Origin of the sequence: Paenibacillus tyrphae (genome assembly GCF_000722545.1) — a bacterium.
Classification (GTDB): domain Bacteria; phylum Bacillota; class Bacilli; order Paenibacillales; family NBRC-103111; genus Paenibacillus_G; species Paenibacillus_G tyrfis.
Genome location: NZ_JNVM01000010.1, coordinates 1 through 113339, shown reverse-complemented (window position 1 = coordinate 113339; position 113339 = coordinate 1). Strand labels below are relative to the sequence as shown.

Sequence of the window (113339 nt, the reverse complement as noted above, 5' to 3'; positions counted from 1 at the left end):
AAACCTGCAGCCTGACGTCAACAGCTCCTCCAAATGAGCGGCGCGAAAACGGCAGCGCGTGAACGTGCAATTGCGCAGCTCCCCCTCGCGAAAATCCGCTTGACTGAAATCTTTTTCTTCAAACGATTGATCCGTATATTCAAACATCCGATATCATCCATTCCTATGAATAGTAGGAGAATAGCTAAACCCGAACAAAACAGGAACAAATGTTCCTATTTTTATCATAACAGATATCGGAAAAAGAAACAAGGTTTAGGTCTGACAAATTCATCCTTCCTATCCTTCTGGTAAGAACCCGGGGTCATACGTTACAATAGAGCAAAAACAAGTCTCAAGGAGTCGTTAACTTATGATCGATCATGCCCGTCTAATAGAATACGGACTGAAAAAGCCCGGAACAAGCCTCAAGCATCCTTTCGATCCGGACCTGCCCGTCCTGTTCGTCGGCGACAAAATGTTCGCTCTGCTCGGCAACCACCAAGGCGTCCCGAGCGTCAATCTGAAATGCGATCCCGACAACGTCTGGCTCGTACGGCAAACGTATCCGACCGCCGTGCTTCCCGGCTACCATATGAACAAGCGGCACTGGAATACGGTCGTGCTGAACGGTGAAGTTCCGGACACCGAGGTATTGGACATGCTGGAGGAATCGTACCAGCTTGTGTACCGCAAGCTGACCAGAGCCGTGAAAGAAGCGATCAACGGCGGTTGACTCATCGGACGGATGAGACCGCTCAGAACCGGGAATCCCGGCTGACGCAAAATTTCTTTAATTATTTGTAAATGAAAAACAGCATCTGGTTGGATGCCGCCACTGCACTATTCCGCTCCCTAAGCCTTAAGCGCGGCCGTCGATTCTCTGACGACCAGCTCGGGCTTCCATTCGACCGTGACGCTTGCCGTCGAGCCGGCTCCGATCCATTTGAGCAGCAGTTCGACGGAGCTCTGGCCGATGTTTTCCGCCGGCTGGCGAACCGTCGTCAAATAAGGACGAAGACGGGACGCAATATATTGATCGTCATATCCGATGATCGACATCGCCTCCGGCACCCGCATTCCCCCCTCCGCCAAAGCATTTACGATCCCGACCGCGATATAGTCGTCGCCGGCGAATACGGCCGTGGGCAGCTTCCCGCTCCTGATCCATGACTTCGCCGTTTCGTAGCCGAATCCGATTTCGTAGTCCCCTTGTACCACGGCGAACGGAGAAAGTCCCTCCTCCCGGAGCGCATCCAAAAAACCTCTCTTTCGCTCCCGCGTGCTCAAAAAATATTCCGGCCCGCATACGTGGGCGATCGAGGTATGGCCTAACGAAAGCAAATGCTTCGCCGCTTCATAACCTCCATAGTAATTATCCGTCAGCACCGAAGGGACCATGTGATCCCGTCTCTGATTATCGATGAGTACGAACGGAATGCTCCGCTTCTTCAATTGGGCGACATATCGGTCCTCTTCCGGCAAAGACAATAGAATCAAGCCGTCCACCCGGTCTTCGTGCATCAAATCGTGACTTTCGCGGGAACGAACATCGTTCGAGACGGAAAGCGCCAGAAAATAACCGTACCGGGCAAGCGTGCGGTTGATTTCATTCACGACCGTCTCAAAAAAGCGATCGTGCAGCGCAGTCATTATCAAACCGATGATGCGGGTATGACCCCGGGCAAGACTTTGCGCTGCGGCATGAGGCCGGTAATCCAAAACCTCGATGGCGTCCAGCACCTTTCGCCGGTTTTTTTCCCGTACGTTGCCCGTGTTGTTTAATACCCGGGAGACGGTCACCACCGACAATCCGCAATATCTGGCTACGTCGTATATGCTTGCTTTCATGGGGCAGGCTCCTTCCGATACGCGCTATGAAAATTAAACCGCTTTAATTTTTGGAATAGGCAAATCGAATCGCCGGATGGCGGCAAGAAGCGACATCTATTTAGGAAAAATGTAACAAAACTTTACTTTTGTGAGCCTATATTACCATCCTACCCCTTCGATTAGCAATGTGTTTTTTTTGAATGATCCTGGCGTTCGACAGCGCGGCACCTGTGCAAGCAACCGCTATGTGGCTTAGCGATTGAGTTGAAGACGGGCTCCCCGTCATTTTCTTCCACCACCTATTTCTCTAAGTTTTTCTACTTCCAAGGTTTCTCAACACTCTGACGCCCCGAAATACGGGGCGCCATTTCTTTTTTTCCTGCCGAACCGCTGCGCTCCCCCCGCTTCATTTTCACCAAAAGTAAAGCTCCCTCTTGTAATTAGTACGAAATCGTAGTAAAATGAAACCGTAAATTAATTCCATATCGTAATAAACGAATATCGCAGTACATTGGAGGATACAGTCGTTGATGGAGCAGATGCTGGAGCTATTTTTCAAACACGGTCTGCGGCCCATGAGCTTGATGGCGGAGGCGGCCGAGCTGGAGCAAACGCTGAACCGCTCCGAAATTTCCGCGCTCATGTTCCTCGAATATCGCGGCGAGCTGACCATGTCGGAGCTGGCAGCGGAACTGGGAGCGCCGCTCAGCACGGTGACGAGCCTGACGAAACGTCTGGTCCGCAAAGGTCTTGCCGAGCGCAATCAATCCGATAAAGATCAGCGCATCATTCTGGTCAGGCTTTCTGACGAAGGCCGCAAGCTGGCAGGCCAGGCAAAAGCCATGATGGAAAACATGTTTGCCCGCGTGCAGGCAGCTCTCTCCCCAGAGGAGCTGCAACAATTTCTGACGCTCGCGGTCAAAGTAGGCAAAGCGCTGCAGCACAAAGAAGATAAAGACAGCGCACCGTCCGATCGCACCGTCCGGAAAATCCGGATAGACGATTAAACTTAGTTGAACCGTAGCCCCTATTTTTTTAACTAAATACTACGAAATCGTACTAAATGGAGGGATACGATGAGAATCATTCTGTATACCGGCAAAGGCGGCGTCGGCAAAACGAGCGTCGCTGCGGCAACGGGCGTCACGCTTGCGGCACAAGGGCTTCGAACGCTTGTGATGAGTACGGATGCGGCGCATAGTTTATCCGATTCGTTCGATCAACCGCTTGGAAGCGGCCCTGTTCCCGTTGCCGATTGTTTATGGGGGCAAGAAGTCGATAGCTTGCGCGAAACGGAAAGGCATTGGGGCGCGGTCCAAGGCTGGTTGGCCGGCTTGATGAACTGGGCCGATCTTAGCGATGTGACGACCGAGGAAATGCTTGTGTTCCCCGGTATGGAAGAGCTGTTCAGCCTGCTGGAAATCAAGCGCCATGCAGCCAGCGGCGACTATGACGTCATCGTCGTCGATTGCGCACCGACCGGAGAGACGCTCCGGCTGCTCAGCTACCCGAACGTGCTGGGCTGGTGGATGGACAAAATTTTCCCATACGAGCGCCGGTTAATAAAGCTGGTGCGTCCCGTCGCCAAAATCGTCACAGGCGGCCTGGAGCTGCCCGACGATAACGTCATGAACAGCATCGAGTCGCTCGCCCGCGAGCTGGAGCTGCTGCAAAGCCTGATTCTCGATTCGGAGACGACCTCTATCCGTATGGTGCTTAACCCGGAGAAGATGGTGATCTCCGAGGCTCGAAGGGCGTTCACCTATTTGAACTTGTTCGGCTTCAATACCGATGCGGTGGTTGTAAACCGCGTCTTACCGGAGGAGGCCGGAACCGGCTATTGGGCCGGATGGCGGGCGGCTCACGACAAATATGAAGAAGAAATTCGCGACTGTTTCAGCCCGCTGCCAATCTTTCGCATCCCGCTGATGAAATCCGAAGTACACGGCCTGCCGCTGCTCGCTCAAATGGGCGAAGCCGCTTTCGGCAGCAGAGATGTCTCGGAAGTGCTCCACTCGGGTAAGGTACAGGACATCCGCAAGGAGGACGACGCTTACTTTCTGGATCTGACACTGCCTTTTGTAGACAAAAGCGACTTGTCGCTCAGCCAGAAAGGCGACGAGCTGACCGTCCAAGCGGGCCCTTACAAACGCAAAGTGGTGCTGCCGCGCATCCTGCTCGGCCGTCCGATTGCCGGCGCCCGGTTTACGGAGCAGAAGCTGTCGATCCGCTTCGGCGAAAAAGAGCTGCCGGAAGAACCCAAAAAGGAGGAGAACGATGAGAGCCGATAAGGTAACAAGATTGCTGAACAGCTTGTCGGAGGTACAAGAAACGTTGGTTGCCGAATTCATTCCCGCCGGGGCACGCAGCCATTTTCTCACTTCCCGCGGAGAAGCCCTGCTCGGTCTTCGCAGCTTGCTCGATGCCGCAATCGACCGGACGAAGGAGCCGTCGGGGACAGCCGGTAAAAAAACACCGAGCCTATCCCGTGGTTCGATCGACATTTCCGATTGATCGGCTTCCCAGCATGTCCAATACAAGGAGGAATCCCCATGCTGCTCGACCGTTATTTGCCGATCTACCATTACCACGAAAAGCATTCGATCGACGTCCGCGCGCCGAGGGATGCGGTCTATCGTGCAATTCGCGAAGTAAAATATGGGGATATTCCCGTGCTGCGCCTGCTGTTCGGTATTCGGATGCTTCCGGCCTGGCTGGCCGGCAAAGTGAAAACGGGGGCTTCGGACGGCGACGAACCGTTTATAAAACGAGTGATTCGCCACGGATTTATGCTGCTGGAAGAAGCCGAAGGGCAGGAACTCGTGGTCGGCGTAGTCGGCCCATTCTGGAGACCCATCCGCAACGAGCCGCTCCGCTTGGATTCGGCACAGGCTTTTATCGATTATGACTCCCCGCGTCATGCGAAGGCGGTCATGAATTTTCAAGTGCGGGAGCAGTCGAACGGAACGATGACGGTGTTCACCGAGACGCGGATTCAAACGGAGGACAGGGCGGCGCGGCTGAAATTCGGGCTGTACTGGCTGCTGATCTCCCCCGGCAGCGCCTTGATCCGGCGCGCTCTGCTCAGAGCGATTAAAACCAATGCGGAAAAGGAGCGAGTTGTTTATGGCAGCCAAACTTAAATCTTATTCGGGCATGATGCTTGCTTGGACGGCAGTACTGCATACGGTAGTCGGTATTATCATTTATTGGCAGCCGCTCGCAGATATCGGACGGAGCGGATTATTTAACAGCATTGGTCCTCATTACGACCGGGGTTCGGCCTTCTGGTTCCTGCTATTCGGCGCCCTGCTGTTTATGCTGGCCGGACTGATCCGCTGGCTAACCCAGGTCAAAAGAATGGAAATCCCGAAATTTATCGGCGTCTACATGCTTGTGCTTTGTCTCGTCGGCGTCTTTTTCACGCCGGTGTCGGGCTTCTGGCTCGTCATTCCCCAGGCGCTTATCATCATGCGGGATTGAGCAGGATACATAGCATACGGTTTAATAAAAAGAGAGCCGTGCGCCAGCACGACTCCCACACAATAGCCGCTTTTAAGGGCGGTAGCTAAGCAGAATAAAAACTGATCATGAATCGACCGCTACCTTTGCTTTGCCGAGGGCGGTCTATTTCTTTTTGTGCTGCAAGAAATATTGATTCTCGTAAAATTATGGTTGTTTTTATAAGGCTCAAATTCACTGTTATATAGTGTGGCTTTGATAACTCAGTAGAGAGTCGTCTGAATTCTATCGAAGCCAACATTATATTAAAGGAGTCGATTAAGAATGACCAAGATCCGCAATCATGAAGAAGATGTCCGCTTGTTGAAGGTACCGGAAAGTGGTAACGCAGATAGAAAGGACGACACACTAGAGAATATCGGTATGTTAGCAGGATGCTTAAATAACCAAACCGGCTTTGTCAACGGTGTCGTTACGTATAACGGTAATTCTTATACCATTGCAAATCTTGCAAAATGGGTAGCGTATCAAACCTATAAAAGCCCCTTCTATGGAATTTTGCCCCCAGCGTTTATTCTTGTTCACTGGGCAATCGAAATGGGATGGAGCGTATCCGAATTTCAATCTCGGTGGAATCCCGGTAACCAAAGAGCACTTTGCGGATTTAGCGGAACATCAAACGGTACTCCGACAGGTACTAGCTTTAGCGGGCCTAATAATGGAGTAAGATCATATGCAAAACTTCTTATTGAAGGCTATCCGCATCTACAATATGCATATTCTGATGGTGGGTTTGATAATCCTGGCTTAAGTGCAGCTGCTTCAGCATTGTACAATGGCTATTATTCGAACTATGGCGGATCGTCTACCAATTATTGTTCTTCCCAAAGCTACACGCTGAAGGATTCTAATGGCGGTCGCCCTTGGACTGTATCCGTTGGATATGAGGGGTTCTATAATACCATTGTGAATCGCGATTGCATCTATGCATACAGAGATCGAGTATTCGATGATCCGGGTCTGCCGGGCATGACAAATCTTTATTAATAAGATACGTACACATACGTGATTTAACGATCAAACAAATCAGCCCTTGTTCTCATTTTAGAGACAAGGGCTGTTATTTTATATTATTAACAATCAATTCTTATTTAAAACTAAGTCCTTTTGCATCGCAATAGCTATCACGATACCTTTCTCCAGTTCAAAAACTATTTGATAGGTCCCATCAGTTGAATTTTGAACCAAGCCAGTAAAACCATTGGAGTTGAAATAACTGTCGGGGTAGGCCTTCTTGACCTCCTCCTCCTTGCTACCTATATGAATCCCTCTGGAAGTACTTCCCTTGAAAGGACTCGTTACTCGGATAGCCCATACCGGATCAACGTCAACAAAAAAACCATGTTTTTCATAAATCCATTCAGGGGCACCATTCCCATGTACAATTGTTTTCTTACTGGGATTACCATATCGTTCAACGATACTTTCACCCGAATCACCGATCTTGATATCGCCAATCGCCATATCAGCGTAGCTAAGCGGTTTCTTATGATACGGTCCAGGATTAACATTTTGGCTGGTAAGCTCGATTTTTTGTATTTTACCTGATTGAAGCTCAAACCTTAACGTTGGATAGTACTTGTTAGAAGATTCGAGCCCTTTCTTTTCGCCATTTACCCATACCGTTCTTTTTCCGTCACTCTCTGATGTCCCATTAATATGGCTATAAAGATTCTTAATATGCTGAAGCGTGTCCCCCACTCCAATTCCTTGATCCGTCTTCAAGTTAGAACTTCCGGTAATAAGTACGCGGCTAACTCCTCGTGAAGGAAAGTCGGGTGAATCTTTATAGAAATACAAGGTTGCTTCATGTTTTGAAAAATGCCAAATATCTTCCCCTGTATTGGAGTCCGATTCGACCTTATCAGGCCCTCCTAATAATCCAAAAATAGCTTGCTTCGTATCTCCCAGACGTACATTGCCAATTGCAACTTTTTCTATGGTTAATGAACCGGGAACTTCGCTTTCACCATTATTCACCAAATGTATTTCACTATCATCCGGTTGTTTCTGTACAGCCGGTTTTGGAGGATCCGCTTCGTGCGAATTATTTTTCTCGTTTAAAGAATCAGCGTTCGTTAGAACACAGCCGCTCAAGAGAATTGCCAGTAAAATACCAGAAAGCGACCAACGATAATTTTTCCGGTTAAAATCTTTGATCATCAATATTCTTCTTTTTAACTGAGCTTTGGTAGAAGAAAAATGTGCAATACTTGTCGATCGATATACCGGGGAGTACGTCTCCATTAATCTCAAAATCGTATGGCCGTATTCAACAACTTTTGATTGATGCACATGAGTTAAAGCCAAGCCGTCACAAGCTAGTTCCTGATCCTCACGCATACGGTAATAAGCGTACCATAAAACCGGGTTAAACCAATGGATTATCAAAGAGCAGAAGAACACAGTATTAAATGCAATATCTTTTCTTCGGTAATGAGCTATTTCATGAAGGAATACATACTCAAGCTCATCATGTCGCAATGTTTCTAAAGTTCTTTTTGGGAGAAGCAATTTTGCTCGGATAAAACCGTATAAGGTTGGGCCTGCCACCACATCTGTCGCAATAAGAGGAATATCAGATTTAACACCGATAATCAACTTGCACCGGTTTAAAATCTCCAGAAGCAATGGTTCGGATATTTTCGAGCCGACGACTTTTCGCCTAAATAATCTGTTCATTTTGATGATATAGAAAAATAAAAGGGTTACACCTATAATCCAGATGATCGTGGCATAATTCCAGATCGATGGACTCCATGTACTGCTTTCTATCCTAGATGGTATTTGTACGGTTTCATGGGGAGTTTGATTACCCTGCATCTGACTGTCCAAGGGTTCTGTCGATTTTATGGTTTCGTCATGGTTCAAGTTCATTGAATTATGTTGTAGAACAACGGAGGGCGGCTCATGGTTACTTGGTAACGAAATATAAGTTAGGTTGACAGAAAGCAAATTAAAGATGCTAAACGAACTTTCAGGACCGAAAGGTAATATAAGTCTTAAAAGTAATAAAATCCATAAGAAATAATGAACATTAAGGCTTAAATGTTTTTTGAAAACCCATTTGATAATAAGAATAAATATGACTAATAAACTTGCCATAATCGAAGTGGTTACTATCCATTGAAACACTGTCGTCAGCCGCGTCACGCTTGTTTCAAGCACATTCATCCTTTCCTTTCCTTTATTTATAAGCGATATGAACCACATTATTCATCGTTATTACGCTTTCTCGTCGAGAATGCTCCGTAGTTCTTTAATATCTTCAGGAGATAATGATCGTTCCTGTAAAAACTGAACAATCATTGGCTTCAAGGCCCCTCCATAAATTCGCTTGATGAATGATTGAGCTTCAGCACGGCGACATTCGTCCTCCTCAAAAAGTGGGTAAAATGTGTATACTTTTCCCTCTTGGTTAATCCCTGCTGCTTTTTTTTGAACCAGTCGATTTAATAAAGTTCGAATAGTTTTGGGTTTCCAATCCGTTTTAGGTTGCAAAACTTCTATAACTTCATTAGCTGTGGAAGATGAATTTCCCCAAAGCACCTTCATTACTTCCCATTCGGCATCAGAAATTTTAGGAATCTTTTTTGACATTAGGCTCCTCCTAAAAAATTGGATCACAAACGTAATCTAAATTAGATATTACATATGTAATCAATTTTTGTCAACCACAAATTGGTTGTTACAAACAAAAAATACAAAAAAACTTAAATAGAAATAATATAGCTATTCAATAAATTTTTACTTTATTTTATATTTTTTAAAAATTTTTCAATAAAAAATATAACTTATTAATGTAACAATCGTATATATATTACATTCATCTCTTGCTGATGCCGAATTTTTATAATTACATCCTCTTTTGAAAAAATTTTCTAATTGGGTTGTTTTTTATTTAATTTGAAACATTGTTATAATTAGGAATTTTTCCAGAGAGGAGGGCTAGACTATGCTTTCAGTCAGCTCATTTGAAATAAAGGCAAAAGTGGAATCAAAAAGTATACCTATCCCCTTTGCACACTCCACTGATTATATTGTCAGACGTTTCTTTTCATACCCTGATAACCATTTTCTTCTTTTTTCTTATGTAGAATGTCCATCACTGAAGACTTGGGAACCCTTAGAAGAAGCGTTCAATATGTTTCATTTTGAAGTCCGATTTACTAAATACTTAAGCTCGACAATTAAGTATGCTTTCATTGATTTTCATAGAAAGAAGCGGAAGAGGGATGAGTGGAACGTATTTATTTTTGATATGGAACTATATGAAGAAACTGGTCGCACATTCGGAGAAAGTTACTCGGATAATAAGGAAGAGAGCAAAATAAGTTCAGACCCCTCCGTGTTACTCGATTCAATAAGCAACGAATGTGTCTACAAAGCTTTTTCCAAACTTACACAAAAGCAAAAAATAATACTTACACTTACCTACTCTATGTGTTTTCTTGATAGAGATATTGCTGTTATCTTATCAATTTCTCCTCAAGCCGTGTCTAAAGCTAGAAGCTCAGCGATAGTTACTCTCAAAAAAAGATTGACAAGGGAGGTACTTTGTAATGAACAATTCTGATTGGTCCACGTTTTTAATCAACGCTATCAGTAATTTTGGTTTCCCTATTGTTATTACCGGATATCTACTTCTTCGATTTGAGAAGAAAATTGAAAACCTAAACGATTCTATCCAAAATCTAGCACAAGTCATCAGAGAGGGGGGAAGGAATAAATGAAAGAGACGGAATGCACTCTTTTTAAGTTAGTTAAGAAAGCACAAGGCGGTGATCAATCTGCTTTATGGACAATAATTAAGAGATTCTATCCCGCAATTAAAAAGCTTCGAAGGAAAACTAATATTCAAGATCAAGATGATTTAGAACAAGAAATTATTGAGAAAATGATTCGAGCGATTCTAACATTCGATCTGAATACACCGGTAGATCAGACGAATCTTAGGAAGAGTATTCAATATTTTAGGAACAAAGATCCAGGATCAAATAATAAATACCCTTAGCAATAAAAAAAGTGTCTTGGGAGGTAAAATTCGATGCACTATAACTTAAACGAATTTAGAAGCAACCAACCATACCCATTAAATCTACTTGGACTTCCTACTGAAGCTCAACAATACCGTATTGTTTGTGCAGTATCATTAAACTGCGGTCATTGTCTGCAACTGCTCCCTCAATTCAAACCATTAGGAAGTAACTTCAATTTTGAATTTGTTCTCGTTACGGATGGAACAGAGGAAGAAAACAAGAGTATCAAGGAACAATTAGGGTTCAGTTTTCACATGATATCCTTTGCACATCAAAATTTTTCGGATATAGGAATAAGTTTTACACCTCAGGCATACCTCATTGACCTTCAAGGAAATGTAGTTCAAAACAAAGAAATCAGACAAGTCGATGATTTAAAAAATTTTTGGCTAAAGGGAAGTGAGATGATTGACGACGTTGGTTCTATTTCTTGATATTCTTATAGCGAGTATCTTCTTTTTTTCTTTTTATTCAAAAGTATCTCAGTTAACGGAATTCAAAGCAGAAATATTCTCCTACAAAATTATACCTGTTTATTTTGTTGGTTTGGCAGCAATGATAGTTTTGTTTTTAGAACTCTATATTTTCTTGGCTTACACATTCAGTTATCCTTCCATGACCAAGGAGCTAATTGTCCTAACAACCCTATCCTTATTCAGCGTTTTAATGTGGTTCAAAAATAGAAAATCCAGTTCAATTGTATGTGGATGTTTTGGGAAAGTAAGAATGTTAAATAAATTTCCCTTTCGTCGTAACTTCCTTCTTTTAGGGGTAATAACCATAAAATGCTTCTTGCCTCATATTTACTTCGATTTCACTAGACATCTGGAAATCGGGATTAGTATCGTCATTCTGGTTATCTTATGTGATATTTCCTTATTCTTAGGGAAGAAAAAGAGGGATATTAAATGGGGACAATTGGAGTTATAACCTATTTGATAGTTGTTCTCTTCATACTCTGCTACATTAAACTTTGTATAGAAAAAACGAAGCGTTTAGCCTATCGTACAGTTTTAAAAGGCCTATTCGACAGTGATGAATTTATGTGGGTTGACGAAAAAGTACCGTTTATCATTATTTTTCTGAATTATGATTCTTCTAACTACGGAGAGATTGATGCATTAATTTCAAAAGGAGGAGAGAAATTTATAATCGTATTGCAAGCGCCGGAATGGCTATTCACTCTTAAGGGACAAATATGGAGGCAGCATACATTAATTGATGCAAAAAAACTAGGCCAATCTCTAAACATCGAGGGTATTTTTAGTCGTTCTAGAAGAGGAAAAATTCAATATTTTAGTAAACCATACGATTTTCTTGAATACCATAACTCCAGATTGAATTTTCTTTCAAAGCTAGACAAGTTCTTTTCGAAAAAATAAGTCTCAGTTCATCACCTTCAGAACCCAATTTTTATATTAAAAAGGGGCGATTTCTCGCCCCCCTACCTTAATGCGCTACCGCATTGTAAGTCATAATCCAGATCGAGCCTGCTACGATCGTCAAAAGAATGATCATGCCGAGCAGCAGCGCCATCATGTTCCAGCGGGCATTCTCGCCTTCGCGCAAGTGCATGAAGAAGACGAGCTGCACGACGAACTGAAGGATCGCCATCACAAGAATCACGACCAGCGTCGCGGTCTTGCTCAGCATGCTGTTCATTACGATGGTAATCGGAATGATCGTCAAGATGATCGAAAGCACGAACCCGATCGTATAAGACTTCAGCGAGCCATGGGAGCCGTGCTGGTCATGCGAAGAAGCTCCATGCGAATTCCCCATCTTACATCACCCCCATCAAGTAGACGACCGTGAGGACGAAAATCCAGACGACGTCAAGAAAGTGCCAGTACAAGCTGAGATTTTCCACTTTGCGCTTGGTGACGGGAGTAATGCCGCGTTTGCGGAGCTGAAGCATGAGCCCGATCATCCAAACCAAGCCGAGCGAAACGTGCATGCCGTGTGTCCCTACCAAAGTAAAGAAGGAGGACAGAAAAGCGCTGGTGGAAATCGTCGCGCCCTCGTGCACCATATGCACGAACTCCGTCACTTCCAGCGCGATGAACGCCGCGCCGAGCAGCGCCGTAACCGCAAGCCAGCCGATCAGCTGCTGCTTGTTGCCGCGATGCATCGCAAGCACCGCGATCCCGCTCGTAAAGCTGCTTGTCAGCAGGATGAACGTTTCGGCGATAATGCCGGGCATTTGAAACAATTCCTCGGGCGTAGGTCCCGCATTCGTATTGCCCCGAAGAACGATATAGGTGGCAAACAACGTGCCGAATAAAATAACGTCCGTAATCAGAAAGAGCCAAAAGCCGAACGTCTTCAGCGACTCTTGATCGTGATGATCGTGGTCGTGAGCGTCGTGTCCGTGTTTTGCCGCTGTATGTGCCATTAAGCTTTTGCCCCCCTTGCCAGTTGCTCTGTCCGCTTCACTTCATCGACCGGAATGTAATAGTCGGTATCGTACGAGAACGAACGCGCCACCATGCAGATCGCGATGCCGACCAGCGCCGGAATCGTCAGCCACATCCAGTTCCATACGAATCCAAATCCGGCGAAGAACCAAAGTGCGGACTTGATGAACGGAATCGCCGAGTTTTTCGGCATATGAATCGGCTCCAGCTTCGCATCCGGAATCGGAGCAAGCGGCTTCTCGCCTCTCTGCTTCCGCTCCCACCAGTCGTCCGTTTCCTGCACGGTCGGTGTGATGGCGAAGTTGTACATCGGTGCCGGCGAAGGAATCGTCCATTCGAGCGTGCGGCCGTCCCAGGCGTCGCCTGTCGTGTCTTTTTCATGATTTTTGATGCTGTAAGCAATCTGCCATACTTGGAAAATGAACGCAATCCCCATCAGGAAGCCGCCGATCGTCGAAACGAAGTTGAGCGGTCCCCAACCCATGTCAAAACTGTACGTATACGTACGGCGCGTCATGCCGTCCAGTCCGAGGAAATATTGCGGCATGAAGCACACGTAGAAGCCGATGTTCCAGAACCAAAACGCCCATTTGCCGAGACGCTCGTTCAGCTTGAAGCCGAACATTTTCGGCCACCAGTAGTAAAGACCTGCAAAGTATCCGAATACGACGCCGCCGATGAGCACTTGGTGAAAGTGCGCAATCAGGAAGTAGCTGTTGTGAAATTGGAAGTCAGCCGGTGCAACCGACAACAGCACCCCAGTCATCCCGCCGATGACGAAACACGGAATGAACGCGACTGCCCACATCATCGGCGTAGTGAAACGAATCCGGCCGCGGAACATCGTAAACAGCCAGTTGAACACCTTGACCCCTGTCGGTATCGCGATCAGCATGGTCGTTATCGCGAAGAACGCATTGACATCCGCACCGGAGCCCATGGTGAAGAAGTGGTGGACCCACGTAAAGAACGAAAGTACGCTGATCCCGATCATGGCGAATACCATCGAAGGGTAACCGAACAGCTTTTTCCTGGAGAAGGTTGCAACCACCTCGGAGAAAATACCGAACGCCGGCACGACGACGATATATACTTCGGGGTGACCCCACATCCAGATCAAGTTGATATACATCATCGGGTTGCCGCCGCCGTCGAGCGTGAAGAAATGCGCGCCGACAAAGCGGTCAAGGAACAGCAGGAATAACGTAACGGTCAAAATCGGGAACGCGAAAATGATCATGATACAGCTGGACAGTACCGACCAGGAAAACATCGGCATTTTCATCAGCTTCATGCCGGGCGCGCGCATTTTGAGAATCGTAACGATAAAGTTGATCCCCGTCGCCAAGCTCCCGATCCCCGAGATCTGAATACCCCAGATGTAGAAGTTTTGACCGACGCCCGGGCTGTGGGACAGCTCGGACAGCGGAGGATATGCCAGCCAGCCCGCATCCGGCGAGCCGCCGATAACGAACGAAATGTTGAACAGCATGGCTCCGAAGAAGAACATCCAGAAGCTGAGCGAGTTCAGAAACGGAAACGCGACGTCGCGCGCGCCGATTTGCAGCGGAACGACGACATTGAACAAACCGAACATAAGCGGCATCGCCATGAACAGAATCATGACAACGCCGTGCGTCGTGAAGATGGCGTTATAGTGATCCGCCTGCAAAAATTCGACGCCGGGCATCGCCAACTGCAGCCGCATGAGCAGTGCATCGACGCCGCCGCGGAACAGCATCAGAATGGAGCAAATAATATACATGATGCCGATCCGCTTATGGTCGACGGACGTCAGCCATTCGCGCCACAGCCAGCCCCATTTTTTGAAAAACGTAAGCACGAAGACGATGGCTACCATCGCAAGCCCGATGCTTACCTGTGCCCCGAGAATTATCGGATCCCCGGTGACGAAAAACTCCGATGCGAATTGCTTAATGGTATCCAGCATGAGTGGGCCTCTTTTCTTTTAAAAATAAATCAAGCGTTGCGTTTATTTTCCGGAGGCGCTGTGAACCGCTCCATGAACCCCGTGGGCTTCACCTGCGGTTACGTCTTCCATCTTGTTGCTGCTGACTGCAGCGCCCTGCTTCCCGCCAGATTCGTTTCCGCTGCCGCCGGATGTCGCTCCGTGAGCGCCATGAGCGCCGTGCGAGCCTCCGACCGCATATTTCGTAACGATGTTGTAGAACAGGTTATCCGGAAACGCCGAGAAAAACTGCTCGCCGGAGCGTCCCGGTTTGGCTAACGCGTCATACCCGGCTTGCGTCAACGGACTTGCCGACTTTTTGACCCCTGCGGCCCACTTGTCGAACTCTTCCCGCGACGTCGCGTGAACGTCGAATTTCATATCGTTAAAATGCTCCCCGCTGAAGTTCGCGGCGGTGCCGAAATATTTGCCTGCCTCGTCCGCTTGCAGATACAAGGTCATCGCCATTCCGGACATCGTGTACATTTGTCCGCCAAGCTGCGGGATCCAGAACGAGTTCATCGGAGCGTCCGACGTCAATTCGAACTTAATCGGCACGCCCTTTGGAATTTGCAAATAGTTCACCGTTGCAATTCCCTGCTCCGGATAAGTAAACAGCCATTTCCAATCGAGCGAAGTCGCTTGAACGACAATCGGCTTCTGGTCCGATTGAATCGGCTTGGAAGGCTCCAGCGCATACGTATATTTTACCGTCACGCCGCCAAGAATAAGGATGATCACGATCGGAATCCCCCACCAGATCATCTCCAGCTTGGTGCTGTGCGCCCAATTCGGCTTGTAGGCCGCCTTGTTTCCTTTCGAGTCGCGATAGCGCCATACGATGACCGCCGTCATGATCAGCACGGGCACCAATACGATAAGGCAAAGCACGGTCGAGATCACGATCAGGTCTCGCTGGTCTTGGGCAATCGGCCCTTTCGGGTCGAATACCATCATTTCTTGTCCGCAGCCGGTTAGCAGCGCCATCATCAGGATGAACAGCAGCGCTAACGAAATTCGGCCGATCTTTACCGGTTTTCTCATGTCGATCCTCTCCCAAGCTCTCCGAAATGCTATGATTGTTCTGACTGTGAGCCAGATCACTCTATAGAACCACCATAACAGATTACGACAAAATGTTCGCGGCAGTTAACAAATACGTCAATGTTTCGTCATTTTTCTGCAAAAAAATTTTCACGAAGCTGACAAATATTTTGCACTTGTTAAAATATGACACCCCAAATAACACCAAAAACCCCTCCGGGAGATCCCGAAGGGGCTAAAATTTGTGTGTTATGTCACTTATTTACTTTCGTCTTCCGCTTTAGCTCTGGAATGAACGAGATGGATGGCCGTACGGATGACATAAATATGAACGCTGCCGACCATGAACCCGACCCCGACCATGAGGGACGTGTTGCGATCGCTGAAGTCATGCAGGTTAAATAAACTAAGCAGCAATCCGATCCCAAGCAGCACCCATGCTGTTGCCGTCATCAAAGCTACCAATCTGCCAACATTGCGCTCGTTTCCGGTTCCTTCGGCCAAAACTGCCGTTTTCGTCGTCATAGCGATCACCCCTAAACCATTGTAAGTGCTTTCTCTTCCAATAGTATACCACACTTTTACGATTTTGTTCATATAAAATTCAATTTTTGATCAAATTTCAGACAAATTTTTTTTTGAAAGCCGGCTCCGAATCTGCCAGCAGCGATCCGATGGGAATATCCTTTGCCGGACATAAAAAATCGCCCTCCCGGCCAAGAAGGCAAGCTGGAGGGCGATTGCTTTTCCCTGCAATCCGAATCACTTTTTAACGACTGCCATGCTGATGTCGTAATTGAACGTCTCGATCTGATCATGCGGAATTTCGAACGGATTGGCCGGGGTTAGCGGATACGTTTCGATCCAATAGACGCCGTCCGAACGGTCCAGCTCGTACCCATTCTCTTTGATCCAGTTCATGAGATCAAAATAAACCGTGTTCAGCTCTTTCCATCCGCCGCGGAAATGAGTGGTTACATACTCCCGTTCCGGCACTTGGAACAGTTCTATCGGTTGCGCCAGAGTGGCGTGCGACTCGACCTGTACCCCGATTTTTACTTCGAAGCTGCTGATGTCGCTCCCCATAATGCGCTGCGGAGAGAAGACGTAAGCCACATCGCCTTGCAGCCGCATCGGATGTCCCTTCGGAATCAGACTGTCTACCTGCCTCCAAGACTTCCTCACTTCCTTGCCCATTTCGGCGTAATTCGCCACAACCGGGTGTACGGCTGCGGTAAAAGCGGGAATGCGGCCGATGGTTGCTTTCAAATCCGTGCTTTTCATAATTGGTTTCCTCCTTGAATCGTGAATTAATAGGCTTTCACATGAAGTAACGAATCGCAGAAGGAAAACCATACAAGCTGGAGAAAAAAATTTTTCGCAGCTTCGGCGACACCCGTCACGGGCCCGGCAAAGCCCGGAACAGCGCCTCCATCGTACGGAGCGCTTCCCGGCCGCTGACGGCAGGGGCGCTGCGTGTCCGAATGCTGCGGATGAAATCGTCGGCCACGCCGGAGCACAAGTACCCGTCGCGACGCAGGGAAAGCGCCACGGTTTCCTGTTCCGTCTTCCCGCTGCCGTAGTCGGCGAGGGTGATGCCGTCGAAGGTCTCGCCCATGACCAGCATCCCCCGCTCCCCGTAGATCACGGTCCGATGATCCTGCAGCGGGTTGCTCCAGCCGACTTGAATCGTGCCGATGGCGCCGCCGGAAAAACACAACGCCAGCGCCGCATTGTCTTCGATGCCCGCGATAGGGCGCCGATGAGCGGAATAGAGAGTCAATTCGGCGATTTCGTCGTCCAACAGCCACCGCATCAGATCAAGCCGATGGACGCCAAGATCGCCGATAACGCCAAATCCGGCGCTGCCGCCCTGCAGAAACCAACTCGCGGCTCCGTCTACGCTCCATGTCTCCGGACCGCCGTGCTGGAACTGCGTAGCAAACTGGATGACCGCGCCGATCCGCCCGCAAGCGATCAGTTCCTTGGCCCGTCGGAACACCGGGTGCAGCCTTTGATTATGGCCGACGGCCAAGACGAGCCCATATTGCTCCGCCGTCTCGACCATGCGGATGCAATCGTCACGGACAATGGCCATGGGCTTCTCAACCAGCACATGCTTGCCGGAACGCAGCGCCTGCAGGCTAATCTCGGCATGCAGCGCATTCGGCGCACACACGACGACCGCGTCGATATCGCTTGATGCGAGGAGGGATTCGTGCGAATCGTATGCCTGGTGGACACCGAACGACTCGGCGACCGTCTTCGCGCGGTCCCCGTCGGGGTCGCACACGGCGGCCAGCTGCGCGTCGGGGTTATCGAGCAGCTCCGGGAGATGGCGCGTCTGCGCGATTTTGCCGCAGCCGATGACGCCGACGCGCACCGACGCATGCTCTACATTCAGACTCCGCTCCTTCATTTCGCACCTGCCGCCGGGACCGGACCATCCGGTTCCGTCACTTTCAGAATCTGATTGGCTTTCACCTGCGTCAGCTCCTGCAATCGGCCGCTCGGCCAGCGGATCGTGATCTTATCCGCTTGCGCCGCATCCCCAAGCCCAAAGTGCAGACGCGGCTCGCTCTGGGCCCCGTGCGAATTGCCGCCGTCCCGCTCCATGACCGTCTTCACGCCTTTGACCTCGAACGTTACGCGCGCTCCGACGGCTTCCCGGTTGCTTGGCGCCGTCCCCGTCAGCTCAAGCTTGATCCAATTGTGGTTTGTCGTATTGGTCGTCTTATACACTTTGGGCTGGGCGCCTTGATTCGCGAACACGAGATCCAGCACTCCGCGGTTCCACAAGTCGACGGCCGCGACGCCCCGGCTATCGGAATCGAACGTAATTCCCGTTTCCTGAGCAATGTCTTTGAACGTTTTTCCGTTATTCCAGAACAGCCGTTTTTTCTCATAACCGGACAAGCTCTTGTCGCCGAAGGCGGGCCAGTTTTTCATATCCTCGACAATCGTGCCAGGGGTTGTGGCCAACGTGCCGAGGTCAAACCAGTAATCCCGTTCTTTGCCCGCCGAGATGAACCCGTTCGTGACCATTAAGCTGAAATTGCCGCTGTTATCCGCGTCGAAAAACCGCGCCCCCCACGAGAACCCCGCCAGATTGATCCCCATTTCCTCCGCGCGGTCGACGTATTGGCCTTGGGCATTAGGATGCCAAAGCTGATTGCCTTCCAAAATATACCTCGATTTGCTCACATTCGTGACATAAATCGCCAGATTGCCATCGTGAAACACGTCGGCAAAGTCCGCATTCATTCCCTTGTACGTGTCGTCTCCGATGCCCCTCGGCTGTATGACGCGTTTAAACCGTTTGCCCTCCTCGTTCAAGTAGAGTACATCCGGTCCAAAGTCGTTGGCGTTGTACAGGTCGGGCCAGCCGTCGTTGTTCAAGTCTCCTGCCGCCGTCGCCAGAGTCCAGCCCCGGTCCTCCACTCCGAGCTCGTCGGCTACATCGGTGAACGTGCCGTCCCCGTTGTTGCGAAGCATCACGTTTTTGCCGCCGTTTCGCGCCTTCTCGAAATCGTTGTGCATTATTTTCGTCGTCGTGAGATGGAACAGATTGTTTTTTTCGTGAAAATAGCCTCCTAAATAGATGTCCAAAAAACCGTCGCGATTATAATCCAGCGAGATGGCTTTGGCGTAGTTTCCAATATATTTGCTGACGCCGCTCTTCTCGGATACGTCCGTAAACGTGCCGTCCCCGTTATTATGGAACAGTTGGCTCGGTCCGCCCCACTTGCCGATGAAAAGGCTCGGATGCCCGCTGTTGTCGTAATCGATCCACAGCGCTGTCTCGGAGACGGCTTCCCGGTTCACGTCCGCAAGCCCCAGCTTGGGCGCTACATCGGTAAACGTGCCATCCCCGTTATTATGGTAAAGAGCGTTCATGCTGTTCGCCTTGGAGCTGATGAAGTACAGATCCATAAGACCGTCTCCGTCGTAATCGCCGACGGCCACGCCCGCGCCTGTCGATTGCAGCCAAGGCATGATGTTGTCCCCTTTGGAATCGAACTGCGCCTTCTCATGCTTAAATTTAATGCCCGCTTGCTCCGTGACGTCCGTATAGGAGATGCCGTATTCGGTGCTGCGGCCCCCCGTTCCGGCAGAGCAGCCGGCCATTAGAACAAGACCCGCACTTAAAATGCTCACTACCCGGATTATCGATTTCATCGCATGGTCTCTCCCCTTGTTAACTTTCGTTTGCCAGACGCCGACGGACGCCATCCAGCCAGTCGGTATAAAAACGAACGCCCGCCCCGCCGTCCAGCAGCTCCTGTCTGACCTGGTGCACCGACCGGACATATCCGTGAATCGTATCCGCTGCCTCGGACGAAATGCCTTCCAGCTTCGCCGCAAATCCCGGGGTCTGCAGCCTTCTGGCCTCCCAGCCGAACGCAAGCCCCTGGCGAAAGGCGGGACGCAGCTCCTCAGGCATCGGGCGGCGCAGCTCTAGCGCCCGGAGCGGATCGTCGAACAGGCTATAAGCGACGGCCAGCCCGACTCCGCTCATCGTGTCGCCGCGACGCTCGGGCGGCAGACGCTGCACGTCTTGCAGCGCCCGCTGCAGGTTGAATTCGTGCAGAAACCACAGACATCGGCCGAGCCCTTGATAGCAAACCCGCTGCCCGAGCGGACCAAATTCCGCAAAGCGCGCGACGATCCCCGGATTCGTCCCGAAGCGGAACAGCCCGATACGGAACCCGACCCCGTCAAACACGATAGGGCCATAGAGCGGGCTTAGATTGCGCAGAAAACGGCGGTAGCCCGTTTGGCGAAAGCCGTAGCACATCGATAGCCACCAGCCGAGCCCCACGTAATATTGGTACAAATAGCCCGGCGCTACCGCGTTCATGGCTTGTTCGAGCCGCATGCGCTCGGAGCGGAGAAACAGCGTCCGGGCTCCAAGCCCCATGCCGAGCCCCTCATACGCGAAGCCCCGGTAAAACTCGTCGAAACGTCCGTCCAATTCCTGCCGAACCTCGTCAGGCTCCAGCCGGCGGCTGTTTAGCACGCTGTTGTAGCCGTACAGGAAGGCGGTCAATATCGATTGAAAACGGTCGACAAAAAACGGATCGACGCTTTGAAGCGGCCGTACTTTTCGCGCGACGGAAGCATAATTTTGCCGGAGCCATTGTACCCGCATCTTAGTCTCCTTTGGCTTCGACAAACCGGACGATGTCCTCCAGTGTGCGAATTTGCGTCAGCTCCTGCTCCTCCAGGCGGGTCCCGAATTCGCGCTCCAAATGCACGGCCAGTTCAAGCGCCGTCAGCGAATCGACCCCAAGCTCGGGCAGCGGCGAAGTTAAGTAAACCTCGTAATCCTGGTCTTCGCCGAGCTCCCCTTCACCGGCAATTTCAAATGCCAGCTCGACCAAGCGTCTCTTCAAAGCTTCCTGATTCCGTTCCATCCCTCGACAGCTCCTTTGTCAATATAATCCCCCGTCCGCCACCAGCACGGAACCGGTCATGTACGAAGCGGAATCCGACAAGAGGAACAGGACCGCCTCGGCGATTTCTTCGGGCCGGCCGAGCCTCCTGAGCGGAATGCCCCGCGTCAGTTTTTTCTTCCTGTCATGCTGCAGATGGCCAAGCATGCCGGTTTCTACATAGCCCGGAGCGATGGCGTTCACCCGTACTCCGAGCGGTCCGGCCTCGCGCGCCAGCGCCTTCGTAAATCCGATGACGCCGGCTTTCGCCGCCGAATAGTTCGTCTGCCCGGCCGTGCCGCTGATGCCGGCAACGGACGCGACGTTAACCATGCTGCCCCGGGAACGGGCCAACGAAGGAATCGCTGCTTTGGCAACCGGGAATAAAGCGGATAAATTCACCTGCAGCACGTCCTGCCAATGCCGTTCCGGCATCGTGTAAAGCGGTCCGTCGAGAACGATGCCCGCGTTATTCACTACGCAATCAATTACCTGCTCGCGGAAAAGGAGGTCTGTCAGCCGTTCCAAGCCGGATGAAGCCGCAAAGTCCGCTTGTACTGCTGTGACGACGTTCGGACCGCCGCATTCCCGCACCAGCGCCTCCGCCGCTTCGGCATGGCGCGAATACGTAAACAAGACGGAGGCGCCTGCTGCAGCCAGCCCCCGGACAATGGCCGCTCCGATGCCTTGCGAGCCCCCGGTGACGACAGCTCGTTTATTGGAAAAATCCCATTGTGCCTGGCTCATTCCTTCCCCCCGTATTCCTCTTTCAGATCTATGGTTTTGAAAACGCAAGCCGCATGAAACCCTCCGTACGCGGGAACTGCTTTGACAGCGGTGCGAATGTCCCGCTTCTCCCAAGCCGCCGCCACAGGGAGCTCGATCTTCGCTCCGGACTCTTCGTAATGAAGCGTCGGCGGGACGAGGCCTTCCTTCATGCAGCGCAGCATTAGCAGCATTTCCAGCATGGCGCTTGCTCCCAGCGTATGGCCGAGATAGCCTTTAAACGCCGTCACGAGCGGCGTTGCCGTCGACAGCTGCGCGAACGACCGGCGAATTTCGGCGGCCTCATACCGGTCCCAAAGCGGGCTCCCGGCTCCGTGCGGCACCAGCAGATCGACCCCGGCCCCGCCCCACCGGGCGACGGCATCGGCAATGACGGATGAGTAAGTATGCCGGCTAACGTCTGGCAGCGTGAGGCTCCAAGTGTCCTGGCCGAAGCTGCCTCCGGCGTATTCGCAAACCGCACCGGCCCCCCTCCGTGCGGCGCGGTCTGCGGACTCCAGCACGAGCGCTCCCGCCCCGTCTCCCAGGATCGAGCCGTCGCGTTTGCGGTCGAACGGGCGAAGCTCGTGTTTTTTGGACAGTGCGCCCTTGTCCTGAAGCCATAAATATTCGGTGACATGCGCATAATCCGAGCAGGCGACGATAACGGCGTCCGCACTGCCGGAGGCGAGCAATTGCCTCCCGAGCTCCAGCGCGTACAATCCGGAAGCGCAGGCGTTGTTCACCGTGTACGTCAATCCGTTCACGCCGAACAGCCGGGCCAGATAAAACAAATAGGGGAACGTTTGAATATGAAAAAACGAGTCCTGAAAGTGCCGGAACGAAGGCAGCGCCTCGTCCGGTCCGGACGGTACGATCCCTCCGCTGCGCAGCAGACGGTCGACCAAGAACACGGTGCCCAAATTTTCGTGACCGATCACAAGCGAGAGGTTCATGCCCTCCCGTCCCGCGGAATCCGGATCAAGCCCGGCGGACCGCAGCGCTTCCCGGATCGTGACAATAAGCAGAGCCAGATCGACGTCGCCGGATAGTCCCCACTCGGCCATCGCCTGCCGCTCGGACTCGGTCAACTGGGCCCGCAGCCCGCCTGCGTCGATGCCATACACCGGATAACGGACGCTTCCGCCGACGCCCGTCTCATATGTTCGCCAAGTGACCGGCGAGCGCTGGTGAAGCACCGCCTCCCATATCCGGTCTTCCCCGAAGCCGGACGAGGCAGCCAGTCCAGTCCCTGTCACTACCGCACGAAAGGGCGGCGTCCGGCGAGCGTCTCCATTCCTTGCCTCCTGCCCGCTCAACGCCAACCACCGTCCGCATGCGGAAGCAGCGTGAGCCGGACATCGTTTCCGGATTCGTCCGACGTTGCGATCACTGCTTCCCCGCAGCCTTCCTGCCTGATCCGGTGCACGGCGGAGACGACGGCAAGCGGTACCTCGGACGCTGCCGTAGCCGCAAGCGGGCACCGATGCTCCTCTGCTTCCGGCGCCGCTTCCGAACGAAGCGCAATTCCCGCTTCGGCATCAGCAGCCGCCGGACCCAAGAGCAAAGCGGCAACCGATTCGCGCTCATACGCGCACGGAAGCGTCCTCTGCCCGAAGGGCGGCGGGGGCAGCAAAAGGACCACGCACACGATGACCCGGTCGGCCAGACCGAGACGGAGCAGATCGGCCGCATACCCGAGCGCCTTCAAGCCGGTGTGCGAGCCGCTGGAGATCGTCACGTTCACCCCGGCGATGCGGAAATAAGAAGAAAGATGCCCGCCGATTACATTCAACACCGTTTCCGGGAACAAAGCCGGATTCGTCCCGTTGACGCCGTATTGCTTCGCTTCCGCATCCATCGCCAGAATCGCCTCCAAATTGGTGTAGTCGGCTCCGATGATGATCGCCGTCCGCACGGGGTCCGGCTCCGGCTGCCCGGATAACGCCTCGTGAACGGCGAGACAGGCCAACTGGGACGATCTGGACCACTTCTTCATCCGCTTCAGCCGGGCGTCTCCGCTATCTGGTACAAGGGCAGCAGAGACGCCCGTTTCGATTACGGACGGCGGGCTGCCCGCAAATGCCGCGCCGAAGCCTGCCTTCGTTATGGCTCCGACGCCGAGAACCTGAACCTGCACATCGTTCGTCATGATGCGGCTCTGCCTCCTTTCGGACCGGCCAATACGATGGACGAATTGATTCCCCCGAAGGCATAGGAATTGGACAAAACGGCCTCTACGGGCTCGGACCGGACACTGCGGTTCAAGCGGACGCTGTCATGCGTGCATAACGGATCGATGTCCTCCGTATGCAGCGTCGGCGGGAACAGGCCCGTTTCGATCGCCTTCACCGCCATCACGGCTTCGATAGCGCTCGCCGCCCCCAGCGTATGGCCGATATGGCCTTTGATCGAATTGACGGTCACCGTCCGGCCGCTGCCGGCAAACACCCCCCCGATCGCTTTCGTTTCCATCTGATCGTTCGCGATCGTGCCTGTGCCGTGGGCGCTCACATGGCTGATATCGCCCGGCGTAAGACCGGACATGGCAAGCGCCTGCCGCATCGCGCGGACCGCTCCTTTGGCGGACGGATCGGGCTGCGTGATATGGTGCGCGTCGCAGCACAATCCGTAGCCGAGCAGCGTCGCCTTGACCTGCGCCCGGCGTTTTTCCGCGTGCTCTCGCGTTTCCAGCACAAGGACGCCGGCGCCTTCGCCAAGAATAAGCCCCTGCCGCTTCCGGTCGAACGGCCGGCACACGTCCGGCGACATCGCCCGCAGGCTGGCGAAGCCGGTAAACGCCACCCAAGAGAGCGAGTCGACTCCGCTCGCGATCATGATGTCCGCCCGTCCCAGCCGCAACTCTTCCATACATCTGGCGATGGCAAAATTGCCGGCCGAGCAGGCGTTCGTGAACGTCCACCGGGGTCCGGACAAACGAAGCAGGCGGCTTAAGTGAACGGCAATCGTATGCGGTCCTCCGGGCGTATCGACCGGGTCCCCGCTCAATGTTTTTTCCAGAGGCTCAATCTCCCCCATCGTCGTTCCGACGCATAGGCCGACCCGGTAAGCGGACAGACCGTCGGGAGTAAGCCCAGCGTCCTGCAGCGCCTCCTCCACGGCCGGCGTTACGATGCCCGTCGTTCTTCCCATCCCGGACACCCGGTCTTGAAAATACGCGGATGGCTGCATCCGCTTGATTTCGCACGCTCGCTTGTGGTTATGGCCACTCACGTCGAACACGCCGACCGTACCGATGCCGCACACGCCTTGAAGCAGACCGCTCCAGAACGTCTCCGTACCGAAGCCGATGGACGTATGCACTCCCATTCCGCTGACGACTACTTCCTTCATTTCCATCCACCTTTGCCGTTTACTTGTTCCAAATGACGCTGAAGTCGGTCATATCGGACGCCGGACGTTGAAACTGCTCCATGCCCCGTTCCTTCGCGACGATTTGCTCCGCCTGCCCGTTACCGGCCTGAACGCGCTGCTTGAGTTCCTCATGCTCCGGAAATTGCTTCAGTCCGTCCTTCCAGACCTGCATGCCTTCTTTCAGGTTGCCTTTCTTGACCAGTGCGTCGCCGAGCGCCGTATAGGCTTTCGGCCACAACACGGGGGAACGGTCGGCGAAGCTGTGCGCCACCGCAACGCAGAACGCTAAATCCTGAATCGATTTGTCGATCCGCTGCAGCCCGACAGGCCAGTACAGGTTATTCACTCCGCGGGCGTAATGAGCCATCCAATCGTACGGATTGTCTTCGAGCACCTTATCCAGCACTTCAATGGACAAGTATGACAATTGTCCGAGCGATGCCGTTCCGATCGTCGGCTCCTGCAGCCGGTCGACGAGCGACATCGCCTTTTGCAGGCGCACCTGCGGCAGGTCCGCCTCCTTCAGCCCATCCATAAATTGAACGAAAGCTTCGCCTTGACCGGCCGCCGCCATTTCGAGCCGGAGCGGCGTGCTGTAGGCTAAATTTCGCGGAACGAGCCTTGCGGCTTCCTGCAAATACCGGATTCGCTCGTCCCGTTTGCCGTCGCCGGCCTTGGACAGCGAAAGAGCGTAGGCGTAAGCCCGGTCGGCCGCTTCTTCGTTCTTGAGCGGCAGGGCGGGCGGCTCCGGCTTCTCCCCGAGCGCTTTCGCATTCCGGTACGACTTCTCTTCCTTGCTGAAATCCAATTGATACGACGTCCATGGAACGTCGGACGACACGGGCGGCAGCTTGTAAGGGCTCGTCCAGGTCATATAAGCCCACAAAGCCGCGAGAATGACGATTATTAGTGCTGCCGTCAAAACGATTGACTTTTTCATCCGAGACTCCCTTCCCTACTTCCCTTTTTTTTCCAATGCATACTTTTAAACCGGGAAGGCGGCATGCCGACCTTTTTTTGAAACATGCGGCCGAAATGCGTCAAATCCCCGTAGCCGACCGCATAGCACACATTGGTCACCGATTCGTCGGTCAGCAGCATTTGCTTGGCCAAATCGATGCGCTCCTGAATAAGAAATTCCCGGAAGGTGATACCGAATTTCTTCTTGAACATTTTCGAAAAATGCCATTTGCACACGTAGTTTTGCTTCGCTACTTCCTCCAAAGAAAGCTCGCTGTTGTCCAGATTGTCTTGGATGTATTGAATCGATTTGTTCCAGTCGATCTCATGCGCGCCGGCAGACGACGGTTGGAGAGGCCGGTTCGAATCCAGCGAGAGCGACGCCAAATAGAACAGAAAAAAACGGATCAGCAGTTTGGCCTGCTTGTCGACGTGCGTAATTAAATATTGCGGAACGCCGGACGGAAGCGCGCCCCCGTCCCCTTCCGGCGGCGGCTCGGTCCGGGAAGTCATCGTAAACAAAGCCCCGCACCCTTCCTGCACGCTGGCGCTTACCTCTTCCCAATGCGTCGCGCATCGAATAGGAATGTATTCCTGCATTTCCTCGATCTCGTGCCCGACAATCGTGCCCGAACCTTTTTCGTGATCGACATCCCATAAAACAATCAATCGATTCCCTCCTGCCCATGGAATAGTTGTGTTGCCGTCCTACCGTTTATGATAGGCGTTTCGTGCGCCGGCAACTCGGCTTTTCTTATCACGGAGTCGGCTTTATTAGGGAAGGAATCGGCTTTTTTCGCCATATGGAAAATCATCCGTTCGGACCGTTGGGCGACGAACGTTTGAAGGGGTAGAGGGCCCGAAAAAAAAGACATCCTCTCGGATGTCTTAAACCCAGCCTTTAATCATCACGCCCCGGACCTGAGCCCCTGCGTTGACTTCCGCCTGCGCCTTACGGAATCCTGCGGCCTGCATCAGCTGCCGCCATTCCTCGGCGGTCCGGAAGCCGAAGCAAGGCGGGGCCTCCGGCGATGGCTGCACGTTGCCGAACCCCGGCAGCAAGGAGAAGACAAACTCCTGATGAAGCCGGCTGGCGTAATCGGCTCTCACGCATTCCGAGACCACAAGACAGCCGCCCTCGGACAGCAGTTCTCGCAGCATGGCCAGCGTATCCCGAACGGACTCGGCACAATGAATGACGTTAACCGCATAGATGAAATCGAACGAACAGGCGGACACGCCTTGAATGCGGTTGATGTCGATTTTACGGGACTGGATCGCAACGCGGGGATAGTCCGCAGCCAACATACCTTTCGCTTTACCGGCCAGGAGGGGGCTGACATCAGACAGCAAGTACGTGTCGATCTCTTGGGAGCGCAGCTGACATTCGGCGAGCAGTGCCCGCGCTGCCGATCCGTATCCCACGCCGACCTCCAGCACTTTGGCTTTCCGGCCATCCGGCATTTCGTCGGCCAGCGATTCGGCGGCCCATTGATTGTGAACCGCATACAAGTCGTGGCCGTTGTTGAAATATCGCTCCCACAGGGAGGAACCCTGCGAACCGAACATCACATGAAGCGGATCGGCTTTGCCTTGAACGATGGCGGGCCACCACGAAATGACGTAGTCGATAAGCCTCATCGACGGTTCGATATTCAAATTTAAGCCTGCCGCCTGGGCCGGACGATACCAAGCCTCCGGACGGACTTCCATATAATTCCCTTGCGCCAAAACGGTCAATGCTTGCTGCTGGACCAGAAAAGCCAGCACCCACCGCACATGCGGACGGTACTGCGGCAAGCAGCCGAGCCGCTGCACGGCTTCCTCTTCCGAAAAGCCGCCGCGAATCGGAACGCCTGCCGTCCTCAGCGCGCGAAGCAGCGAAAATGCCGTATAATCCGAGACGTAATCATAGGCCGCGTGGTATGCTTCGTTGAACAGAGTGGCGCTGCCGTTCGTCGTATTCACCTCGCCGCGCCTCATAACGCATCAACGATCTTCTTCTTCTCGACATTGTAATCGATATACAAAAACAGCACGCAGCCTTTTTCCGTCGTCACCTCGTGGCTCTCGCCAAGCCCCGCCGTGAGAAAGTCGCCTTCCCGCATAATTTCCGTCTCGTTTAAGATCATCTCGCCCTCCAGCAGCATCGCAATTTCCCGCTGCGGATGATCGTGCATCGGAATGACGCTGCCCGGCTTCATTTTGAGCAGAAACACTCTGCGTTCCAGTTCAGGATCGTCCCACAAGTAACACATTTCGGTGTTTTCGTAGACGCCGGGACTCCATACCATTTTTTCCTTCGGAATGATCACATGTTTGTTCTCCATCGGCTCTGCTCCTTTTTGGACAATATCAGCATGCGGGGACTGTCCGCCTTCAACGGGGAGAAATCGAAGCCCCCGAATACGTCGGTCACCTGCAAACCGGCGTTTCGCGTCATCGCGATTAATTCGGTGGCGGCATACAGCCGCACATTCAGCACCGTTTCCTTTTTCTCGCTGCCTTCGAACCAGAAGATCCGTTCGGTCCAACGTCCGGATACGCTGTCGAATTGCCGTTCCGAGAACACCGGACGCCCGTTCATCTCGTTCCATGTATTGCGGAGGCCCTGCAGCTTGTAATCCCGGTTCTCCGTCTCCTGCAGAAACGAACCGCCGGGCTTCAGCGCCAAACGCACGCGATTCAATATGCGCCGGTCGCCTTCTTCGTCGGCGATATAACCGAAAGCCGTGCCTACGTTAAGGACCGCATCGAATTCCTCGTCGAAGTCGAGGTCGCGCATATCGCCGTGCAGGAACTTTACGTCGGCTCCGGCCTCTGCCGCCCTGCGCCGGGCAGCCTCCAGCAGCTCAGGGGAACCGTCGTAGCCAGTCACCCGGTAGCCCATCTGCGCCAGCGGAACAGCAATTCTTCCTTGCCCGCACCCCAAATCGAGGATCGACGCAGCCGGCGGCAGGTCCAGCAGCTCCAAAATGCGCTGGATCTCAAACCGGGTTCGCTCAGGGGAAAGAATGACTTCGGAAAAGGCCAAATAGTCCGATCCGAAAAATGCATGCCACACTTCTTCACTCAATCTTATTCCCTTCCTTTCCTTCGCCGTTTTCCATCCTCGGCCGAATCAGCTTGCCCGAGGAAGTTTTTGGCAGGGCGGATTTGATTTCGATCGCATCCGGCCACAGCCTCGCATCCCGCTTTGCCCGCAAAATGCGCCGGTACACGTCGCTGCGTTCCAAGCCCGGCTCCGTCACCAGCCAGGCGACCGCCCGCATCCCGTGCGCGTCCCGGCGGCCGAACACCAAAGCTTCCGTAACGCCTTCGATGCCCAGCAGAAACGATTCGATCTCGGCCGGATGAACGTTCACGCCCCCGCGGATAATGAGATCGTCGGCGCGTCCGTGCACGTAGAGCATACCGCCGCGGACGGAAGCCAGATCGGACGTGCGCAGCCAGCCGTCCTGCAGCTTGCGGCGGGTGGCCGGTTCGTCTCCGTAATAGCCCAGCATCACGTTCGGGCCCGATACCCAGAGCTCGCCCCGTTCGCCTTCCGGCAGCGGTTCTCCGCCGCTGCCGGCGATCTTCACCTTCACTTGGCGCAGCGGCCGGCCGACACAACGCAGCGAATCTGCCTGACGGATGTCCGGCTGGCAGCTGACGCGCGGAGAAGCCTCGGTCAGTCCGTAGGCGTTGCCTATGGCGGCGGAAGGAAAGGCCGGGGCGATACGTTCGTAATGGGAGGAAAGCAGCAGCTCTCCACTGAGCATGATGCTGCGCAGTGATGTCACGTCGTACCGGTCGGCAAAATGCGCGAAAGCGGAAGCGACCGTCGGCGTCGTACACAGCACCGTTGGCCGCTGCTCCACGATATCGCGGATGACCCGCAACGGCGAAACGTCATGCGGCTTGACGGCAATGGAACAGCCGCAGTACAGCGCAGGCAGCAGCTCTCCCGTTATGGCGGATGCATGGGTGAGCGGGCGCACCAGCATCAGACGGTCCTCCGGACGGAGGCCGAAGTAGCCGAGGATGTCCGTCACGTTGCTCCACAGGTTGCGGGACGTAAGCATAACGCCTTTCGGAAACCCTCCTGTACCTGAGGTATACAAAATAAGCGCTACGCCCCTCAGCTCACCGCCCTGTCGGGAAGGCGGCGTCTCCGGGACCCGGGACAGCGCGATGCGCCCGTCCGTCTCCAGCTGCTCTTGGTCGAGAACCAGCAGCGGACGCACTTCCTTCAGCACTCGCGCCGTCAGTTCGGGGCTGCGGAACGGATCGACCGGCACGACCGGGACCCCTTCGCGGAGTGCAGCAAGCAGCACGGGCACCGCCCGCCACCCGAGGAGCACATTCAGCGCCACACACCCGCCCCGTCCCGTCGTGCAGCCTAGCTTGCGAAGCGCGCGGGCATTCCAGTCGATCGTTTCGTGCAATCGTTCGTAGGTTTCCTCCCCGTCGTCGGCGTGCACAAAACATACCCCCCGGCGCTGCGCAAGAACGTTCATAAACCCGTACGTATCAAGGTCCGGCAAACTCATGCTAACCCCGATGAATGATTTGATCGAAATATTTGGCTTCTTTGAATTCAAACAGCGACTCTTTCGTCTCAATCACCCGCGCTGCGGGGTTCAGCTTGCGGCGAACCTTCTCCCCTTTGCGGTTCAGCAGGTAGCTGTAATTCAGCGTAATTTTTTCGACGCTTGCGCGCGCGTAGTGCGTAACGATCGCCCGGCGGAACGAATCCCGGGAATGATTATCCGACGACCCGTGCAAAAGGTTGCCGTTAAAAATAACGACGTCTCCGATATCGTTGGCGAGCTCCTTATGCTCGAAGCCATCGGGCACTTGAATGCGATTGCCGTAAACGTTCACCTTCTTATCAACGGACTCCGGCGAAACGATGTCGAAAACGTGGGAGCCCGGGACGACCCGCAAACCGCCGTTACGCTCGTCGGATACGTCCAGACTGACCCAGATGGCGTAAGTCGTATCCGGGTAAGCGCCGATGCTGTAGTTGTCCTGGTGCAGAGGCAGCCCTTTGGCGCCCGGCGCTTTGAAATAATAGCTCGTTTGGCAGGCCAGCATCTCCTCGCCGGTCAGCGCTTCGAGCGCGTCCATCGTCCGGTCGTCCAAAATAAACCGGGTAATGGCCTCGTTGCCGCGGTGATAGTCCCGGAGCCGGGGATACAAGCTGTCGAACGGGCGGTTGGCCGCCTGCACGATTTTGCCGTCCGCCATCAGCTCCATCCATACCTTGTGATAAGCTTCGTTCAGCGCGCTTACGGCTTCCTCGGAAAATAAGCGCTTGAGCACGAGATATCCTTCCTTCTGGAAAAATGCCTTCTCCGCTTGCCCAATCGTTTGCTGCTCCATGTTCGTCTTCTCCTCAGCACATCAAATCGTGATCGACGTACGGTTTGCCGTTCATTTCGCTCAGCATATGGATCGCCACGCGAGCGCCGTCTCCCGCCGTAACGGCCACGTGCATGCTCACGCCAGTGCACAACCCTGCGGCCCAAATACCGGGGACGTTCGTTCTCCCTTCGGCGTCCACTTTAATGTAGCTTCGGCCTTCGCCGGATTTCAGCTCGACGCCGACCTGTTCGGCAAGCTCCCGGCCCGGACCGGATGCGATCAGCACATACGGCGCCTCGTACACTTCTTCTTCCGTCACGACACAAAACCCCGTATCCGTCGGTTCGATGGCGATGGCCTCTGCGGTGACGAGCTGCGCCCCGCATTTTTGGGCCTGCAGCTTACCCGTTTCGTACAGGTCGAACCCCGTCACCCCCATAACGGCATAATGATTGCCTACCCATGCCTTGCTTGTGCCGCTTCGGTCGTTATCCAGCACCACTGTCTTCTTGCCCGCCCGGCCTGCGAAGATCCCGGCGCTTGCCCCGGCGGGACCGGCGCCGATAATCACGATGTCAACCACCATCCCGGTTCACTCCTTCCCTTTGCATCAAATTCGGCATTTGTCGTGCATGGTTCTATCGTACAGCCGAAGCGCACCACCCGGCTCGACTAAGCTTGCGCCGTTTTCGGGTTTATTTGTCAGCGTGCGCTCCCGCGAAAAGAGACCGCCGGGCAAGCCGCGAGCAAGCGGGACGCCGCCCGCGGTTGACCGCAATTCAAGAACGTAGTGCGGGGACGGCATACTCGTACTTCTCCCGCACGACAAGCGGCTTTTCGTCCAGCAGAAGCACTTCCCGGGGGAGCGCATGGCTTAGAAAAAGCACCGGGCTCATCGTCAAGCCGTACGCACCCGAAGCCAAAATGCCGATTAAATCGCCCGGCTCCAAAGGCGGCAATGTTACCCGGTCGCCAAGCGTGTCGCCGGGGGTACAGAGCGGTCCGGCAATGGCGTATTCCCGGGGCTCGCCGGATTCCCGCGTCCAGGCCCGGACCGGAAAGTTTCGCCGCATCAAGCTTCCCGCGCCGCCGGCTGCCGCATGGTGATTCGTACCGCCGTCCGTGACGGCGAACCATTTGCCCTGAGACTGCTTCGTATACAGCACCCGGGTCAAATACGCACCCGACTCGGCGACGACATACCTTCCCGTTTCCATCAGCAGCCGGATACCGGGATGCTTTTCGGCGAACAATTCGAGAAGGCCGTGCGATTTGCGGCTGAGCTCGGGCAGGTCTAGCGGAGCTTCGCCTTCGTAGTATGGCACGCCGAAGCCGCCGCCAAGCCCGATATAATCGAGCTCCAACGCATGCTCGGCCATCGCACATTCGGCAAAGCCGAGAATGTATGCCATATTGGCGGCCACCGTCTCGGCGCTCAAAATCCGTGTGCCGTAATACGCATGAAGACCGGCCAGCCGCAAAAACGGAGACGATTCGATGAGACGTACAGCGTCGGCAACCTGTTCCTCGTCGATGCCGAACTGGCGGGCGGCCCCGCCCATCTTCAGACGCGCCCCATGGATCGCCGCCTTCGGGTTGAAGCGGACCCCGATGTCGGCCCGTATCCCTTTCCGCCCGGCAAGACGGTTCATCAGTTCCAGCTCTTGAAGCGATTCGGCGACGATGTACCGGACGCCCAGCGTCAGCAGACGATTGAGCTCGGCTTCGGTTTTCCCTGGACCGACGTACAGAATACGGTGCGGATCAGCTCCCGCCGCCAGGGCGATGTCCAGCTCCAACGGCGAGCACAGCTCCAAATTCGCGCCGGCCTCGTAAATATGCCGTATAATCGTAGTGTTCGGGTTCGCTTTAATCGAGTAAAATAGCGATACCGACGGATGGAGATGACGGCGGAGCGCATCCAGCCGTTCCCGGATCACGCCGAAATCGTAGACATACAGCGGCGTGCCGAACCGCTCCGCACATTCGCGGAGTCGATCGCCGCACTCCGAAGATACGAACATATGCCCATTCCCCCCTTAATCCATCAATAAAGTGATTGGCCGGACAGCTGTACCCCCGCAATCGTCTGAAGCCGCTTGCAACATTGCTCGTACCAGTTTAGACATTCGTCCCGGGAATCCCCGATCATCGCCGCGTACAGCCTGCCTGCTCCGCCCGCCTCCCCACTCATGCCGGCAGGCGCAAACGCGCAGACGAAGATGCCCCGGCCGCCGCGTTTCGTGTAAAGTGCCTCTCCCAGCGCATCGCGCAAGACGGCGAACGGAAACGGCGCGATGCTCGTGAACGGCACGGCGCGGATCAACGCATACCGGCCTTCGGGAACATGCTCGCTCAGAACGCGCGTGTGATACGTGGACATATTCAACCTCGCATTGATTTCTACGCACGGGTAGAGCGTTCCGTCCGACCCGACCATCGCATCCACGCCGACGACGCCGTAATACCCGTCGTACGCCAGCTCCCGGCCGATGCTCGCTGACGTGTCGGCCAGCTCGCGCTCCGCTTCTAGCGGCAGCGTATGCGGATGCAGATGTCCCTGATGTACCCCTCCGCGCACCAGGGCGGTCAGCATGCCGAGCATTTCCGTTTGTCCGTTTTTCCCTACCAAAAACTGGTAGTTTACATCGACGCTTTTGGAAATCCACTGTTCGACAATGAATTCCGCGCGGGCGTAGCCCCGCTTGTCCGCCGCTTGACGGAGCATACGGAGCGCTTGCCGGCAGCGGGCTTCGTTCTCCAGCAGCAGGATGCCCTTGCCCGACACGCCCATCGCATCCTTGAGCACGAGTGGCGTCTGGGGCAGCAGGGGCGCAAGCTCGCGCAGCGCCCGTTCCAGCTCGTCCAGCGATAACGCAATGCGGCCTTCCGTCTGCCTTATGCCCAGGCGCGTGCAGAGCCGGCGCGAGTACACCTTGCTGTTGACGCACCGGGCGACGGCAGAAAGCGGAGCGGCAAGCGGAAGTCCAGACTTCCGCGACAGCTCTTCCTCCAGCGGCGAGACGCCGTGCGGCATTAGCCTGCCGGACGAGGCCTTCGTCCATGTGCGGATCGTCTCGAGAGCCGAAGCGTTTTCCAGCAGCGAACGTGTAAGCGATAGCGCCTCTTCTCCGCCGGCCGCGACGAAAGACGGCGTCTTCAAGCCCAGCTCTGCCAAATAAGCGAGAAAATCCGGGTCCGGCGCCTGCTTCAGCAGCACCAGGTCTTCGGGGGCGGCGAGCAGCAGCGCAAGCTCCGACAAGCTGTTGTTCAACGCTTCCGAAGCGCGTCCGGGTAAGCCCGGAAGCCCGAGGACATCGGTCCGCTTCCAATCGCGCTCCACTTCAAAGTTGCCGAGCCATGCGCAGCTTGCGCCGGGCGACCCCCATCCGCAAGCGCGGGCAAGCTTCGTCCGGAATGTCTCCATCGCTTGATTCCTCCTTTCCGAGTCACCGTTGTATCCATAGGATAAGGTCCGGACAGCTAGCCCTGAAGCCTTGCCGAAGGAACCCGCTGGACCAAAATGCAGCCGACTCCCCTTGCAGGCTCGGCCATGTGAAGCAGCGCAAAGCGGGTCGCGCCGGAAGCACGGAACGAGGCGAGCCCGTAAAATGGGGCCGCCGTCGCCAGGTTCCGGTTGTCCGGCTCGCAAAGGATGTGTTTATACCGTCGGCGCAATCGGTCGACATAGCCCGGGGCCACGGCCTGCGTCAAAATCGTCGTCTCGGCCGCATCGACGCCGCACGTCCGCAGCGTTTCGTCCATCAGGTCGCAGGCGTCCTCCGCCAGCTCCGATACGGTCAAGCCGCCGGAGGGAAGCTCGTCGCGCTGCGCGATGCCGTAGGCGGCCACCCGCAGCTCCCCCGCATGGGGGGACAGCTGGAAAGCCGCGATGGCATCCGCTCTGGTATATGCGGAAGCGAAATCCAGCTCCTGCGGATCGGCCGCCTGCTCCAAGCAAGCGACCCATACGCACCGGCGCACCGCTTCCGCCCAGTCGACCGCCATAATCGAGCCGAGTGGCCCGGCGTCGGCGATAGAGAACGTCAAGGCGCTGTTCAATTGCAGCGCCTTCTGCATGGACAAGGCGGCATTGATCTTATCCGTCAGCGGGTAGGACTCGTAGCAGCAGACCAAATAGTCCGGCTGCTCCCGGGCAGAAATCCGCGCAAACAATTCAGGCGCATATTCGCACGGCTCCCGGTCGAAGAAGACGGATTGGCCGCCGCTGCGGTCAAGCGGCATCGGGTTTGCGGACATGCCGCCGATTCCGTCCGGGTGCACAATGCCCCCCGCAGACGTAAGACCGCCTCCGCCCTGCCGATCAAGACGATCCGTCTGTGGGGCTGCTTGCTCGCCACAGCCGTAGGCCGCAGCTATTTCGCGGTACAGATGATGTTCGATCGAAGTCAGGGGCCGTCCGTGTCCGTACCGGTTATGGACGGCGGGCCAAGACAGGCGGATCGTTCCCTTTTTGACAAACCGCACAGCCGATCACCCCCCCATTGCCGAGACTGATCATCGCGTAGTAATCGCCGGGACGGAGCTTCCCCTCCAGCGCGAGCCGGGCGTAATTGACCGGCAGATCGCACGTGTTCAAATGCCCCGATACCGACGGTCCTTCCGTGTAGAACAGCTCCGGCGAAATTTTGAGCAGCACCGCCAGCTGCCGCCACGTCTCCTGCGTAATATTGTTTGGAATGGCGACCTTGAGATCGCCGAAGTCCAATCCGGCATCGGCCAGCGTCCGGCGGATCACTTTCGCCAGATTGACGAAATAAAAATAATTCGGCACGTCATCCGCCCGGTTTTTCAGCTTGCCCTGCTGCAGCGTGCGGATATCGGTGACGCTGCGGACGGCAAGCACACGGTCGCCGCCAAGACGCTTGCCGAGCAGCGAAGCGGCGCACGCATCGCCCGTGATCAGAACGCCGCCGCCGTAGCGTTGGCCGGGAAGCAGGCACTTCTCCACCGTCAGCAGGACGACCGACGCCTCGTCTTCCGACGCCTCCAGCAGCTTGCCTGCAGCGTACATTCCCATCAGGTAGCCCGAGCAGAGCTGATCCCGCAAGGAAAAGCATACCGCTTGCCGGAAGCCGTACTTGCGCCGCAAGCTTCCGAGAACGTCCTTGGTATACGGGAACGAATAGTACAGATAGGGCATGACGACATACCGGACGCGCTCCGGATCCACGCGAAACCGGTTCAAAAGCGCATGCAGCGTCAAATCCAGCATGTCCGGCGACGGCAGCGCCTTCTCGCAGGGCACCGACGCCATGCCCCGGCCAAGCAGCGACGCCGCTTCGTTTTGCGAAAGAAGCCCTTGGTCCGCCAGGCTCTCCACCGTCAGCCGTTCCTCTGGCACGTAAACCGCCGTCCCCCCGATAACCATCGAGTTCCCCATGTGCGCTTCCTTTATTGTCCCAGACGCGCTACGTAATCGTAGACGTCGGATACTTTTTCCATTTCGTAGAAGTTCAGATTCGCGTCCAATATATCGACGTTCATGACCATTTCCAGCTCAATCAGCACTTCGACCAAATTCGTGGAATCCATCTCCAGCTCCACGAATGAAGTTTCCGGCGTGATCCTTTCTTTTCCGCTGATCGTTCGAATGATATCTAGCAACGTATCGATTTGCAGCATTCCCATTCACCTCATCGCAAGGATTTGTTGACGAGCAGCGATTCAATCGTATCCGCGCCCCGCCGGTTGGATGCCCGGCCGTCCACTTTGGGGGACAGCCTGCGAATGTTCTCTTTTTCCCGGCCTCCGGCCAACAAGCGGCAAACCGCTTTTTCCAGCGTCTCCGCGCTCATCTGCTCCGGTTCGACCGTCTCCGCTATTCCGAGCTCTGTACAGCGTGCGGCTGCCCACGCATGGTCCGGGCCGAGCGGAACGATAACGAGCGGAACGCCGTAGCGGATCGCTTTTTGCAAGGTGCCGCAGCCCCCGTGCGTAATAATCAGATCGGCCTGCGGAAACAGCAGGTCATGATTCGGCACGGTTGTCACCCATTCCACATTGTCGGCAAGGGGCGTCTCTCCGGCGTAAGGAGCATGGTCGGAGACAAGCAGATGCCCAGGCCGCCCTGAAAATGCCCGCAGCGCCGCCTCCACATACGCTTCGGTCGTCTCGCGGTAACCGCTCCGGTCGGCGGACGTGGTGCAGACGACAATGCACGGTCCGTCGTGCCCGCGAGCCGTTGGCGGCCGCGTTCCGGCTCCGGGATCGGGGCCGTAGGAGCACGGACCGAGAAAGACCGAGGACGGCGGAACTTCGTCCGGAAACGGATTCAGCTCCGCCAAAATCATCATCAAATGCGCGTCCGGCGACAGCCCGGCCAAGTCTCCCCGGGTGCGCGCGAAATCCGCAACCGGCGGCAAGCCGATGCAGGCCCTCGCTTCGTTGGCCGCTTTCTCGAACATGGTCCGCATGCGCGCGTTGACATGCGGCACGCCCGGCATGAGACGGTCCGGCCAGAACGCCGCCGTCATGTAGCTCGCCCACGGCACGCCGCGTTTTTCGGCGATGTAGGCCGGCGCACACAGCCCGGAATCGCAAATCACAAGGTCGAACTCGACGGCTTCCAGCACGGCCTGCATTTCAAGCAGCGTCTCGGTGACGAACTTTTGCGGATACTTGCCATTGCGGATTTCGCAAAATTCAAGCCCCGCCTCCTCGATAAGCGGACGGAAGGAAGCCGCGGACAACACACAAACCGAATGCCCGCGCCTTTGAAGCTCGGTGCCCAGCCCGAGCGCGGGAACGAGATGACCAAGCAGCCACTGGCTGACAATAATAATGCGCGCCATGGTCACTCTCCCCGCCACGTATCCAGAGGCTGAAGATCCGGAGGAAGGAATAGGCCGTCCTTGCGGATCAGCTCATCGTCGAAAAACAATGCGCCGCCCCCGGACGCTTTCGTTTGCGAAAGCACCAAATCCCAATGCACCGAAGATTCGTTACCGTTGTCCGCCATCGGGTACGCTTGGCCGAGAGCAAGGTGCAGGCTGCCCCGCATTTTCTCGTCAAAGAGCACGTTGTTCATCGGCCGGTCGATGTGAGGATTCAATCCGATCCCGAACTCGCCAATTCGCGATGCCCCTTCGTCGAGTTTCAGCACCGCCTGCAGCCGTTCGGTCCGTTCGGCAACCGAGCACGAAGCGTCGGTCACCACCCCTCGGCGGAAGCGGAGACTTACGTTTTCATAGACAATGCCCATGTACGAGGCGGGCACATTGAAGGTGATAATTCCTTCGGCCGAATCGATGCGCGGAGCCGTGAACAGTTCCCCGTCCGGCAAATTGAAGCGCCCGTCGCAAATCATATGGCCCATACCCTGGATCGAGAAGGACAGATCAGTTCCCGGCGCTACGATGCGGACCCGGTCCGTGCGGCTGAGCCGCTCGCAAAGCGGCTGCGCCAGCTCGGCGAACCGCTCGTAATTCAAGCTGCAGGCCCGGTAATACAGCCCGGTGCAAGCGTCCAGACTCATTCCCGCGAGCTGCGCCATGCCGACCGTCGGACTGCGCAGCAGCACCCACCGGCCAAGCCGGGCCATCGCCATTTGCTTGGGCTGCAGGTAAGCGCGCACGTAACGGTCGTAGCGGTCCTCCGGGACATCGGTCATTTCATAAATGTTATCGTCGGCGCGAATGCCGACGTACGCATTCATGGTACGAAGCCGCTCCCGGTCCATCTCGGCCCACTGGACGAACTGCTCCTCCGTACACCCGCCGATCAGGCTTTTTAAGTGCCGCACAGGCATCACGTTCAAATACGGCCGTGCCCCCGCTTCGCAGGCCGCTTCAATCATTGCTTCCGTCAAAGCTTCCGCGCGTCCGACGACATCGATGAGGACGCTTTCCCCTTCCCGGAGGGCAAGGGAGCGGGCCATTGTCTGCCGCGCCAGCCGCTGCATTGCCGAATCGGTCATGGCCGTCCCTCCAGCAAGCGCTCCAGCCCGTCGAACAGCTGTCTTTCCGCTTCCAGCGCCTGACGCAAATACCCTGTCAGCCTGCTCCCGTAAGACTTCTCCGGCTGGCGCTTCCATTTCATGAGAACTCCCATCGCATACGACCACTGGTTGCAGGCTTCCGTCAGCGGGCCGGTCCACCGGGAATCGAGACACACCTTGGGAATGACGCCGCTGCCCGCTGCCGTTTCCCACAGCTTTCGCAGCCGCCGGAAATAATGGATATCGAATTCCAGCTGATCGAGCGACGCCCGAAGCTCGTCGACCGGCAGCGCTTCGACCGCAGCGACGAAGCCGGCCAGACGGTCCAGCCCTCCCTGCCGCAGCATCTGCTCCACCGAAGTGCGCGCCAGTCGCGCGAACTGCACCTCCATGGATGCGGCCGCTCCGGCATCGTTCCGGCGGACAATGGCAGCGCCGCTTCCCCCGGCGGACTGAAGGGCGGGAAAGAATACATCACTCGGAATACGCCCGATATAACCGTCGAAATAAGCCGGATCGCCGGTATCGTCGATGACGGTCACGTGCGTCCCGTCATCCTCGATGAGCAGCGCCCAGTGCACAACGTCATGCTTGCGGTAATAGGCGGAGAACGGCACCTCGAAGGCATTGTAATAAATCAGACAATAGCCCTCAGCGTCATAGACGGAACGGACCAAATGCCGCAGTTGATCGGTCGAGAGGGATGGGAAGCGGATCGCGGACCAGCCGTTTTGCAGCACCGGCTCGCTGCGCCTCAGCAGCAGGCCTTCGGTCCGGCAATCGAACGCATTCAAGAAGGCGGGGATCGGATTGCGCTCTCCCTGCCACTTCATAATTTCCAAAATGCACAATTGACGGCAGTCCAGATTGCGTTCGCACAGACCGAATTCATCTGGAAACCGCCAATCGACTTTGGGCCGCTGCCGAATATACCCGGCAAGCGTAAGCGGCTCGCTCATAAGTTCACCTCAATTCCGTTTGATCCGGTCCGTTTGATCCGGCCGCGCCCGCACGGGCAAGCCGCGCAGGAATGCGAGCATTTCCCCTGCCCGCGGAGGACAATGCTGGCGATGATCTCAATCGCCTGATCCATCGCAGCGGGATGCTGGAAATAATAAACGACTCCGTCCAGCAGATGAACCTCCGCTCCGGGAACCGCCTTCCATTGCGCAAGCGCTTCGATATCGCGTTCCCCGCAGACGACGGCGATACTAGGACGGCCGGCTCCCGGCAAATCTTCCTCGCTCAGCGCATCCAGCTCGTCCAGCATCGCCCGGCTGATGCATTGACCGTGCAGGTACAGCAGATGCGCGCCGAGCGAGGCGAGATATCCGACTTGATCCATGTCGAAATCACTCAGCGTATAGTAGTCGTAGCCTGGCACCAGCAGTTGCGAGTCCACGCTCCCCTCCCGCGCCAGCGCATTCAGCGCACCCGCGTCCAGCAGCTCTCCGGAACGCGGAAGAGGCAGCGCGGGCGGCGACAGAAGCACTGGCCGGCACATTATGCCGGAGCGCTCCTCCCAAGCAAGCGCGGACCGCAGCGCAACCATGGCCCCGAGTGCGTTACCGACGAAGAAGATCGTGTCCGGCCGGTGTCCTGCGGTTGCCTCCTCCACCACTTCGAGCGTGTCGCGGACCATGGACGAAACGGTCGTTTGTCCGAGTTCCCCAGCGCTATCTCCATGACCGCGATAATCAAACTGCACGACCCATGCGCCGGAAGCGGCCAATCTTTTGCGCAGATTGGACAACAAATAATTTTTCTCGCTCATCGCCTGGCCAAGTCCGGGCAGCGTGACGATCAGCGTCCGGCGTTCCTGCGCTGCCGGCTCCTCCACCAAGCCGACGATGTCACGGCTGCGGCCAAACCGGACTTGTCTCCACATCGCGTATCCCTCCTTCGCCCGTCTCCGACGCCCGCAGCTCCCGCTTGAGCCATTGCCCCGTCACGTCCATAATCCGCTCTTCGAACAGTCTGGACGTAAACAGATGGCCTGCTCCTTGAACCGCGCATACTTCATGCCCGGCGTCTCCCCGGTAAATCGCATAGGAATCGGTCCGCACCTTCTCGAATTCCTCGCGGATAAGCGGATCGTCGTCTCCATAAACAAGGAGCGACCTGCCCTCGTAGGCGCGCAGCACCGCTTCCTTGTCAAGCTCCTGCAAATCGCGGTAAAAATCCATTGAAATCCATAGACCGGCCCAAGGCATGACCAGCTTCTCCTTGTTAAGCGCATGCCGCGTAAACCGGGGGCGTTTACCGCTTGGATGCGCGCCGCCGAATTCGTAAAACAGCGGACTCCACAGCACCACGCGGTCTACGCCCGACCGCTCGGCGGACATAAGGGCGATCCGCGCCCCGTCGCTAAAGCCCAGATATGCCGTTCTTCCGGAATCTAGCTCCGGCCTGCGCCGCACTTCGTCCCACGCTTTCAGCACGTTCGACACTTTCAAGGAGGTCGTCATGTCGTAGTAGTGCCCGTCGCTGAGTCCGAGCCCGCAATAGTCGAAACGCAGCATCGCCACGCCTTCGTTCGCAAGCCGCCTTGCCAATTTGACCGCGAGCCGGTGCACCTCGTAGCGCTCGCCGTTTTTGCCGGGACAATAAATGACGACGGGAAAAGGGGGAGTCCCACGGGTCGGCAGATGAAGCATGCCCGCCATCCGCCGGTCTCCATCCCGCAGCTCGACAAACAGCTCGCCGTTCAATCCGCATCGCCTCCTTTCACGAATTCCACGAACGCGCGGACGACTTTCCGGCCGTCTACCGTGCCTTCTGCGGCAAACACTACCGACCGGCGGTCCTCCCGAATTCGTTTCACGGCGTACGTTACCGTGTCACCGGGCCGCACCGGCTGCAAAAAGCGCGCTTTCATGTCTCTCCTCCCTCCGCCTTCGGCAATTCCCCGTTCCATCAGCAGACCGGCCGCCTGTACGATCCCTTCCAGCAGCAGCATGCCCGGATAAATGCTGTAGCCCGGAAAATGGCCGAGCACGTAAAAGTCGCTGCTCGATACATGCTTGCGGGCAACGACTCCGTCTGCCTCCGAGCATTGCACGATCGTGTCGATCAATACCCATGGTTTACGGTACGGGAGTACGTCCTCCGCTCTCATGGTCCACTCCTTTCGTCTCCGGCTCCCTCCGCCACCGCGACGCACAGCGTAGCTGTCGCCAGGACGCCGCCGTCCGCCCCGGACATCGTCCCGGACAAGATCGCCTGTGAGCAGGTCATGCGGATCGGCCGAATGTCGTAAAGGAGCGGCTCCCGCCAGCTTGCTTCTCTTCGAACGGACGCTTCGGCCTTGCCGAGCAGCGGAATTTCGCCGGGCGCCAACGGCTTTGTCTCCAGCTGAACGAACAGCACGGCGGCTTGGGCCAGCCCTTCGATCATGACCGTGGACGGAACAGTCTGCGCATAGCCATACATGGGACGGAGCAGTTCCGGCCTGAAGCGGGCCTCCAGCCGCTGCCCAGGTTCGTAGCGGGTCACCTCGTCCACGAACCGGAACGGATATTGGTGCGGCAGAAGCGCCGCTATCTCGTCCGGACTCCGGCTGCGGCCCGCATCGGGGTTATGGCTCACGTCGGCTCACCACGCGCACCAGCTCGGAAACGGTCGTATTCGAATCGATTTCCAACATGCCGTCAGGCACCTCGATGCCCAATTCTTCTTCGAGCAGCACGATCAGCTCCATATAACGAAGCGAATCGAATCCAAGGTCGAACAGCTTGCTGTCCCGTCCGATCTCGCTTTGCGGGAGAACGCCGCAGCCTTCGCTGCTGAGCAACCGGATCATTCGTTGTTCTACGGTCACGGTTTTCATTCCACCTGCTTTCTTCTTCACCCGGAATGTGTTGTTGGTTTCATTCTGAATTATAGCCGCCCGGTTCGCCGCGCACTCGGCTTTCGATGCGCCGTAAAGCTCGGCGGAAGCCGAGTGCGGCAGAGGCACATTTTACATAATGAAGAAAAAAAGGAGTTGAGCATATGCGCGCAAATCACCGCACCGCCTCGCTTAGCACGATGCACATCGAAGCTGCGCCGGAGTTGATCTGGGAAGGTCTGGCGACCGCCAGGGGCATGAAGACGTATTTGACCGACGAGGTACACGCGCCGAACGAACATATCTCGGCGGGCGACGAAATCCGGATCGTGATCGGCGACATGATTAACGACGCCGTCTGCTTGGCCAGCGATCGGCCGCGCCTGTTCCGGCTCAAGGACCGCTTTCGTTCCCTTCTGGCAGACGATTCCTACGTCGAATACGAATTGGTCACGACGTTCCGGTTGGAGGAAGAGGAGCATATGACGCGGGTGACCGTCGAGGTGGACGGCTACGACGAAAACAGCGAGCTGCACCAGTGGGTCCGCGAATGCGGAGAATTCGGGTGGAAACAGTCGCTGTTTAATTTAAAGCTTGTGTTGGAGCTCGGTCTGGACTTGAGATACGACGTATTCGGCTATCCCCGGTTCGGCGTCTGCAATTATACCGCTACCCCGGCTCAGCTTCGGGCGCAAGGGCTGGACCCGGACCGCGTTCAAGGGAATTATTTGATGGAGGTGTTTCCCGAAAGCCCTGCCGCCCGGGCGGGGCTGCGCCCCGGAGACATCGTCGCGTCCTTCGGCGGCCGCGACGTTCCGACCTATGCCGAGTTCATTCGCTCGCTCGGCCTATGCGCCGGGACGAACGAACCGGTCGGCGTGATGTACTACCGCGGAGGACGCAGACTGCACACGGAAGCCGAGCTGTCGTATGACAAGCTGCTGACGGGACTTGTGGACCCGACGGAAGAGTCGGTGCGGCAAGTGGCCGACGGAAAGCGCTCCTCCTGATACAAAAGCCGTCGGCAGCGGGCCGTCGAACGCAGCAGCCCCTGCGCCGTTTCGCCCTTGCAGAACGAAGCGGCGTCCAGGGTAACGAGCCGTCATTTCGAATCCGGCACGGATTCGGAACGGACGGCTTCGTCCGTTTTCCACAAGCTGCCGGACCCGGACCGCTGCCTGGCAAGGAGCTCACGTTTCTTTCTCACTTCTTCGAGCGGGGTTTCCTCGATATCGATCAGGCCCGTAAACGTTTCGTCCAGCGACAGCCGCACCGTCGTTTCGCAACAGACCCCATCCCGCACATAAGCTACTACCGGCTCTGCGGTCTTTCCGTAGAACGACGAAATGGCACGAACGAACGCCGGATAGTCGGGTGTCGGCATTCCTCCGATCTCGACGATGACATCGCCGGCCTGCATGCCCGCCCGGTCGACGGGGCTGTTCGGAAATACCTGCAGCAAGTAGTTCCCTTCCCGGACCGGAACGCACACTACCGGGCTCTGCTCTTCGTTCACCGTACAGTTGGCGACGCCGAGGCGCGGATAGCTGAACATTTCGATGCGCAAATCGAGCCCAAGCTCGAGCACCGACTTCAAATTCATCAACGATCGGCGCCACCCCATTTCCAGACATTCCCGGAACCACTGGCCATGCGTCGTCGGCTCGAAGCCGGTCACCTCCAGGGTCAGCTTGACAAAAGGCCCCTGCTGCTCCAGCGTATACGCCGTGCTGACCCGGTATCGGACCGTGCGGCCGTCGGGGTCCATCGAATCGTACGTGTCGGCAAAAGCGATATGATGTGGCGGCTCGCACCGGATCACGACCGATTCGTTGTTAATATCACCGTAATTGAGCGTGTAACGATCGCCGATTTTCGGCTCGTCCTCGGCCCCGGTCGTTCGAGCGTAGTACGTCAAATACGAGCTGGAGCCGGGCGCGGTCGCTACCGACCACCACACTCGCTCAAGCGGGGCTTCCAAATACGTAATATTGACGGTCCGGTCCAGCGGACATGGGATCATGACTCGTTCTCCTCCGTTAATAAGGTGTAGATTCGTTCTGCCCGACCGCCCAGCTCTTTGACGAGTCCGGGGAAGGTGCACAGCACGTCCAACGTAGGCCAGTGCGCCTCGGGAATAGGCTGTCCCGCGCGCGCCAGCGTCTTCAGACAAGCTTCGTACTGCGGTACGATCCGTTCGTCCCGCCGCTGCGCGTAAGCGCTCATCGCCTCGGTCCAGGTCCGTTCTCCGCGCATATACGCATCAAGCTCCTCGGCCAGCATCTCGGCGGAGCATACCGCATTGTCGATGCCGACGCCGGACACGGGATGCAGGTGCGCGCCGGCGTCGCCGACCAGTACCCACCCCGGGCCGTACGGTTTGCGCACGTAGCTGCGGAGCGTTTCCACTCCACGAACGCTGCCCTGCAGCCGTGCGTACCGGAGACGGGGGCCCAGCGTGCGGATGTGGCTCAGCCGCTCGACAAACTTAGAAGCAGGGTCGCCCGACCAAGAGCGGAACGTCTCCTGCGGCAGCATGACCGCGATGCAGTGCCGTCCCCCGTCAATCGGATTGCACAGCACAATGTCCGTCTCGCTCCAATACCACTCCACAGCCGGAATAGGCAGCGGGTCCGCATGCAGTACGTACGCATAGTACACGCCCAAATGGCGCTCGTCCGAAGCCATTGCCGTTTCGGCTCCGACCCGTCGGGCCACCGACGAATGTCTGCCGTCCGCGCCGATCACGGCCCGCGCCTTGTACATCTCCACGGAACCGTCGGACAATTTGCAGCGGACGCCGCATACGCCGTCCTCCCCTTCGAGCAGATCGATGACCTGCGTCGACAGCCTGACGTTCACCTCCGGCAGCCCGCAAGCCGCATCCAGAAGCCATCGATCTAACAGCTCCCTCCTCACGCCCATCGCCCTCGGGGTGACGCAAATATCCGACTCGAACAGACGTCCTTCCAGATCGATGCGCATCCTTGTCAGGGCAGGAATGCCGCTGGTTTCCATTTTTCGCGCAATGCCAAGCCTTTCGTAGATCCCCGTCTCGCCCAAGATGTGCGTCGACAAAGTCGGTCCCGGCACCGCATAACGATCGATCAACAGCGTCCGGTAGCCTTTTTGTCCGAGAAAATAAGCGGTGGCCGCCCCGGCGCACCTGGCTCCCACGATAATAAAATCGTACATAGTCCTCTCCCTTGCCTAATCGAGTCCACGGATGTTAAAGCTTTCGCATGTCCGTACGCTTGAAAACGAAAGGGCCATACAGGATGGCCCTCTCGCTGGATAACGATTAGTTGGATTGCAAGCAGCCGTAGATGGTGCCTACTTGGTTGTCTTCCGCATCGAACAACGGGATTACACTGTCCGAATAGAACGTGGCGTCTTTCGGAGGAAGACCTTTCAATGTGCCTTTCATATGGATCGGTTTTTTGTTGTGGAACTCGCCTTGAGGCGTTTCGATCACCCAGTACAACCAGGACTCGCCTTGTACGCCGTCCGCCATTTTTTTGTTGAACGGAATGGAAGCGCTGGCTTTCATCGTTCTGCCTTGTCCTTGCAGACCGCCGCGCACGCGGATGGTAGCGCCCGGCCAGATGACGCTCGAAGTGGCTACGAGATCGACGTTCATGATTTCCAGATCAACGGTTACGCCCGTTTTCAAGCTGAATTCGGAATCGCTCACCGTGAAGTGAGTCGGAGCGGCTTGTTTGAAGTGCAATTCTTCGCTGCGGCCGTCGAGCAGTTCCAGGTACGTTTTGCTGTTGGAATTTTCGAGCGTCATGCCGATTTTCTTTGTGATGGTTTTCATTGCGATACCTCCGTTGGTTGGATTGGTTTGTTGTCTCCCGGGGACATCCTTATCATCGCATGATTCGGGAAATATCACTCAGCTTTTGACCTGCTGGTTTTTCGTGTTTTGTTGGCTCCGGCAGGGGATATAAGAAAAACTTTTATCGAAGTCTATTCATGGATGAGCGACCGCGGTTTAGCGGAAGTTTTTCTTGTGATATAGAATTTGTTCAGCTTTGCTGAAAATTTATAAATTCTATATCGTTAAAAAACGGACCATCCTGTAAAGGAGGTCCGCCCGATTGCTCGAAAGCTTGCCGCATCACACGGTCTTCTGCAAATAGTCCCACACCAGGTCGCTGATTTTTCCGACCGAGCTGAAGTTTTCCAGCAAAATGGATTCGTCGGCAAATTCGATCTCGAAGCTGTCTTCAATGGACGCGACAAGCCGGATGAACGTCAGCGAGTTGATCCCCAGCTTCAGCAGCTCGCTTTGCTCGTCTACCGTCACATGCGAAGGGAGAACGTCTTGAATGCAAGCAATGATTTTCGATTGCAAGGACGTATCGTTCACAAGCTTTCCTCTCCTTTCCGTTCGAATTTCAAGCGAACCAAATATTCCATCAGCAAAGGCACGGCCCTCTTCTCCTGCTCGTACATCGCTTGGAAATGATCCCCGATGCGTGCCAGCAGACGCGCGTCTCCGGTTTTCTGCGCCTTCAAAGAATCCGCGCGGATACTCATCAGCCGCTGCTTCGCATTCTCGTAGAGCCGCTTGCTTTTGCCGAGCAAAGGGGAACCGGCCGCACGTTCCAACGCATCGATGCGCTTGAGCATCCATTTGTGCCGCTGCATCATCTTGTGCACATTAATGTTCCAGAAGCCGAACTCGCGCGGATCCAACGAAACGTCGCCCCCAGCCATTTGATGGAATAAGCCCGCCATATAGTCGTACACAAAATAACCGCTGGCAAACGCATCCTGAGACAAGCCCGACGCACGAACGCGTCCCCGCTCCAGCGCAAAATACAGGCTGCGGTAATCGAAGCCGGACGGCAGCGAAGGGCTCCGGTGAAGCCGGACGGCGGTGAGCGGAAAGCCGTAGTATGCAAACCAGATATGCGTATCGGCATGACGCTCCGCCACATGCGCCAGCTCCGCCTCGCACGTCTCGTAAGGCAGACAAACCGAGCCGTAGGCCCGGCCGTTCGTTTCGAAGGCAAGAATGTCCAGCGTCCCGGATTCGTCGTCGTAGCCGTAGACCAGCGCGTCATGCACCATCTCCCGCACGGCGAAAAAATGGGACTGCGGAATGCGCTTCCAGTCCAAGTAAACCAGCACGTAGCTTCCCTCGTCGATCGCCTCGCGAATGGCGGACACGTATCCACCCGGCTTGACCGCAAGAGGTTCTTCCGCCAGCAGTCCCCCGTACAGCTCCAGATGCTCTTCGAAGCGGACCAGCGGAAATTGTCCCGCGCTTTTGGACTGCACGATCAAATTGACGAAATGGCTGAGGCACCATGGCATCAGCCGAGGCTCCGTCATGACGATGCTGAGGCGCAAATTATGGTAGCACTCGGTCTCGAAGCCCGGATTCGGCACGACCGGCAGCCGTTTGGCGGTCAGCATAAGCGGATCGCCTCCCCGGCCGCATGCTCCTGCATCGGTTCGAGGCCCGGAAAAGCTCTCCCCGCCTCCTGTATCGCAAGGACCTGCGCAAGCGCATAATCTCCCGAATGCGAGAGGCTGATGCAGAACGACAAGCCGTAATGCGCCGCCGCTTCGCCGGTTGAACCATGCAGCTCAAGCACGGGACGACCGGAAGGCAGATGACGGACTTCGACGTCTAAGAAGCCGTATTTTCGTGGAAGCACGTCCCCGGCCGCCTTGTAGAACGCTTCCTTCGCCGCCCAGCGAACCGCGTAATGCCGAGCTGCCCCGCGATGCTTCGAGCAATAGGCGATCTCGCCCGGAGTAAAAATTTTGCGCAAAAACCGTTCGCCCTGCCGCCCGATGGCTTCGCCCATCTGCGGCACGCTCTGCAAATCGATACCGACGCCGTAAATCACAGCCTCACCTCCCCGCGCGCGAACAGCCCTTCCCATCCGTTTATCGCCACGGCCGGTTTCCTCCTACGCCGCTCCATTCGTCCTTCTTCAACGTATCGTTTTTGAGCTTCGGCGCGGCGTTCAGCCGTCTGCGGACGCGTGCGCCGCTTCGGTCCAGCAAATAATTGTAGTTTAAAGCTACCCGCTCTGCGCTCGTCCCCATAAAATGGGTCACGTTGGCATAACGGAACGTGCGACCGGACAAATTGGCTTCGGACCCGTGAAGCAGGTTGCCGTGGAACGCGACCAGATCGCCCGGCTGCGTCCGCAGCGGCACCGTTTCGTAACCATCGGGAAGCCTCAGCTTCTCACCGTATTCCGAGCGGCTCTCTTGGACCGGCTCCGGCGACAAAAGTCCCAGCTTATGGGAGCCGGGCACCACGTAAACCCCGCCGTTATCTTCGTGGCTGACGCTGAGCGACAGCCACAGCGAGCAGGTGGTCGTCGGGGCCGCCCCGACACTGTAGTTGTCCTGATGCATAGGAAGTCCCCGCGTACCGGGACCTTTAAAATAATAGCTGGTAGAGATGGCCAGCGCCTCCTCGCCCAGCAGTCCTGCGGCCACATCGAACATCTTGCCGCTCAGCAGCAGCGCCGCGATGGCAGGTCTCGTCTGATGGTAATCGCGCAGACGCGGAAACACGCTTTCTAACGAGCGCCGGTTGTCCTGTACGATGACGCCTTCCCTGACCAAATCGAGCCACAGCTTCATAAATTCGCGGTTAATTTCCGATACTTCCGGCCCGCTCAGCATCCCTGGTATCACAACATAGCCGTGCTCGTCATAAAAATGCCTTCGCTCGGCGGTCACCCATCCGTTCATAGCTCAACCTCCCGATAGTTTGAACGTCTATCCCCAGTGTAGGGAACCTTTCTCCGCGCTTCTCGGCTTTGTTTGCCGGATCGGGCGCCGTACCTTTTGGCCAATTGGAGGGCCGCCGAATCGTAAACGGGCACCAGCATATACCCGAGGCCCCGGGCGTGCAGCAGCAGGCCGAACGGCGCCTTTTCGGTGCGCAGCTTCCCCCTCAGCCGGTAAATGTATTGACGCGGCATGTCGGAGCCGGTGTATTCATCCCACAGCCCCCGGAGCAGCTCTTCTGTGCTTACGAACCGTCCCCGGCGCCGGAGCAAAAAGCGGAGCAGTTCCAGCTCCTTGCCCGGCAGCGGATGCACGACGCCGTTGTTAATCACGCTGCGGAGCGCCGGATCGAATACGAGTCCCGGCGCCAGCGCGAGCGGCCGTTCTACGGAATCCTCCGGCGCAGAGCCTGCCGCAGGTAAAGCAGAACACTCCGTTAGCGCAGTTAGCGTGCGCCGGATCAACTCCCCGTCGGCAGCGGACGGTAGAACGATAATGCGCTCTTCGCGTGCGGTTGTCCCGGCGGCAGGCGGCTCGTCGGTCAAGCATACAACCCGCAATCGAGGGTATGCTCCGCACAGCCGAAGGATGACGCGCCAATCGTTTCCGTTCCAATCGTGCGCCGACCAGACGACGATCTCGGGAGCCTTGGCAGCGACGAACGAACACGCCAAGGCATCCGGACTATCCGCGTGCACAACGGCTGTTCCGCCGATGGCTGCGGCTTGGTACAGCCGCGGATATTCCGCCGCCGGACAAATAATTCCCATTCTCATAGCTCACCATCCGCTTTCTTTCGAGTATTGCAGATCAATCGCAGCCGCCCCGTAGTCCAATCCGGCGAACAGCAGACAGACCCGGTCTCCCCGCTTCAGCTCCCCGCTCGCCTCCAGTCCGCGAAGCGAAACAAGCGGATCGGCGCACAGCAAGTTCGCCTCGCTCCATGCCGCCCTCTCGAACAAGCGAATGCGCCCGTCTTGGTGAACGGCGTTCCGTATTTCCCGGAGAAACGCAGCGCTCACCTGCTGCGCGACCAGCCAGCTGCGCCGGACATCGCCGTCCCGCAGCCCCGCTGCAAGCCGCAGCGCCGCCTCCGTTACTTGGCGCTCCGCCGCTTCAAAATGCCGGCGCTCCCACTTGAAAGGCGGCTGCGCGAGCGGTCGGCACAGCGCGTAGCGCGTCCCGGCCCACCGGTAATCCCCCGGCGGCTCCGAGGATAGCACCCAGCACGCCGCCGCGTCTCCCTTCGGATACGCGCGATGAAAGCGGCGGCCGAACGGCGGCTTGACGCAGTCCGCCGCCACAAGCAAAGCACTCCGCTTGCCCTCCGCGCCGAGAAACGCGGCGAGCAGCTCCGCTGCGGATACCGTCGCCAAGCTGCCCTGCTGACCGACGCCAAACGGCAGGCCAGCTTTCAGGCGCAAAGCCTGCGCCATCTGCATCGCGGGCAGCGTGGCGGGATGCGGAGCGGACGTTTCGTGGGCCCAGCACAAATAAGCGGGGGCAGGATGTCCGGCCGCCGCCCCGGCCAGCAGCCCGGCCGTCAGCTCGGCTACGCTTCCCTGAAAGGCAGGGACGCCCGCGCAGGAATTCCCGGCGGCGTCGGGCAGCGGCACTCCTTCGATGCGATGGAGGGCCTCCGCATACCCGACCGCGGGATTGGCCGCCGGGCCGGAAGCCGGAGATGGAACGTCCCGATTAGCAGGAACCGCAATGTCGGGCGACGACAGATAGACCGTCATGCCGGCTTCTCCTTCCGCATTAATATTGATGTACGGCACAGCCGAAGCTTCCCAGTCCGACCGATACCGTCATATACCGGTCCCCCCGGCGGAGTTTTCCGCGAAGGACCGCGTCGTGCACGTTATACCAAAGATCGGAGCCGTGCAAATGGCCGACCTTCGCTATCGTATCCGTATAAAACAGCCCGCTGTCGCAAGGCAGCATGGAAGCTACCTCCTCCCATGTCGTGCGATTGACGTTACTCCCGAAGATGAACCGGAGGTCGCCGACGGTCAGCCCACATTCCCGCAGCGCCGTGCGAATCAACTGACGGATCGCAAAATGATACGTCGTCTGAAACCATTTGACGTGCTCCGGTTGAGAATGAAGTCCGGCATCCATGCCTGCATCGAAGACGCTGCGCAAGTAAAACGTCCGGTGCGGTCCGGCCTCCCGGGTCATGTAGCAGGCGCACGCCGCGTCCCCGAGCAGCGAATGGGGCAGCCGCTTAAGCGCGGGATGGAACGCTTTGTCGGCCGTAACGAGCACGATGCCTTCCGTGCTTCCCGCATGCAGCAATTGTCCTGCCGCCTGCATCGCAAGATGCACGGTAGCGCAGTTGTGCTGCGACAAGGCGAACACCGGCGTATCGCCGATCTCCGGCGCATCCCGCAGCGCGTGCTCGTCGTGCCAGGACAAGTCCAGCGTCCGAGCGATGACGATCCGGTCGACCGGCCGCCCCTGCCGCCGAAGCCGGATGAGCAGCGGTCCGCACGCCTCGGCGAGCATGCCGCCGAGCCGTTTCGAGCGCTCGACCGGTACCCGGTCGAAGCCGTACCGCCCGCGAAAGCGCGCCACATCCTCCGGAGCGAACGGGAATCCGGCCTGCCGCAGCTGCCGCGCCACGTCCTCCACGGCTGCGGTGCCGGAAGGAACGTACACGGAAAGCTCGGGGACGGAAAAACAAACCCGTGTCACGGCCCGGCTTCCGGCAGCGCCGCTTCAATATAGTCGAGCAGCTCCGAAAGCGGCCTCTGGTTCCCGTTCCATATATTCCGCACGTCCAATTCCACATCGAAAGCGTTTTCCAACTCTACCATTGCCTGGATGAACCGTACGGAGGAGAGCTCCAGCTCGGGATCTCCGATGCAGCTCTCCTCCGTAAGAACGCTTTCCTCCGCCCCGCAGCCGGCCAAAATCCGCTTCATGCTCTTCCACACCACATCGCGTTGGCTCGTATTCATTCCTGCCCCGTCCCCTCCTGTTCGTCCTCGCAGACGTACCGTTCTTTCCAGCTCGGCAAAGCACCGTCCAAATGAATCTCGTGCGGGATTTTGTAAGCGGCCAGCTGCGTTTTCAAATAATCGCGTACGGCCTTGACGCTCACTCCGTCATCCGCCGTCAGCCACGCGACAATGATTTCCCCTTGCAGCTCATCCGGACGCCCGGCCACCTTGGCTTCTCGAATCCGAGGCATGTGCTTGAGCACATCTTCGATTTCCTTCGGGTTTACTTTACGGCCGGCTACATTGATATGCCGGGGCACCCTTCCGATGACCGTCAGCTCTTGCTCCTCGATCGTTGCCAGATCGTCCGTCACAAACCATCCCTCTTGAACGGGACATTCCTTCCCGGAGCCGGCAACGTATCCCCCGAAGAGACTTGCGCTGCGGACGGCAAGCCTGCCGTCGGCTTCCATTCGCGCTTCCACCCCGGGCAGCAAATCGCCGCAGCTTCCTTTCCGGTGACGACGATGCGGGTGCTCCGCCGCAACTGCGCCGGTCTCCGTACTGCCGTACAATTGCAGCACCCGCTTGCCGAATTTGCCTTCGAATGCCGAGGCCGTATCCGGCGCAAGCGCCCCTCCCGCAGAGATAGCAAAACGGAGCCGTCCGGCATGCACTTGGCCGATGTGGCGGGACATGCACAAAAGATGATAAAAGGAAGGAACCCCGAGCAGCACCGTGCCTTGGCAGGCGCGGAGCAAATTGGCCGCCTTGCGGGGAGTCGGATGCCGGCAAATGTGCAGCGTCGCCCCGGCGGTCAGCGAGCCGAACAGCGCTCCCGTCAAACCGTACAAATGATGCAGGGGAACGGTCGCAACCAGCGAATCGTCCGGACGATATCCGAACCAATCGCGGTATTTGCGCCCTTCCCGAAGCAGCGTTTGCATCGACAGACAGGCCAGTTTGGGCAGGCCGGTCGACCCTGAGCTCAGCAGATACAAGCTGACAGGCGCTTCGCCCGGTTCTTCCTTTCGACCTGGTCCGCCGCTTCCTCCGTCCACTTTCTGTCCGCCCGGCTTCCGTTTTCCGTCAAGCTCGTCCGCCTCCGTTTTGCCGGGTGCCAGCAGCCTGGAATACGGGACCACCGGAGCCATTTGCGCGGTCTTCGCACCAGCCGGCGCTCGATCTTCAGGCGCGATCCAGCAGCCAACACGGCCGGATGCGCCGATTCTGGCCAAATCGGATGTTGTCTGCAGGTCGTCAACAGGAAGCACGGCAACGCCCCCATCGAGACAGCTTAAGAGAAGAATGACCGAGTCGACGCTTTGATTCATCACAAGGCCGACGGGTTCCAAATCCATTCCGCCGGCGGGAAACCTGCCCCGGACGATTCCGATGCGCTCCGCCAATTGCCCGTACGTGACGGCTTCGTTTCCCTCCGCAAGCGCGATCTTGTCCAAAGGCGCCGTCTGCTCCAAGAGCCGCAATAGTTCTCCCATATCCGCTCCCCCTTTCTTGGTCGCTTACCCATCATTATAGAAGCGGCGGGTCCCGTCCTCTCGGCTTTCGTTGGGCCCGCCAGCCCACCCGCCGTCCACGCACGGTACACGCCGGATTTATGTACAAAACGGCGGGCTCCGCGTTACGTTAAGGACAGTCTATCCGCAGGAGGGAGGGAGATGCCGATGGCCGGATTATCGCATGTCGCCGGTTACATACCCGCGGAACGTCCATCCCTGTACGAGCTGCGGGAGGCGTTGGAAATCAGCGAAGCCGAGCTGCGCATCCTGATCCAGTCGCACGGCCTGCGCCGCATTGCGGTCGAGAACAAGCTCCGTGTCCACGAAATGATCGGCGTCGCTGTCGACCTTCTGTTCGAAGGGAGGGCGGAATTGGCGGGAGGGATCGGGCTCATCTTGTGCACGTCTACGTTTCCGACGTTCGTCCCGTATCTGTTCGATCCGTTCGCAGGCATGCAGCGCAAGTGGGGTATGGAGCGGGCGGAGGTCCGATTCGTATCTCAGCTCAACTGCGCTTCGCTGAACTTCCTGTTCCGGTTGGCCCGTCTTTGGACGGAGCGGCGCGGGAGCGCCGTTCTCGTATTGGCCGCAGACAAAATGGGGCTGCCGAGGAGCCGCTATTTGCAGGACAGCACGGTATCGGCCGACGCTGCCGCAGCGGCCGTCGTTACGAATACAGCGGCCTGTAACCGGATCGTCGGCTCGGCCGTGCAGTCCAACGCTTCCGTATACAACAGCATGCAGGCTTCCCCGGAGGAGTACGCCTGGTTTCAGAATACGTTTACGGTCGGTCTGGTCAAAGTGCTCCGCGACGTATTGCAGCAAGCGGGAGTAACGGCGGAGCGGCTGCGGTACGTGTTTCCGGCGAATGTCAACCGGGGGACGTGGCAGCGGGTTGCCGACGCTTCGGGGATTCCGCTTGAGAGGTTTTATTTCCCGACGATGGCGGAAATCGGACATGCTCATAATGCGGACCCATTGTTGAACGCCGAACACGCCCTGCGGCATGGGATGCTGCAGCCGGGCGATCTGTTCGCTACGCTGACGGTAGGCATGGGGAGCACCTTCGGATGCACGTTATTCCGTCATTGAGAGCAAGACTGAGTACGATTCGGAACGATACGGGAGGATCAGCCTTGACCTGGTACTTGTCTCACATCACGCCATATCCCTTCTATGAAGAGCAGCCGGATCGGCTGCTGTCCGGAGGCGTGCCGCAGATGACGCGTTTTCCGCCTGAAGAACCGCTGCTGGCGCTGTACGAACAATACGGAATGAACCAACAGGAACATACGTTCCTTGAACAAGTTCCCTGGGAACTAAAAGCGAGGCCCGTTCCGGTCAGCCATGCGGAATCGGCGGCGCATATGGGAACGGAGGCGCTCCGCGCCTTGCTGGAGAACGCCCCCGAAGCGCGGGAGAAATGCCGTTATCTCGTGTACGGCCACGAAACGACGGAACCGAACTTTTATTTGACCCCTTGTCTCTATGTCAAAAAAACGCTCAAGCTGAAACGGCTCTTGCCATTCGCATTGAGCCGTTGCGGCTCCTGTACGCTGCCGGGCGCCTTGGAGCTGGTGAAGACGCTCCATCCTTCCGCTCCCGGGCAGGCTGCTGCGGAATCGCTCTTCGTCACCGCCGACCGGCTGTGCCCCCCGCATCCCCGCTATTGGTTCGATGCCGATCCGAAGGGAGATGCGGCGGCCGCTTGTCTCCTTTCGACCGCCGGCGGCGACTGGGCCGTGGTCGATTCGGTAGCGGACGGCTGGCCGCTCGCCCCGGACGATCCGTACCGGTGGTCGGAAGCCGACTACCGCCGGCACGAACGGCGGCTGCTCGCCGGATGCCGTCAAGCCGTCTCGGTCCTGCTGCGGCGCAACGCCGCAGACGCCGAACGGATCGTGCTGGCCGTGTCGCAGACGCTGAGCTCGACGTTCCGCCGTTACGTGGAGAGGCTGCTGCCTTATCCCGTTTACCGCCGGACGTATGCGGCAGGCTGCAACCTGCTCGGCAGCGACTGCCTGCTTTCCCTCAAGGAGGCGGAGGACGGCCATTCGTTTCAGCCGGGCGACTGCGTCCTGCTCCTTCAAGCCGGCCCGCTATCGCACCTTGGGCTGCTGCTGCTTCGCAAAACGAACAAATACGGAGAAATGAACGGAGGGTATGCCGAATGACGACTGATTTGCCGAATAATACGGCCTCCCGCATGCTGCTGCGCAGCGACGGTTCGACGACGCTGCTTCTGGAAAGCATGCTAGAGACGGAGCTGGGCGTCCGGGTGATCGGACAACAGACGGTTCGCGGAGAAAGCATCGACGGCAGTATCCGCGACCTGCTTGAGGCGAAGCCGGAAACCGTTTTATTCGAGCGGTATTCCGAGCTGGAAACGCCGAACGGGCAATGGGTTTCGCGCAACTATGTCGTGGCGCAGATCGACGGAATGGAGCTGTTCCTTGGCCAGTTAAAAAATCACAAGATTCCGCTCGGCAAATTGTTGATGTCGTTCAAGCTGGCGGCGTACCGCAAGCTGCTGGGGTACGGCGCCGAAGAGCGTCCGCTGGACGGCCGGACGGTTCGACTACCGTACAAGCACTATGTCATCTGCGGCGAAGCGGGACCGAAAATCTATATCCGGGAAGCGTTCAATCCGAATTACGTCACCGTCCCCGAGAACAGCGATCCGGCTTGCGGGAGCTAGCTCCTGCAAGCCTTTGCTGCTTCCGGCGACTTTATCCCCAGGCAAGCTTGCGGCCGTTACCGCCTGCTGCGGAAAAAACCGTCTGGAAGCCTGTCCTTGCAACGACAAAACAGCCTGCTTCCTCTTTTTAGGAAAACAGGCTGTTCGCGTTATTACCCCAGCTCATCCCACTCCGCCAGCCAACGGGCTTCCTTGTCCGGGTCGAGACCCATGCTGCGGCCCGGAACCGGCGGGCGGGCGTCGCACCATTCCAGCGCAGCTGCGATCGTATCTTCGAGCGTACGGAACGTCAAACCGGCGGCTAGCGCTTTTTCCACGCTGATGTTCATATAGTGGGTGAAGCTTTCCAAGCCTGCATGCACCGGAAACCACAGCGGAATTTCGTCCCACGGGCTTGCCCCACGGCTATGTAAAAATTCGTCGCCGACCCAGACGAGCTCCGGATCACCCCCTGTCACCCATGCACAAGCCTCAAGCAGCCTGCGCATCGTAAGCGGCTCCGCCGGGCCTACCGCGTTGAACGTGCCAGCCGTCTTGGCCTCCGCCATCCGAATGATCCAATCGCTTAAATCGCGGACATCGATGAACTGCAAGCGTGCTTCCGGACGGCCCGGGGCCAATACCCGGCCGCCCTTGCGAATGCGGATCGGCCAGAACGCAAACCGATCCGTCGGGTCCTGAGGACCGACGATCAGCCCGGAGCGGACGTTCAACGCCCGTCCCGGCATCAGCTCCTCCAGCTGCCGTTCGCACAGCGCCTTCAGCTCCCCGTAATGCTTGCGGACGTTCTCCGACGCAGGATCGTCCAATTCTCCGACCGGATCGCCTTCGTGAACGCCAGGCTTGCTGAAATCCCGGTAAACGGAAATGCTAGAGACGAACGTATAATGCTCCACGCAATCGGCCAGCCGTTCTGCCGACTGTTTGACGATTCTCGGCACGTAAGCCGACGTGTCGACGACGGCGTCCCACCGTCGTCCCTTTAAAGCGGACAGATTGCCGTCGCGGTCTCCCCTCAGCTTCTCCGCTTCCGGGAGTATTTCCGGGTTCGTTATTCCTCTCGTGAATAGCGTGACCTCGTGACCAAACCGCAGCGCGGATTGCGCCAAATGGTAGCCCAGAAATACGGTTCCGCCCAAAATTAGCAGCTTCATCGTTCCTCTCCCCCCTATTCGGTTCCCCGCTTATTCGTCGTCTTTCAGCGCCTGAATCGTCAAGGACAGGCTTCGGACCGACGCCAAATGCTCAGGGGTCAGCTCCTCCAGATCGAACGCGACGCCGCACGCCTGCTCCAATTCGAGCAGCAGCGAAACGATCGCCGCCGAATCGATGCCCAGGCTCTCGTACAGCCTGTCCTCATCCCCGATTTCCTCCGGCTTGATGGACAAATAGGCGCTAAGCGTTTCTTTGACCGTCTCCATAATCGGCTTCATGGTGATCCACCTTTCGTTTCAAAATAATATGCAGCTCGCTTCAACAAGTGGTTGAGCGGTTCGTGCCCCGAAGCAGCTGCTGCGCGCACTCGAATACCGAAAGCGCGCCTTGGTACCCGCGCTTTTCCAGCAGCTTTTGCAGATCCCCGGCATGGTCGCGGTATTCGTCCTGCATGATGTACTTCGACAGATCGTACAAGTGGGAGGGACTGAACGAACGCGGCATCATATACTCGCCGAGGCCGAGCTCGTGCAAATGCCTGGCGTTGAATTCCCGTTCCGTATGCGTCGGAATGATCAGCGAAGGGACTCCCCTTGCAATCGACGACATACAGCTGCCGTGTCCGCCATGATGAATGAACAGATCGAACTCGCCGACCCGCTCCTCCTCCACGAAAGGAACGATCCGGATGTTGGACGGCAGGCTGGCAAGCCATGCCTCCGGCAGCGCTTCCGACGTCGCGATAACGACGAAGACAGGGGTTTCGGCGAAGGCGCTTAATACCGCTTTTACCAGATACATGCCGGAATCGCCCGCCGAGTCGGCCAGCCTGCCCGGATAGACGAGCACGGCAGGCCGCCGGAAGTTTTTCTCCAGTTCTGCGCCCGCGGAGACAGGCATATTCATTGAGATCGGACCGACGTAACGGACCCGGTTATTGTAAATGCGGTCCATCTCGGGAATGCCGGGCACGATATCGACATCCGCTCGGAACAGCTCCTCCATCCGCTCCACCGCCGGCAGTCCGAACGTATACAGCAGCCGGTTCATGACCGGCGTCACCTTCGGCAAATTACGGGGCGGCGTCCCCCAAAAATACAGCGGTTTTCCATCCGGGTGAAAGCACGATTGGGTGATGGAAACGGACGGAATCCCGAGCACCTTGGCGGCAATCAGCGTATGGGGGCTCATATCGGCAATAACGAGGTCCGCTCCGATGCTCTCCAGCATGCGGATGCGCTGGCGAATCCACGCTTCCACGAACCGCTCGTCGAGCAATCCCATCTGCGCATAATAATGGTCCAAGTCGTAGATCGCCGGCTGCGGAGGAATGAGCTTGTCCGGATCGGGCATCGTCGGATCGTCGTCGACCAGAAACTTGTATCCGAGACGTTCTACCCACGCCATGCTGCTCTCGCCGTAGATGGACATGTACACCGAGGCCCCCGATTGGATGAAACGTTCTGCGGTCGGCGCGTTCCGCATCAAGGGGCCAAGTCCCCCGCTAAGCCCGAAAAAAATATTCGTCATTCTGGCGTTCCCCTTCCCGAGTTAATTCGTAGACGGAACGTTCGAAAGCTTGCAGCTGCTCGGGCGTTCCGATCGGATAACAAGCCTCAGCCGGTTCGATCCGGAAGCGGTGTCCTTTGCGGATAAGCTCATGATAAAGGGGAGCCACGTAATATTCGCCGTTTACGGTCTGCTTGCACTCCAGCGCTTCTTCTGCCACTTCGACAAAATGCCGCGTTTCGGCAAAATGGTACATGCCTGCCGTCGCATAGGGCGAAATGACTTCTTTCTCCCGCACCGCCGTTACGATGCCGGCTTCATCGACCTGCACGTAGCTGAGCTCCGGAGCCTGCGAGCGGAAAACGGGAATAACGCCGTCGATCCCTGCCGTCCGCTCGAAGCGAACGGACGGGTTCATACGCATATACGTGTCGCAATTGTAAATGAGCAGCGGATGGTCCGGATTCAGAAACGGCTTCGCCTCCAGCACCGTCAAAGCTTGCCCGCCTGTCGCCCGTTCCAGCTCGATGATGCGAGCAGACGGCGAATAGTCCAGCACCGTCCGGTGCAGCGGGTGGCTCTCGGCATCCTCGGCCAAGCAGACGAATATGGCGCCGTCGAGATTCACATGCGGTTTCAGGCTGTCCAGCGCCCAATAGAGCATCGGCCTCCCCGCCGCCTCAATAAGCATCTTCGGCACGGTAAAGCCAGCCTCGCGGAATCTTGTGCCCCTCCCGGCCATCGGTATGACAATATTCACAGCCTCCCTCCGTTCTGCTCCAGTTTGGTCATGACGGAAGGCCAGTCGCGAAACGTCAGCGCCAGATCGTCGATATAAACGTGGCCGTAAGGTTTGCCGAAGACGATCTCGTCGTACGGCACCTCGTGCTTGTCCAACCAGGCCAGAGTGAGCGCTCCGATACGGGCGACGGCCTTACCGGCGTTGCCGCCCTGCGTTTTCATGTTGCGGGCCGTATGAATAATGATTTCGTGCCCTTCGGCCTTCAGTCTTTGAAGCGCAGCTACGGCTCCCGGCAGCGGGAGGACGTCGCCGTACGATTGTTCCGGCCTCTTGAGCTCGCAGATCGTTCCGTCCAAGTCGACGACGATTCTCATCCCTCTCCCCTCCCGATCAGGCACGATTCCCGCCAGTAGTTGAGCGCCGCCGATATGGAAATTTCCGGCTCTTCCCCGGATTCGTCCGCTTCGAGCACGACCCAGCCTCCATAACCCATTTTCCCCAGGAAGTCCTTGAGCTCCTGAATATTTCCTTCTCCGAGGCCCGGCGGGCTGTACCGCGTCCTCCGTCGGAATCTGCCGGAGGGTGGCGAATCGATCGTTTGGTAATCCTTTACATGAATCCCCAGGATGCGTGACCCGTAGCGTTCCAGCAGTCCGTAAAGATCCAGCCCCGCTTCCGCCGTATGCACGACATCTACCACAAGACCGAGCTCCGCCGGACCTTCATTCATGACCAGCTCGATATCTTCCCCGTCAAAGATGCAGTGGCCCCAGTGCGGATGAATGGCAGCGCGAACCCCATGCATCTCGTATCTGGAAGCAATTTCCGTGATCATGCGAAGCAGTTTTTGCCGTTCTTCGGGTGTACGGTTTCTGTTATACCGGATGCCGGGACCAAGCACAGCCATCGGAATACTCGCTTGCTTCATGAGCCGGCCCAAGCGTTCGTGATGCGTATAGATCGCCCGCCGCCCGCGCCAATTCTCAAAATGGCCGAATTCGTAAACGCCGGATACCGAAGTGCCGTACCGGGTCAACAGCTGCTGGAGCTCGAACAAGCGGTGCTCGTACGACATAAGATGCGGGCCTCCGATTTCGACGGCCGGGCAGCCTGTCCCGGCAACGAAACGGATCGCTTCCTCCGTCCGATCACCCCAGACGGATACTTGGCAAGACAGACGCAGCTTGCAGTTCATGTCAGCCTCCTTTTGCGCACTGGTTTGGTTCAGGGTAACACGCTTCGGCGGGAGGCCGCTCGGCTTTTGCCGTTCGCCGGCAGCTGCGCCTCCAAACTACGAAACGAACGAAATGCGTGAACTCAAGTAAAGCAGAGAAGAAGCCCGTCGCTCCACGTATCATGAAAAGAGAACGGGCATCGTTTTCACCTGCATAACCACTCGAGGAAACGGAGGAACTAAGCCTCATGAACGAACGAAACGCAATAACGGACGATTCGCTTGCCTTATGGTATCCGATGCGCAAACGAATCTATTGGGCGCTGATAGGTATCGCCGTCGGCGTCTTCATCGCCGGGTTCTGGAACTATAAGCTCGTGGACGGCTTCGGCAACGAAATCGTCGCCGGCCATACGATCGGGAAAACGTCCGAGCTGGCGGGCTCCTACGGAGAACGCGGACTCGGCTTCGGCTTCCTGTTCGCATCCGTCGCCGGCTTGGCTGCTACTTTTACCGCTTGCAATTGCGTCGTGTTTGCGATGATTCCCGGTCTGGCCTGCGCAGACCGCCGATTATCCCGATCGGCCGCTCTCCGGGCCTTCGGCGTGTTTGCCTTTGCCGTCGTCGCAGTCTGCCTGCTGTACGGCTTGTACATCGGCAGCCTTGGCGCAGCCGGCATCGAGGCGTTTACGGATCGCAGCGCCCGCCTGGGGCGGGCCCAGGTCACGTTTACGTCGCTTGGCATCGTTATGGTCGCTTGGGGCGCGCTTGCCTTCGGATTTATGGACGGACTGAAATCCCGGCTTCCGGCCGGCGTGCGTTCGTTCTTCGCCCGGCCGCTGACTCAAGCGGGGATCATGGGAACGATGGTCGGCATCTTCTCCGTCGGCCGGCCGTTTCCCGTCTTTCGCGACTTTCTCGTCTATGCGGCTTCATCCGGCAATCCGCTCTACGCTTCTCTCGCCATGGGCGTGCAGGGACTCGGCCAAATCGCCTTCATGGTGCTCTTGTTTCTCGGCCTCGTCTACGCCTTCGGCAGCCGGCTCCTCCGCTGGGCGTCACAGCGCCCCCACCAGCCGCGACTGGTCAGCTCCATCGCACTCTTCATCGGGGGCGCCTATTTCATATACTATTGGGGCCTGGCCCGGGCGCTGGATATTGGCAGCTGGGGCTTCAAGCTGGGCTGGTATCACTAGCAGCTCCACATCAAACGTGCACAAAAAAGAAGCGAAGTTTGACGCCCGTTCAAAACTTCGCTTCTTTTTTGCCGCTCCGCCTAACGTTCCGGCATACTCCAATTGGGATGGGCCAGCAGCCACCCGGCCAACGCCTGCGTATGGTCCGCTTCCGCCTCCAGCAATCGTGCAAAGCGGCCTTCGATTCGGTCACGCAGCGACTTCGCTTCCTTGCGCAGCAGCCCCCTGGCGACCATATTGCCCATCACCTGCCAGTGCTGCGAAGCCTCCAACGCTTTTCCGGCGAGCTCCGGCAGTCCGCACAAGCCGAGAAACACATGAAAATGATACCGGGTGAAGGAAACTTCCTTAATCATTTTGTGCGTCAGGTCAAGCCATTCGCTCTCGGTTTCCAGCAGCCGCATCAGCTTTTCCCCAAAAACCGGAATCGCCGACAGCCCGTGCCGCATCGTTTCATCCAAATCCGCCTCAGGCGGACGCCCCTGCATCGCATCGACGTTTCGCTGAATCGCCCTGCGGTGATCAAATGAAGCTCCGGCGCAGTTTTGCTCCGTCTGCCGGGTCAAATAAAACAAATGCAAATCCTTATATCCGCCGTATCTCGATTGGTACGACTCCATCGCAGCAATCAGCTCCCGTCTGGAAATCGGCCCGACATACTGATAATAATGATCACATACGACGTAACCGCCCGGCGCCGTCCCAATCACCTCGACCGCATGCGAATCGTGCGCTTGCCGGTAATACGCATGGTACGGCAGCTCATACATGTCCGAGATGACGCCCGCCGTTCTTCCCAACGCCAGCCATTCGTCAAGCTGGACGGTCAGATCGCCGGCATCCGGGCTGCAGACTTCGACCCAATCGATTCCGTGGTAGTCGGCCAACTGCCGCCGAACCGGCGTATAATACGGATCGACGATGACGTAGTCTCCTTCGTCTTTATATCCGAATCCCGCCTGATTCCATACGAGCTCTGTCGGGGCACCGAGCCGTTTCAGCATGGCGGCCACAATAATTTGCGTACAATTGTGATAGTTATGAATATACGGTGCGTAATCCATTCGGCCTCCTCCGGTATTCCAGCGTCATTGCAAAAATATGCATGGAAGGATTATCTTCGAACACAAGAGCGGGCGCCGCCCCGGCCTCCCCGGGGTACGGAATCGAACAGATCCACAGATTCGGCCGGACATGCGCATATCGGCCCGATACCATGTGCATGCACGGAAGCGTCATCGCCAGACGGTCGCCGAAAGCCGGGCGGTCCGATACAAAATCCGTCAGCGCCAGACGCGCCGTATGAAGCAGCCGGTCCCCCGCGACAAAAGAAACGCGGTCGAATGAATCCCCGTTCGCCGAAACGCCCAGCGCATGAACGCAGTCAAGCGCCCCGGGCATCCATGGTAAAGCGACCGTTTGGCCGGACGTTTCGATATTGTCTCCGCCCTCCGACGTCTGATACCGGAACGGAATGCCGCCGAACCGGTACATCCGGCCAAACCGGATCGATTCTGCCGGAAACGAAGAGGAGCCCATGGTGAGCCTGCCTTCCCCGCACCGGGATTCGTAAGTAAATCCCCGGTTGTTGAAATAAGGCCGCAAATCCATCGCATGAAAAAATCGCACGATCCCGCCCTCCTATGCGTTTATTGACTTATTACGGCGCTTTAGCGATATGAGACGGTACGGAATGCCGTACAGCACGGTCACAATAAACGCCGCATAAAACAACGAATTCGTAATCGCCTGAAGGCGGAACAGCGCATCGACGAACGCAATCAGAAACGCCGCCGTCATCCGTGCCGCCGGGTGAGGGGCCGTCGTCTTCGGATCGGTGATCATGAAAAAGGTGAACAATTGAAACGACGCGCCGAGCATCGGTCCGAAGGCGTAATAAAGCGGCTCGCCGAACAAGTAATGGCGCAGGGCCGCGAACAGCACAAAGCTGAGCACGAACGCGAGCACCGTGTCCAAACGCTTGGCCGCGCCCGCTGCGATAAAGCCCAGGACAAGGATCAAGATCATCACGTCGATGCCGTTCGTCCACTGCTTCGGCGTGCTGACCGCATATTGGGGCAGCACGAACAGCAGAAACACGATGGCTATGTTGTTCGGATTGAACACATGGCTGCCTCCGATGCGTATGACATATTTCATGACGATCGCCAGGACGGCGGCCAGCACATAAGGCCAAACCAGATAGGAGCTGAGCAGCAAACTGAGGCCGATGCCGGAAATGATAGCGCTTAACGGAAAAATCCATTTTTTTAGAAGAATCCTCGCCAAAAGAAGCTCGGTTACCACCGCGCTGAGAACGGACGCGAAGAAGCTGTCCCATCGCTGGAAAAAGCCGAGAAAAAATTGTCCCGCGAAGACAAAGCTAATTAAAAACAATAAAATGAAATACCGGGCATCCCACTTGAATTTTGCGGCCATGACGGCTAAACCTCCTAACGAAATGGGGTAATACTGCCCCGCCGAATAGAAGAAGGACATATGCACCATATGGAACGGACTGCTGTAAAAGCAAGGATCGCGCGGAACTTCCGTTTCCGCGTCCGGGATGTCCGAGACGGCGTCCGTGCGTTCGGCTTCCTCGCGCATCGCCTCTTCCAGTTCGATGTAGCCGGCATCCCCGGTCTCTCGTTCGGGCTTCATGTTCAAGCTCCTCCTTAGGCAGAATTAACGTTCGGCTCCCGCATTAACCCGTGTAGGCTTTCGATGGGATACTCATCGGTAGGGACGGCGCCGGCTCGAAAACGGTTTTGCGGTAAGTAGACGGACTGATACCGACCAGACGCTTGAATATTCTAGAAAAATGCGTCAAGTCGTTGTAGCCGACCGAATAGCAGACGCTCGTCACCGACTCTCCTTTTATCAACAGCTTTTTAGCCGTTTCGATTCTGCGGCTCATAATGTATTCCTTGAAGCCAACCCCCGTTTTTTTCTGAAATACTCTTGAGTAATGATATTTGCTTACAAAAATATGATCAGACACCGTTTGAAGCGATAGGTCGGTTTCACAAAGATTTTGATCGATATATTTCAAAGATTCGCCGAACAACGAATGCTCCTCGGCGCACTCGGGACAGGGGGCCATCCTCTGCATCCAATCGTTAACCAATTGAATGTGAGATTCTCTGACCTTGGTCAAGATCATGGTCGGACTGTGGTTCGTCACAAGCTCGTGGACATACCATGAAGCCGGGAATGCGTCGTCGAAGGTTAAAAACGCTATCAAATGATAGCGACGTGCAGTTGCAATTTTCACGACTTCTTGAAAGCATCCCGTAATGACCAGCTGTGTCTTATGGGAGAGCTGACTCATAATTTTGCTGCTTTCTTCGCAATCACCGGGTTTTGGAAATATGAATAACATACTCAAGTAAATCGCTCCTTCCCCTGACCATGATTTTGTTTCATTTTACAACAGGTAAATTTAGGAACGATCTGCATTTGTTGCTAACCTTTAGTCTTAATTTGACATATTTTCTTCATATTCCCCTTTATTGAGCGCAAATTTACCCGACAATCCGACAACAAAACGCGAGTCCTTACGTTTCGGCGATCGTATGCTAAAGGCAGCACAAGTAAAGGAGGAACGGTCGTTCATGTATCCCTTCGATCGCTTTGAAATCGGGCTGCCCGACCGCCAGGCCGATTATCCGACGCAGGTTGCGGATTGCGCTTACGTCCGATGCGCGAACCCGATTTATGCCGGGGAACCGAATTGGCACTATTACGGGGAATGGTTCTGCAGCTCCCTGTGCATCGCCAAGCACCTTGGGGCGGATAAACGCTCCGCGAATTAATCGGAATTGACGCGACTAGGCGCCCATACGCAAACTTAGGCTGTCGAGCAAGTCGGCAGCCTTATGTTCGTTCATGCAATCAATCCGCCGTCCGCTAGGGGCTCCCTTGCTTGCCCGTTCGATCACGAGCCCGTGCTCGTATAGAAGCGGACGGACGTCCGCCAAAAATACCAGCTGGCCGCAAACCATACCGGCGCAAGCAGCAGCGTGGCGATCAGCATCTCCGCAGACCCTTTGTCCAGCAGCAGACCGACCGGAACCGTAAACACGAACAAAACCGGCAGCGCGTAGGAGAAGACGATTCGCGAGACGCCCCCGTATACCGTGGAGGGTACGAACAAAAAACCGAACAGTGAAAAAAACACCTGATTGACGAACTCCGCTCGCTGAACCCACATCGACAAGGTCACGATCACCATGCACACCGAGTACAGCATGACAAGACCGATAGCGGTAAACAGCAGCGCCCCTCCGAGCCGAAACCAATCGGCCTCCCAGCCGATATGCGCGGAGCTGTAGAGGATCATGCCCAGCGCCGATACGAGATTGAGCGCAAAGCCCAGATGCGGATCCGACAGCGAAACCATGAACTGGGAGTGGATCGGCTTTAACAGAACGAAATCGAGCCGGCCCGTCGTAATTTTTTCGGGAAGCGTCTGCAGGTTATTGATCGCGAGCATCAGAAACAGCGTAAAAAACAGCTCGGCGAACCCTCGGTAAAACAGCATTTCGTACTTGGTCCACCCCGCAATAGCATCCACATGGCCGTAAATCGTCCGGTAAAAATAGATAAACAAGCCGAAATTCACGGACATCCCGATGCCCCAAAATATAAAATGGAGCGGCGACTGCATTTCCCGAATTAGCGCGATTCGCAAAAACGTCAAATATACTCTCCCATACCTTCTCACGCGTTCATCCTCCCACCGCCTGATAACTTTTCACGCCTTTTCGCCAGATCCAATACGAGACGGCCGATAATATGCCGATCCACAGCAGCTGGCAGCCGATCCCTTCCATAATCTGCCGTTCGGTGAGTCCATTCGTGCAAATTTTTGCGGTAAAATACACTTGATACGGAAATGGAACGAGACGGAAAAGCCATTCGAGCGATGTAAACACATCCGGCGGGAACCACATACCGCTCAAAAACCAGTAAACATTGCTGAAAAATATGAACAGCACATGATACCGCACGAACCAAAAAGCCACCAAGCCCAAGCAGTAAAAGATCAGAAAGCTGATCGTAAGCCCGAGCAGCGCGCTCGCGATCGCCCAGCCCGGCTGCTGTGGAAGCGCATCGGGAGCGAGCAGACCAGCCGCCGTTAATCCGGGCAGCATCACGACAAGCGGGATGAACAGAAGCGCAAACTGAATGCTTCGGCGTCCCGCATTAACGAAAAACATATACGCGAAATAATGGACCGGCTTGTTCAAATACTGGTTCAGCTTGCCGCTCTCGATATCGCCGGCAATCGTGTAATGGATGCCGTCCGCCAGGACGACGTATTTCAATAGTGCGATAACGACCAGGTACAGCATCATGGAATGGGCATTGTAACCGGCAATGTCCGGCGTTTCGCGGAAAATCATCGCCCACATCGCCAGCGGGATGAGAAGCGTATACAGATTGATCAGCCAGCTTATGACAAAACTTAACCGGTACATCATCGCATCCTGCACGGTAAGCAGCCAGACAGTCCCGTATTTACGTAACCTCCGCATGCGGACCCTCCTTCCCGTACAGCCGCTCAATCGTATCTTCGATGGGCGGCTCCTCGACGCTGATATCCACCGGCATCCAGCGCCCGGTCGAGGCGATGAAATCCGGTACCCGCTCCCGTTCCAGCCGAAAGGTAAAATCGTAATCCCGGCAAGACATCAGAACATCCCGCCGCTGATCCAGCCATTCTTCTTCCGGAAGCGAGGCGAAGCGGACCTTGACGATCTGCCCTCCACCCATCCGGCGTTTGGCCTCCTCCAGGCTGCCGTCGTAGACGATCCGGCCTTCGCTAATGACAATAATGCGCCGGCAAAGCGTGACGATATCTTCCATGTAATGGCTGGTCAGCATAATCGTCGTCGCACCGCTTCGGCTGTATTCGCCGACAAAACTGCGCAAGCTTCGCTGCGAGGTCAGATCGAGTCCGATCGTCGGTTCGTCGAGAAACACGATTTTCGGATCGTGCAGCAGCGAGCCGATGATTTCCATCTTCATTCGTTCGCCAAGCGACAAATTGCGCAGCGGCACGCTCAGCAGCGGGTAGACCGACAGCGCGGAGGACAAGTCGTTCACCCTTTGCCGAAAACGCTTCTCCGGGATTTCGTAGATATCCCGGTTGAGCGTGAACGAATCGATCGCCGGAATGTCCCACCACAACTGGCTGCGCTGGCCCATCACAAAGCTGATCTGCCGCAAATATTCCCGCTTCCGCAGCGAAGGCTCATGTCCGAGTATGCGCACGTAGCCCGATGTGGGCGACAGGATGCCCGAGCACATCTTCAGTACGGTTGTTTTTCCCGCCCCGTTCGGTCCGATGAAACCGACCGTTTCGCCCGGCTCAATGCTGATATCGATGCCTTTGACCGCTTCGTTCACCCGGTATTCAGGACGGAGAATACCGCGCAGCGCGCCTCCAATCCCTTCCTGCTTCACCGGGACCTTGTACCGTTTCGTCAAACTTCTGACATCCACTGCTTTCCGCATGGCTTCGCTCCTTTTGATCGCTCAAGGCTTCGTCTTGTGCCATCTTAGCACGGGAACAACCGCATCAATAGGCGTACGTTGGCCGACTGTTCGGCGTTCGCCGTGCATCGCCGCACTCCGCAACAAACTCCGGACGGCCCGGCAACAAACGCCTAGGCAACCGCTTTCGTTTTCACTTATAGTGGAACAAACGGCTGCGGGCCGAAATCCGAATAAGGGACAAGGCAGGGAAGAAGGATGACCAGATGGATGACAACCGATGAGCGAGCGTTTTTTGACACAAATGGATATGCGGTGATTCAAGGGCTGTATACCCGGCAGGAGACGGAAGAGATGAAGCAAGAGCTGGACAAAATTTGGCTCGACGGCATCGTCGCGGGCTCCATTGTGCAGCAGCCGAAACGGCCGCTCGACAGCTTGTTTCCTCCGCTGCGCGACGTGCATCTGACCAGCAAGTACCTGCTCGGCGTTATGACCGATCCGCGCCAGTTCGACATCGTCGAGCAGATCATCGGCGAAGAGGCGCTGGCCATCGGAACCGGTTGCTTTTTCAAGCCTCCGGGGGCGGCGGCGCTTCCGTTTCATCAGGATAATTACGATATCGGGGTGGATCCGGGTACGACCTGTGCCGTATGGATTTCTCTGGATGATACCGATCCGGATAACGGCGGACTTCGTTTCGTGCCGGGAACGCAGCATCTGGGGCTGCTTCCGCCGAAAATTCCAGGTCACGCGTCCGTTTACGGGCAGGCGGTACCGGTGCCCCGCGGCTACGAAGTGGCCCATGTGCGGACAAGGCAGGGGGATGCCGTCGTGTTCGGCGGAAACATTCTGCACGGCTCCAATCCGAATGTCACCAAGCACCGGTTCCGGCGCGCGTTCGTCACGCATTTCGCCGGCGCCAGCACCGAAAAAATCATGGTGCATCACCTCGATTTGCGCAATCGTCACGGCGAGCTGATGCAGCGCCGGATGAACCGCTATCATAAGCTGCAATTTATCGATGAATATCAAAGGAGGAAATGACATGTCCGAATTGTTCAGCCGGGTGGATACCGTATTTCTAATCGCCGAGGAATTCGACCGGTCCATCGAATGGTACGGGGAGAAGCTCGGATTGACGCCGGGATACCGTTCCCGGGGCGCAGCGACCTTCCACGCGGGAAGCGGCAGTCCCCTTACGCTGATCGACGCCGCCGTGCTGGAGGAGGAGCACCCGATCTTCAACTTTTACACGCCCGATATCAATGCAGCCCACAAGCATCTGACGGAGCACGGCGCCGATCCCGGTCCGATCCGCCATTACGGCGATATGGCCACCTTCGACTTCCGCGACATTGACGGCCGGCTGCTAAACGTCTGCCATTATTGAGGCTTTGCGCGTATAAATCCGGTACCTTTTACGAAAGCAGGCGCTAACTCGGTTAGCGCCTTAGTAGTGTTGAGAAAGTGGTTTAACTAATACAGAGAAACATACGGAGGTGGGGTATGCACTGGAGGAGCGATAGCGATCGCCTTTGTCTGCGGGAAATATCCGCTGTTTAAGCGGCTTCAATCAAATTTCCTGCAGACCCGGGGTCCCCGCAAAGTACTCGGACTAGCTTCTCTGATTTAACTTCACTTTGTGGGGTGGAGCAGCGACCGGAAGTGTATACCCCACCCCCTCGTACTACCTGTAGTGCTCCCTGACCACTTTCTCAACAAGCTTCGTCAGTGCGGCCGATAAGCTCTCGCCCCGCCGATCAAAGGACGCTCCCCCCGATGCCTGCCACTCGATGGGATGGGAAAAAGCATCTCCCGTACCGTCTGCGGCCACTCCTTGATGACCGGCCCATGCGTCATGAGCAGCGCCTGCACCCAGCGGTCGATGCCGAAGCCGACGCAGCCCGAGTGGAACGTATGGCTGCCGTCGTCGATCCCGAACGATTGGCATAAAAGCGAGCCGCATAAGTTGAACGACGTAATGGCGGCGCCAGTCTGGTCGTCCGGTGTCACCCGCAATTCGTACTTCAGCGCGCCGGATTGCTGGTAGAACAGCATGGCGCCGTCGTCGTGAAAATAAAACGGGTCCGTCGCCGTTTCCAGATACCCGCGCAGCCCAAGCCGCTCGAACAGCGCCCACGAATCCTCCACTAGGGTGGCCCGCATCTGCTCCACCGGTTGTTCCTCCCCGAGAAACACGATTTCGCGCATCCGGAATTCGCGTACACGGACAGGCGACAGGCGCGCCCGGTGCTCATGCCGGTAACACGGACCGGCGGCGGAGAACAACTCCAGCTTGCCCGGCTTCCGCCGTTCGGCGGCTAACTCCGCATATACGTGATAGCAGACGCAAGGCTGCAAATACAGCTCGTTATGCCGCATCAGCTCCCCGAGCGGCAGCTTCTCGCTCAAATGGGAGCGACAGCGCTCCAACGTTTCCTGCTCATGTTCCACCTCCGAAACGCCGTACACGTTTTGCGGATAATGGTACATATAGCCGCTGCGCATCATGTGCTCCATCGTCATAAAGGACGGGTAGCGTCTCATTTGCGCGCCGTAGCCTGCAGCCATGTCAAAAAACAACCGATCCAGCGCCTGCTCGGCCAATGCGGCATCCTCGGTCAATCGCAAGCTGCCGACCGGCGCGAGCGGGGCCTGCTCCCGGCACGGCCGGGGTGGCTTCGCCGTCCGGTTGTCCTTCAGCGTCTTGCGCGGGATGAGCCGGATCTTCAGGTTGTCATGCAGGAAGCGCTCGGCCTTCCGGCGAAAGGCTTCCTCGTCATCCCCCCCGTAGTCGACCTCGAGCTCCGTCTCGCCGACTCGCACCGCCGTAATGCGTTCGGACAAGTAATACATCGACTCCGCCACTTCTTTCGCTTTTTCCCTGACTTTTGGGCTGGACAAAGCATAACGGAAGCGCATCTCCGTCTCCTCCTCTCCATTCGTACCGGAATTTAGTTTCGCTGAATGTATTGATCGTACAAACTCGTGTCCTTGTACGTAAAAATCGATTGCTGCATTTCGATGATTTTCGGGGACGAATTGAGCTTGCGCCTGACCCTCTCGCCATGCTTGTCGACCAGATAGCCGTAATTCAGGGTTACTTTCTCCAGACTCGCTCCGGCAAAATGCGTGACAAACGAACGGCGATACCGGTACGCCGTCTTGTTGCGCGTCGAACCGTGATACATATTGCCGTTGAAAATAACGACGTCGCCCGGAGTGGTGCGGATTTGAACCGGTTCATATCCTTCCGGCACGCACAAAATTTCACTGCTGTAAGCGTTACAGCTTCCTGGCAGCACCTCGGCGGAGACCAGGTCCAGCTTCTGCGTTCCCGGCACGAAGAGCAGGCTGCCGTTCTCTTCGTCGGCCGGATCGAGGCTTACCCATACCGCATAAGACGTGTCCGGCCATACGCCGATATGGTAGTTATCCTGATGATACCCGAGTCCCCGCGTGCCCGGCGGCTTGTAATAGTAGCTGGATTGCACCGCAACCGGCTCTTCCCCGATCAGCTCCTCCAGCGTCGCAATAACCCGGGGCTCCAGCATGAACTTGACAATCTTCTCGTTCCCCCGGTGAAAATCCCGCAGCCGGTTCGGGTACAAGCTTTCTAGCGGCCGGTCCGGATGCTGCACAATTTCGCCCGACGCAAGCAGCCCGAGCCAGATGGACAAATACTCGGCGCTCAATTCTTCCAATTGCTCCGGATCGTACGCGCCGCGAACGACCAGATAGCCATGTTCCTCAAAAAACGCCTTCTCCTTCGTACGGACAAGCGATTGGGTCATTTTCGATCCTCCTCCGCATTAAAAATGGCACACGTTCAGCAACTGCCCGCTGTCATCCTTGAAATCGAACGTTTGTACGGTTCCGTAATCGCGAATCGGCCCGACCTCCACCCCGAGAAGCTTCATTTCCTCATAGGCCCCCCGAAGGTCGGACGTGTAAAAATTGAAAAACGGACACGCCTCCTTCACCGTATCCTGCGGCACGAAGGTGATCGGCGTTCCGTCGCCCGCCTTCAGCGTGGCGATCAAATCGGTGCGCCACTTGATCTTCAAGCCGAGCGTCTCCGTATACCACCGTACCGTCCGCTCCAAATCGGGCACGCGCAGCAGCACCGTATCTATCCGTTCCAACCGATGCTTCACCTGAATCCAACCTCCTGTTATCGGAACTGCCGTGCGCGAAGTCCGCACATTCGCCATCTCCCCCGGCCTCCGTTCCCTTTCCTTCCGAATTGTAGCACCGGTCGGCGATCACTTTCTCTGCCCGGATTGTCCGTCAATCGGGTTTTGTTGCCATCTTTTCCGGCCGCATCCAAAAACCGATCGCTCGCCAAAAGCCGAGTCGCCCGTGCAGACGAGCGGCTATAATCCGTAACAGCGGCGCCGGGCCGGCGGCCAACTGACGAAAAGAGGTGATTCTGTTGCGCGAAATCAGTGTGGTCATACCCGTATACAATCAGGCGTACCCCCTGTCTTTAACCCTGTACGGCTTTACGCGGCAGCCGCCGCCGTTCGACCGCTGCCGCATCATCGTGGTGGATGACGGCTCGTCCGAGCCGATCGAAGCGGTTGTCGAAGCCTACCGCGACCGACTGAATATCGCTTATGTAAGGCTCCCCCGCAAAGGCCGGGCGGCGGCGAGGAATGAAGGCGTACGCCGGCTGGGCGAAGGGATCGTCGTGTTTTGCGATGCGGACCGTATCCCGCGGCCGGGCTTCTTGCAAGCCCATTACGAGGCGCACTCCGGCGCGGAAACGAGGATGGCCGTCGGCCATGTCCGCGAGTTGTATGTTTCGGAGCCGGAGCGAAACCGGGAGCTGGTGCTGGAGCGAATTAGAGCGGAAACGCACGGCCGGGTGCCCCAATTTTGCCGGTTGGTGTACGGACTGTTCGATGCCGACGGCGACACCGCCGCCGCCGCGGCCTGGGTGTCGACCTTAAGCGGCAATTTGTCTGTTCCCTTGGAGCTGTTCCGGCGGCTCGAAGGGTTCGACGAACATTTTCACGAGTGGGGGTTCGAGCACATGGAATTCGGCTACCGGGCGCATCGGCAAGGCTGCCGGTTCCGATATGCGACCGGGGCGGTCAACGTGCATTTGGCCCATCCGCGAAGCGGCACCCCGTACGAAGCGCTCATTCGCCAGAGCCACGCCTACTTTTACAAAAAGCACCCCCAACCGGTGATCCGGCAGTTTCTCGGCTTTATGCTGGGCCATACGAGCCTGCGGCAGCTCGAACAGACTGCGCTGGCATGCGAGGGAAGCGGCCGTGCCGCTTCCGTTCCGGACGGGTTTGTCCGGATCACGAATTTTTAACGAATAGCCTCTCCAAGTCCAAAGAAAAGAGGAGCTGCGCTCATGACCTATATGACAGAAGAGGGTACTAAGCCGTATCCGGTGCTTCATCCATTTACGTATATGCCCGAGCCATCCGCTTTCGATTCGGGCAGCCCTTATATCCGTCTGTGCCGTGCCCAAGGAAGCTGGGCGTACGACGAGCAAAACCGGGCATACCTGTACGCAACGACAGGCGCCACGTCAGTCGGGCTCGGACATCCCCGCGTTCTGGAAGCAATAGCAAAGCAATACGCGGCGCTCAGCTTTGCCTCCACGTGCGCGCAAAGCCATCCGCTCGCGGTCCCGCTCGCCGAACGGCTCATTCGACTGTGCGGCGGGCACTACGCCAAAGCGTTCTACAGCGCCGACGGCTCAGGCGCGGTCGAATCGGCCATGCGGCTCGCCAGACAATACTGGATCGCGGCCGGCCAGCCCAAGCGCACCAAGTTCGTTTCGCTGGAGGGCGGCTATCACGGGACGACGTTCGGCTCCGGTTCGGTTACGCATCTGGGCATCCGCGAAATGTTCGGACCGGGACTTGCGGAGTGTTACAACGCCGCGACGCCCAATCTGTACCGTCCTCCGGTCGAAGGAAAGCCGGAATGGATTGTTTCGTTTTGCCTCGATCATCTTGAGGAAACGATCTTCGAAGCCGGACCGGACGAGGTGGCTGCCGTGCTGCTGGAACCGGTGCAAGGGGTGAACGGCATTGTTCCCCTTCCCCGGGAGTATGTGGCCGGAGTGCGGGAGCTGACCCGCAAATACGGTATTCTGCTTGTGATGGACGAGATCGGAACGGGACTCGGACGGGCGGGGCATTGGACCGTATCTCAGCATTTCGGCATCCAACCGGACCTGCTGACGGTTTCCAAAGGGCTGACCGGCGGCTATTTTCCGCTAACCGCCACACTGCTCTCCGCGGAGATGGACCGGCTCCTCTTCGGCCGGGGCGGTTTTTTTCTGCACGGGGTGACGCTAAGCGGACATCCGGTCGGCTGCGCCGCCGCTATGGCCGTACTGGACATTTTGGAGGAAGAAGGGCTTGTGGAGCGCTCCCGCCAAGAGGGAGACGCGATGCTGTCCGAGCTGAAAAGCAGACTGGGAGATCACCCGTTTGTCGGCGACATCCGGGGCATGGGCATGATGCTCGCTATCGAATTCGTCGATTGTAAGGACAGCAAGCAGCCCGTAGACGATGCGTTCAGCTTGCGGCTGTCCAAGCTGCTGCGCGAAGCGGGCGTCCTCGGCAGCTTCTTGAGCGGCGTACTAACGTTGTATCCGCCTCTGACGCTCGGGCAGGACGAAGCCCGGCAGCTGACAAACGCCGTGATATATGCGGTAAGCAAGTTGTCATGAATAGTTGCAGAAACGGAGGAACGGCATGAGAACGAGTCGCAGCTTGGCCCGCTATGCGCAGGATACGAACGATCTTTTGAGATCGTTATACTCGCCGATGATGCACGCATTGTGGATGGTGATGACAACCGGGGAATGGAAATGGGTGCAGGAATCTGTGCGTCACGAAAAAGCTTACCAGAAGACGCTTTCGTCCCCGCTCTTCCGGAGGAACTTGCTGCGGCGTATGGACGATAACTCCGCAGAGCCGCTTCTGCGGCGGCAGCTTGACGTGCTGAGACGGGAGATGCTCGAACACCGGGCCTCCCCCGTCAAACGCGAACGGATGGCTTCCCTCTGGAACGATCTGCACTATACGCTGGCGACGTTCCAGGCGGAAGTGAACGGCGCGCTGCTGTCCGAGCATTCCATGCTCGTCCTGCTCCGTTCGCTGCGGGATACCGGGCTCCGCCGGAAAGTGTGGCTTGCGGGAATGCAGGTCGGCGCTTCCGTCGCCCCCCGGCTGATCGAGCTTGTTACGCTGCGCAACGAGGTTGCCGTCAAGCAGGGCTTCGCCAACTTTTACGAAATGAAGCTGTATGCCCAAGAAACCGAGCCCCGGCTGCTGGAAGAGCTCATCCGTACGATCCGGCGCGGGCTGGATGGGGCATACCGGAGGGAGAAGGAACGCATCGACGAGGAACTAGCCGAGACGTTTCGCGTGTCCAAGAGCGCTCTCCGCTCCTGGCATTACGCCCATCCTTTCGTGCAATCGCACAATCCGTTCCTGCTGGGGGAGACGATCGAGCCGGATGGCATCGAGGGACGGGTCGCCTCCTGGCTTCACAGCCGCGGGTTCGATATCGGGCCGGTGCTCCTCCGCTCGGATACGGCCCCAAGGAGCGGCAAAAGCCAGGCCAACTGCTGCCTGAACGTCAACCGGGGGGACGACATCCGGCTCTCCTGCCATTTAACGCCGGACCGCAAAGGACTTTCCTTGCTTCTGCACGAACTCGGTCATGCCGTCTACGAGCAGGAGATCGATCCCGCGCTTCCGTTTCTGCTTCATCAGCCCGCGCATCCTTTGCTGAGCGAGGGAACGGCGCTGCTGTTCGAGCGGCTGGCGTGGGACCGGGGCTGGCTTCAGGAGGTGAACGGCGGAATCTCTTTCGTATCGGAGGAACAGGATACGGGCCCCGCGCTGCGCAGAGAGCTGCTCGTGAAGCTGTACTGGACGATGACCGTCATCGAATTCGAGAAGCGGATGTACGAAAACCCCAGGCAGCCGTTGAACCGGCTATGGTGGGAGACGGTCGAGCAGATTCAAGGAATCCCCCGGCCGGAAGAATGGGACTTCCCCTACTGGGCAGCCAAAGCCCATCTGACCACGCTGCCTGTCCATTATTACAATTACTTGCTTGGCGAAGTGGCCGCTTCCCAATTCCAGCATGAGCTTACAGCCCGGTTCGGCACTTGGCGTTCCGCGGAAGCGCTCGGGTATTTACGGGAAAGCGTATTCCGTCCGGGGGCTGCCAGACCTTGGACCGGCCTGTTGGCGGAAGGGTTCTCCGGCAGGCTGGACCCGTTACCTCTGATCAGGCAACTTCAGAATACGACAATACACGAGGAGCGAAGGGAATGAGCTGAGGGGACTATTATCGTAAATTGCCGCTCCCCTACGACGATCGGACATTCAAACCCGCGCCGCCGGTCGTATGAACGCGCAACCGCCAATGGCGGGACAACAGGACAAAGAAGGCGAGGTGATGACGAGTTTTGACCAGGATGCGCTCCCGATTTTTCAACGCCGTCGAATACGATCCGGAAACCGGCATCATTACCAAAACGAGCCGGGCTGCGGCGAAGCTGAAAGACGAAATCCGCTGGTATCTCGATCTGCCCGCAGAGCTTCGCAGCCTCATTCCCGAAGTTGTGGATTATTCGCTGGGCAGCAAGCCTTTCCTCCGCCTGAGCCACGTTCCCGGCCCGACGCTCTCCGAGCTTTATTTGAACGGCGAGACTGCGCAGCCGGAATGGGGGGCCGTGTGGGAGCGGATCGACGACATCTTTCGCGCCTTTGCCCGGTATCCGGCCGGCGTAACCCGGCATCAGCTCGCAGACATGTATATCCGCAAAACGCGCCAGCGGCTCGCCTCCTTTTTGGCGCGAAGCCATTGGGCGGCGGACGTGCACCGGACGGGGCGGCTTCGTTTGAACGGGGCCGACCTTCCTTGCCCGGTCCGCTTGTTCGAAAGCAGGATCGCCGTATTCCGTGAGCTGCTGACGGATTCCGTTCCTGCACTTCTTCACGGAGACATGTGCTTCGGGAATATACTGTATCACCCGGCAACACGCGAACTGAAGCTGATCGATCCCCGCGGAAGCTTCGGCAAGCGGGGGCTATACGGCGACCAAAGGTACGATCTGGCCAAAATCCGGCACAGCCTAAGCGGCTACGAGCATATTTCCCATAACCGCTTCTCGCTCGTCCTCGCGCCGGGCCGGCTTGAGCTGGACATTCCTTTTACCCCGCTTCAGACCAGACTGCGCGACGAATGGGACGCGAGGCTCGGCAGCAGGCTGGAAGCGGTGCGCGGGATCGAATGTCTGCTCTACCTCTCCATGCTTCCGCTGCACGAGGAAAGCCGCTCCCGTCAGCTTGCCCTATATGCGGTAGGGGCCCGGCTCATCGACGAACTGCTGCCGGAATGACCGTCGCGCAAAAAATTTCCGACGAAAGGAGGCCGCTTCGCGACATGTGGGCCAAAACGCTCGTGCGTACCAAGGACCTCCCCCATGAGGAATGGCTGGCTTGGCGGCGCCGCGGCTTGGGAGGAAGCGATGCCGCGGCCGTCTGCGGGGCCGACCCGTGGAAAGGTCCGATGGACGTGTATATGGACAAACTCGGAGAAGCGCTCTCCCCTCCCGAAACCGAAGCGATGCGGCTGGGAAAACAGATGAAAGACTTTATCGCCCGCCGGTTCATGGAGCGGACCGGGCTTAAGGCGATTCGCCGCCACTCGCTTTTCCAGCATCCGCACCACCCTTTTATGCTGGCGACCGTCGATCGCTGGCTGGTCGGTCAACAAGCCGGCCTGCTCTGCAAGACCGCAGGCGAATACCGCAAGGATGAATGGGAGCAGACCGGCCTGCCGGAGCGCATCGTCCTACAGTGTCATCATCTGATGGCTGTCACAGGAGCGGATCATTGGTGGATCGCGGTCCTGATCGGAGGCAACAAGTTCCGCTCGTTCCGCTTGGAGCGCGACGAGAGACGAATGACGGAGCTGATCGAGAAAGAATCGCGCTTCTGGCAAGGACATGTGCTGTCGAGACGCCCGCCCGCTTGGGACGGTTCGCCCGCCTCCTCGGCGCTGCTGCTCCGGATGTTTCCCCCGGACGAGACGCATTCGCATCCCGTAGCGCTCATGAACGATGCCGAAGACTGGATCGAACGGTATCAACGGGCCGACCTCGCGGAGAAGGCGGCCGCGCTGCAAAAGGCGGAAGCCGAAAACCGGTTGAAGGGCATGCTTGGAGAGCACGAACAAGGGGTCACCTCCCGTCACCGGGTCGAATGGAAGACGATCCGGCCGAGGTCCGGCCGCCAACCGGCGTACCGGCGGTTTCAAATCCAACCTATATCGAAATGAACGGAGGATTGTATGCGCAACGAACTATCCACCAAACTGCGTACCGTCGTATCCTGGTCGGATTACAAAATCGACCCCCGGTATTTCGTACTGCTGTTTTTAGGCAGCTTCGCCGTCGCCGGTCAAGTGTATCTCGGCTTCTTCCAGAAATGGGACGCCGTCATCGTCTCTGTGATCGCCTCCGCCGGTACTGAACTTGTCCTGCATCGGTTGAAAAGGGGAACCTGGCAGTTCCCCCTCAGCGCAGTCATCACGGGCATCGGGGTCAGCCTGCTGCTCAGCTCTCATGTCGTATGGGCTTACGCGCTCACTTCGTTTCTCGCCATTGCCATCAAATATGCGATACGGTTCAAAGGTGGACACATCTTCAACCCTAACAATGTTGCGATGGTAATCATGCTGTTCATGCTTCCCGAGTTTGCAGTCAGCACGCCGAAGCAGTGGACGAACGGCTTGCCCATCATGGCGGTGATTTTGGCGCTTGGTATCGTCGTCTGCTACATGGCGAACCGGTTGGACTCGGTGCTTACGTTCCTCGGCAGCTTCACGCTGTTTGCGCTGATCCGTCATTTTTATTTCGGCGCCCCGCTGTACGCCGCTTTGGGGCCTCTTCTGGGCGCATCGCTGCAGCTCTTCTCCTTCTTCATGATGACGGATCCCAAATCGTCCCCGACAACCTGCAAAGGGCGAATGCTGTTTGCTTTTTCCGTGGCGGCGCTCGATGCCGTTTTTCGTATCAACCGCATCCCGAACCCGCAATTTTATGCGCTCTTTGCCGTTTGCCTTCTGATGCTTATCCCTTACCGGCTGTGGGCCGAACGGAAAGCAAAGGCAGAGGCGGTAATCCAATCGTAGTCGCCCATTCGCCACCTAGTCCCAAAGTAGGATACTCGTTCCATTAGACTATGAAATTCGACACGATTTACCAATCATTCCTTTTCAAATCTATTTTTTTGTAATAGAATAAGCAATGTTGCAAAAATAGAGTCAGATTTGGAGAGGGGATCAATACAGATGTACAGGAAGAAAATTGCACTTGCACTTTGTGCGCTGCTGGTTGTGATGGCAGTTCTCGCCGGCTGCGGAGCAAAGCCAGCACCGAAGGAAACGCTGGAGAAGGCGTTCCAAACGGCTGCAGATATGAAATCGGCCGATTATAAAATGACCTTCGCGATGAACATGGACTTCCCTGCCGACGCATTGGAAGAAAATCCGCAGCTTGCCGTAACGGCGCAAATGCTCAAAAACATGGAAGTGGCCATAACTGGCGCTTACCAGCAAGAACCGTTCCAGATGGAAATGAACATCGAAGCCAAGCTCAAAGGCGATATGGCGATGAACATCAATCTGCCGATCGTCATGACCGATCAAAAAATTTGGGTGAAGGTACCGAACATTCCGATGCTGCCGCTGCCGAAAGATGTGGTAGGCAAATTTGTGGAGCTTGATCCGAAGGAACTGGCCAAGCAATCCGACCAAAAAGTGAATTTCGACGCCGCTACTATTAAGAAGCAGCAGGAGCTGGGCCAAGAAATCGGCAAAATCTTCTTCAAGCACGTGGACGAGAAAACATTCCTCTCCTCCGTGGACAAGAAGGACGCCAAGCTGCCGGAAACGGTTGAAGCGAATCAAATTGTTAAATTCGCGGTTACGAACGAAAACGTGGAGCCATTCATCACGACCGTCGCCGAAAAAGTGCTGCCGGAAGTGCTCGATCTGATGATGAGCGACAAATACGCGAAAGTGTTTGACTTCAAGAAAGAAGACCTGGAGCAAGCGAAGAAAGATTTGACGGCCAACTCCGGAGACAAGCTCAAATCCGAAATCGCCAAAATGAAGGAAGACGTCAAAATCAAGGATTTGCAAATTACGACAGCCGTCAACAAAAAAGGATTCCCGGTTTACCACGATGTCAACGTAGGCCTGGAAGTCAAAGAAAATGGCAAGCCGTCTCAAATCGGCGCCAACATCAAAGCGGAATATTCCAAGATCAACGAAAAGCCGGAGTTCAAAATCGGCATCCCGAAAGACGTTATTACCCTCGAGCAGCTGATGGCCAAAACAAACGGCATGTAATTCAACGCAAAAGCCGCGCCTCTAATCGGAGACGCGGCTTTTTTATTACATAGTATCGGCTTTTCCAGGAAAATCTAGCACTAGCGGACTTAAGCCGTCGGCTTCAGCGCTTGCTTCGTCGTTTCCTTGACCGTAGCGACATAAGCCAGTCCTTTTTGCTTGTCGTATTGGCCTTCCCACTTGGACATGATTACCGCGGCCAGAGAGTTGCCAAGCACGTTAACGACCGTACGGGCCATGTCGAGAAGGCGGTCAATCCCGGCGATGAAAGCGAGTCCCTCGACCGGAATGCCCACCGAACCGAGCGTCGCAAGCAGAACAACGAACGAAACTCCCGGCACGCCGGCGATGCCTTTGGATGTCACCATCAGCACGAGCATCAGCGTAATTTGCGAGCTGATCGGCATGTGGATGCCGTACATCTGAGCGATAAACAGCGCCGCAAGCGCCTGATACAAGGTCGATCCGTCGAGATTGAACGAATACCCGGTCGGGACGACAAACGACGTAATCGCTTTAGGACAGCCGAACTTTTCCATTTTCTCCATCACTTTAGGCATGACCGATTCGGAGCTGGCCGTGGAGTAGGCGAGAATGATTTCGTCCTTAAGCAGCTTGATGATCGTCCAAATGCTGGTGCCGGACATTTTGGCGATCGCCCCGAGCACGACGAGAATAAAGAACACCATGCTGGCATAGACGACAATGACGAGCTTGCCAAGCGGAACTAGCGAGCTTACGCCGAATTTGGCAACTGTCACGCCGATCAAGGCGAATACCCCGAACGGTGCGAATTTCATCACCTGATTTGTAACCCAGAACATCGTATCGGCAACGCCATGGAAGAAGCTAAGCACCGGCTTGCCGCGTTCTCCGATGGCTGCAACGCCAAGTCCGAACATGACGGAGAAGAAAATGATCGCGAGCATATCACCGTTCATCAAAGATTCGAAGATGTTTTTCGGTACGATATTCACAAAGGTGCTGGCGATGCTATGGCTTGCTTTCTCTGCCGTATCGACATAGGTTTTGATATCGGTTTTCGCAAGGTGCGACATATCGACCCCGGCACCCGGCTTGAAGATGTTGGCAAACAACAGGCCGACGATAATAGCAATTGTGGTAACGATTTCAAAATACAAAATCGTTTTGCCGCCGAGCTTGCCCAGCTTCTTGATATCTCCTACCCCGGCGATACCGACAATAAGCGAAGAGATGACGATCGGCACGACGATCATTTTGATCAAACGGATGAAGATGTCGCCAACTGGCTTCAGATATGTCTCGACCGCGGGATTCCCGTAAAAGATGGCTCCGACGGCGATCCCGAGCATCAAACCGATTACGATTTGCAGAGCCAATCCGAATTTTTTCATGTCTGTTTCCCCCTCTTTTGTTACTAAAAGCGCTTCCAAATCAGTGGCGTCTATGAAATAATAGGTTTGAATATTATCATATGGATCGTCTACACTAAACTACACAAACCTACAATTGCGAGTTGATGCGAATTTTGAAAAAGGCTGTCTCTTGGCAAAACCGCCTGCTCCCGCTCGCCCTTGTCGCCATTCTCGTTCCGCTGGCCGCTGAGCTGAAATTTTATCCGTTCTCGGATTCGTTCCGCGTCGGCATGGGGCCTCCCGTGCTTTTTTTCAGTTTGCTGTGGCTTCGCGGGTTAACGCCGCTTGCGGCGGGATTCGTAACCGGCCTCACGGTGCCGGCCTTTCGGATCGGACTGGATGCGCTGGGCGGGGTGGCGCTCGAAGCTTCGTTCTATCAGCATGTTCCCGCTTTCTTCTTTTATTTCTCTTATGGAGCCTTGTTCGCCGTAGCGCAGGTCAATAACTACCGGCAAAGTCCGCTGCTGATCGGGCTGATCGGCATGGGATTGGAAATCGGCTCCAATGTGGCGGAGCTGTTTTTTCGCTATTCGCTTCCCGGCCGCACAATCATACTGCACGAGCTGGAGCAAATTATCGTAATCGCCGTATTCCGGAGCTCGTTCGTGCTGGCGATCTTCAACATCATTCAGCTGAGGCAGGTGCGTGCGCTGCAGGAGCGGGAGCGGCAGGAGAACGAGCACCGGCTGATGCTGATCTCGACGCTGTACGAGGAATCCGTGCATTTGCAAAAAACGCTGCAACAGGCCGAGCAGATCACCCGCTCTTCCTATGAGCTGTACCGCGGGCTGAAAGACGCGGCCGAGTCCGATTTCGCCCGGCAAGCCTTGGGCATTGCCGGACAAGTACACGAGATCAAGAAGGACAATCAGCGGATCTACGCCGGCTTGTCGCAGCTCATCACAAGCGAGCAGCGGGCCGATTTCGGCCTGGCGGAAGAGCTTGGGGGCGTGGTGGTCCGCTCGAATGAAAAATACGCCCGCCTGCACGGCAAATCGATCCGCATTGCGTTGAAGGTCAATGGGACGCATCCCCCTTATCACGCCTACACGCTGCTGTCGCTGCTGAACAATCTCGTCTCGAACGCCGTAGAGGCGATTGGGAAGGACGGGGATATCGAAGTCGTCATCGAGCGCACGGAAGAGCGGACGACGGAGCTGCGCGTCCGGGACAACGGCCCGGGCATTCCGGGGCATTCGCGGGATATCGTTTTTCATCCCGGCTACACGACCAAATACGATGCTTCCGGCGTTCCGTCGACGGGTATCGGCCTCTCCTACGTGCAGGAAGCGGTGGCGCGGCTCGGCGGAACGATCACCATTCGGGAAGGAATCGGTGGAAATGGAACGGAATTTATCATACAATTGCCGTTAGCAAGTTTAACGACGAATAAGGACGGGTGAAAAAGGAGTGCGATTTTTTATAACCGATGACGACCCGGCGGTACGCCGGATGCTGGCGCAGCTGATCGAAGACGAAGACCTCGGTGAGGTGGCGGGCGAAGCCGCGGACGGAGCGGATGTGGATGCCGGACTGCTGGCGGTCACGCGGACCGATATTTGGCTCATCGACCTCCTGATGCCGAAGCGGGACGGGATTGAAACGGTGCGGGAGATCGCCCCGTCGTTTCCCGGCAAAATCATCATGCTGTCGCAGGTCGAATCGAAGGAAATGATCGGCGAGGCATACGCTTTGGGCGTCGAATATTACATAACGAAGCCAATCAACCGGTTGGAGGTGCTGTCGGTCATCCGCAAGGTCGAGGAGCGGATGCGGCTTGCACGGTCCATTCAGAACATCCGCCAGTCGCTGCTTGGACTGGACGACGGCGGCTTAGGGAAGCCTGCGGCCCCTCGCGAACAGGATCGCGGTTCTGCCGGAATCGGCGCGGCAGGCCGCTATTTGTTCTCGGAGCTCGGCATCACCGGAGAGATCGGCTGCAAAGATTTGCTGGCGATGCTGCAAATTCTATTGGAGCATGATGACGCCGCTGCGGGACACCGCGATTTTCCCCAGCTGCGGGAGCTGTTCCGCGCAGCGGCCGTGCGCAAGCTGGGCGATAAAGCGGACGAAGCGGTGATCAAGAAAGAAATCAAAGCAGCCGAACAGCGCGTACGCCGGACGATTCATCAAGCGTTGAGCCATTTGGCTTCGCTCGGATTGACGGATTATTCGAATATCAAGTTCGAAAATTACGCATCGAAATTTTTTGATTTTACGGAGGTTCGCAAGCGGATGCTGGAGCTGGAGGATGAGAGCGGGGACACCGTCTCGCAAGTGCGGATCAACGTCAAGAAATTCATTCAGGTCCTTTATTTAGAGGCCAAGCAGCACATGCGGGAACATTGATTCGAAAAAATGGGCTCTCCCCAGGTCTGTATCGGACCTTATGGGAGAGCCCCCTTTTTCAGTTGATCATCTTACCAATATCTCCTGGAAATACAATGCTCCTTTTCCAGCTTGTAGCCGTTCAGATCGACAAGCTCTATGCACCCTTCGGAATCGGGAGAATGAAGCATCCGATTATCCCCCGCATAGATTCCGACATGATGCACGCGCCCCTTGCCTTCTTCGTAGGCGAAGAAGAGCAGATCCCCCGGTTCCAGACGGTCCCGCTCCACCATCTGCCCCTGAACGGCTTGATCAGAAGCGTCCCGCGGAATGAGCATGCCTTGCGATTTGTGCATGCTGTAAGCAAAGCCGGAGCAGTCGTAGCCGAAGGAAGACATGCCTCCCCACAGATAAGGCAGCCCGATAAACCGCATCCCCTGCCGGACGAGCCGCTTGCCCGCATGCTCTTCTTCCATGGGGGTAGATGCCGGACGGCCAACGATCCGTACTTGATCCTTCGGCAAAAAGCCTACTCCGTGCGGGGTATCCACCACGACGCCGTCGTTCGTCTCTTCGACAACGGGCAGCCGGGTCAGGAAGCTCAGCTCGATTTCGGCTTGAAGCGAACGGAGGGTCAACAGTGCCCGGGGAGCGGCCACCTCCGCCCATTGGCCAACGGCAGATTCGGCGCTTGCTTCCGTCAGCTGGCACTTCGGCACCCAACCGGGATAGCCTGTTCCCTCCTTCCGGGTGCTTTGCTCGGGAATGAGCACCTTGACCCACTCGCCACTTTCTTCGGCAACTATCGCCTCGGTTCCGTACAGCATTTGCGTCTGAATCCGATTGGCGCCGTACAAATCCAGCTTATCCTTAACGGTCATAGCTCCCAGCCATTCCGTTATGGCCGCCGGATGCCGCAGCGCGGGTTCGTCCAGCGGACGCGGGGAATCAGGAGACGTCCACACGGTGGCGACGGACACCGCCGCTCTCACTCGCTTCGGTCCGCTCATGATACGGCCCCCATCCCGTCCTGACAACGCACGTTCCGGATGCCGAGTCCGGCCTCGTCCAGGAATGTCATGACCCGCCCGTCGTATTGGACGCCGCCGTCGACGATATCGTGAAGCATCATGAGCGGCGCATCGAAATCGAAGCGGGTAATGTTCTTTTTGCTCGCCGCAAAATGAGCCGCCGCCGTTACCGCAAGACGGGATTCGATCATGCTGCCCACCATGCATTCCACGCCGTATTCCTCCGCAATTTGGTTGATGATTTGCGCCTTGTAGATCCCGCCCGATTTCATCAGCTTGATATTGATCAGATCGGCCGCGCGCCGCTGCAGCACTTCAAGCGCCTGAACCGGAGAGAACACGCTCTCGTCCGCCATAATCAGCGTTTCGACCGCATCTGTTACGGCCTTCAAACCTTCGATATCTCCGGCCTTCACCGGCTGCTCCACAAGCTCGATATTGAGGCCCATGTCTTCCATCCGCCGGATCGATTTGACCGCATCCTTCACCTGCCAGCCTTGGTTCGCATCCAGCCTGATTTTGATCCGGTCGCCTACGCGGCTGCGGATCTCTTTGATCCGTTCGATATCTTCGCCGATATCGTCCTTCCCTACCTTGATCTTCAGCACGTTAAACCCGGATTCCACATAGCGGGCCGCATCCTCGCCCATTTCTTTCGGCGAATTGACGCTGACGGTAAAGTCCGTCTCGATCCGATTCTTGTAGCCCCCGAGAAATTGATACAGCGGCACCCCGCAGGCCTGTGCCACCAGGTCGTAGACCGCCATATCGACCGCGGCTTTGCCGCTGCTGCAGCCGACCATCGCGTGATGGACGGATTGAATGATTTGTTCATAGGCCAGCAGACTTTTGCCGATTAACAGCGGTGTGAACGTATGGACAATGGCGGATTCGATGCTCTCCAAGCTGTCCCCCGTAATCACAATCGTAGCCGGCGCTTCGCCCCAGCCGACCCGGCCATCGTCCGCCGTAATCCGAACTAATACGGATTCCGCTTGAAATACGGTCCGCAGCGCGGTCTTGAACGGTTTGACGAGCGGGGTCGACTGGCGCATTACGTCTATTCTTTGAATTTGCATCCAGGGCGCCTCCTTACGCTTCTACTCTACAGCCGGTCCGATAAACTCCAGCTTCTTTTGTGCGGTATTCATCCTCGCCTCTACACCTAACGGCACGGCGATATTCGGCGAGCAATGGCCGATTTTAAACCCTGCGAGCGCGGGTCTTCCCGCCTGAACGATATGATGCCGGATGACCTGCTCCAACGTTAGTGAATTTTTGTACTTGTTCGGCTCGCAGTTGTGAAAATCGCAAACGAGAATTCCCGACGCATCGGCCAGCTTTCCGGCCTGCCGCAGTTGATTCAGCATCCGGTCAACGCGGTACGGCTCCTCGTCAATCTCTTCTATAAACAAAATACGTCCGCGGGTATCCAATTCATACGGCGTCCCGAGCGTGCTGACAAGCAGGGACAAATTGCCTCCGACCAGCGGTCCGTCCGCTTCCCCTTCCACCAAGGCGACAAGCGGCGAGATGTTTTCCGTGTAGACGACCGGCTTCGGATGAAACAGCTGCTCAAAGCCCTGCAAGGTCAGCGGATGGACAGGCTCCTCGGCAAGGCAGGTCAGCATAGGACCGTGAAACGTGACCAGCCCCGACCGGTTTCCGATGGCGGTGTGGAGGAACGTGATATCGCTGTATCCCCAGAAAATTTTCGGGCTATCGCGGATGCGCTCGTAGTCCAGCATGTCGGCTATTCTTGCCGATCCATAACCGCCGCGCGCGCATACGATGGCCCGAATGTCCGGGTCCGCGAACATCGCGTTCAGCTCCGCCGCCCGCTCCTCGTCCGTCCCCGCCAAATAGCCGTGCTGGCCGGACAGTGTGCCGCCGAAGCGGACGTTCAGGCCCATTCGTATCAAATAACCGGCCGCCCGCTCGATTTTGCTCCGGTCGCCCTGACTGGCCGGGGCCGTAATGCCCACCGTATCGCCCGGGGCGAGACGCGGAGGTTTGATGCGATTGCGCATGGTATCTTCCTCCCTTCGTTAGGGGAGCCGTCGATGGCTCGGATTAGCCGATGATGCAGTACTGCGAGAACCACGCTCGGCATAATCGGCTTATTTGGCAACGCAGGTCGTTATGCGATAGGTCGGTTTAACGCTTTTTCTGCATTTGCAGGTACTGGCGCGGCTGGCCGACCAGTCTATCAGCATCGCCGATACTAACGTGACAGCGCCATTGGACGCTTTTTTCAGCATCGCTGGCACTGACGCGACTGTCCTGTACTAGCTTATTCAGCATAGAGGAGCTGCGATGCGTTATTTTGCCTGATATCGGCGCCTTGTGTAAAATAGAGGAACTGGCGTTCGCTATCACTCCCATTTTGCGGGTCGTGTACATTTTTCGACACAACTAAAGCACCTGTCTTCCGCTATGTTCCAACGGACGCCGAATCCTGCTCTTTAACGCATCATACTTCCTTTAATATCAAACGTTGCTCAACTAATCCTCACGATCCGCCAGCCCACCGTTTCCCTCCGACCTCAGAACGACGGGAATACTCGCCCCTCCGACCTGCAAGTACCTTCCCAACAGGCCACCCCGACCGCGGTGCCGTCTATTTCAAATTGGCCCATTTGAAGTCGATGTAGCCGTAGGCGTGCCGGACGACTCCTTCCAGCTTGTCGCTTTGCATATAGGCGGAGTTATAAAAATACAGCGGCATGATCGGCGCTTCATCCAGCAATAGTTTCTCCGCTTCGTGCAGTAATTTGAACCGCTTGGCATTGTCCGGCTCATTGTAGGCGTCTTGAATCAGCTTGTCGTACTGCGCGTTGCTCCAGCCGGTCCGGTTGTTCGGATTGCCGGTCTGGAAGATGTCCAAGAAGTTGATCGGATCGGCAAAATCCGGCAGCCATGACGAACGGGAAAATTGCAATTGCAGCTTCTTCTGCTCGGCCGTCAGCACCTTGCCTTCCTTGCTCTCGATTTTCACGTCGACGCCCAGGCTTTCTTTGAACATCGCTTGAGCCGCCTCGGCAATTTTCTGGTGCAGGTCGTTCGTATTGTAGGTCAGCGTCACCTGCGGGAGCGTTTTGTAGCCGGCCTCGGCCATTCCTTTTTCCAGCAGCTTTTTCGCTTCTGCGGCGTCGAATTTCACCAGCGTTCCGCCAACCTTGCGGAAGTCGTCACCTCCCGGATCTTTGAGACCGTACGAGACGAATCCGTCGGCCACCTTTTGCTTCTGCTTGACGACGAGGTCGACGATTTTCTGACTGTCCACAGCCATCTGGAACGCTTTGCGGATGTTGACGTTATCGAACGGCGGCATCTTGGTGTTGAACCGGTAAAAATACGTTCCCGCCGAATCCTCCACCTTGACCTTGCCATCCGCGAAGAGCTTTTGGCTTAAATCGGCCGGAATGACGCCGTCAATATGCAGCCCTCCGCTCTGATACAGCTGATACTCCGTATTCGTGTCGTTGACCATTTTGAACGTAACACCGTCCAACTTGACGTTAGCTGCATCCCAGTACTGATCGTTTTTGACCATCTTGAGTTCGGAATCGTGCTTCCATTCGGTGATCTTGAACGGACCGTTGCTTACGATCGTGGCGGCTTCGCTTGCCCATTTGTCGTTCTTCTCCACGGTTGCTTTATGTACCGGGAAAAACGCCGGGTTGGACAACATCCCAAGCAGCCACGGGGCCGGCTTGGTCAATACGACCTCCAGCGTCTTGTCGTCCGTCGCTTTGATTTTGACACCGTCGGCCGGACCTTTATCCGAATTGTACACTTCGGCCCCTTCGATGACATAAGCCAGAGGCGCGGCCGGCGAAGGCTTCTTCGGATCGAGCATTCGCTTCCAGGCGAATTCGAAATCGGACGCCTTCACCGCGTCCCCGTTCGACCACTTGATGCCGTCCCTCAGCGTAAACGTATACTGCTTGCCGTCGGGACTAATCTTCCATTCCTTGGCCATCGCGGGCTCGGGGGATTGGCTTTTGCCAAGGCGCGTCAAGCCTTCCATGGCGTTGTTCAGGATGTCATACGACACTTGATCGAACCCGACCGGCGGGTCCAGCGACGTAGGCTCCCTCAGATTGTTGTACAGCAGAATTTTGGCTTGCTGTTCGTTTCGGGCCGGTTCGCTACCTGCCCCTTCTTTGCCGCTGCAGCCTGCCAGCGCCGTACCGGATAACAGGATACAGCCGAGGAGTAAAGCCGTTCTTTTCTTCATGCGACGTCTCTCCTTCACATTGTATGATAGGATTCGCTAACCTATTGCCGATCGGATAAAAGTATTCGCGTCCGACGTGGCGCGCGCGTCCTGCAGCCAGCAGGCGACGCCGTGCCCGCCAGACAAGCTGGTCGTGTCCGGCTGGAAGTCGGCGCACACTTCCATGGCGTGAGGACACCGGGCTGCGAACGCGCAGCCTTTGGGCGGCGCGAACAGATCCGGAGGGGTCCCCGGAATCGATTGCAGCGGGGTATTCCGATCGCTATCCAGACGCGGCATGGATGCAAGCAGCCCTTTCGTATAAGGATGCTGCGGATGCTGGAACACCTCGTCTACCGTGCCCGACTCGACCACCTTGCCGGCGTACATGACGTTCACGCGGTCCGCGATATTCGCCACCACGCCCAGATCGTGGGTGATCATGATGATGGATACGCCGGTTTTGCGCTGCAGCAGCTTGAACAGATCGAGAATCTGCGCCTGAATCGTCACGTCGAGCGCTGTGGTCGGTTCGTCGGCAATGAGCACCGACGGTTTGCCGACCGCTGCGATCGCGATCATGATGCGCTGCCTCATGCCGCCGCTGAACTGGTGCAGATGCTGCTTGAGACGGCTTTCCGGGTTGGAAATGCCGACTAGCTCCAGCATCTCCACCGCTTGCTTGCGGGCCTCGGACCGCGACAGCTTCTGATGGCGGATGATGCCCTCCATAATCTGCTCGCCGATGGTGATCGTCGGATTGAGGGCGGTCATCGCATCCTGAAAAATCATCGTGATGGCCGAGCCCCTGATCTCCCGCATCTGCTTCTCCGTCAGCCCGGTCAGCTCCCGTCCTTGAAACCGGATGCTGCCCTGCCTGATCTTCGAGGTTTGCGGGGGCAGCAGCCGCATCAAGCTGCGGGCGGTGACGCTTTTGCCGCAGCCGGACTCGCCTACGATGGCAAGCGTCTCGCCGCGGCGAAGCATCAAACTCACGCCGCGGACCGCCTGCACCTCGCCGCCATACGTGGCGAAAGAGACATGCAGGTCTTTCACTTCGAGCAGTACATCCGAGGGAGACAATGTATCGGGTCCACTCATGGAGCTTACCTCCTCTGCTTCGGATTAAATGTGTTTTGCAGCCCGTCCCCGAGCAGGTTGAACGCCAGCATCGTCAGCGAGATGAAGAACGCCGGAAAGAACAGCCGCCACCAATAGCCGGATAAAATCGTCGGCAGCGCATCGTTCGCCATCGTGCCCCAACTGGCCAGCGGAGGCTGAATGCCGAGACCGAGGAAGCTGAGGAACGCTTCCGCGAAGATTGCCGACGGGACGGAGAACGTCACCTGCACGATAATGACGCCGAAAGCGTTCGGCAGCAAATGTCTGCGGATAATGCTCCAAGGACTCGCTCCGAGCGTCCGCGAAGCCAGCACGTACTCGGACGATGCCAGCTGAAGCACCTGCCCGCGCACGATCCGCGCCATGCCGATCCAGCCGGTCGCCGTCAGTGCGATGATGATGGTGAACAAGCCCGGGCCCATGACGACCATCAGCAGGATTACGATCAGCAGGTACGGAATGCCGTACAGAATGTCGACGATCCGCATCATGATGTTATCGACCCGCCCGCCAAAATAGCCGGCGATGCCCCCGTAAACGACGCCGATGAGAAAATCGATGAGCGCAGCGACGACACCAACGGTCAGCGAAATGCGAGAGCCGAACAGGATGCGCGCGAACACATCCCGGCCGAGCTCGTCGGTGCCGAACCAATGCTCGGCCGACGGAGCTTGATTGCCGTTCAGCAGGTTTTGCTTGGAATAGCTCTGGTCCGTCAGCCAAGGCCCGAAGATCGAAAGCGCTGCCAGCGCAACGATGAAGATAAGCCCGAGCAGAGCCAGCTTGTTCTTGAACAGCCGGATGCGCGCCTGCTGCCAGAACGTCAGCTGCGGACGAACGATCGCTTCCATAGGGCCGACGCGTTTTTGCATCGGCACAAACAAATGATCGGGAACCGACATCCTCACCTCTCCTTTCCATGCAGCTTGATACGGGGGTCGATCAGACTGTACGCGATATCGACCAGGAACATCATGAAGATGAGCAGGGTGCTGTAGAACACCGTCGTTCCCATGATGACCGCATAATCCCGGTTGTTGATGCCGTCTACAAAATATTTCCCCATGCCCGGAATCGCAAAAATTTTCTCGATCACAAAGCTGCCCGTCAGCACATTCGCAAGCAATGCGCCGACTAACGTAACGACCGGCAGCACCGCGTTGCGCAGGGCGTGCTTGAACACAATCGTCACCGGCGAAAGCCCTTTGGCCCTGGCCGTCTCGATGTAGTCCTGCGTCAGCACCTCGACCATATTGGCCCGCGTCAGCCTCGCAATGATCGCGATCGGTCCAGTGGACAGCGCGACCGCCGGCAGCACGACATGCTTCCATGTCCCCCACGTCGCCACCGGCAGCAGCTCCCATTCCACCGCGATGTATTTGATCAGCAGCGGAGCCACGACGAAATTGGGAACCGCGATGCCGATGACGGCGAGCACCATGGCGATATAGTCGATCAGGCCGTTTTGCCGGAGCGCGGCCGCCGTTCCGAGCGCAATGCCCGATGCGATCGCCAGGAGAAGCGCCACGATGCCGAGCTGGAACGAGACCGGGAAGCCGCGCTCGATCATCGCGTTCACGCTTTCCGGATAGTGCGAGATCGACGGCCCGAGATCCAGCGTAAGCAGCGACTTCAAATAAAGCGCATACTGGACGTACACCGGCTTATCCAAATGATAGAACGCCATCATGTTCTGGACGACGGCGGGATTGGCTTCCTTGCCGTCCCGGTCGAACGGCGAGCCCGGAATCGTATGCATCAAGAAAAACGTAATCGTGACGATGAGCCACAGCGTCACCAGCATGGACACGAATCTTTTCAATAAGTACGGCGCCACTCGATCACCCGCTTTTTAACAAAATGAAGTTCGCATGGCCAGTTCCGTCATGACCAGCATTGCTTGGTACGCCTCCAGAATGTTTTTGGCTTGAAAGGAAACGACCGGTGAGCCCTGCTCGATCGTCGTCCCCGGCATCAGATGCGCCCACTCCGCCTGCCCGTAATTGGCGAATTCGATTGACAGCACCGGACTTTCCGGAGGCGCCAAAGGCTTCACGCGGCCGCGGGCCTCAAGCGCTTCTCTCGTTTTGTCGCGCAGCAGTTGCCCGCTTTTCTCCGGCGTCAAACAGAGCGCCGCCGTCCGCGAGATGCGCCGCTTGACGATGGCCGTCGTCACCCCCGGGATCAACGCCTCCGCTTCCTCCGCCGTCTCGTCGTCTCCCGCCACGAGCAGCACTGGCACGCCGTAATGACCCGCGACGAACGCATTGAAGCCGAGCTCTCCAACCGCCGTATCGTTGATGTACATGTTCCGCACGCCGAAAATCATCGTGTGGCTGAGCACGCCCTTCCTTGCAGCCCGTGTATGATAGCCCAGAAAAGCGGCCCCGGCAAAGCTGGCGTCAAGCCCCTGCACCATCGAAAACGGCTTGACATCCCCCGAAATCAGCTGCGTCTCCGGATGAAGCTTCTCGATCAGCAGGTTGTTCATCTTGGAATGGCTGTCGTTGACTACGACTTCCCCGCATCCCTCTTGGAATGCCGTTTCAATGACATGATTGGCCTCTGCGGTCATAATGAGCCGGCCTCTTTCGTAGTTGTGCTTGCCGGAATCGACAAACGTAGCATCGACCAGTCCGGTAATGCCTTCCATATCAATCGAAATGTACAGTTTCATCGCTCAATCCTCCAATTCGATATGTAGATAAAAAAATCCAGCAAACGACAACCGGCAGCCGCAAGGCTTCCAAGCGTATCGTTTGCTGGATTTTATTTACGCGTATGTCGCCATACTAATAAACAAAGCAGCGTTATGCGGTCCCTGACGCACCGGAATCGCAATCCCGGCCGTTCAAGGCCAATTTGTATTTTTTTTGCGCATCCTTGAAGGCGACGATGATCGCTTTCTGCGACGAGCCGTGGTACCTTCGCTTAATTTCGTCGGCGACCGGCTCGAACGCCAGGATGCTCTGCCCGACGAATAAGGAGCGAACAAATTGCGAGGTTAGCGGAATGGTGGACGAGCAGCCCGCATCCACGATTTTGTGGTTGGTCGTATCCACGACAAGTCCGATGAAAAATGCGCTGTACTGCTGAGTAATCGGATTATTGAGAGATGTCTGCGCATCGCCGACCACGTAAACCGTGTCTTTATCGTAATCCATACTCGTCTCCCTTAATCGGCGTCCTTGGACCGGACGAACAGGGATGAGGGAAGGGAAGCTTCCCACGACCTGCTGCCTTCAGACGCACAATGCAAAATTATGTAACTTATTCTAACAACAAACTCACATCTTGTAAACATGAAATAAAATTATTTTGTATGCGCTTACGTTTTTGATCTCAAAGCTTATCTAAGGAACGCTTTGGAACAATTGTTAAACTTTCGTGAAAATTCTCATTGCCAATTCTATTATAATAAACTCCGCTGCGTCTGAATAGCTTTATTTCACAATTTTATCAATGATTTATCGATGATACGGCGATGATAGGGTGTAAAAGAACAAGCCGGCCATCCCATACGAATGACCGACTTTGGCTTCACACGCTACTCCAGACGGTAATCGTCGATCTTCTCCCCGTCTTCCCACACTTCGACGAACAGGGCGTCGCAATCCTCAAAATCGGACGGCTTGAACGAGAGAGCTTTCTCCTCGTCCTCGCCCACATACACATTTTCCATCCCGTCTTCATTGAACGAGAGGATGACATACAGTTTCATTCCAAAACCTCCAACAGCTAAGCCTATTTTATAGTGATGCCAAAATAAGCGGCCAATTAAACGTTGTTCTTCAAAATTTGACGGTTCAGATGGTATTCCATATGTTCCACGTAATCGTCAATGAGCCATTGCAAGCTTTTCGTTTCCTGATGGACGGTGACACATGGGAATGATAGCTTTTCCGCCGGTATTTTTTCAATGGCCTTCAAAATCCAGTTATTTAATCCGGACCATAAATTCAGAATCTCTTCCGCCGGAGTGTTCTGATAATCCTGCAATGCCACCCATTGGTCCTGATCATACGGGACGAGGACATACGGCTGCTTTTCGTATTGAATTTTAATAAATCTCGGAAGGTTATTGACAGCCGAATCGCATAAATGACCAAGCGCTTCTTTTGGCGACCACTTATCGGGCATGGGCCGCTCGGATACCTCCGCTTCGGACATCCGGCCGAACTGCTCCGGGACCGCATGCAGCAAATGCTTTAAACGTTCCGCTGCATTCTCCATCGTATTCCCTCCCTTATCTTTAAGGAATGATAGCCTTTCTACATACTATTTCTCCGTTCGTCCGGACTCTCCCTTTTTCTAACTTAAATAAATCCGACTTCCCGGCAGTATCGCAGCATATCGTCCATCTGCTTATCGCTGATCGCCCGCCATTCGAAGCCGAGCTTCTTCAGCAGCAGGACGGTTTTCTCCGAAGCGAGCGTAAACCGGGTCTGCTCCTGCTGCTCCAGCCAGCCGTAATGAAGCATCAGGCTCTCAATCTCCTCCCGGCAAAAGCCTTCTTCGTACCTGCTTTTCATGTAATCGATGAACTCGTCGAGCGTCCCTGACGCCATTTTCCCTCCCGGACGGCCATCCGCCAATACACGGTGCATACTCTCGTAGTGCGGGTTGTACAAATGGAAGATTTGGTCCCGCAGTGCAGCGGGCTTCATCAGTAGAACGATCGCTTGGCTGACCCGATCGACGCAGGAAAAATCGATATCGGCCTCCAGTTGGGGCACCATGCCGAGTCGGACAAACGACTTGAGCGTAGCGTAAAAGGCGTTTTCCTCGATGTTTTGCTGGAACTTGCCCGTATCCGATTGAAAGACAAGGTTCCCTATCCGGTAAATGCTTGTGCGGAGCCCTTGGGCCCGCGCCTGAACGACCCGCTTCTCCGCTTCGAACTTGGATTTGGCGTAATAGTTCTCATACTGCTGCCCCCAATCCAAATCGTACTCGGTAAAATAAGCCGCAGCCTGTCCCGGAATATGTCCGGTCGCGACGCCCAGGGTGGAAATATGATGCACGTCTTTGGCCCGATGCGTACCGGCAAACGCCAGCAGCCGCTCGGTTGAAGCAATGTTATGGCTTTCGAAGTGCGAGTAGCTGCCGTAGTGCTTCACAGTCGCCGCCGAATGCACGATGCAGTCGACGGTGCTCGCAAGCTCCAGATACGCTTCCTCTGCGAGCCCCAAGCTTTCCTGCGACAGATCTCCTCGGTAAATCCGAATACGGCCGTCAAGCTGCGCTTCCACGGCATCGCCTGCGAAATAAAAAGCCAGCTTCGCAAGCAGTCGTTCCCGCGCTTCCGCCTCCGTCGCCGCACGCACAAGAACGTGAACCGTAGCAGCAGTTCTGCTTAAAAGCTCCCGCAGCAAATGGATGCCCAAATACCCGGTGGCTCCCGTCAGCAAAATGTCGCTGTACCCGCTGTCCCGCGTCAGGTCGAGCCGGGCGTACCGTTCGTTTCTCGTCCGGTATGCGGCGATTTCCTCATCGAATCGTTCCGTCGGCTCGCCACGGCGGGCTGTCTTCAGCTGCTCCAGCTTGGCGGCCAAGTAGTTTGTCTTCGGCTTTACCTTGGCGGACAAAGTCGCAATCGTCTGGTGCTCGAAGACATCGTTGACCCCGATGTCCAAGTCCTGCTGGAGCCTTGCGGTCATCGCAGCCGCCTTCAGCGAATGTCCGCCGAGCTCGAAGAAATTGTCGTGAATGCCGATGCCGCTAACGTTCAGCAGCTGCTCCCATACGGCCGCGATCTTCCTTTCGATGTCCGTACGCGGGGCGACGCGGTCGCGCTTGGCCGCCGTACGCTCGCCCGGATCGGGCTCGGGCAGCGCCCTGCGGTCGATTTTGCCGTTGGGCGTGAGCGGCATGCTTTTTAACGGGACGAAATACGAAGGCAGCATATACTCCGGCAGCGCCTTGGACAAGTGTTCCCTGACGGCCATAACCGGGAGCTCTTCCGTAACGGCGAAGTAAGCGCACAACTCCTTGCCGCCGCTGCCGTCCTCCCGGGCGACCACGACCGCTTCCCGGATCGAAGGATGGCTAAGCAGCGCGTTTTCAATCTCTCCGAGCTCGATCCGAAACCCCCGGATTTTCACCTGATGGTCCAGGCGGCCCAAAAATTCCAGCGTGCCCTCCGGCGTCCAGCGCGCGAGGTCGCCTGTCTTGTACATGCGTCCCTCCCCGGCGAACGGGTCGGGCACGAATTTCTCCGCCGTCAGGCGCTCGTCGTTGAAATACCCTCTGCCGACGCCATCCCCCGCGATGTACAGCTCTCCCGGCACGCCGGAAGGCTGAACCTGTAACCGGTCGTTCAACAGGTAGATGCGCGTGTTCGCAATCGGCCTTCCGATCGGCGGAAGCTCCGGGATCGGGCTGTTCGGGTCGATCGTATAAGCCGTCGCAACATGGGTCTCCGACGGGCCGTAATGATTGTGTAGAAACACTTGATGTCGTCGCAGATGCTCCTTGAATTTGTCCGGGACGGCCAACGGCTCTCCAGCCGTTATAATATGGCGCACCGACGCCGGAAGCTTGTCCGCGTACGCGCTCTCGTTCAGGATGAGCTTCAAGTACGAGACGGGCATGAACAAGACGTGAATCTGGCGTTCTTCGATGAGCCGCAGCAGCTTGTCCGGGCTTCGCCGGGTTTCGTTCGTCACGAGATGCAAGGTGCCCCCTGCCAGCAGAGCGGACCATATCTCCTGCGAGCTTACGTCGAAGCTGAGCGTCGTAAATTGCAGCACGCTGCCACTGTAATCAACGTTCGTATGCCGAAACTGATGGTGAAGCAGATTGACCATATTGCGGTGCTCGATCATGACGCCCTTCGGCTTGCCGGTCGTTCCCGACGTATAAATCACGTACAGCAAATGGCTCGCACGGCTGCGAGGAGGAGGATTATCTGTCGCTTCCTCGTAGGCGGCATCCGTATCCAGGCACAGCTTCATGCCGTCAAACTCGACCCGGTCCGCCAAGTGCATCTGTGTCAGCAAGAGACGGGCCCGGCTGTTGTCCAGCATATATTTTATACGGTCGGCGGGATAATCCGGATCGATCGGAAGGTAAGCCCCTCCCGCCTTCAAAATGCCAAGCAGACCGACAATCATGTCCGGAGACCGCTCGGTCATCAGGCCGACAAGCTGCTCCGGCTGCACGCCGTGGCGAATCAAGGCAGCCGCCAGCCGGTTCGCCCGGTCGTTCAACTGCCGGTAAGTGAGCGCTTCGTCCCCGAATACGACAGCCGGCCGGTCCGGCGTCTGCCGCACTTGCTCCTCAAACCATCCGTGAATCGTCAATTCGCGGTCGTATGCGGATTCGGTTTGATTCCGCCCCTCCACCTGCTCCTTGAGTTCCGCTTCCGAAAGCAATCGCAGCTCGGACAGCCGCTTTTCCTCCGAAGCCAACGCATCTTCCAAAATCTGAACATACTGGCTCGCCAGCCGCTCGACCGTATCCCGCACGAACAGATCGGTGCAGTATTGGAAATCGATCCGGAGCGTCTCTTCCGTTTCCGTCGCATCAAGCATAAGATCGTACTTGGAGATCGGGTCCACGTACCGCTGAACGGTGATTCGGCTCCCTTCGATCGACGGCGTCGTCGTGCGGCCCGTATTTTGCATGACGAACATCGTATCAAACAGCGGGCTGTGCCCCGGCACTCGGGGAATGCGCAGCGACTGCACCTGCCGCTCCAGATCGTAGTCCTGATGCTCGAAGGCGGTTAGCAGGATCGACTTCAGCTCCTGCAAATATTCGGCGAACGTCATCATTCGCTCCGGGAAGCTACGGATCGGCATCGTGTTGACGAACATGCCGATCAACGATTGCAAGTCGGCTTGCGGGCGGCTGGCGACGGGAACACCGACGATGATGTCCTCCTGGCCGGAATACCGGGCAAGCAGCACCTTGTAAGCGGCAAGCAGGATCATGTACATAGTGGTGTCCGTCCGAAGAGCAAACTGCTTCAAGCGTTCGGTCAAACCGGTATCCAGCCGAAGCAGGTAAGTGTCGCCCCGGAAGCTTTGGAAGATCGGTCTTTCCTTGTCGGTCGGCAGCTGCAGGACTGGGAGCTCCCCGGACAAGGCCGCCATCCAATACTCGCGCTGCTCCGCCTCCTCCTCCGATTTGCGGCCGTTCAGCCAGAAGGCGTAATCTTTGAATTGGATCTCCGGGCGAGGCAGCTCCTCCCCCCGGTATAATCGGCTCCATTCCTCGAAAAACACATGCATCGAGACGCCGTCCACAATAATATGGTGGAAATCCAGCATCAGATAATGAAGCCCCTCGGAGCAGCTAATAAGCCCGGCCCGGAATAACGGCGCCTTCCCGAGGTCGAAGGGAACGACGAACGCGGACATCAGCCGCTCCGTTTCTTCTTCCGCCGCCGCATGAAAATGCATTTGAAACGCCACGCGGGGCCAAACGGTCTGCGCGAGCTCCCCGTCCACCCATGCAAAAGCCGTACGGAGCGGTTCGTGCCGCTCGATCATACGCTCGAAAGCCCGCTCCATCCGCCGCCGATCGATGCTCCCTTCGATCTTGAACAACAGCGGAATGTTATAGGCCGTCCCGGCCTGCTCCATCTGCCCGATGAAGAAGAGCCGCCTTTGCGCCGGATGAAGGGGATAATGCTCCCGCTCGGGCGCCTTTTCAATCGCCTGACCGCCTCCGGTCGGTTTACCCGCTTGACCGATCCGCTCCGCTTGCTTACGGATGGTCGCATGCTCGAACAACTCCGCAATCGACAGCCGGACACCGAAGGACCGTTCAATCTGTCCGCGCAGGACGGCGACATGCAGCGAATGGCCTCCGGCGTCGAAGAAGCGGTCATGAACGCTGACCGTCCGCAAGCCGAGCAGTTCCTTCCACAGCTCCACCAGTCCCCGTTCCGTCTCGCCGGCCGGAGGCGCGTAAGAAGCCGACTCCGCCTCTCGCTCGGGTTCGGGCAGCGCACGCCGGTCGACCTTACCATTCGCATTCACAGGCAGCCTCGGAAGCATGACGAACCAGGACGGAACCATGTAATCCGGCAGCTGCTCCGCCAGAAACGACGACAGCTCACTGCGGGCGAGAGGCTCTTCGGATACGACATAGGCGCATAGGTACGCACGGCCGGCATCGTCTTCGCGCGCGATCACGATACAATCGAGCACCCGGTCGTGCAGCCGGAGCCGATGCTCGATTTCGCCCATTTCGACCCGGAAACCGCGTATTTTCACCTGATGATCGAGGCGTCCCACGTATTCGACGGACCCGTCGGGCAGCCACCGGGCCAAGTCCCCCGTCCGGTACAGCCGCTCTCCCTCGCAGAACGGATGGGCGACGAATTTCTCCTCCGTCAGCTGCGGTCGGTTCAAATATCCTCGGGCCAGACCGATGCCGGAAATGCATAACTCCCCGGGAACCCCAACTGGCTGAGGCTGGCCGCAGGCATCCAAAATATACAGCCGAACATTGTTCAGCGGCTTCCCGATCGGAATGTTATCCGAGTGCGCCGTAACTAGCTGCGTCGTGGTGAAAACCGTATTTTCGGTAGGCCCGTATACGTTGTAAATGAGATAGCTTTGCGGGTGGAATGTCTTCAGCTTCTCTCCGCCCGTCATCAGCACACGGAGCGAGCGATTGGGAAGCTCCATAAACTGCTCGCCAAGTTGGGTCGGCAAGAAGCTGACGGTAATGCCATGTCGGTTGAAATACTCGTTCAGCTCTGCAGCATCCAGCCGGATGTGCTCGGGAATGACATGAACCGCCGCCCCGGAAATAAGATAAGGAAAAATCTCCAAAATCGAGGCGTCGAACCCGACACTGCAATATTTGCTGCTGACGTCCTCCATCGTGACCTGAAAATGCGAGCAATGCCATTCGCAAAAATTGACCAGCGACCGGTGCTCGATCAGCGTGCCCTTCGGCTGCCCGGTGGAGCCGGACGTATAGATGACATAAGCCAAGTCGGACGATTCCGCAAGCTCCGGCAAAGGGGACGAATCCCCGTCATGCATCCACAGGTCCGCGAGATCGACAGTCTGTCCATTAAAGGCAAATGGAAGCTCCGACTGCCCCTCCGTGAGCAGCATCCTCGCTCCGCTATCCTCCAAAATGTAGCGTATGCGGTCCGGCGGATAATTCGGATCGATCGGCACATACGCCGCGCCCGCTTTCAGCACCGCCAGAATACCGGCGAACATCGACAGCGTGGGGTGGGTCATGACGGCCACAAGGGTATTGGCGCGTATACCGCATTCCATTAGCATTCTGGCCATCCGGTTCGATTGTTCGTCAAGCTGCCGGTAAGTCAAGCAGTCGGTCCCGTTGACGATCGCGGGGCGATCCGGCGTACGCCGCGCCTGCTCCGCGAACAGCCGATGTATGGTCGTATCCGAAGAAAAAGGCGCATCCGTTTGATTGAACCCAACCAGCAGCTGCTCTCTCTCGTCTTGGCTCAGCAAAGCGATGCGGCCGACAGGCGTATGGGGAGATTCGACCCAGGTCATGACGATATTTTCCAAATGCCCCAGCAGCCTACGGATCGTCGGCGTCTGAAAGGCGCCAGGCTTGTACTCCGCGCGGACTTCGAGAACGTCCGAAAGCACGAAGCGGATCATGAGGTCACACCCCGGAATGACGGGCCACGCCCGGACGGCGCCGGGAGCTTCCACGGCTGCGGCCGTATTGAAAGGAAGCTGCGGCGAGGCGGACCTACTCAGATCGCGAAGCTCGCTGCTTGTAAGCGCGTAAGCCTTGCCTTGGGCCAGCGTATCCTCCGCCCGGGAGATCAGCGATTCGAGCGGCAGCGAAGCCGCGCCTGCAATTCGGGCGAGGATGATCCGCTCCTCCTCGGGCGCGACCGCTGCAAACCGCACCTCTTCGGTACGCAAATAGCGCTGCAGCAATACGGCCCACGCCGTATAAAGCACCGTGCTTACTTGAACCCTGCGCATGCCGCAAAGCTGGCGCAAGCGATCGGACGGCGCATTTTCGAACGTGTGATTAAGTGTCCGATACGCATCCGGGTCGCCCGCCGGACCGTGATCCAAACGGAGAACGGTTGCTTCCTCCGCGTCCTGCATCTCCGTTATCCAGCGGTCAACAACGCTGATCGTCCCTTCATCCAATTTCTGTGACATCCTCTTTCTACCTCCCGAATTCAATTGGTTATGAAGACAAAAAGCAACCCGTTCCAAATCCGAAACGAGTTGCTGTTCAAAACGAAGGCGTTCCCTGCAACCGTCAGGCCCGTGCGTTGACGCATACGGCCCCTCCATGGCTCCCCCTGCAATGAAGTGACGGAGCCCTTTTTATTCAATTCGTTGAACTATCGATTCATGTCGAATCGTTAAATAATATTGCGTATGCAGTTATATTTTACCATATTTCGTCGAATTTCCAAATACTTTTTAAGGGTTCATCCGTTATTTCCGGAACCGCGCTGTCTGTGCAGACCATCCAACGCGAATGTGATAAATACCACTTTCGTTCCCCTTTTTTTGCGGTAAAATAAGACGACAGTAGAAACTGGGCGTTAGCACATCATTGATTGTGAATATTTTCACAAATAGAATGGAAAGGTCGTGTCACGACATGTCGTATCGCAAACCGGAAGAAATTGCGCATATTACCGCAGCCATGGGCGAGAAGAAAGCGAATATGCATCCGCTGCAAGCTTGTACGCTGGGCTTTTTGGCAGGGGCTTTTATCGCCCTGGGCTTTCTTCTATATCTGAGAGTAGCTGCGAGCGTTCCTGCGGCTTGGAGTGGGCTTGGCTCCTTTCTGGGCGCGGCGTTGTTCCCCATTGGCCTGATCCTCACCATTATTGCCGGGGGCGAGCTGTTGACCGGAAATATGATGGCGGTGCCGCTCGCACGGCTCCAAGGTAAAATAACGACGAAGCAGCTCACCGTCAATTGGCTGCTGATTACGCTGTCCAACTTTGCCGGGGCGCTCTTTGTCGCCTACCTGTTCGGTCACGTTGTCGGCTTGACGGAAGCGGAGCCGTACTTGTCCAAACTGGTCAAGGTGGCGGGCGCCAAGCTTGACGAGAGCTTCCTGCAAGCCTTTATTTCGGGGATCGGCTGCAACTGGCTCGTCGCCTTGGCCGTCTGGCTCGCTTACGGCGCAGACGACGTCGGAGGCAAAATGCTCGGCATCTGGTTCCCGACGATGACCTTCGTCGCCGTCGGCTTCCAACACGTCGTCGCAAACATGTTCCTGATTCCTGCCGCAATCTTTGCGGGGCACTATACCTGGTGGGAATACTTGGGCAACTTTGTCCCCGTCTTTCTCGGCAATGCCGTCGGAGGCAGCGTCTTCGTCGCCACCGCCTATTGGATAGCGTATCTGAGAAGCAAAGAAAAAGCGGAGCTCAACCGAGAAGCGGCTCTTCCACAGCCGATGCCGCAACCGACAAGCGAACGAGCGATGGCGGAAGGCAAAGCCTGAAGGAAGCGGGCAGGAGCGGGTCAGGCCGTAAATAAGCAAAAACAAATAAATGCCTTTCGCGACGCGCGCCTCTCCCGGTGCGCGTTGCGGCGCTTTATGACTCTCCAACCCCCTCCGCCTTCCTAAAAAATCCGCTCCTAACCCGCTCACATATCCCTCCGGCACTTGAATATATTTAGTAACAAGCACTTTTTTCCAAGTACTTGTCAGGTTTAGTTAACATGCTGCTTTACACGCTTATCGTCCATCCGGTCCCCAACACCGTTTAAGCTTTCGACGCCGGCTCAGCCGCTTTTTGACCGTGCTATCGAAGCCAGCTTTGATCCAAAAGCTTTCAGGAGGTGTTCCGCATGACAGAGCCTTTATTTACCGTATCCCGCGAGGATTGGTCCCTGCACCGCAAAGGATATCAGGATCAGACCCGCCATCAGCAGAAAGTCCGGGAAGCGATTAAACAAAATCTGCCTGATCTGGTGACGGACGAAAGCATCATCATGTCGGACGGCAAGCAAATCGTCAAAGTGCCCATCCGCAGTCTGGATGAGTACCGTTTCCGCTATAACTACAACAAGAGCAAGCATGTGGGGCAAGGCGACGGGGATAGCCAGGTCGGGGACGTGCTCGGGGTAGACCCGAAGCCCGCTTCCGGTCCGGGCAAGGGCGAGGGCGCCGGCAATCAGCCGGGAGACGACTATTATGATGCCGAGGTGCAGATGGAGGAGCTGCAGTCCATGCTCTTCGAGGAGCTGGAGCTGCCGAACCTGCAGCAAAAGGAAAAGCACAATGTCTCAACCAAAGAAATCGTTTTCAACGACATCCGTAAAAAAGGAATCATGTCCAACATCGACAAGAAGCGGACGATTCTCGAAAATCTGAAACGGAACGCCACCTCGGGGGCTCCCGGCATTCATCATATCAGCCCGGACGATCTGCGCTACAAGACGTGGGACGAAATCGTCACCCCTCACTCGAACGCGCTGGTGCTCGCCATGATGGACACGTCCGGCAGTATGGGGTCCTTCGAAAAATATATCGCGCGCAGCTTCTTCTTCTGGATGACGCGATTCCTGCGGACGAAATACGAGCAGGTGGAAATCATTTTCATCGCCCACCATACCGAGGCCAAGCAAGTAACGGAAGAGGAATTTTTCACCAAGGGCGAAAGCGGCGGCACGATCTGCTCTTCGGCCTATCAACTTGCGGTCGACTTGATCGACCGGAGCTACCCGCCGTCCCGCTTCAATATATATCCGTTTCATTTTTCCGACGGCGATAACCTGACATCGGACAACGAGCGGTGTGTGCGGCTGATCGGCGAGTTAATCAAGCGGGCGAACCTGTTCGGATACGGCGAAGTAAATCAATATAACCGCAGCAGCACGTTGATGTCCGCCTACCGGAACATTCACGATCCGAAATTCGTGCACTACGTCATTCGTGAGAAAGGCGAAGTGTACAAGGCGCTCAAAACCTTTTTCCCGAAGGGCGCGGAGGGGAGGATCGCCCAGTGAATGCGGATGACATCAAGCAGTTGGAATACGCCATCGCGGAAATAACCGAGGTCGCCCGCGGCTTTGGTCTCGACTTTTACCCGATGCGCTATGAGATATGCCCTTCCGATATTATCTACACCTTCGGCGCTTACGGGATGCCGACCCGTTTCAGTCACTGGAGCTTCGGGAAAACGTTTCATAAGATGAAAATGCAGTATGATTTTGGACTGAGCAAAATTTATGAGCTTGTCATCAACTCCGACCCGTGCTACGCTTTCCTGCTCGACGGCAATTCGCTCATCCAGAACAAGCTGATCGTGGCGCACGTGCTGGCACACTGCGACTTTTTCAAAAATAACGTCCGCTTCTCCAAGACGAACCGCAACATGGTCGAGAGCATGTCCGCCACGGCCGAGCGCATCCGCCAGTACGAGATCGAATACGGAACGGACGAGGTGGAACAGTTTATCGATGCCGTGCTCGCCATTCAAGAGCATATCGATCCGCTGATCACGAAGCCGTACCGCGGACGCGGCACCGGCCGGGAAGATGCGGCGGACGGCCAGAAAAAGCCTGCGGAGCGCAAGTTCGGCTACGAGGATTTGTGGGATTTGGATGAGAAGCCTGCGGCCAAGACTGCTAACACCAAAGAAGCCCCGGCGAAGTTTCCGGCCGAGCCGGAGAAGGATCTGATGCTGTTTATCGAAGAGCATGCCCCCTACCTGAAGGATTGGCAGCGCGACATCATGACGATGCTGCGGGACGAAATGCTGTATTTCTGGCCGCAGATGGAGACGAAAATTATGAACGAAGGCTGGGCCTCCTACTGGCATCAGCGCATTATGCGGGAGCTTGATCTGACCGACTCCGAGACGATCGAATACTCCAAGCTGAACTCCTCCGTTGTCGTCCCTTCCCGCCATACGCTCAATCCGTATTATCTGGGACTGAAAATTTTCGAGGACATCGAGAAGCGCTGGGATAAGCCCTCGCAGGAGGACCGCGACCGGTTCGGCTATAAAGGCAGCGAAGGCCGGCAAAAAATATTCGAGGTGCGCGAATTCGACTCCGATCTATCGTTCATCCGCAACTATATGACCAAGAAGCTGTGCGACGAGCTCGATTTGTACATTTTCGAGAAAAAAGGGCCGGAGTGGAAAATTACCGACAAGTCTTGGGAACATATCCGCGACCAGCTCGTGTATTCCCGGGTGAACGGCGGCTTCCCTTATATCGTGGTCGAGAATGGAGATTTCGAGAAGAACGGCGAGCTGTATTTGAAGCATATGTACGAAGGCATCGAGCTCGATTTGAAGTATGTGGAACGGACTCTCCCGTATATTCACCGGCTGTGGGGGAAGACGGTGCATCTGGAATCGGTCATCGAAACGAAGCCGGTGCTGTTCACCTTCGACGGGAAGAAGCAGAATAGGAAGTTTTTGTAATAAGGGACGGAGGCCGCGGCGGCAAATGCTGTTGCGGCTTCTGTTTGTTGAGCCGAGCAGAGATAGTAGATTGCCGGAGAATAAATGATGTACCCTATTTCCTGTACACTAGAACGGCTTGCAAGGGCGGTCGGCTAGCCTCTCGGAAGGGAGGTGATGCCTGCGGAGGTTAAAGACGCTCTGACGCTCATGATCGGCTTCGGTTCGCTTCTTATTGCGCTGCTGACGCTGGTTGTGACCATTGTCATCGTACTTACCCAAAACAAAAAGAAATAGACCGCCCACTTTGGTAAGGTAACGGTCTATTTCCCTGATTCACTTTACTTTGAAGCCGCGCGGCTCCTTATTTATTCTTATGATGCAACTTCTTTTTCATACCTGCAAGCCGTCCCCCGCTCATTTACGACATTAAAAAATATGTTCGTACTCCGAGGCAACGCTGCCAACCTTACTGCTGAATTTCTCGGGAGTACCGCTGGGATACTTGTAGTCGTTTGGTGAAGAGACTTCCTCTACTTTTTCCTGCTTGTTCACCCGCTCAATCAATTCCGAGGCGGCAGCCTTAACCTCCTTGGCCGCATTTACGTATTTTTCATATTTATATTTATCTATACTATTTTTGTCGACCATGACCTGATACTGCTGAGTGACAATCTTGAGATCTTCCACAAGCATGTCGTATTTCGGTTTGAAAGCATTCATATCCAAATCCAGCACGTTGTCAGCCGTAGTGCCCTGACGCGACAACTCCGCGGACAGCGCTTCGGCATCGACCACTAGTTTTAAGGTACTGTACCGGAAATCCTTCTTGTCGCTCGTATAGTTTTCCAGATGCGCTTTTCTGAGTTCGGCCCCCAAATTTCTCATCGCTGTGGAAAATTCTTCTCTCATTGGGTAAAACGCCGCCCACGCCTGTCTTATTCTCGTATGCAGTTCTTTGCCCTTAGCGAAATTATCGTCGACGTAGTTTTTCATCTCGTAGTAATCGTATGCTTCAGCCAACGCGGCCTTCAACTCATTGATCACCGGCTTCATTCGGATCACGATCGGATCAACGGTTGGAAAGACCGGTTTTTTGTCGACATAGCTTAAACTCTTGTCAAGAATCTCAGTCTTATTCGTTCGAGTTCCTTTGTACGTTGAGAACGAGCGCATCTTGTAGTCGAAATCCTTTGGGGTCACCGGCTGCTCGCCGTCACCCAGATTTTCGAAGTAATCGGACAGCACTTTTTCTATCAAATGCGAGTCGATGTAATTCTTCATTTCCCAATAAGCCCTTTCCTTTTCCGGCTCTGTTGCCGCAATCGGTCTCGGTCCGCCGCAAGCGGTGATCAAGGCACTTAATAAAACGAGTGTAAGAAATAACCTGACTTTGTTCAATTTTTCCTAAGCCTCCAAGCTATTAGTAACCTGACACATCCTATGGAAAGGATTCAGCTTGTATATCGGCTCAGCAACTAGAAATCTTTAGAGCAAATGCCAATAAAGTGTTAAAAAAAAGAAGCCCCGGCAGCAATACACCGCGGCTTCATGCTTCAAACTAGCTTACGACGACACCCCCACCCCGCGCGGCGCTTTCCGCCGGGTCAGCGCATACGCAGCCCCATAGCCAACCACGGCAAGGCCCGCCGCCGCTTCCGTGACGCCAACCCCGATCCACTCCCACTCGCCGATGAGGATAAGAAAAGCAGGAATCGTCGCCGTCACCCACGCTTGAATAAGCGTCACCCATCCGACAAATACGCTAATATTGCGCTTGAGCGCCAGCAGAACAAAAAACAAGGTCCACAGGAACGACCACATAAGCCAGATGATGCCGAACTTTTCATCGTGAAAGTGAAGGAAATTGATGGCCGCATAGCCTACGGCAAGAACGGCGACCCATAACGAGTACCAGCCGATACCGCTCGAATCCAAGCCTTGCAGGTTAGTAATGCCAACATATAAATAGGTGAGGCCGAACAGAAATATCCCGGACGCCTGAAATATCGTCCATGCGTCTCCCCCCGAAGTAAAGATCATATAAAACGGGGTGATCACCTGCATGGCGCCGATAAACAGGTTGAACACGCCCGCGCTCTTGCCGTCTATGCGGCCGAGCAGCATCAAGCCGTTCAGAAACAGTACCGCGCCCACATAAAGCAGACCAACGGCGCTCATCTTGTCACCTCCTTGGCTTCGTACACCAGCCGCTCGGCGTCCTCGTACCACGCCAGCCCTTTCCGTTTCCCCCGTACGTAATATGTCACGAACGGTTCATCCTGCCGCCGGTTTCCGAGCAACTGGGCCAGCGGGATTTCGACGCAGGTTCTGACGGCTCTTTTCAGGGAGCGCGCGCCATACTTCTTGTCGAACCCCAGAGAGGCGACGAGCTCCTTGGCGGACGGATCGAGCAGCACCATGCAGCGGTGCTTCAGAACCCGGCGGTTGAGCGAATCGAGCAGCGAATCCAGAATCGGTCCGAGCCCGTCGCGCCGGAGCCAGTTAAATACATAGATATCGTCGATGCGGTTGATAAATTCCGGCGAAAACCGGCGCTCTGTCTTTTTTTGCACGATGGTCCGCAGAAGCTCCTGTTCGGAAGCCCCCCAATGCCGGGGCTGCGCATACCATCCAAGTTTTTTCCAGAAATCCTTCAAGCTCCCGTCGGCAAATTCCGTAATGTCCTGCGCCCCCAGATTGCTGGTCATAAAAATAATGCTGTTGCGGAAATTGATCGTTTTCTCCCCTGACGACAAGACCATCATCCCGTTGTCCAGCACGCCCAGCAGCGAATAGATCACTTGATCGTTCGCCTTCTCCAGCTCATCAAACAGCACGATGCCGGGTTTGCCATAAGAGCCCTCGATGCGCTGCGTATCGAACAGCGAGGTGCCTTCCTTGCTGCCTACGTAGCCGGGAGGCGCTCCATTCAAGGCGGCGGCATAATGCTCCTGGGCCAGCGTGTTCATATCGATCCGGCAAAACGCTTCGGCGCTGCCGTGAATCGCTTCCGCCAACGCTCTCACCGTTTCGGTCTTCCCTACTCCCGTCGGTCCCAAAAACAACGCCACGTACAAAGGCCGGGTCGGCTCCGAAATGTCGGACCAGACGACCCTCAGCATCTCCTCCAAGCGCCCGACGGCTTCGTCCTGTCCGAAAATTTTCGATCGGACCTGCTGCATGACGCGATCGACGTCAAAACGAAACCGGGTCACGGCCCGGGGAGAAGAAGAACGGTTCTCTTCTTCTCCGGCTGCCTGTTCTTGGCGCTGATGGATCGTTTTCAGCTTCTCGGCGATGAACGACATGTCAGCCTCCGGCAGCCTTTTGCTTGCCCTCGTGAGGAATTCCCGCGATTGGGCATTCGGCGGTTCCGACGGTCGACCGGGTGATCTTCTCTACGTTTTCCCTCGCCTTCTCGGCATCCAGCACCCAGGTTCGGTAAAAGTCGAACGGACATTCCGCAATTCCTTTGTCGCCGTCCCCGGAATGAATGAGTCCCGTGTAGCCGCGATGGAGCAGCTTGAACAAATGGTTCTGGGATTGGGCGTTTTTGCGGAAATCGCGGATTAACGAAACCGACAGCTCGGCGTACTGGATGCCGTTTTCCTCCGTGCCGCATTCCCCGAGCGTACGTCCGTCGAAGCCGATGATCGAGGAGTGGCCGAAATAAGAGTAAACGCCGTCGAAGCCGGTCGCATTGGCCACAGCCACATACGTATTGTTGGACCAAGCCATCGCCTTCGCCATGATAATTTGTTGGTCCTTCGACGGGTACATATAGCCTTGGCAGCGTACGATCAGCTCGGCTCCTTTCATTGCACAGTCGCGCCATATTTCGGGATAGTTGCCGTCGTCGCAGACGATAAGGCTGATTTTGAGCCCCTTGGGCCCTTCCGCTACATACGTGCAGTCGCCGGGATACCAGCCTTCGATCGGACACCACGGGATGATTTTTCTGTATTTCTGAACGATGTCCCCTTTGTTGTTCATGAGGATCAAAGTATTGTACGGAGCTTTGTTCGGATGAGCCTCGTGCCGTTCCCCGGTCAAGGAGAACACGCCCCACGTATTGGCCTTTCGGCAAGCCTCGGCGAAGATGGCGGTTTCTTCTCCGGGAATGGAGGAAGCAGTTTCATACATTTCCTGCTCGTCGTACATAATGCCGTGGGTGCTGTACTCCGGAAAAACAACGAGATCCATGCCCGGCAAGCCCTGCTTCATCCCAACGATCATATCGGCGATCCTGCGGCAGTTATCCAGAACCTCCGCCCGGGTATGCAGGCGCGGCATCTTATAGTTCACCACCGCCACCCCTACGGTATCTTGACTGCTGGAAATGTCTCCATGTCTCATCGAAAACCCCTCCTTGGTGTGTTTTACATCAGCCGGAAGGGGTTCATCTCGCCATCCGGCCGACTTGACCAAGATTAAAGCAAAATCCGTGCCAACGAAATTTTCCGCCAAACAAAAGAAACCGCTTACATAAAAACGCCGCCGTTTGTCTCAATTTGAGACAATCACAGCCCACGTTCCTGTGAGAAAAGCGTCAAACCCCTCCCCAGACCTGTGACTGTCGCAAAATGATACACTGTCTTATTTTTACACGCGGCCGTAAATTTTTTTAAGAGCAAATTAATTAAAACCTCTAATAGGTTGAGAGAATATATTGCATTGCATTATCAGTCCCATGAAGTAGATCTTCAATGTCCAAGGCTAGAGGTATATCAGGATACAAAGAAGTCATGTTCTCATTTCCGATAAAATGAAGCTTTCTTGTTGGGTATGAAATCATGAGTTTAGTATTTGGCAGAACAAAAGAAGCCACGTTACCAAAAGAATCTGGCTTTCCACCAGTTGGTTCCCCCACCAGAATTCCATTCAGTTTATTTTTTAGAGAGATGGCTGTACTCACCCCAGCGGAAAATGTGCCATTATTGATAATTACATATACTTTGAACTGGCTGCTTTGATTAAATCGCAATTCTTCAATAAGTGGCTCTAGCAGGTCAGATCTCCCGCCTTCATTAAATCGAAGATCGAAAACAACCTTTCTAACTTCGCGCTTCTTTAAATCATCCATAATCATATCCGTAATATTGGCAATACTCTTTCCCTTCATTTCCAAGCATCGATTATACTTAAAATATAAAGTATGATTTTTTGATAGATATTCATACCAATAGTTTTCACTTTGATTTCGCAAAAACAAAGGAACTTCTTCGCCAACTTTACTGAAAAAAACAGTATCTTCGACTTCCGTCCCAGAACTAATTCGAATTTCTTGTACTCCTCCTTGACTATTCTGGAACATAAAACGATTCTCGCGATTATCTTGATTAAGGCCAAGTCCGTACATAAGATTAAGATTCTTCAGATATTTAGGGAACTGATATGAAACCCAGTATTCATTTTCATGTGGAATGATTTCGCGATACCTTTCCATAACTGATGCGATAGGATAACCGTTAATTTCTATTAACCTTTGACCAATTAAAAATCGAAATTCAGGAGTTGAGCTAATAACAAATATTCCACTAGAAAAATTGAACAACGAAAAGGGGAGCATCGAAGTCGATGTCGTTTGCTGTACTGTTGTATGAGAATCTCCAACTAAAGCCACGAGTTCCATAAATTTAACCATTACCTGAGATGCAGTCAAATTCGGAATTTGTGTTCTGACTTCCTCAACTTTGACATAGAATTGTTCTTTAGGAATTTTGAAAAATGCATTTGCATGTCTATATAAGTTGAACTAATGA

The 113339-nt window shown here is 56.1% G+C and carries 119 protein-coding genes (1 of these 119 running past the window's edge); 34 read left to right on the top strand and 85 right to left on the bottom strand.

The annotated features are described in order from the left end of the window. Positions 1 to 147 carry the start of a pentapeptide repeat-containing protein gene (locus ET33_RS12765; RefSeq protein ID WP_036681492.1) on the bottom strand. It extends 459 nt beyond the left edge of the window, so the window shows 147 of its 606 coding nt (coding positions 1-147); its start codon is at positions 145 to 147; its stop codon lies beyond the left edge, outside the window. A gap of 205 nt (positions 148 to 352) precedes the next feature. Between ET33_RS12765 and ET33_RS12760 the strand changes: the two genes are divergently transcribed. Next, positions 353 to 715 carry an MmcQ/YjbR family DNA-binding protein gene (locus tag ET33_RS12760; RefSeq protein ID WP_200879207.1) on the top strand — a complete coding sequence of 121 codons (363 nt, stop codon included), beginning with the start codon at positions 353 to 355 and terminating at the stop codon, positions 713 to 715. Positions 716 to 834: 119 nt separating this feature from the next. Here the strand turns inward: ET33_RS12760 and ET33_RS12755 are convergent, their stop codons facing one another. Further along, complete coding sequence (locus tag ET33_RS12755) at positions 835 to 1830, bottom strand: LacI family DNA-binding transcriptional regulator (RefSeq protein WP_036681490.1); 996 nt, start codon at positions 1828 to 1830, stop codon at positions 835 to 837. A 512-nt stretch (positions 1831 to 2342) separates the two neighbouring features. Between ET33_RS12755 and ET33_RS12750 the strand changes: the two genes are divergently transcribed. The 6 genes from ET33_RS12750 (at position 2343) to ET33_RS12725 (ending at position 6321) form a co-directional block, all read left to right on the top strand. Next, a complete protein-coding gene (locus tag ET33_RS12750; protein WP_036681487.1) occupies positions 2343 to 2819 on the top strand; it encodes a MarR family winged helix-turn-helix transcriptional regulator in 477 nt (158 codons plus the stop codon). 69 nt (positions 2820 to 2888) lie between these two features. Further along, positions 2889 to 4103: an ArsA family ATPase gene (locus ET33_RS12745; protein ID WP_036681485.1), complete on the top strand. Its 1215-nt coding sequence runs from the start codon at positions 2889 to 2891 to the stop codon at positions 4101 to 4103. Then, positions 4090 to 4326 (top strand): hypothetical protein, encoded by a 237-nt coding sequence (locus ET33_RS12740; RefSeq protein ID WP_036681482.1) that lies wholly within the window; start codon positions 4090 to 4092, stop codon positions 4324 to 4326. The genes ET33_RS12745 and ET33_RS12740 overlap by 14 nt, the downstream gene beginning before the upstream one ends. 38 nt (positions 4327 to 4364) lie before the next feature. Continuing rightward, positions 4365 to 4955 (top strand): hypothetical protein, encoded by a 591-nt coding sequence (locus tag ET33_RS36375; protein ID WP_051775307.1) that lies wholly within the window; start codon positions 4365 to 4367, stop codon positions 4953 to 4955. Continuing rightward, positions 4939 to 5295 carry a DUF6463 family protein gene (locus tag ET33_RS12730; protein WP_036681479.1) on the top strand — a complete coding sequence of 119 codons (357 nt, stop codon included), beginning with the start codon at positions 4939 to 4941 and terminating at the stop codon, positions 5293 to 5295. The genes ET33_RS36375 and ET33_RS12730 overlap by 17 nt, the downstream gene beginning before the upstream one ends. Positions 5296 to 5598: 303 nt before the next feature. After that, entirely contained in the window at positions 5599 to 6321 is a 723-nt protein-coding gene (locus tag ET33_RS12725) for a hypothetical protein (protein WP_036681474.1), read from the top strand. Between the two features lie 93 nt (positions 6322 to 6414). Here the strand turns inward: ET33_RS12725 and ET33_RS36370 are convergent, their stop codons facing one another. Further along, positions 6415 to 8508, bottom strand: coding sequence for a M56 family metallopeptidase (locus tag ET33_RS36370; protein ID WP_051775306.1), 2094 nt, complete (start codon positions 8506 to 8508; stop codon positions 6415 to 6417). Between the two features lie 51 nt (positions 8509 to 8559). Then, positions 8560 to 8934, bottom strand: a complete 375-nt coding sequence (blaI, locus tag ET33_RS12715; RefSeq protein ID WP_036681470.1) for a penicillinase repressor BlaI — start codon at positions 8932 to 8934, stop codon at positions 8560 to 8562. Between the two features lie 355 nt (positions 8935 to 9289). Here blaI and ET33_RS12710 point away from each other — a divergent pair, with 355 nt between their 5' ends. From ET33_RS12710 to ET33_RS12690, 6 genes are read left to right on the top strand one after another with little or no spacing between them, the layout of a single operon-like run. Beyond that, positions 9290 to 9910, top strand: a complete 621-nt coding sequence (locus ET33_RS12710) for a sigma-70 family RNA polymerase sigma factor (RefSeq protein ID WP_036681467.1) — start codon at positions 9290 to 9292, stop codon at positions 9908 to 9910. Next, positions 9897 to 10067, top strand: coding sequence for a YvrJ family protein (locus ET33_RS37425; RefSeq protein WP_081890309.1), 171 nt, complete (start codon positions 9897 to 9899; stop codon positions 10065 to 10067). Before ET33_RS12710 ends, ET33_RS37425 begins: the two co-directional genes overlap by 14 nt. Continuing rightward, the gene (locus ET33_RS12705) at positions 10064 to 10348 is read left to right on the top strand and encodes a helix-turn-helix domain-containing protein (RefSeq protein ID WP_051775305.1); all 285 of its coding nucleotides are present in this window, start codon (positions 10064 to 10066) and stop codon (positions 10346 to 10348) included. Before ET33_RS37425 ends, ET33_RS12705 begins: the two co-directional genes overlap by 4 nt. A gap of 33 nt (positions 10349 to 10381) precedes the next feature. Then, positions 10382 to 10807 (top strand): peroxiredoxin family protein, encoded by a 426-nt coding sequence (locus ET33_RS12700; protein WP_036681464.1) that lies wholly within the window; start codon positions 10382 to 10384, stop codon positions 10805 to 10807. After that, positions 10782 to 11303, top strand: coding sequence for a MauE/DoxX family redox-associated membrane protein (locus ET33_RS40590; protein ID WP_036681462.1), 522 nt, complete (start codon positions 10782 to 10784; stop codon positions 11301 to 11303). The genes ET33_RS12700 and ET33_RS40590 overlap by 26 nt, the downstream gene beginning before the upstream one ends. Next, positions 11282 to 11755, top strand: coding sequence for a hypothetical protein (locus ET33_RS12690; protein ID WP_036681457.1), 474 nt, complete (start codon positions 11282 to 11284; stop codon positions 11753 to 11755). The genes ET33_RS40590 and ET33_RS12690 overlap by 22 nt, the downstream gene beginning before the upstream one ends. 67 nt (positions 11756 to 11822) lie before the next feature. Here the strand turns inward: ET33_RS12690 and cyoD are convergent, their stop codons facing one another. The 35 genes from cyoD to ET33_RS12510 form a co-directional block, all read right to left on the bottom strand. Beyond that, positions 11823 to 12155, bottom strand: a complete 333-nt coding sequence (cyoD, locus tag ET33_RS12685) for a cytochrome o ubiquinol oxidase subunit IV (protein ID WP_036681454.1) — start codon at positions 12153 to 12155, stop codon at positions 11823 to 11825. 1 nt (position 12156) lies between these two features. Then, positions 12157 to 12768, bottom strand: a complete 612-nt coding sequence (cyoC, locus tag ET33_RS12680) for a cytochrome o ubiquinol oxidase subunit III (protein WP_036681451.1) — start codon at positions 12766 to 12768, stop codon at positions 12157 to 12159. Further along, positions 12768 to 14741: a cbb3-type cytochrome c oxidase subunit I gene (locus tag ET33_RS12675; RefSeq protein WP_036681448.1), complete on the bottom strand. Its 1974-nt coding sequence runs from the start codon at positions 14739 to 14741 to the stop codon at positions 12768 to 12770. The genes cyoC and ET33_RS12675 overlap by 1 nt, the downstream gene beginning before the upstream one ends. Positions 14742 to 14783: 42 nt before the next feature. After that, the gene (gene cyoA, locus ET33_RS12670) at positions 14784 to 15803 is read right to left on the bottom strand and encodes a ubiquinol oxidase subunit II (RefSeq protein WP_036681445.1); all 1020 of its coding nucleotides are present in this window, start codon (positions 15801 to 15803) and stop codon (positions 14784 to 14786) included. Positions 15804 to 16061: 258 nt separating this feature from the next. Continuing rightward, on the bottom strand, positions 16062 to 16328 hold the full coding sequence (locus tag ET33_RS12665; RefSeq protein WP_036681443.1) for a hypothetical protein: 267 nt from the start codon (positions 16326 to 16328) through the stop codon (positions 16062 to 16064). A gap of 237 nt (positions 16329 to 16565) precedes the next feature. After that, the gene (locus tag ET33_RS12660) at positions 16566 to 17087 is read right to left on the bottom strand and encodes a GyrI-like domain-containing protein (RefSeq protein ID WP_036681442.1); all 522 of its coding nucleotides are present in this window, start codon (positions 17085 to 17087) and stop codon (positions 16566 to 16568) included. A 115-nt stretch (positions 17088 to 17202) separates the two neighbouring features. After that, a complete protein-coding gene (locus ET33_RS12655) occupies positions 17203 to 18222 on the bottom strand; it encodes a Gfo/Idh/MocA family protein (RefSeq protein WP_051775304.1) in 1020 nt (339 codons plus the stop codon). Then, a complete protein-coding gene (locus ET33_RS12650) occupies positions 18219 to 19982 on the bottom strand; it encodes a CRTAC1 family protein (RefSeq protein WP_051775303.1) in 1764 nt (587 codons plus the stop codon). The genes ET33_RS12655 and ET33_RS12650 overlap by 4 nt, the downstream gene beginning before the upstream one ends. A 19-nt stretch (positions 19983 to 20001) precedes the next feature. Further along, positions 20002 to 20955: a DUF1702 family protein gene (locus tag ET33_RS12645; protein WP_051775302.1), complete on the bottom strand. Its 954-nt coding sequence runs from the start codon at positions 20953 to 20955 to the stop codon at positions 20002 to 20004. A 1-nt stretch (position 20956) separates the two neighbouring features. Further along, entirely contained in the window at positions 20957 to 21220 is a 264-nt protein-coding gene (locus tag ET33_RS12640) for an acyl carrier protein (RefSeq protein WP_036681439.1), read from the bottom strand. A gap of 18 nt (positions 21221 to 21238) precedes the next feature. Next, the gene (locus tag ET33_RS12635) at positions 21239 to 21985 is read right to left on the bottom strand and encodes an SDR family oxidoreductase (RefSeq protein ID WP_036681436.1); all 747 of its coding nucleotides are present in this window, start codon (positions 21983 to 21985) and stop codon (positions 21239 to 21241) included. Next, a complete protein-coding gene (locus ET33_RS12630) occupies positions 21982 to 23322 on the bottom strand; it encodes a beta-ketoacyl synthase N-terminal-like domain-containing protein (RefSeq protein ID WP_081890307.1) in 1341 nt (446 codons plus the stop codon). Before ET33_RS12630 ends, ET33_RS12635 begins: the two co-directional genes overlap by 4 nt. Further along, positions 23319 to 24155 carry a beta-ketoacyl synthase N-terminal-like domain-containing protein gene (locus ET33_RS12625; protein WP_051775301.1) on the bottom strand — a complete coding sequence of 279 codons (837 nt, stop codon included), beginning with the start codon at positions 24153 to 24155 and terminating at the stop codon, positions 23319 to 23321. The genes ET33_RS12630 and ET33_RS12625 overlap by 4 nt, the downstream gene beginning before the upstream one ends. Continuing rightward, positions 24152 to 25357, bottom strand: coding sequence for a beta-ketoacyl-[acyl-carrier-protein] synthase family protein (locus tag ET33_RS12620; RefSeq protein ID WP_036681433.1), 1206 nt, complete (start codon positions 25355 to 25357; stop codon positions 24152 to 24154). Before ET33_RS12620 ends, ET33_RS12625 begins: the two co-directional genes overlap by 4 nt. A gap of 19 nt (positions 25358 to 25376) precedes the next feature. Beyond that, on the bottom strand, positions 25377 to 26318 hold the full coding sequence (locus ET33_RS12615; RefSeq protein WP_051775300.1) for a tetratricopeptide repeat protein: 942 nt from the start codon (positions 26316 to 26318) through the stop codon (positions 25377 to 25379). Further along, complete coding sequence (locus ET33_RS12610) at positions 26315 to 27007, bottom strand: helix-turn-helix domain-containing protein (RefSeq protein ID WP_051775299.1); 693 nt, start codon at positions 27005 to 27007, stop codon at positions 26315 to 26317. The genes ET33_RS12615 and ET33_RS12610 overlap by 4 nt, the downstream gene beginning before the upstream one ends. A 219-nt stretch (positions 27008 to 27226) precedes the next feature. After that, positions 27227 to 28306 carry a class I SAM-dependent methyltransferase gene (locus ET33_RS12605; protein WP_036682500.1) on the bottom strand — a complete coding sequence of 360 codons (1080 nt, stop codon included), beginning with the start codon at positions 28304 to 28306 and terminating at the stop codon, positions 27227 to 27229. 11 nt (positions 28307 to 28317) lie between these two features. Next, complete coding sequence (locus ET33_RS12600; RefSeq protein ID WP_036681431.1) at positions 28318 to 28668, bottom strand: cupin domain-containing protein; 351 nt, start codon at positions 28666 to 28668, stop codon at positions 28318 to 28320. After that, positions 28650 to 29414: a class I SAM-dependent methyltransferase gene (locus tag ET33_RS12595; protein ID WP_063761642.1), complete on the bottom strand. Its 765-nt coding sequence runs from the start codon at positions 29412 to 29414 to the stop codon at positions 28650 to 28652. The genes ET33_RS12600 and ET33_RS12595 overlap by 19 nt, the downstream gene beginning before the upstream one ends. After that, positions 29407 to 30873, bottom strand: coding sequence for a class I adenylate-forming enzyme family protein (locus tag ET33_RS12590; RefSeq protein WP_235206704.1), 1467 nt, complete (start codon positions 30871 to 30873; stop codon positions 29407 to 29409). The genes ET33_RS12595 and ET33_RS12590 overlap by 8 nt, the downstream gene beginning before the upstream one ends. Position 30874: 1 nt before the next feature. After that, a complete protein-coding gene (locus tag ET33_RS12585) occupies positions 30875 to 31708 on the bottom strand; it encodes a phytanoyl-CoA dioxygenase family protein (RefSeq protein ID WP_036681430.1) in 834 nt (277 codons plus the stop codon). A gap of 13 nt (positions 31709 to 31721) precedes the next feature. Beyond that, positions 31722 to 32273 (bottom strand): FAD-dependent oxidoreductase, encoded by a 552-nt coding sequence (locus tag ET33_RS12580; protein ID WP_036682497.1) that lies wholly within the window; start codon positions 32271 to 32273, stop codon positions 31722 to 31724. A 196-nt stretch (positions 32274 to 32469) separates the two neighbouring features. After that, positions 32470 to 33714, bottom strand: coding sequence for a type III PLP-dependent enzyme domain-containing protein (locus ET33_RS12570; RefSeq protein ID WP_036681424.1), 1245 nt, complete (start codon positions 33712 to 33714; stop codon positions 32470 to 32472). A gap of 23 nt (positions 33715 to 33737) precedes the next feature. Next, positions 33738 to 35117, bottom strand: a complete 1380-nt coding sequence (locus tag ET33_RS12565; protein ID WP_051775296.1) for a preATP grasp domain-containing protein — start codon at positions 35115 to 35117, stop codon at positions 33738 to 33740. A 56-nt stretch (positions 35118 to 35173) separates the two neighbouring features. After that, positions 35174 to 36178, bottom strand: coding sequence for a hypothetical protein (locus ET33_RS12560; RefSeq protein ID WP_036681422.1), 1005 nt, complete (start codon positions 36176 to 36178; stop codon positions 35174 to 35176). Beyond that, positions 36126 to 37094: a 3-oxoacyl-[acyl-carrier-protein] synthase III C-terminal domain-containing protein gene (locus ET33_RS12555; protein WP_036681420.1), complete on the bottom strand. Its 969-nt coding sequence runs from the start codon at positions 37092 to 37094 to the stop codon at positions 36126 to 36128. Before ET33_RS12555 ends, ET33_RS12560 begins: the two co-directional genes overlap by 53 nt. A gap of 11 nt (positions 37095 to 37105) precedes the next feature. Next, positions 37106 to 37336: a phosphopantetheine-binding protein gene (locus tag ET33_RS12550; RefSeq protein ID WP_036681417.1), complete on the bottom strand. Its 231-nt coding sequence runs from the start codon at positions 37334 to 37336 to the stop codon at positions 37106 to 37108. A gap of 11 nt (positions 37337 to 37347) precedes the next feature. Next, positions 37348 to 38505: a glycosyltransferase gene (locus tag ET33_RS12545; RefSeq protein WP_036681416.1), complete on the bottom strand. Its 1158-nt coding sequence runs from the start codon at positions 38503 to 38505 to the stop codon at positions 37348 to 37350. Positions 38506 to 38507: 2 nt separating this feature from the next. Continuing rightward, complete coding sequence (locus tag ET33_RS12540; protein ID WP_036681413.1) at positions 38508 to 39629, bottom strand: aminopeptidase; 1122 nt, start codon at positions 39627 to 39629, stop codon at positions 38508 to 38510. Then, positions 39626 to 40609, bottom strand: a complete 984-nt coding sequence (locus ET33_RS38405) for a hypothetical protein (protein ID WP_051775295.1) — start codon at positions 40607 to 40609, stop codon at positions 39626 to 39628. The genes ET33_RS12540 and ET33_RS38405 overlap by 4 nt, the downstream gene beginning before the upstream one ends. Next, positions 40606 to 41538 carry an alpha/beta hydrolase gene (locus ET33_RS12530; protein WP_063761641.1) on the bottom strand — a complete coding sequence of 311 codons (933 nt, stop codon included), beginning with the start codon at positions 41536 to 41538 and terminating at the stop codon, positions 40606 to 40608. Before ET33_RS12530 ends, ET33_RS38405 begins: the two co-directional genes overlap by 4 nt. Further along, on the bottom strand, positions 41504 to 42361 hold the full coding sequence (locus ET33_RS12525) for an alpha/beta hydrolase (protein WP_063761640.1): 858 nt from the start codon (positions 42359 to 42361) through the stop codon (positions 41504 to 41506). The genes ET33_RS12530 and ET33_RS12525 overlap by 35 nt, the downstream gene beginning before the upstream one ends. Further along, complete coding sequence (locus tag ET33_RS12520) at positions 42358 to 42768, bottom strand: 3-hydroxyacyl-ACP dehydratase FabZ family protein (RefSeq protein WP_051775294.1); 411 nt, start codon at positions 42766 to 42768, stop codon at positions 42358 to 42360. Before ET33_RS12520 ends, ET33_RS12525 begins: the two co-directional genes overlap by 4 nt. Then, positions 42765 to 43238, bottom strand: coding sequence for a 3-hydroxyacyl-ACP dehydratase FabZ family protein (locus tag ET33_RS12515; protein WP_036681411.1), 474 nt, complete (start codon positions 43236 to 43238; stop codon positions 42765 to 42767). Before ET33_RS12515 ends, ET33_RS12520 begins: the two co-directional genes overlap by 4 nt. Then, entirely contained in the window at positions 43228 to 43470 is a 243-nt protein-coding gene (locus tag ET33_RS12510) for a phosphopantetheine-binding protein (protein WP_179223637.1), read from the bottom strand. The genes ET33_RS12515 and ET33_RS12510 overlap by 11 nt, the downstream gene beginning before the upstream one ends. A gap of 173 nt (positions 43471 to 43643) precedes the next feature. Here ET33_RS12510 and ET33_RS12505 point away from each other — a divergent pair, with 173 nt between their 5' ends. Continuing rightward, the gene (locus ET33_RS12505) at positions 43644 to 44489 is read left to right on the top strand and encodes a PDZ domain-containing protein (RefSeq protein WP_036681405.1); all 846 of its coding nucleotides are present in this window, start codon (positions 43644 to 43646) and stop codon (positions 44487 to 44489) included. A 92-nt stretch (positions 44490 to 44581) separates the two neighbouring features. On the opposite strand, the gene ET33_RS12500 is transcribed toward ET33_RS12505, so the two are convergent. From ET33_RS12500 to ET33_RS12445, 12 genes are all read right to left on the bottom strand, one after another. Further along, positions 44582 to 45502, bottom strand: coding sequence for an SRPBCC domain-containing protein (locus ET33_RS12500; protein ID WP_036681402.1), 921 nt, complete (start codon positions 45500 to 45502; stop codon positions 44582 to 44584). Further along, positions 45499 to 46674, bottom strand: coding sequence for an NAD(P)/FAD-dependent oxidoreductase (locus tag ET33_RS12495; RefSeq protein WP_036681400.1), 1176 nt, complete (start codon positions 46672 to 46674; stop codon positions 45499 to 45501). The genes ET33_RS12500 and ET33_RS12495 overlap by 4 nt, the downstream gene beginning before the upstream one ends. Positions 46675 to 46780: 106 nt before the next feature. Further along, the gene (locus tag ET33_RS12490; RefSeq protein ID WP_036681398.1) at positions 46781 to 47299 is read right to left on the bottom strand and encodes a hypothetical protein; all 519 of its coding nucleotides are present in this window, start codon (positions 47297 to 47299) and stop codon (positions 46781 to 46783) included. Positions 47300 to 47602: 303 nt separating this feature from the next. Further along, positions 47603 to 47854: an acyl carrier protein gene (locus ET33_RS38905; protein ID WP_036681395.1), complete on the bottom strand. Its 252-nt coding sequence runs from the start codon at positions 47852 to 47854 to the stop codon at positions 47603 to 47605. Continuing rightward, positions 47851 to 48909, bottom strand: a complete 1059-nt coding sequence (locus ET33_RS38900; RefSeq protein ID WP_051775293.1) for a hypothetical protein — start codon at positions 48907 to 48909, stop codon at positions 47851 to 47853. Before ET33_RS38900 ends, ET33_RS38905 begins: the two co-directional genes overlap by 4 nt. Beyond that, complete coding sequence (gene acpS / locus ET33_RS12475) at positions 48903 to 49349, bottom strand: holo-ACP synthase (protein ID WP_081890303.1); 447 nt, start codon at positions 49347 to 49349, stop codon at positions 48903 to 48905. Before acpS ends, ET33_RS38900 begins: the two co-directional genes overlap by 7 nt. 40 nt (positions 49350 to 49389) lie before the next feature. Beyond that, positions 49390 to 50211 carry a phytanoyl-CoA dioxygenase family protein gene (locus ET33_RS12470; RefSeq protein WP_051775291.1) on the bottom strand — a complete coding sequence of 274 codons (822 nt, stop codon included), beginning with the start codon at positions 50209 to 50211 and terminating at the stop codon, positions 49390 to 49392. Continuing rightward, complete coding sequence (locus tag ET33_RS12465; protein WP_081890302.1) at positions 50208 to 51026, bottom strand: winged helix-turn-helix domain-containing protein; 819 nt, start codon at positions 51024 to 51026, stop codon at positions 50208 to 50210. The genes ET33_RS12470 and ET33_RS12465 overlap by 4 nt, the downstream gene beginning before the upstream one ends. A gap of 3 nt (positions 51027 to 51029) precedes the next feature. Next, entirely contained in the window at positions 51030 to 51992 is a 963-nt protein-coding gene (locus tag ET33_RS12460) for a beta-ketoacyl-[acyl-carrier-protein] synthase family protein (protein ID WP_144028778.1), read from the bottom strand. Between the two features lie 19 nt (positions 51993 to 52011). Further along, on the bottom strand, positions 52012 to 52950 hold the full coding sequence (locus ET33_RS12455; RefSeq protein ID WP_036681381.1) for a 3-oxoacyl-[acyl-carrier-protein] synthase III C-terminal domain-containing protein: 939 nt from the start codon (positions 52948 to 52950) through the stop codon (positions 52012 to 52014). Next, positions 52947 to 53216 (bottom strand): hypothetical protein, encoded by a 270-nt coding sequence (locus tag ET33_RS12450; protein ID WP_036681379.1) that lies wholly within the window; start codon positions 53214 to 53216, stop codon positions 52947 to 52949. The genes ET33_RS12455 and ET33_RS12450 overlap by 4 nt, the downstream gene beginning before the upstream one ends. Next, positions 53213 to 54697: a class I adenylate-forming enzyme family protein gene (locus ET33_RS12445; RefSeq protein WP_036681375.1), complete on the bottom strand. Its 1485-nt coding sequence runs from the start codon at positions 54695 to 54697 to the stop codon at positions 53213 to 53215. The genes ET33_RS12450 and ET33_RS12445 overlap by 4 nt, the downstream gene beginning before the upstream one ends. Before the next feature lie 186 nt (positions 54698 to 54883). On the opposite strand from ET33_RS12445, the gene ET33_RS12440 reads away from it, so the two are divergent. The 3 genes from ET33_RS12440 to ET33_RS12430 are packed head-to-tail and all read left to right on the top strand — an operon-like array spanning position 54884 to position 57416. Then, a complete protein-coding gene (locus tag ET33_RS12440; RefSeq protein ID WP_161783538.1) occupies positions 54884 to 55810 on the top strand; it encodes a 3-oxoacyl-[acyl-carrier-protein] synthase III C-terminal domain-containing protein in 927 nt (308 codons plus the stop codon). A gap of 44 nt (positions 55811 to 55854) precedes the next feature. Continuing rightward, positions 55855 to 56892: a beta-ketoacyl-[acyl-carrier-protein] synthase family protein gene (locus tag ET33_RS12435; protein ID WP_036681370.1), complete on the top strand. Its 1038-nt coding sequence runs from the start codon at positions 55855 to 55857 to the stop codon at positions 56890 to 56892. Beyond that, entirely contained in the window at positions 56889 to 57416 is a 528-nt protein-coding gene (locus ET33_RS12430; protein WP_036681368.1) for a hypothetical protein, read from the top strand. The genes ET33_RS12435 and ET33_RS12430 overlap by 4 nt, the downstream gene beginning before the upstream one ends. Before the next feature lie 152 nt (positions 57417 to 57568). Here ET33_RS12430 and ET33_RS12425 read toward each other — a convergent pair whose 3' ends face one another. Genes ET33_RS12425 through ET33_RS12400 form a run of 6 tightly spaced genes read right to left on the bottom strand, consistent with a single transcriptional unit; the run spans position 57569 to position 62017 of the window. Further along, positions 57569 to 58570: an NAD-dependent epimerase/dehydratase family protein gene (locus ET33_RS12425; RefSeq protein ID WP_036681366.1), complete on the bottom strand. Its 1002-nt coding sequence runs from the start codon at positions 58568 to 58570 to the stop codon at positions 57569 to 57571. Positions 58571 to 58600: 30 nt separating this feature from the next. Further along, entirely contained in the window at positions 58601 to 58849 is a 249-nt protein-coding gene (locus tag ET33_RS12420; RefSeq protein ID WP_051775290.1) for an acyl carrier protein, read from the bottom strand. 40 nt (positions 58850 to 58889) lie between these two features. After that, on the bottom strand, positions 58890 to 60101 hold the full coding sequence (locus ET33_RS12415; RefSeq protein ID WP_036681364.1) for a glycosyltransferase: 1212 nt from the start codon (positions 60099 to 60101) through the stop codon (positions 58890 to 58892). Then, a complete protein-coding gene (locus ET33_RS12410; protein ID WP_051775289.1) occupies positions 60076 to 60840 on the bottom strand; it encodes a glycosyltransferase family 2 protein in 765 nt (254 codons plus the stop codon). The genes ET33_RS12415 and ET33_RS12410 overlap by 26 nt, the downstream gene beginning before the upstream one ends. Beyond that, entirely contained in the window at positions 60837 to 61196 is a 360-nt protein-coding gene (locus ET33_RS12405) for an HAD family hydrolase (protein ID WP_036681362.1), read from the bottom strand. The genes ET33_RS12410 and ET33_RS12405 overlap by 4 nt, the downstream gene beginning before the upstream one ends. Further along, entirely contained in the window at positions 61193 to 62017 is an 825-nt protein-coding gene (locus ET33_RS12400; protein WP_051775288.1) for a sugar phosphate isomerase/epimerase family protein, read from the bottom strand. The genes ET33_RS12405 and ET33_RS12400 overlap by 4 nt, the downstream gene beginning before the upstream one ends. A gap of 227 nt (positions 62018 to 62244) precedes the next feature. On the opposite strand from ET33_RS12400, the gene ET33_RS36365 reads away from it, so the two are divergent. After that, positions 62245 to 63192 carry a hypothetical protein gene (locus tag ET33_RS36365; protein ID WP_051775287.1) on the top strand — a complete coding sequence of 316 codons (948 nt, stop codon included), beginning with the start codon at positions 62245 to 62247 and terminating at the stop codon, positions 63190 to 63192. Positions 63193 to 63272: 80 nt separating this feature from the next. Here the strand turns inward: ET33_RS36365 and ET33_RS12385 are convergent, their stop codons facing one another. Genes ET33_RS12385 through ET33_RS36360 form a run of 4 tightly spaced genes read right to left on the bottom strand, consistent with a single transcriptional unit; the run spans position 63273 to position 66574 of the window. Then, on the bottom strand, positions 63273 to 64256 hold the full coding sequence (locus ET33_RS12385) for a BtrH N-terminal domain-containing protein (RefSeq protein WP_036681353.1): 984 nt from the start codon (positions 64254 to 64256) through the stop codon (positions 63273 to 63275). Next, the gene (locus tag ET33_RS12380; RefSeq protein WP_036681351.1) at positions 64231 to 64821 is read right to left on the bottom strand and encodes a hypothetical protein; all 591 of its coding nucleotides are present in this window, start codon (positions 64819 to 64821) and stop codon (positions 64231 to 64233) included. Before ET33_RS12380 ends, ET33_RS12385 begins: the two co-directional genes overlap by 26 nt. A gap of 12 nt (positions 64822 to 64833) precedes the next feature. Continuing rightward, a complete protein-coding gene (locus ET33_RS12375) occupies positions 64834 to 65853 on the bottom strand; it encodes an RnfABCDGE type electron transport complex subunit D (protein ID WP_235206703.1) in 1020 nt (339 codons plus the stop codon). A gap of 43 nt (positions 65854 to 65896) precedes the next feature. Next, a complete protein-coding gene (locus ET33_RS36360; RefSeq protein ID WP_051775286.1) occupies positions 65897 to 66574 on the bottom strand; it encodes a helix-turn-helix transcriptional regulator in 678 nt (225 codons plus the stop codon). A gap of 232 nt (positions 66575 to 66806) precedes the next feature. Between ET33_RS36360 and ET33_RS12365 the strand changes: the two genes are divergently transcribed. Beyond that, positions 66807 to 67007 carry a hypothetical protein gene (locus ET33_RS12365; protein ID WP_036681349.1) on the top strand — a complete coding sequence of 67 codons (201 nt, stop codon included), beginning with the start codon at positions 66807 to 66809 and terminating at the stop codon, positions 67005 to 67007. Between the two features lie 122 nt (positions 67008 to 67129). On the opposite strand, the gene ET33_RS12360 is transcribed toward ET33_RS12365, so the two are convergent. Genes ET33_RS12360 through ET33_RS12350 form a run of 3 tightly spaced genes read right to left on the bottom strand, consistent with a single transcriptional unit; the run spans position 67130 to position 69714 of the window. Next, positions 67130 to 67918: an ABC transporter permease gene (locus tag ET33_RS12360; protein WP_152570626.1), complete on the bottom strand. Its 789-nt coding sequence runs from the start codon at positions 67916 to 67918 to the stop codon at positions 67130 to 67132. Between the two features lie 4 nt (positions 67919 to 67922). Then, the gene (locus ET33_RS12355; RefSeq protein WP_036681345.1) at positions 67923 to 68732 is read right to left on the bottom strand and encodes an ABC transporter permease; all 810 of its coding nucleotides are present in this window, start codon (positions 68730 to 68732) and stop codon (positions 67923 to 67925) included. Further along, positions 68716 to 69714, bottom strand: a complete 999-nt coding sequence (locus ET33_RS12350; protein ID WP_036681343.1) for an ABC transporter ATP-binding protein — start codon at positions 69712 to 69714, stop codon at positions 68716 to 68718. Before ET33_RS12350 ends, ET33_RS12355 begins: the two co-directional genes overlap by 17 nt. A gap of 237 nt (positions 69715 to 69951) precedes the next feature. Between ET33_RS12350 and ET33_RS12345 the strand changes: the two genes are divergently transcribed. Together ET33_RS12345 and ET33_RS12340 are read left to right on the top strand one after the other, a co-directional pair. Continuing rightward, positions 69952 to 70740 carry a phytanoyl-CoA dioxygenase family protein gene (locus tag ET33_RS12345; RefSeq protein ID WP_036681341.1) on the top strand — a complete coding sequence of 263 codons (789 nt, stop codon included), beginning with the start codon at positions 69952 to 69954 and terminating at the stop codon, positions 70738 to 70740. 1 nt (position 70741) lies between these two features. Then, positions 70742 to 71086, top strand: a complete 345-nt coding sequence (locus tag ET33_RS12340) for a VOC family protein (RefSeq protein WP_036681339.1) — start codon at positions 70742 to 70744, stop codon at positions 71084 to 71086. Between the two features lie 338 nt (positions 71087 to 71424). Here the strand turns inward: ET33_RS12340 and ET33_RS12335 are convergent, their stop codons facing one another. Genes ET33_RS12335 through ET33_RS12325 form a run of 3 tightly spaced genes read right to left on the bottom strand, consistent with a single transcriptional unit; the run spans position 71425 to position 73853 of the window. Further along, positions 71425 to 72618 (bottom strand): aminoacyl--tRNA ligase-related protein, encoded by a 1194-nt coding sequence (locus tag ET33_RS12335; protein WP_051775284.1) that lies wholly within the window; start codon positions 72616 to 72618, stop codon positions 71425 to 71427. A gap of 32 nt (positions 72619 to 72650) precedes the next feature. Then, entirely contained in the window at positions 72651 to 73490 is an 840-nt protein-coding gene (locus tag ET33_RS12330) for a phytanoyl-CoA dioxygenase family protein (protein WP_036681334.1), read from the bottom strand. An 18-nt stretch (positions 73491 to 73508) separates the two neighbouring features. Continuing rightward, positions 73509 to 73853, bottom strand: a complete 345-nt coding sequence (locus tag ET33_RS12325; protein WP_036682465.1) for a VOC family protein — start codon at positions 73851 to 73853, stop codon at positions 73509 to 73511. 269 nt (positions 73854 to 74122) lie between these two features. Between ET33_RS12325 and ET33_RS12320 the strand changes: the two genes are divergently transcribed. The 7 genes from ET33_RS12320 (at position 74123) to ET33_RS12290 (ending at position 82110) form a co-directional block, all read left to right on the top strand. Beyond that, positions 74123 to 75025 carry a glycosyltransferase family 2 protein gene (locus ET33_RS12320; RefSeq protein ID WP_152570625.1) on the top strand — a complete coding sequence of 301 codons (903 nt, stop codon included), beginning with the start codon at positions 74123 to 74125 and terminating at the stop codon, positions 75023 to 75025. A gap of 42 nt (positions 75026 to 75067) precedes the next feature. Continuing rightward, the gene (locus tag ET33_RS12315) at positions 75068 to 76402 is read left to right on the top strand and encodes an aminotransferase family protein (protein WP_235206702.1); all 1335 of its coding nucleotides are present in this window, start codon (positions 75068 to 75070) and stop codon (positions 76400 to 76402) included. Between the two features lie 25 nt (positions 76403 to 76427). After that, positions 76428 to 78023, top strand: a complete 1596-nt coding sequence (locus ET33_RS12310) for a gluzincin family metallopeptidase (protein ID WP_051775282.1) — start codon at positions 76428 to 76430, stop codon at positions 78021 to 78023. Positions 78024 to 78166: 143 nt separating this feature from the next. Continuing rightward, positions 78167 to 79093, top strand: a complete 927-nt coding sequence (locus ET33_RS12305; RefSeq protein WP_036681327.1) for an aminoglycoside phosphotransferase family protein — start codon at positions 78167 to 78169, stop codon at positions 79091 to 79093. 44 nt (positions 79094 to 79137) lie between these two features. Continuing rightward, on the top strand, positions 79138 to 80034 hold the full coding sequence (locus tag ET33_RS12300; protein ID WP_036681324.1) for a YqaJ viral recombinase family nuclease: 897 nt from the start codon (positions 79138 to 79140) through the stop codon (positions 80032 to 80034). A 12-nt stretch (positions 80035 to 80046) separates the two neighbouring features. After that, on the top strand, positions 80047 to 80889 hold the full coding sequence (locus ET33_RS12295; RefSeq protein WP_036681321.1) for an RnfABCDGE type electron transport complex subunit D: 843 nt from the start codon (positions 80047 to 80049) through the stop codon (positions 80887 to 80889). Between the two features lie 159 nt (positions 80890 to 81048). Continuing rightward, positions 81049 to 82110: a DUF6612 family protein gene (locus ET33_RS12290; protein ID WP_036681318.1), complete on the top strand. Its 1062-nt coding sequence runs from the start codon at positions 81049 to 81051 to the stop codon at positions 82108 to 82110. Positions 82111 to 82199: 89 nt separating this feature from the next. Here ET33_RS12290 and ET33_RS12285 read toward each other — a convergent pair whose 3' ends face one another. Next, positions 82200 to 83486: a cation:dicarboxylate symporter family transporter gene (locus tag ET33_RS12285; protein WP_036681315.1), complete on the bottom strand. Its 1287-nt coding sequence runs from the start codon at positions 83484 to 83486 to the stop codon at positions 82200 to 82202. A 134-nt stretch (positions 83487 to 83620) separates the two neighbouring features. On the opposite strand from ET33_RS12285, the gene ET33_RS12280 reads away from it, so the two are divergent. Together ET33_RS12280 and ET33_RS12275 are read left to right on the top strand one after the other, a co-directional pair. Further along, complete coding sequence (locus tag ET33_RS12280; protein ID WP_235206701.1) at positions 83621 to 84910, top strand: ATP-binding protein; 1290 nt, start codon at positions 83621 to 83623, stop codon at positions 84908 to 84910. Positions 84911 to 84917: 7 nt separating this feature from the next. Then, positions 84918 to 85856, top strand: a complete 939-nt coding sequence (locus ET33_RS12275) for a response regulator (protein ID WP_036681313.1) — start codon at positions 84918 to 84920, stop codon at positions 85854 to 85856. A 71-nt stretch (positions 85857 to 85927) separates the two neighbouring features. Here the strand turns inward: ET33_RS12275 and ET33_RS12270 are convergent, their stop codons facing one another. The 12 genes from ET33_RS12270 to ET33_RS12220 all read right to left on the bottom strand — a co-directional run bounded on the left by ET33_RS12270 (position 85928) and on the right by ET33_RS12220 (position 103345). Then, the gene (locus ET33_RS12270) at positions 85928 to 86848 is read right to left on the bottom strand and encodes a C40 family peptidase (RefSeq protein WP_036681311.1); all 921 of its coding nucleotides are present in this window, start codon (positions 86846 to 86848) and stop codon (positions 85928 to 85930) included. Continuing rightward, entirely contained in the window at positions 86845 to 87948 is a 1104-nt protein-coding gene (locus tag ET33_RS12265; protein WP_036681308.1) for a dipeptide epimerase, read from the bottom strand. Before ET33_RS12265 ends, ET33_RS12270 begins: the two co-directional genes overlap by 4 nt. A gap of 21 nt (positions 87949 to 87969) precedes the next feature. Further along, a complete protein-coding gene (locus tag ET33_RS12260) occupies positions 87970 to 88899 on the bottom strand; it encodes a S66 peptidase family protein (RefSeq protein ID WP_036681305.1) in 930 nt (309 codons plus the stop codon). 590 nt (positions 88900 to 89489) lie between these two features. Further along, positions 89490 to 91112, bottom strand: coding sequence for a peptide ABC transporter substrate-binding protein (locus ET33_RS12255; protein ID WP_036681302.1), 1623 nt, complete (start codon positions 91110 to 91112; stop codon positions 89490 to 89492). A 36-nt stretch (positions 91113 to 91148) separates the two neighbouring features. After that, positions 91149 to 92192, bottom strand: a complete 1044-nt coding sequence (locus ET33_RS12250; protein ID WP_036681300.1) for an ABC transporter ATP-binding protein — start codon at positions 92190 to 92192, stop codon at positions 91149 to 91151. A 5-nt stretch (positions 92193 to 92197) separates the two neighbouring features. After that, entirely contained in the window at positions 92198 to 93115 is a 918-nt protein-coding gene (locus tag ET33_RS12245) for an ABC transporter permease (protein ID WP_036681298.1), read from the bottom strand. A gap of 2 nt (positions 93116 to 93117) precedes the next feature. Beyond that, positions 93118 to 94050 carry an ABC transporter permease gene (locus ET33_RS12240; RefSeq protein ID WP_036681295.1) on the bottom strand — a complete coding sequence of 311 codons (933 nt, stop codon included), beginning with the start codon at positions 94048 to 94050 and terminating at the stop codon, positions 93118 to 93120. 15 nt (positions 94051 to 94065) lie between these two features. After that, positions 94066 to 94890, bottom strand: a complete 825-nt coding sequence (locus tag ET33_RS12235) for a M55 family metallopeptidase (protein WP_036681293.1) — start codon at positions 94888 to 94890, stop codon at positions 94066 to 94068. A 133-nt stretch (positions 94891 to 95023) separates the two neighbouring features. Further along, positions 95024 to 95377 (bottom strand): DUF3870 domain-containing protein, encoded by a 354-nt coding sequence (locus ET33_RS12230; protein WP_036681291.1) that lies wholly within the window; start codon positions 95375 to 95377, stop codon positions 95024 to 95026. A 383-nt stretch (positions 95378 to 95760) separates the two neighbouring features. Continuing rightward, positions 95761 to 95934: a hypothetical protein gene (locus tag ET33_RS39215; protein WP_010492398.1), complete on the bottom strand. Its 174-nt coding sequence runs from the start codon at positions 95932 to 95934 to the stop codon at positions 95761 to 95763. Between the two features lie 56 nt (positions 95935 to 95990). After that, positions 95991 to 96446 (bottom strand): DinB family protein, encoded by a 456-nt coding sequence (locus ET33_RS12225; protein ID WP_036681289.1) that lies wholly within the window; start codon positions 96444 to 96446, stop codon positions 95991 to 95993. Positions 96447 to 96529: 83 nt separating this feature from the next. Beyond that, the gene (locus tag ET33_RS12220; protein ID WP_036681286.1) at positions 96530 to 103345 is read right to left on the bottom strand and encodes a non-ribosomal peptide synthetase; all 6816 of its coding nucleotides are present in this window, start codon (positions 103343 to 103345) and stop codon (positions 96530 to 96532) included. A 454-nt stretch (positions 103346 to 103799) separates the two neighbouring features. On the opposite strand from ET33_RS12220, the gene ET33_RS12215 reads away from it, so the two are divergent. From ET33_RS12215 to ET33_RS39730, 4 genes are all read left to right on the top strand, one after another. Continuing rightward, on the top strand, positions 103800 to 104657 hold the full coding sequence (locus tag ET33_RS12215; RefSeq protein WP_036681284.1) for a formate/nitrite transporter family protein: 858 nt from the start codon (positions 103800 to 103802) through the stop codon (positions 104655 to 104657). A gap of 350 nt (positions 104658 to 105007) precedes the next feature. Next, positions 105008 to 106168, top strand: coding sequence for a sporulation protein YhbH (gene yhbH, locus ET33_RS12210; RefSeq protein WP_036681282.1), 1161 nt, complete (start codon positions 105008 to 105010; stop codon positions 106166 to 106168). Next, on the top strand, positions 106165 to 107595 hold the full coding sequence (locus ET33_RS12205; RefSeq protein WP_036681279.1) for a SpoVR family protein: 1431 nt from the start codon (positions 106165 to 106167) through the stop codon (positions 107593 to 107595). Before yhbH ends, ET33_RS12205 begins: the two co-directional genes overlap by 4 nt. A gap of 156 nt (positions 107596 to 107751) precedes the next feature. Further along, positions 107752 to 107871: a putative holin-like toxin gene (locus ET33_RS39730; protein ID WP_235206700.1), complete on the top strand. Its 120-nt coding sequence runs from the start codon at positions 107752 to 107754 to the stop codon at positions 107869 to 107871. Positions 107872 to 108003: 132 nt separating this feature from the next. Here the strand turns inward: ET33_RS39730 and ET33_RS12200 are convergent, their stop codons facing one another. The 5 genes from ET33_RS12200 to ET33_RS12180 form a co-directional block, all read right to left on the bottom strand. Further along, entirely contained in the window at positions 108004 to 108975 is a 972-nt protein-coding gene (locus tag ET33_RS12200) for a DUF3829 domain-containing protein (RefSeq protein WP_051775280.1), read from the bottom strand. 165 nt (positions 108976 to 109140) lie between these two features. Beyond that, positions 109141 to 109755, bottom strand: coding sequence for an AmiS/UreI family transporter (locus ET33_RS12195; RefSeq protein WP_036681276.1), 615 nt, complete (start codon positions 109753 to 109755; stop codon positions 109141 to 109143). After that, entirely contained in the window at positions 109752 to 110885 is a 1134-nt protein-coding gene (locus tag ET33_RS12190; protein WP_051775279.1) for an AAA family ATPase, read from the bottom strand. The genes ET33_RS12195 and ET33_RS12190 overlap by 4 nt, the downstream gene beginning before the upstream one ends. Before the next feature lies 1 nt (position 110886). Beyond that, positions 110887 to 111933 carry an aliphatic amidase gene (locus ET33_RS12185; RefSeq protein ID WP_036681273.1) on the bottom strand — a complete coding sequence of 349 codons (1047 nt, stop codon included), beginning with the start codon at positions 111931 to 111933 and terminating at the stop codon, positions 110887 to 110889. Positions 111934 to 112225: 292 nt separating this feature from the next. After that, positions 112226 to 113209, bottom strand: coding sequence for a S41 family peptidase (locus ET33_RS12180; protein ID WP_161783537.1), 984 nt, complete (start codon positions 113207 to 113209; stop codon positions 112226 to 112228). Positions 113210 to 113339: the final 130 nt, after the last annotated feature.

What these genes read in the sequence shown, in the direction of transcription:
- ET33_RS12760 (WP_200879207.1), top strand. Translation starts at nt 353, where the DNA reads ATGATCGATCATGCCCGTCTAATAGAATACGGACTGAAAAAGCCCGGA.
- ET33_RS12755 (WP_036681490.1), bottom strand. Translation starts at nt 1,830, where the DNA reads ATGAAAGCAAGCATATACGACGTAGCCAGATATTGCGGATTGTCGGTG.
- ET33_RS12750 (WP_036681487.1), top strand. Translation starts at nt 2,343, where the DNA reads ATGGAGCAGATGCTGGAGCTATTTTTCAAACACGGTCTGCGGCCCATG.
- ET33_RS12745 (WP_036681485.1), top strand. Translation starts at nt 2,889, where the DNA reads ATGAGAATCATTCTGTATACCGGCAAAGGCGGCGTCGGCAAAACGAGC.
- ET33_RS12740 (WP_036681482.1), top strand. Translation starts at nt 4,090, where the DNA reads ATGAGAGCCGATAAGGTAACAAGATTGCTGAACAGCTTGTCGGAGGTA.
- ET33_RS36375 (WP_051775307.1), top strand. Translation starts at nt 4,365, where the DNA reads ATGCTGCTCGACCGTTATTTGCCGATCTACCATTACCACGAAAAGCAT.
- ET33_RS12730 (WP_036681479.1), top strand. Translation starts at nt 4,939, where the DNA reads ATGGCAGCCAAACTTAAATCTTATTCGGGCATGATGCTTGCTTGGACG.
- ET33_RS12725 (WP_036681474.1), top strand. Translation starts at nt 5,599, where the DNA reads ATGACCAAGATCCGCAATCATGAAGAAGATGTCCGCTTGTTGAAGGTA.
- ET33_RS36370 (WP_051775306.1), bottom strand. Translation starts at nt 8,508, where the DNA reads ATGAATGTGCTTGAAACAAGCGTGACGCGGCTGACGACAGTGTTTCAA.
- blaI (WP_036681470.1), bottom strand. Translation starts at nt 8,934, where the DNA reads ATGTCAAAAAAGATTCCTAAAATTTCTGATGCCGAATGGGAAGTAATG.
- ET33_RS12710 (WP_036681467.1), top strand. Translation starts at nt 9,290, where the DNA reads ATGCTTTCAGTCAGCTCATTTGAAATAAAGGCAAAAGTGGAATCAAAA.
- ET33_RS37425 (WP_081890309.1), top strand. Translation starts at nt 9,897, where the DNA reads ATGAACAATTCTGATTGGTCCACGTTTTTAATCAACGCTATCAGTAAT.
- ET33_RS12705 (WP_051775305.1), top strand. Translation starts at nt 10,064, where the DNA reads ATGAAAGAGACGGAATGCACTCTTTTTAAGTTAGTTAAGAAAGCACAA.
- ET33_RS12700 (WP_036681464.1), top strand. Translation starts at nt 10,382, where the DNA reads ATGCACTATAACTTAAACGAATTTAGAAGCAACCAACCATACCCATTA.
- ET33_RS12690 (WP_036681457.1), top strand. Translation starts at nt 11,282, where the DNA reads ATGGGGACAATTGGAGTTATAACCTATTTGATAGTTGTTCTCTTCATA.
- cyoD (WP_036681454.1), bottom strand. Translation starts at nt 12,155, where the DNA reads ATGGGGAATTCGCATGGAGCTTCTTCGCATGACCAGCACGGCTCCCAT.
- cyoC (WP_036681451.1), bottom strand. Translation starts at nt 12,768, where the DNA reads ATGGCACATACAGCGGCAAAACACGGACACGACGCTCACGACCACGAT.
- ET33_RS12675 (WP_036681448.1), bottom strand. Translation starts at nt 14,741, where the DNA reads ATGCTGGATACCATTAAGCAATTCGCATCGGAGTTTTTCGTCACCGGG.
- cyoA (WP_036681445.1), bottom strand. Translation starts at nt 15,803, where the DNA reads ATGAGAAAACCGGTAAAGATCGGCCGAATTTCGTTAGCGCTGCTGTTC.
- ET33_RS12665 (WP_036681443.1), bottom strand. Translation starts at nt 16,328, where the DNA reads ATGACGACGAAAACGGCAGTTTTGGCCGAAGGAACCGGAAACGAGCGC.
- ET33_RS12660 (WP_036681442.1), bottom strand. Translation starts at nt 17,087, where the DNA reads ATGAAAAGCACGGATTTGAAAGCAACCATCGGCCGCATTCCCGCTTTT.
- ET33_RS12655 (WP_051775304.1), bottom strand. Translation starts at nt 18,222, where the DNA reads ATGAAGGAGCGGAGTCTGAATGTAGAGCATGCGTCGGTGCGCGTCGGC.
- ET33_RS12650 (WP_051775303.1), bottom strand. Translation starts at nt 19,982, where the DNA reads ATGAAATCGATAATCCGGGTAGTGAGCATTTTAAGTGCGGGTCTTGTT.
- ET33_RS12645 (WP_051775302.1), bottom strand. Translation starts at nt 20,955, where the DNA reads ATGCGGGTACAATGGCTCCGGCAAAATTATGCTTCCGTCGCGCGAAAA.
- ET33_RS12640 (WP_036681439.1), bottom strand. Translation starts at nt 21,220, where the DNA reads ATGGAACGGAATCAGGAAGCTTTGAAGAGACGCTTGGTCGAGCTGGCA.
- ET33_RS12635 (WP_036681436.1), bottom strand. Translation starts at nt 21,985, where the DNA reads ATGAGCCAGGCACAATGGGATTTTTCCAATAAACGAGCTGTCGTCACC.
- ET33_RS12625 (WP_051775301.1), bottom strand. Translation starts at nt 24,155, where the DNA reads ATGACGAACGATGTGCAGGTTCAGGTTCTCGGCGTCGGAGCCATAACG.
- ET33_RS12620 (WP_036681433.1), bottom strand. Translation starts at nt 25,357, where the DNA reads ATGAAGGAAGTAGTCGTCAGCGGAATGGGAGTGCATACGTCCATCGGC.
- ET33_RS12615 (WP_051775300.1), bottom strand. Translation starts at nt 26,318, where the DNA reads ATGAAAAAGTCAATCGTTTTGACGGCAGCACTAATAATCGTCATTCTC.
- ET33_RS12600 (WP_036681431.1), bottom strand. Translation starts at nt 28,668, where the DNA reads ATGGAGAACAAACATGTGATCATTCCGAAGGAAAAAATGGTATGGAGT.
- ET33_RS12590 (WP_235206704.1), bottom strand. Translation starts at nt 30,873, where the DNA reads ATGAGTTTGCCGGACCTTGATACGTACGGGTTTATGAACGTTCTTGCG.
- ET33_RS12585 (WP_036681430.1), bottom strand. Translation starts at nt 31,708, where the DNA reads ATGGAGCAGCAAACGATTGGGCAAGCGGAGAAGGCATTTTTCCAGAAG.
- ET33_RS12570 (WP_036681424.1), bottom strand. Translation starts at nt 33,714, where the DNA reads ATGTTCGTATCTTCGGAGTGCGGCGATCGACTCCGCGAATGTGCGGAG.
- ET33_RS12565 (WP_051775296.1), bottom strand. Translation starts at nt 35,117, where the DNA reads ATGGAGACATTCCGGACGAAGCTTGCCCGCGCTTGCGGATGGGGGTCG.
- ET33_RS12555 (WP_036681420.1), bottom strand. Translation starts at nt 37,094, where the DNA reads ATGGGGAACTCGATGGTTATCGGGGGGACGGCGGTTTACGTGCCAGAG.
- ET33_RS12550 (WP_036681417.1), bottom strand. Translation starts at nt 37,336, where the DNA reads ATGCTGCAAATCGATACGTTGCTAGATATCATTCGAACGATCAGCGGA.
- ET33_RS12545 (WP_036681416.1), bottom strand. Translation starts at nt 38,505, where the DNA reads ATGGCGCGCATTATTATTGTCAGCCAGTGGCTGCTTGGTCATCTCGTT.
- ET33_RS12540 (WP_036681413.1), bottom strand. Translation starts at nt 39,629, where the DNA reads ATGACCGATTCGGCAATGCAGCGGCTGGCGCGGCAGACAATGGCCCGC.
- ET33_RS38405 (WP_051775295.1), bottom strand. Translation starts at nt 40,609, where the DNA reads ATGAGCGAGCCGCTTACGCTTGCCGGGTATATTCGGCAGCGGCCCAAA.
- ET33_RS12530 (WP_063761641.1), bottom strand. Translation starts at nt 41,538, where the DNA reads ATGTGGAGACAAGTCCGGTTTGGCCGCAGCCGTGACATCGTCGGCTTG.
- ET33_RS12520 (WP_051775294.1), bottom strand. Translation starts at nt 42,768, where the DNA reads ATGAGAGCGGAGGACGTACTCCCGTACCGTAAACCATGGGTATTGATC.
- ET33_RS12505 (WP_036681405.1), top strand. Translation starts at nt 43,644, where the DNA reads ATGCGCGCAAATCACCGCACCGCCTCGCTTAGCACGATGCACATCGAA.
- ET33_RS12500 (WP_036681402.1), bottom strand. Translation starts at nt 45,502, where the DNA reads ATGATCCCATGTCCGCTGGACCGGACCGTCAATATTACGTATTTGGAA.
- ET33_RS12495 (WP_036681400.1), bottom strand. Translation starts at nt 46,674, where the DNA reads ATGTACGATTTTATTATCGTGGGAGCCAGGTGCGCCGGGGCGGCCACC.
- ET33_RS12490 (WP_036681398.1), bottom strand. Translation starts at nt 47,299, where the DNA reads ATGAAAACCATCACAAAGAAAATCGGCATGACGCTCGAAAATTCCAAC.
- ET33_RS38900 (WP_051775293.1), bottom strand. Translation starts at nt 48,909, where the DNA reads ATGCTGACCGCCAAACGGCTGCCGGTCGTGCCGAATCCGGGCTTCGAG.
- ET33_RS12470 (WP_051775291.1), bottom strand. Translation starts at nt 50,211, where the DNA reads ATGAACGGATGGGTGACCGCCGAGCGAAGGCATTTTTATGACGAGCAC.
- ET33_RS12465 (WP_081890302.1), bottom strand. Translation starts at nt 51,026, where the DNA reads ATGAGAATGGGAATTATTTGTCCGGCGGCGGAATATCCGCGGCTGTAC.
- ET33_RS12460 (WP_144028778.1), bottom strand. Translation starts at nt 51,992, where the DNA reads ATGACGGTCTATCTGTCGTCGCCCGACATTGCGGTTCCTGCTAATCGG.
- ET33_RS12450 (WP_036681379.1), bottom strand. Translation starts at nt 53,216, where the DNA reads ATGAATACGAGCCAACGCGATGTGGTGTGGAAGAGCATGAAGCGGATT.
- ET33_RS12445 (WP_036681375.1), bottom strand. Translation starts at nt 54,697, where the DNA reads ATGGGAGAACTATTGCGGCTCTTGGAGCAGACGGCGCCTTTGGACAAG.
- ET33_RS12440 (WP_161783538.1), top strand. Translation starts at nt 54,884, where the DNA reads ATGGCCGGATTATCGCATGTCGCCGGTTACATACCCGCGGAACGTCCA.
- ET33_RS12430 (WP_036681368.1), top strand. Translation starts at nt 56,889, where the DNA reads ATGACGACTGATTTGCCGAATAATACGGCCTCCCGCATGCTGCTGCGC.
- ET33_RS12425 (WP_036681366.1), bottom strand. Translation starts at nt 58,570, where the DNA reads ATGAAGCTGCTAATTTTGGGCGGAACCGTATTTCTGGGCTACCATTTG.
- ET33_RS12420 (WP_051775290.1), bottom strand. Translation starts at nt 58,849, where the DNA reads ATGAAGCCGATTATGGAGACGGTCAAAGAAACGCTTAGCGCCTATTTG.
- ET33_RS12415 (WP_036681364.1), bottom strand. Translation starts at nt 60,101, where the DNA reads ATGACGAATATTTTTTTCGGGCTTAGCGGGGGACTTGGCCCCTTGATG.
- ET33_RS12405 (WP_036681362.1), bottom strand. Translation starts at nt 61,196, where the DNA reads ATGAGAATCGTCGTCGACTTGGACGGAACGATCTGCGAGCTCAAGAGG.
- ET33_RS12400 (WP_051775288.1), bottom strand. Translation starts at nt 62,017, where the DNA reads ATGAACTGCAAGCTGCGTCTGTCTTGCCAAGTATCCGTCTGGGGTGAT.
- ET33_RS36365 (WP_051775287.1), top strand. Translation starts at nt 62,245, where the DNA reads ATGAACGAACGAAACGCAATAACGGACGATTCGCTTGCCTTATGGTAT.
- ET33_RS12385 (WP_036681353.1), bottom strand. Translation starts at nt 64,256, where the DNA reads ATGGATTACGCACCGTATATTCATAACTATCACAATTGTACGCAAATT.
- ET33_RS12375 (WP_235206703.1), bottom strand. Translation starts at nt 65,853, where the DNA reads ATGAAGCCCGAACGAGAGACCGGGGATGCCGGCTACATCGAACTGGAA.
- ET33_RS36360 (WP_051775286.1), bottom strand. Translation starts at nt 66,574, where the DNA reads ATGTTATTCATATTTCCAAAACCCGGTGATTGCGAAGAAAGCAGCAAA.
- ET33_RS12365 (WP_036681349.1), top strand. Translation starts at nt 66,807, where the DNA reads ATGTATCCCTTCGATCGCTTTGAAATCGGGCTGCCCGACCGCCAGGCC.
- ET33_RS12355 (WP_036681345.1), bottom strand. Translation starts at nt 68,732, where the DNA reads ATGCGGAGGTTACGTAAATACGGGACTGTCTGGCTGCTTACCGTGCAG.
- ET33_RS12350 (WP_036681343.1), bottom strand. Translation starts at nt 69,714, where the DNA reads ATGCGGAAAGCAGTGGATGTCAGAAGTTTGACGAAACGGTACAAGGTC.
- ET33_RS12345 (WP_036681341.1), top strand. Translation starts at nt 69,952, where the DNA reads ATGACCAGATGGATGACAACCGATGAGCGAGCGTTTTTTGACACAAAT.
- ET33_RS12340 (WP_036681339.1), top strand. Translation starts at nt 70,742, where the DNA reads ATGTCCGAATTGTTCAGCCGGGTGGATACCGTATTTCTAATCGCCGAG.
- ET33_RS12335 (WP_051775284.1), bottom strand. Translation starts at nt 72,618, where the DNA reads ATGCGCTTCCGTTATGCTTTGTCCAGCCCAAAAGTCAGGGAAAAAGCG.
- ET33_RS12330 (WP_036681334.1), bottom strand. Translation starts at nt 73,490, where the DNA reads ATGACCCAATCGCTTGTCCGTACGAAGGAGAAGGCGTTTTTTGAGGAA.
- ET33_RS12315 (WP_235206702.1), top strand. Translation starts at nt 75,068, where the DNA reads ATGACCTATATGACAGAAGAGGGTACTAAGCCGTATCCGGTGCTTCAT.
- ET33_RS12310 (WP_051775282.1), top strand. Translation starts at nt 76,428, where the DNA reads ATGAGAACGAGTCGCAGCTTGGCCCGCTATGCGCAGGATACGAACGAT.
- ET33_RS12305 (WP_036681327.1), top strand. Translation starts at nt 78,167, where the DNA reads ATGCGCTCCCGATTTTTCAACGCCGTCGAATACGATCCGGAAACCGGC.
- ET33_RS12300 (WP_036681324.1), top strand. Translation starts at nt 79,138, where the DNA reads ATGTGGGCCAAAACGCTCGTGCGTACCAAGGACCTCCCCCATGAGGAA.
- ET33_RS12295 (WP_036681321.1), top strand. Translation starts at nt 80,047, where the DNA reads ATGCGCAACGAACTATCCACCAAACTGCGTACCGTCGTATCCTGGTCG.
- ET33_RS12290 (WP_036681318.1), top strand. Translation starts at nt 81,049, where the DNA reads ATGTACAGGAAGAAAATTGCACTTGCACTTTGTGCGCTGCTGGTTGTG.
- ET33_RS12285 (WP_036681315.1), bottom strand. Translation starts at nt 83,486, where the DNA reads ATGAAAAAATTCGGATTGGCTCTGCAAATCGTAATCGGTTTGATGCTC.
- ET33_RS12270 (WP_036681311.1), bottom strand. Translation starts at nt 86,848, where the DNA reads ATGAGCGGACCGAAGCGAGTGAGAGCGGCGGTGTCCGTCGCCACCGTG.
- ET33_RS12265 (WP_036681308.1), bottom strand. Translation starts at nt 87,948, where the DNA reads ATGCAAATTCAAAGAATAGACGTAATGCGCCAGTCGACCCCGCTCGTC.
- ET33_RS12260 (WP_036681305.1), bottom strand. Translation starts at nt 88,899, where the DNA reads ATGCGCAATCGCATCAAACCTCCGCGTCTCGCCCCGGGCGATACGGTG.
- ET33_RS12255 (WP_036681302.1), bottom strand. Translation starts at nt 91,112, where the DNA reads ATGAAGAAAAGAACGGCTTTACTCCTCGGCTGTATCCTGTTATCCGGT.
- ET33_RS12250 (WP_036681300.1), bottom strand. Translation starts at nt 92,192, where the DNA reads ATGAGTGGACCCGATACATTGTCTCCCTCGGATGTACTGCTCGAAGTG.
- ET33_RS12245 (WP_036681298.1), bottom strand. Translation starts at nt 93,115, where the DNA reads ATGTCGGTTCCCGATCATTTGTTTGTGCCGATGCAAAAACGCGTCGGC.
- ET33_RS12235 (WP_036681293.1), bottom strand. Translation starts at nt 94,890, where the DNA reads ATGAAACTGTACATTTCGATTGATATGGAAGGCATTACCGGACTGGTC.
- ET33_RS12230 (WP_036681291.1), bottom strand. Translation starts at nt 95,377, where the DNA reads ATGGATTACGATAAAGACACGGTTTACGTGGTCGGCGATGCGCAGACA.
- ET33_RS39215 (WP_010492398.1), bottom strand. Translation starts at nt 95,934, where the DNA reads ATGAAACTGTATGTCATCCTCTCGTTCAATGAAGACGGGATGGAAAAT.
- ET33_RS12225 (WP_036681289.1), bottom strand. Translation starts at nt 96,446, where the DNA reads ATGGAGAATGCAGCGGAACGTTTAAAGCATTTGCTGCATGCGGTCCCG.
- ET33_RS12220 (WP_036681286.1), bottom strand. Translation starts at nt 103,345, where the DNA reads ATGTCACAGAAATTGGATGAAGGGACGATCAGCGTTGTTGACCGCTGG.
- ET33_RS12215 (WP_036681284.1), top strand. Translation starts at nt 103,800, where the DNA reads ATGTCGTATCGCAAACCGGAAGAAATTGCGCATATTACCGCAGCCATG.
- yhbH (WP_036681282.1), top strand. Translation starts at nt 105,008, where the DNA reads ATGACAGAGCCTTTATTTACCGTATCCCGCGAGGATTGGTCCCTGCAC.
- ET33_RS39730 (WP_235206700.1), top strand. Translation starts at nt 107,752, where the DNA reads ATGCCTGCGGAGGTTAAAGACGCTCTGACGCTCATGATCGGCTTCGGT.
- ET33_RS12195 (WP_036681276.1), bottom strand. Translation starts at nt 109,755, where the DNA reads ATGAGCGCCGTTGGTCTGCTTTATGTGGGCGCGGTACTGTTTCTGAAC.
- ET33_RS12190 (WP_051775279.1), bottom strand. Translation starts at nt 110,885, where the DNA reads ATGTCGTTCATCGCCGAGAAGCTGAAAACGATCCATCAGCGCCAAGAA.
- ET33_RS12185 (WP_036681273.1), bottom strand. Translation starts at nt 111,933, where the DNA reads ATGAGACATGGAGACATTTCCAGCAGTCAAGATACCGTAGGGGTGGCG.
- ET33_RS12180 (WP_161783537.1), bottom strand. Translation starts at nt 113,209, where the DNA reads ATGGAACTCGTGGCTTTAGTTGGAGATTCTCATACAACAGTACAGCAA.